Raw genomic sequence first — 115,343 nt, 5'->3', positions numbered from 1 at the left:
ACGATACGCAGTAATGCCCACTCATGCAGCGCCACACGGCCATCTGTACGGATCAACGCCACGAGCGCACGCTTAAAGTTGGCGTATTGATGCTCCCCCATTTGCTTCAATGCAGGGATTGCCAAATCCAGAACCGGCAACCGCAGCTGAACGGGTAACCGCGTTAAGGCATCCTGCAGTTGCAACAGCACGCCGTGTGCCTCAACGGAAATGAGCGACTTAAGCGCCTGCAGCTGCTTATCCAGCTGCTCTGGGCGCTTATCCAGCAGCAGTCCGTAGACCACGACCTGAGCCCCAACAGCGCTGTGGACAGCTTCATTCAGCGCAGGATGAAGCTGCTCTAAAGCACCGCGGGCCTGGGCCAAATGCCTGTCGCCTGGCTCACCAATCGCAGCAATGGAGGCCAGTGCTGACTGCCCACTGAATGCAGTAGCGCCAAAGGCTGAGTTCGGATCAACGGGGGCACCCCCTGAAGCTGAAGCCTGAGCACTTGCGCTCAAGTACGAGCCATCCCAATCCGGAGTGATACGGCGAATGCGGACATCCAGCGGCGGGTGAGTGGCCATTAACCCGCTCACGGCTCGGGCAATGCCTGCGGCAAAGTACATATGGCTGAACTCAGCCGCATAAGCACTGACAAGCTGGGAGCCCTGCTGATTTGCGCCAATTTTCTTGAGAGCACCGGCAATGCTGTCCGGGTTACGGGTGAACTGCACCGCCGACGCATCCGCCAAAAACTCCCGCTGACGGCTGACTGCAGCCTTGATCAAGCTACCGAAAAACGTCCCGGCATAGCCCAAAATCCACAATACGAGGCCCGTAGTCAGAATAATCTCGACCGTGCTGTCCTTTTTGGAGCGGCTACGGATTCTGCCAGCACTGCTCAGCAGAAAATCGCCAATCAGCCCCAACAACAGAATACCGTTCAGCACTGCTACCAACCGCGTATTCAAGCGCATGTCACCGTGAAAGATATGGCTGAACTCATGGGCGATCACCCCTTGCAGTTCCTCCCGGCTCAGCTGACTGATAGCACCTTGAGTCACACCGATCACAGCATCCTGTGGCGTAAGGCCCGCAGCAAAGGCATTGATACTGCCATCATTAAGCACGTACACGGGGGGAACAGGTGTGCCAGAGGCCAGCGCCATCTCCTCCACTACATTGAGTAAGCGGCGTTCTTCAAGGCTTTGCGGAGCCAAGTTGATAAGACGCCCGCCCAAGCGCTCGGCGATTACAGCACCGCCTTTACGCAATTCAACCCATTTGTACAGGCTTCCCACCAGCACCACCGCGATGATCACCACCGACACCAGTGCCACTAACTCCAACGGCGGCAGCCAGGCAGCGGCGCCACTGGCCATTGGGTTTGGCCTATCCCCGCTAAACTGCCAGAGTGCTCCCAGCGCCAAGCTGGTGATACTGATCAGGCTGACCACAGCCAGAACCATCAACAACAGCAGACGACCACTGTTGCGCTGAGCCTTTTCCTGCTGCTCAAAAAAATTCATTCAATGCCCCAAATCAAAAAGAAACCTTGGGGGCATCCTGAATCGCAGCACTGTCGGCAAACTCCAGCAAACTGGCATCCTGACCGTGACCAAAGGTTGCGGCCACCAACACTGGCGGGAAGGTCTGCTTGTAGGTGTTATAGGCCATGACCGAATCGTTGTAAGCCTGACGGGCAAACGCCACCTTGTTCTCGGTGCTGGTGAGTTCCTCGCTGAGCTGCTGCATGTTGGCGGAGGCCTTCAGGTCCGGGTAAGCCTCAACAGTGACCGCCATGCGCCCCATGGCCGATGTCAGCATAGACTCAGCCTGATTCAACTGAGCAATAGCCTGCGCGCTGCCAGGCTGTGCCGCCGCGGCTTTAAGGCCACTTACAGCCGCATTACGGGCGGCGATCACAGCTGCGAGCGTCTCGCGCTCGTGGGCCATGTAAGCCTTAGCCGTTTCCACCAGATTCGGGATCAGATCGTAACGGCGCTTGAGCTGCACCTCGATCTGGGCAAAGGCGTTCTTGTAGCGGTTACGCAACGACACCAGATTGTTGAAGATGCCGATAACGTAAAACACCAGCACAGCGACTACAGCCAGGAAAATCATCGTGGAAACGGACATGGAGAATCCTTATTGCCTGTCGGAAAGAGTCAGATAGTAGCGGAAAAAGCGTGCCACAAGCCCCCTTTGCATTAACAGGCTCGTAATAGCCGTGGCTCGCTAAAAGGTCTGGACGGCACGCACCGGTTATCGGCGTGACTGAATACAAGGCGGGGATGACAAGAATGTCACTTGGAGCGCTAGACCGACCGGTCTATACCTCTAGGCATGGAAAACTTACCGACCCGCAGCAAACTGATCCATGCCATGGCAGATGCGCTACAACGCAAAGGCCTGCATGGTGTTGGCCTCAGTGAAATACTGGAAATCAGCGGTGTGCCTAAGGGCAGCCTTTATCATCATTTCCCTGGTGGTAAGACCCAACTCGCCGTGGCCGCCATCGACGCCATTGGCGAACAGAGCGACCAGCACTTCAGCCATCTCTTCAGTCAGCAACCAGCCCCGCTCAAGGCCTTGAAAAAATGGCTCGCCGGTGCCTTGGTACAGCTGGAAAACAGCCGCTTCGAACGAGGCTGCCCCCTGGCCACCATCGCCCTTGAAAGCAGCCCGGATGACGTCGAAATACGCGCAGCCTTGCAACGCTGCTTCGTCACCATCCGCCGGGGGCTGAGTGATCACCTGCACGCGTTTGGCTACAGCCGCGAACAGGCCGACAAGCTGTCCGCACTATTTGTTTCACTCTACGAAGGCGTGCTGCTGCAAGCCCGTGTTGCCGGTTCCAGCGAACCGCTGCTCAATGCCATCGACGCCCTGTTTGAACTCACCGAGCAACAACACTTAAACGGAACCCATCCATGAGCACCGAACGCCCCGCTATCCAGAGTGAAAACCTGTCGCTGCGCGCACTAGACGGCTATCCGCTGGCCGCTACTCGCTATCACGCAGCGAATCCGCAGGCCCATCTGCTGATTGCCGGTGCCACAGGCGTTCCCCAAGGCTTTTACCGACGCTTTGCTGAGTACGCCGCCCAACAGGGCTTCAGCACCCTGACGCTGGATTATCGCGGCATAGGCAAATCCAAACCCGCCACACTTCGCGGTTTCGAGATGCACTATCTGGACTGGGCCAACCTCGACCTGGCCGCCGCCGTTGATCAACACAGCCATGCAGAGCATCCGCTTTATATGATTGGCCACTCATTTGGCGGGCATGCCTTCGGACTATTACCCAATCACCAACAGGTCAAAGGCTTCTACACATTTGGTACTGGGGCCGGTTGGCATGGCTGGATGCCGAAAAGTGAACAGATCCGTGTTCTGACGATGTGGCATCTGATTGGCCCAATACTCACCCGGGTTAAAGGCTATCTGGCTTGGAGCAAACTGGGGATGGGCGAGGATCTGCCCATGGGCGTGTATACCAACTGGAAAAAATGGTGCAGTCACCCGCGCTACTTCTTCGACGACCCGGACATGCCAGACATAGCCGAGCGCTTTGCCAGCGTCACCACACCTATTGTGGCTTGTAACGCAACTGACGACCTGTGGGCACCCGCTGCCTCACGTGATGCCTTTATGGCTGGTTACCGCAACGCGCCCTACCAAACCCGCACGGTTCATGCTCCAGAGGAGTTCGGCAATATCGGTCACATGGGGTATTTCAGGCCCTCTTCACAAGCGCTATGGGATGAGGCACTCAACTGGTTTGCACAGCTATATAAATAGTGGATTGCCTGAGCAACTGGCCGCATCGGAGCATGACATGAGCGGAGCGCCAGAGCGTAAATAGGAAATAGAAATTAGGCGAGCGCCCAAAAAAGAAAACCCCGCATTGCGGGGCCTTTGCAGACTGTTTGAACATCCTTGGTCTGTCACCATCCTGGCGACTATCCACGTTTCCCTATTGCTAAGTGCGCTTCCTGCGCGACGTCCATGGAACAAAGATTAACCACTCAGGCTAGGGTAGAACAGTGGAGAACTACCTAACTATTTGTAGGCAATTGCTTACAAAAACCCAAAACCTGAACGTTGCTTTATTTTGTGACTTTGCTCTTGTTAGACTGCTTGCCGACTACAAAAACAACAGACCCCGACGACGGGGTCATGGGGTTAGCAATGCGCTCACTCGTAATCGCCCTCAGCTGCTTGGCAACCAGCATCAGCCTGACCGCCTTTGCAAACGGTCAGAGCCAACTCTCCGACCCAAAAGCAACGCCGCAACTGCTCTGGAGCAAAATCTACGAGCAAGGCGGTAAGACCCTCTACTGTTCCAGCACCTTCACCAGCGACGTCAGCCAACTCAAGGCAAGCCCGGTATACAGCGCCAAACAGCTGAAAAGCGCGCTGCGCTGTGTCACTGATCGTCAGTGCAACATCATGAACCCGCGCTACGTCTTTATCGCTTCTGATCTGCATAACTACTACCCAGCCTTGAGCCAGGTCGATCAGGCGCGCAGCAATGCACAGTTCGGCACACTCGATGACAGCGCACAGGTCAGTTTTGCCGAACTGGGTTGTGAGATGAAGACCAGCTTTAAAATGGTCGAGCCCCGGGATGATGCCAAGGGTAACGTTGCGCGCGCCCTGTTCTACATGCACGTGGAATATGACCTGCCGATTCCCGGCGATGTTGCCACATTCAAACAATGGCATGAGATGGACCCGCCAGATGCAGATGAACGCCTGCGCAACGACAAAATTGAAGCGCTCCAAGGCTCACGCAATCGTTTTATCGACACCCCGGCACTGGTCAATGAGCTGATCAAAGAGTAAAGCTCACTCCACTCTCAGCGTTAAGCGGCTCAGAAACAGAAAACCCGGCGTAAGCCGGGTTTTCTGTTTCTACTGTATCCCTCAGAACTGTGAAGCATCCAACAAATACAGGCTCTCACTTCCTGCTTTGACCGCAGCAGTCAGTGAGTGAATACGCGGCAGCAGACGAGCAAAGAAGAACCGCGCAGTGCCCAGCTTGCTGACATAGAAATCACCTTCACTCTGCTTGGCCAGTGCCGTGCGCGCCATCAATGCCCACATGTAGGCATAGGCGGTATAGCCAAACACTTGCAGGTACTCGACCGACGCTGCACCTGCTTCATTCGGGTTAGCTTTCGCACGCTCCAGCAGATCCGCTGTCATTTGCTCAAGGTTAGCGATTGCCGCTTTCAAAGGCTCAACAAACTCAGCCAATGAGGCGTCAGCACTGTCGGTGAAAGCTTTGATTTCATCAGCAAAGTGCTTGTAATACGCACCGCCGCTGCCAATCACCTTACGGCCAACCAGATCCAGCGCCTGAATGCCGTTGGTGCCTTCATAGATTTGCGTGATGCGGCAATCGCGCACCAGCTGCTCTTGTCCCCACTCGCGGATATAACCATGGCCACCAAACACCTGCTGACCATGCACAGTGGTTTCCAGCGCCATATCGGTCAGGAATGCTTTGGCCACCGGCGTTAGCAGCGCGACAAGCTCTTCAGCGCGTTTACGGGTGGCTGGGTCTTCGCTGTACTTGGCAGTATCGAGTTGCATCGCCACGTAGCTGGAGAAGGCACGGCCGCCTTCGTTCAGCGCCTTCATGGTCAGCAGCATGCGACGTACATCCGGATGCACAATGATCGGGTCAGCTGCTTTGTCTTTTGCCACCGGGCCGGTCGGCGCACGGCTCTGGATACGCTCACGGGCGTATTCAACAGCGCTCTGATAGGAGCGTTCGCCCAGAGACAGCCCCTGAATACCTACGCCCAAACGCTCGTAGTTCATCATGGTGAACATCGCTGCCAGGCCTTTGTTCGGCGCATCCACGATCCAGCCAGTGGCGCCGTCAAAGTTCATCACACAGGTCGCGGATGCCTTAATGCCCATCTTGTGCTCGATAGAACCGCAGGACAGGGCGTTTTTCTCACCCAGTGAGCCGTCATCATTGACCAGCACCTTCGGCACTAGGAACAGCGAAATACCTTTCGGGCCCGCCGGTGCATCCGGCAGTTTGGCTAACACCAAGTGGATGATGTTCTCGGTCAGATCGTGCTCGCCGCCGGTGATAAAGATCTTGGTGCCGCTGATTTTGTAGCTGCCATCCGCCTGCGGCTCAGCCTTGGTACGGATGATGCCCAAATCGGTGCCAGCATGGGGCTCAGTCAGGCACATGGAACCTGCCCACACACCGGAATACATATTCGGCAGGTACTTCTCTTTCAGCTCTTCGCTGGCATGAGCGTTGATCGACAGGCAGGCACCGGCAGTCAGCATCGGGTACAAGCCGAACGACAGGTTGGCGGAGTTCACCATTTCTTCAACCTGTGCAGAGATCACCTTCGGCATGCCCATGCCGCCAAATACCGGATCACCGCCTACACCAACCCAGCCACCTTCTGCATAAGCCTTGTATGCATCCTGGAAGCCAGCCGGGGTTTTCACCACGCCGTTGTTCCAGCTGCAGCCTTCCTCATCACCGCTGCGATTGAGTGGGGCAATTACGCCACCCGTGACCTTGCCAGCTTCTTCGAGGATCGCATTAGCGGTGTCTTCATCGACAACGTCAGCCAAGCCCGGCAGCTGCGCCCACAGCTTGGAAACTTCAAATACTTCATTAAGTACGAAGCGCATATCGCGCAGTGGAGCATTGTAGTCAGCCATCGGAAATCCTCACGCAAACCAGCGAAAATAACGGGACGCAGCGAGTCTAACTGAACAACATTGCAGACACGTAGCGTCAGGTTGTGACCATATATCCATTATTGGTTTTAGCCAAAACTCAGGCATAAACCACCATTGAGTGCCGTGCCAAAAACCCGCACAAGCACCAGAAACTAGCGAATGTCTGGCCAGAACCGGCCAGTCAAAAAACACCGCTCATAAAAAAACCGCTGCCCAAAAGCAGCGGTTTTTGATCCTCAAACCCGAACTTAGTAGCCCAGGTCGAAGTTCTCTTCTGCCATGTCCATCAGGTTGTTAGCACCGGACAGCATTGCAGCGACGTGCGCACGGGTACGTGGCAGGATGCGGGCGAAATAGAACTTGGCAGTTTGGATCTTAGCTTCGTAGAAAGCCTTTTCCGACGTACCTGCCGCCAGCTTTTCAGCCGCAACGCGTGCGATGTCAGCCCAGAAGTAAGCCAAGCAGGCATAACCGGAGTACATGAGGTAGTCGACAGAAGCAGCACCGACTTCTTCACGATCCTTCATGGCAGCCATCCCCACTTTCATGGTGATCTCGCCCCACTCCTTGTTGATGTCAGCCAGTTGGCCAACCAGCCCTTTGAGGCTCTCGTTGCCCTCGTTAGCTTGGCAGAACTTGTGCACGATCTTGGTGAAGCCTTTCAGCGCTTCGCCCTGAGTCATCAGCACTTTACGGCCCAGCAGGTCCAGTGCCTGGATACCAGTGGTGCCCTCGTACAGCATAGAGATACGGGCATCACGCACGTTCTGCTCCATGCCCCACTCAGCGATAAAGCCATGGCCACCGTAGATTTGCAGACCGTGGTTAGCAGCTTCAAAGCCCACTTCGGTGATGAACGCTTTAGCAATCGGCGTGAGGAAAGCCAGCATGGCATCAGCCGCTTTCTTCTCTTCTTCGTTTTCGCTGTAGCGGACGATGTCGACTTGCTTAGCTGCGAAATAAATCAGCGCACGGCTACCTTCGGAGAAGGCTTTCATGGTCAGCAGCATGCGGCGGACGTCCGGGTGCACGATCAGCGGATCGGCAGGCTTGTCCGGCGCTTTCGGGCCAGTCAGGGAACGCATCTGCAGACGCTCACGAGCGTACTTCAAACCACCTTGGAAACCGATCTCAGCGTGCGCCAGGCCTTGCAGCGAGGTACCAACACGAGCGGTGTTCATGAAGGTGAACATGCAGTTCAGGCCTTTGTTCGGCGGGCCAATCAGGAAGCCTGTGGCGCCGTCAAAGTTCATCACACAGGTCGCGTTACCGTGGATGCCCATTTTGTGTTCGATAGAACCGCAGGACACGGCGTTACGCTCACCGGCAGAACCGTCAGCTGCTGGCAGGAACTTCGGCACGATGAACAGGGAGATACCTTTGGTGCCTTGCGGCGCATCCGGCAGACGGGCCAGAACGATGTGGACAATGTTGCCCGACATGTCGTGCTCACCCGCAGAGATGAAGATTTTGGTGCCCGATACTTTGTAGCTGCCATCAGCTTGCGGCTCAGCCTTAGTACGCAGCATGCCCAGGTCGGTACCGCAATGGGGCTCGGTCAGGCACATGGTACCGGTCCACTCACCGGTCACCAGCTTGCTCAGGTAGGCGTGTTTCTGCTCCTCAGTACCGTGAGCGGCGATGGTGTTCATCGCGCCATGGGACAGGCCTGGGTACATACCCCAGGACCAGTTAGCCTGGCCGATCATTTCGCTCATGCTGATGCCAAGGGATTCCGGCAAACCTTGACCGCCATGGTCAACGTCGTGCGCCAGGCTCGGCCAGCCACCTTCAACGAACTGGTCGTAGGCTTCTTTGAAGCCTGTCGGAGTTTTCACGCCTTCAGGTGACCACTTACAACCTTCCAGGTCACCTACACGGTTAAGAGGAGCAATGACTTGCTCACAGAACTTGGCGCCTTCTTCGAGGATGGCGTCAACCACGTCCGGAGTCGCGTCCTGGCAAGCCGAAAGGCTTTGATAGTGCTCGGGATAGCCCAGCAGTTCGTCACGAACGAAACGGATATCACGCAAGGGAGCCTTGTACTCAGGCATGACGGTAAACCTCTGCGGTAGATTCTTGGATGTATAGGTAACAGGGGAAATCGACTGTTCTTAGTGTTCGACTGGGAGCGGATAACGCCAACAAACAGTCAAACAGGTGTTTGAAACATACGTTTATGACCTACCAATGTCAAGCACCCCCAGACAGGCTCAGATAGCCAGGTCGATCAATGGATCAGAGCCCTTCACGCCACTCATCTGGCGGTAAAGCTCAAGCGCAGTGGATGTGGCGGACGCCGGTGTAACGTCTTTCTTATTGTCATTTTCTGTAGCTTTTTGTTCGTTCTCTTCTCGCTGCTCAGCTCGGGTTTCACGCGCAGCTTCAGTCTCTTCGCGGCGCGTCCTGGCGACCTCCGCGAAGGCTTCTGCCATACGAATCTGAGCTTGTGCTGCAATCTGTCGGTCTTGGGCTGAAGGCTCTGCCGGGGACAGCGCCGCCCTGATCACCACCTCCATCTTGCGTACGGTGGCTTCGGGATCATTCGGCACCGCACTGACATCAATGCTGACCTCACCGGCGACGGCATAGCGTTTGCCATCTGTGCCACGCTCATAACTATAGGTCGGGGCCCCTGCATGGCGGCCTCCGATGGCTGCGTGGGCCTGCTCATGCAAGCGAACTTCCCGGTCACGCTGGACCATTCGGGTAAGTTCGAGCTGCTCAATCTGTTCGGCTGCAGTTGGCTTATTGCTGGCGTTACTAACGCCTGAGGACGGCCCTTCGGAAGAGCCAGAAGCGGATGAGGCCGATGGGGAAGCCTGAGTGTCAGGCTTTTTAGCAGCCAGATCAGGCTGCGGCCAGGATGAATAGGCTACAGAGTGATTGAAGTTGGCAACCTGCATGGATGCACCCTCACCCTGATGACAGGCTGACGCCGTAGGCTTCAGCCGCTGTCATTCAACTTATGCGCGGATGTCGATCAACGTGCCCAGCACCTCGTCCGCACTTTTAGCGACCTTGCTGCCGGCCTGCACTTGTTGCTGGCCTTCGTTCAGACTCACCAAGCTTTGCGCCAGATCAGGGCGAGTTTGTTCCGATGCGCGCGACGTGGCTTCGACCGCATTCGGTGCAGGCGTTGGATTGACGGGCTGAGCAGGCGGCAACGTCTGGCTGACTATATCAGCAGCGGCCTGATCTACACGACGCTGTCCGCTTTGTACCGTGCTGATGGCTGAGCTGAACGCACTGCGCGAAATTTCCATAATGAAGTCCTGCCACGAAACCAGTGAATAATCTTATTGAAGCAGATACTGTACGAAAAACGTACAACCAAATCGCTATCAACGTGTTTCAGCTTAGACCGTATTCAGCAGCAGGCGCAGATCCAGATAACCGGCCACCTCATCCGCCGTTGGCTTTGGCAAACGCGGCAGGAACCCCAGGCATGGTGCGGGCAGGCGTTCAGCCAGGGTCGCCAGGTTCTCTTTGATCCGCGAGGTGTTTGGGTCAACGACATTAGCCACCCAGCCCGCCAGTCTCAGGCCATCGCGTTCAATCGCCTCAGCCGTCAGCAGCGCATGGTTGATACAACCCAAGCGCACGCCGACCACCAGAATCACCGGTAGCTGCAAAGCGATGGCCAGATCCGCCAGCGTCTCCTGCCCGGCCAGCGGCACACGCCAACCACCCGCACCCTCAACCACGGTGAAGTCAGCCTGCTTTTCAAGCACGGCTTGTACGGGTGCCAGCAAGGCAGCGCTGTCTAACTGTATTCCAGCTTCTTGAGCGGCAAGATGCGGGGCAATGGCCGGGGCAAAGGCCATCGGGTTGATCTCGTCGTAACTTAACTCCAGGCTGCACTGCCCCATCAGCGCCAGCGCGTCCTCGTTGCGCAAACCCTTATCGGTCAGTTCACAGCCGGAAGCCACCGGTTTGGCTGCTGCGGTAGACAGCCCAAGCTTCTGGGCAGCCCGAAGCAGTCCTGCCGCCACCGTGGTTTTGCCGATTTCCGTGTCCGTGCCGGTTACAAAAAACGCAGCGCTCATATCACTCCTTACGTAATACGCCGTAGAGCACTTGGTAGGTGAGCGGCAACCCTTGGGGTTGGCGGAACTGTTCGTACGCGTTAATTAGCGCCAGCATTCGCGCTCGCCCGGTGAGACCGCCCGGCCTTCCGGGGTTAAGGTTGTGTGCGCCCAGCGCCTTGAGTTCGTGGGTCAGTGTGCGCAGGTCTGGATAAAAAAGGCGTTGCGCCTCTACCTGCAAACAGACTTCACGCAAACCACTCCCTGAGCACAGGCGCTGATAATCACTGTAATGACGAAAGCGATTAACGTGGACAAAACCATCCACTGCCTGCCAACTGTCACGCAGTTCCTGCAAGGTGCCGACACACAAACTGCTAAAAGCAAACACACCACCGGGTTTGAGCACCCGGCCTGCTTCCCGTAGGACAGACTGAAAATCCGCGCACCACTGCAACGCTAGGCTGGAGAAAATCAGATCGCAGGATGCATCTTGTAAAGGCAGGTTTTCCGCATCCCCGGCAATAAACTGCTGGGCACCACCCAACGGACGGGCGTGTTGCAGCATGCCTTCAGCAATATCCAACGCCACACCTTCAGTGGCCGGAAAGCGCTGGGCCAATGCCCGGCTGAAATGCCCGGTACCGCAGCCCAGATCAAGCCAACGCTCAACGCTCACAGAAGGCAGCAAGCTCAACAAGCGCTCGCCCACATTGCGCTGCAAGGCAGCAACGCTGTCATAGGTCGTGGCCGCGCGGGAGAACGAAGCTGCGACCTGGCGCTTGTCCGGCAGGCCGACATATTGCTGTTGAGCCAGATCAGTCATCGCGGGCCTCATGTAAAAAAGCCTGAATAGCGGCAGCGATTTCGTGGGGGCGCTCCAGAATAAAAGCGTGGCTGACCTCTTCGATCAGGCCGACTTCCACATCACCCACCAGCGCCAGCAGGGCCTGTGCGGCATCAGCAGGCACCAGCGCATCGCTGCCTGCAAACAGGTGCAGTTGCGGGCCGACAAACTGTTCAATCGCAGGGCGGGTATCCAATGCCGCCAGCACTTCAAGCCCGGCCAGCAGAATGTCTGCCTGCACGGTCGGCGCACTGGCCAGCAGTTGCCGGGACAGACTGCGCCCATCCGCAGCGCCCTGCGCGCAGAGCAAGGCAAAACGCTTCAGGGTTGCCTGCGCATCTGCCGCGCAGTTCTGCATAAAGGCATCAAAGGTTTCAACGGGCATTGCCGTCGGCCAGTCCGGTTCGGCAACAAAACTCAGGTTACTGGCCAGGGTCACTAGGCCAGGGCAGCGTTCACCACGGCGTTCAGCCAATGCGGCGGCGAGCATGCCGCCAAGGGACCAGCCACCGAGCCAGGCATCTTCCGGCAGGTTGGCATCCAGCTCATCCAGCCAATCAGCCGGATCGGCTGAAGTCTGCGTTGGCAGCGGCTCGACTTGCACCAGCAGGTGCGGGTCAATCCCGCTCAAGGCATCCGCTAGCGGTTGCAACGGCGCAGTTCCCAAGCCCCAGCCGGGCAGCAGAATCAGGCGATTACGCATGGGCAGCATCCTCATTAGCCAGCAGCGGCCAACACTCGCCGAGCGTCTCCAGCAAGCGCTCGAGCTGCTCGAAACTGTGCGCTGCCGAAAGTGTCACCCGCAGGCGGGCGGTGCCAGCCGGAACAGTAGGCGGACGAATCGCCGTCACCAACAGGCCACGCTCGCGCAGCATTTGCGATAACCGCAGAGCACGGCCACTGTCGCCGACCAGAATCGGCTGGATTGGTGTCGGGCTGTCCATCAGCTCCAGCCCCAGGGCCGCTGCCCCCTCGCGGAAGCGGCGGATCAGCTCGCTCAGATGCTCGCGCCGCCAATGTTCGGTTCGCAGCAGCTCCAGACTTTTCAGGGTAGCGCAGGCCAACGCAGGCGGCTGGCTGGTGGTGTAAATGTAGGGCCGGGCGAACTGCACCATGGCTTCGATCAGCTCTTCGCTGCCCGCGACAAACGCGCCAGCGGTGCCGAATGACTTGCCCAGGGTGCCGACCAGCACCTGCACATCATCCTGTGCCAGACCATAGTGCTCGACGATCCCGCCACCGTTCGCACCCAGCGTGCCAAAGCCATGGGCATCGTCCACCATCACCCAAGCATCGGCGCGCTTGGTTTCAGCGCACAGGGCAGGCAACTCAGCCAGATCACCGTCCATACTGAACACGCCATCGGTGACAACTAATGTATTTCCAACGGCCTTTTGCAGGCGCAGGTTGAGGCTATCAGCATCGTTGTGCTGGTAACGGGAAAAGCGCGCACCACTGAGCAAACCGGCATCCAGCAGCGAGGCGTGATTAAGGCGATCTTCCAGCACGGTATCGCCCTGCCCGACCAGCGCTGTGACCACGCCCATATTGGCCATATAGCCGGTGGTAAACAGCAGCGCCTTGGGCCGGCCAGTGAACTCGGCCAGCGCCTCCTCAAGCTCGTGGTGCGGTGTGCTGTGGCCAATCACCAGATGCGAAGCACCACCGCCGACACCCCAGCGCGCGGCGCCAGCCTGCCAGGCTTCGATCACCTGTGGATGGTTGGCCAGACCAAGGTAGTCATTGGAACAGAACGCCAGCAGCTCGCGGCCATCCACCTGCACGCTAGGCCCTTGCGGGCTTTGCAGCAGCGGGCGCTGGCGATACAGCTGGGCGGCGCGTCGTTCGGCCAGACGGCTGGCGAGATCAAAACTCATAGAAAAACCTGCCGGGCAGTCGCGGGTGGCTAAGCACCCGCCGGGTGATTAAACGGCAGCGTTGTAGAACAGCTTGGAGTCGCGCTGCTCAATCAGAGCTTGCTCGATGGCCGCCTTATGGACCTCATCGCCGTGCTCTTCGCGCTCTTCCGGCTTGATGCCCAGGCGTGCGAACAGCTCCATGTCCTTGGTCGCTTGTGGGTTGGCGGTGGTGAGCAGCTTCTCGCCGTAGAAGATCGAGTTAGCTCCGGCAAAGAACGCCAGCGCCTGCATCTGCTCGTTCATCGCCTCGCGGCCTGCGGACAAGCGCACGTGGGATTTCGGCATCATGATGCGGGCCACGGCGAGCATGCGGATAAAGTCGAACGGATCAACATCCTGCTCATCGGCCAATGGCGTGCCCTGCACTTTCACCAGCATGTTGATCGGCACCGACTCCGGATGCTCCGGCAGGTTAGCCAGCTGGATCAGCAGACCGGCGCGGTCGTCCAGGGATTCACCCATACCGAGGATACCGCCTGAGCAGATCTTCATCCCGGACTCACGTACATAGGCCAGTGTTTCCAGACGCTCGGCGTATGTGCGGGTGGTAATGATGTTGCCGTAGAACTCCGGTGAGGTGTCCAGGTTGTGGTTGTAGTAATCCAGCCCGGCTGCTGCCAGCGCCTGAGTCTGCTCGCGGTCGAGCTTGCCCAGAGTCATGCAGGTTTCCAGACCGAGTGCCTTCACGCCTTCAACCATTTTCAGCACGTAGGGCATGTCTTTGGCCGACGGGTGCTTCCACGCTGCGCCCATGCAGAAACGGGTGGAGCCAATCGCCTTAGCTTCCGCCGCAGCCTCCAGCACCTTCTGCACTTCCATCAACTTCTGCTTATCCAGGCCAGTGTTGTAGTGACCGGACTGAGGACAGTATTTGCAGTCTTCCGGGCAGGCGCCAGTCTTGATCGAAAGCAAGGTCGAGACCTGTACCCGGTTAGGGTCAAAGTGGGCACGGTGCACCATTTGCGCCTGAAACAGCAGATCGTTGAACGGTTGCTCAAACAGCGCCTTGACCTCGGCGAGGGTCCAGTCGTGGCGAGTTGGAGAGGCGGCGGTGGCACTCATGGTTGTGTCCTTGCTCAATAGCGCATGTTGTTCTTTGGTTCCGCCGGTAAAGGCGGTCATCAGGCCAGGCAAATCATAGATACAGATCACACACTGTCAACCATGTTTTTACTTAAGGTTTACTACTGGTTATTTTGTGATCAATTATGATTTATTCACGGAAGAGCCTATATGCCTGCCTTGGACGGTTTTATGGACCATCTACCTACCTGGATTAAACCGACCAACCGCTGCCTGCTCTGTGATGAACGCAGCGAGCACAGCATCATCGGCATCTGCATGGCCTGTGAAATAGACCTGCCCTGGCTGGGTCCGCATTGCAGCGTCTGCGCCCTGCCGCTGCCTGCGTCGGGAATGATTTGCGGCAGTTGCCAGAAACGCCCGCCCGCATTTGAGCGGGTGATTGCGCCCTGGCGCTACAGCTTCCCGGTGGACACCTTGATCACCCGCTTTAAGCATCAGAACAAGCTGCCGTATGGGCATCTGCTGACCGAACTGCTGGCCCGGCATATTCGCCACAGCCTAGATGATGGGCTGAGCACACCAGATCTGCTCTTGCCTGTGCCTTTGGCCGCAGGACGTCTGCGCCAACGCGGTTTCAATCAGGCTGAGTTGATGTGCCAGTGGCTCAGCCCACTGCTGGATGTACCAGTGCAGAAACGCTGGTTGATCCGCCAGTTTGATACACCCGCGCAACAACAGCTCGATGCCAAAACCCGACGGCGCAACCTACGCAACGCCTTTGCGCTAAACGCGCATGCCGAGGTGAAAAATCGCCATATCGCCCTGATCGATGACGTGCTGACCACGGGCGCTACGGCAGAAATGCTCGCCTGCCTGCTCACGCGGGCCGGTGCGACTCATGTGGATGTGTATTGCCTGGCGCGTACGCCGCGACCGGGCGATTAAGCGGGAAAGCGGAGTTAGCGCTAAACTGGCCGACCCTTTGTGTTGGAGCCGATCATGTCCCATCCCTTTGCTGCACTCACACCCGACCTGGTGCTGGATGCCGTGGAGAGCCTCGGCTTCCTCAGCGATGCCCGCGTACTGGCGCTGAACAGTTACGAGAACCGTGTCTATCAGGTCGGCATCGAAGGCGAACAGCCGCTAATTGCCAAGTTCTACCGCCCGGGACGCTGGAGCGATGCTGCCATCCGCGAAGAACACGCCTTCAGCATGGAACTGGCCGAATGCGAAGTACCAGTGGTGGCGCCTGTCAGCCTTGAAGATGAAACCCTGTTCAGCTACTCAGGCTTCCGCTTTGCTCTGTTCCCCCGTCGCGGCGGTCGTGCACCGGAGCCGGGCAATATGGATCAGCTGTACCGCCTCGGTCAGTTGCTCGGCCGCCTGCATGGCGTCGGCTCGTTCAAGCCGTTCGAACACCGCGAGCATCTAAAGGTAAGCAACTTCGGCCACGAATCACTGGCGACCTTGCTGGACGGAAACTTTATTCCGCAGAGCCTTTTGCCCGCTTACGAGTCCGTCGCCCGTGACCTGCTCAAGCGACTGGATGAGTTGTTTGCCTCCCACCCTTGTCAGTCGATCCGTCTGCACGGTGACTGCCACCCCGGCAACCTGCTGTGCCGGGGCGACAGTTTCCATATCGTCGATCTAGATGACTGCCGCATGGGCCCGGCGATTCAGGACTTGTGGATGATGCTGGCCGGCGAGCGCCACGAGCGTCTCAGCCAGTTGGCCGAGCTAGTCGAGGGTTATCAGGAGTTTCACGATTTCAACCCGCGCGAGCTGGTGTTGATCGAAGGCTTCCGCGCCCTGCGCCTGATGCACTACAGCGCCTGGCTGGCGCGGCGCTGGGACGACCCGGCGTTCCCCATGAGCTTCCCTTGGTTCGGCACGGAGCGTTACTGGGGTGAGCAGATTCTCACCCTGCGCGAACAGATCGCCGCGCTGGATGAGGAGCCGCTGCGGTTGTTCAGCTAACGCTGCAGCGCCGCAATGGTCTTGTGGATAACCTCGTCCACCGAGGCTGGGGGCTGCCAGTTCAATCGGTTTTGCGCCTTGCGGCTGTCGACCCGTAATTCACCACACAGGCGCTGGGCAGCCCCGGACGCGCCCAACAGGCGCAAACCGGCACTCAACAGACACGCGGGCACGGGCACCAGCCATGAGCGCGAGGCGAGTGCCGCACGCATTTTCCGGGTGAGTTCGGCGACTGTGAGGTCGTGCCCGTCGCTGATAAGAAACAGCTCGTTGGCTGCTGCCGGATGGCTTGTGCACAGGCTGAGAAAGTTCACCAGATTATCCAGCGCCACCAGGCTACGGTGGTTATGTAGCGCCCCCAGCGGCAGTGGACGGTTGCGGGCCAGTGCTTGCAACAAGCGCAAAAAGTTGGCCTGCACGCCCGCGCCGTACACCAGCGGCGGACGCACGATGACCCATTCCATGCTGTGCTCTTCACAGAACGATTGAACCAGCTGTTCGGCTTCCCATTTAGATTGGCCGTAAGGGTCTTGCGGGTTAGCGGGATCGCTTTCGCTGAAGGGCTGAGCGTCGGTGCTTTCGCCATTGACCTTGATCGAACTGACAAACACAAAGCGACGTACACCCGCCTTGGCAGCGGCCTGCAAGAGTGCGTGTGTGCCCTGCACATTGACCGCGCGGAAGGCTTGCAACGGGTCGCTGGCGGTTTCATTCATGACATGCACACGGGCCGCCAGATGCACGACCACGCCGATCCCCTCCAGCAGACCGGCAGGGACTTCTCCACCGGCCAAATCACCCATTTGCCGCTGCGGCACAGACCAATCACTGACTGGCGTACGCAACGCCGCAACGACGTTACTGCCCGGAGCAGTAAGCAGATGATCAACAAGGGCGCGCCCGACGAGGCCTGATGCGCCGGTCACCAATACACTCATGCAGAATGACTCGATCAGATTCAGATTATCCCGGTATCCGTAAGCGGGATTCTTGATCGCGCATAACGCCTGATTGCTGCAGTCCGGTCAACAGCAGACTCAATTTTCCACCACCAGACGCAAGCCCAGATGCGCAGGCGGTGTGCCAACCGAGCAGGCTCCGGCAATCGGATCGCGGACAAAGTCGGACAAGGCACTGGCATGCCTGCCCGCCGCTATGCGAACCCCGCAAAAGCCTTCGCCAGCGGAAAGCCCCGGCGACTGGCCGAAGCAGGTCTGTGTCCACTCCCACACATTGCCGCTGATATTCAGCAGCCCCGCGTTGTTGCGCTCTTGTTCGGCAAATGTCAGCAGTGTTTTTGAGAGCGGCCCACGCCGGGCTTCCTGCTCGTATTCCTGCAGCCAGCGCTGCGCGGGATTGGCCAGGTTATCCACAATGGCCTGATCCTGCACAAAGGCTTCACCGGCAGCAGCCACCCACTCAGGGTAGTCGGGCAGGCGGAAAAACTGCCCGGTCTGATGCGACAACCAAGCCGCATAGGCTTGGGCGTCCAACCAGCTCAAACCGGTGGCAGGCAAGTCTTCCGCCTGGCTGACCTGGCGCTGCATGATGGAGAACGCCGCAACATGCTCATCATAAGTCGCCGGACTACCCGGCAACTGGTAACTCACCGTGCTCGCAGGAATCGCCAACAGAGCCACCTCCAGAGGCGGCTCGGAGGGCGAACAGGCTGTCAGCATCCCCACAGCCAGCAGGCCTGTGCATAACGCCTTCACCGCAGCATTACTCGCTGGTGATCGGGCCGGGCTCTTTGATCTGCTTCATCAGATCATCATTCCACTCACCCTCAACCTTCACGTGCCCAGCTGCGCCCAGCTCCATGGCTTCGATCAGGTTGTGGTTGACGTAGGCGTACACGCCGGGCTGCTTGAAGGTGTACAGCGCGGCACCGGCAGAGCCGCCCCGAATAAACCAGGTTTCCAGATCCTTCTCAGGCGGATTGGCAAATTTGCCGGTTTCCCAGACCCAATCGCCGTGGCCGCCGATCAGGTGCGGGCGGGTGTCGCGGTTGGCTTGGGAGTGGATAAACAGCACCGTCTCACCGACTTTGGCGGTCATGGCGTTCTCACCGGTCAGAGCACCGACTTTGCCGTTGAACACTACATGGCTGGGGATAAGTCCGCGCATGGCTTCGCGGGTTTCCGGGTAACTGGCCATCAGGCTCGGATAGTCTTTGTACTTGCCGTCTTTATCCTTGGGGATATACAGGTCGAACTCGCCAATGGTGTAGGCGCGGTCGTAATGCAGCTTGTTACCGGCTGGATCTTTCAATCCGTCACGGGGCAGCACCATCAAGGTGCCACTCATCCCGGCAACCACATGCCAAGCCACCATGCCTTCCGGGGCGCAGTGATACACAAACGTGCCGCTGCGATCGGCCTTAAAACGCAGCACAGCCTCCTGCCCGGGCTGTACCAGTGTGAGCTTGGCGCCGCCCAGAGCTCCGGTCGCGGCATGGAAGTCGATGTTATGCGGCATGCTGTTAGTAGCAGGATTAACCAAAGTCAGTTCAACGTAGTCACCTTCGTGAACCACCATGGTCGGCCCCGGCATGGAGCCATCAAAGGTCATGGCTTGTAGCGTGGTGCCTTTGCCGTCGATGACGACTTTCTTCTCCTCGATGGTCATGCGGAACTGAACCACTTTGGGCTTTCCACTTACAGCCTGTTCATGCACATGCACGTTAGGTGGCGGAACCAGGCTGACTTTGACCCGCTCAAGCCCTGCGGTGTTGTCGGCCTGTGCATAACTGCTGCATACCAAAGTGGCGGCCAATGCGAGGGGATTAAGGCGTTTCATGTAGCTCTCCTTAGCTGAGGGATGTCTACATTGCACGTCAGCTCCACTGCGATTTTGTTGTCCTGGAACAACAAACGCCTTGAAATCCTGTCTGCTGTGTCAACTTGACTCAGCCACTACAATGTACAGTCAGTAGCACCGGCATGGTCTGGACCAAGCTTCAGCTCCACTTCTCCAAGGATATTCATGAGCACTGTCAATCCGCGCCGCGGATACATACTGGGCCTTGCGGCCTACACCATCTGGGGCCTGTTCCCGCTTTATTTCAAAGTTATCCAGAGCGTTCCGGCGCTTGAGATCATTGTTCATCGGGCACTGTGGTCTGCCCTGTTCGGCGCGCTGATGCTGCTGGTGTGGAAACACCCCGGCTGGTTGCGTGAACTATGTGCAAATCCCAAGCGCTTTGCGATTCTGGCCTTGAGCGGTGTGCTGATCGCTAGCAACTGGCTGGTATATGTGTGGGCTGTGAATAACGATCGCATGCTGGAGGCCAGCCTGGGCTACTACATCAATCCGCTGGTCAATGTGCTGTTGGGCATGCTGATACTCGGCGAGCGTCTTCGCCGCTTGCAGTGGTTGGCGGTCGGGCTGGCGACAATCGGTGTGCTGGAGCAAGTCTGGCAGTTCGGCAGCCTGCCTTGGGTGTCGCTGGCACTGGCTCTTACATTTGGCTTTTACGGCCTGATCCGAAAGCAGGCACCGGTTGCTGCCCTGCCGGGCTTGGTGGTCGAAACTTGGTTACTGCTGCCCCTGGCCATTGGCTGGCTGCTGCTACACCCCGCTGCGCAGAGTACTCAGCCGGAGTTCTGGAGCAGCTCCGAAGCCTTTTGGCTGATGGCTGCCGGACCTATCACCCTGATCCCGCTGGTGTGCTTTAACGCGGCAGCGCGGCATCTGCCCTACACCACACTGGGCTTCCTGCAGTACCTGGCGCCGACGCTGGTGTTACTACAGGCCGTATTCCTGTTCGGCGAACCCCTCTCCGGCAGCAAGCTTGTAGCCTTCCTGTTTATTTGGGCCGGGCTGGTGGTTTACAGCGTGGATGCATGGCTGAATCTACGCAAAAACGCACTGAGCAAAAATTAACCAATTCTCGCAAAATCACGGGGCATCAGGGTTGCAGACTGTTGCCCCCGGTTTATCCACAACTCCGTCCCCGGCGTTTGTGTGTAAGCTCAAATGGCTGGTTATTTTTTGACCGCTCGCATCAAACCTAGACAGCACTAAGGCTTGATTGAATGCTCCGCAAATCGCTCACAGACTTATCCACGTAGCACGGGGATAACAGCACCCTGCGGCCCTTATGCTGAGGCAGCACGTCGTAGCCACCACCTTCCCGGCGGCAGCCCCCAGCACACACGCCTACATCTGATCAAAAAACAATCAAACCTTTACACACCCCGTCATTCCTGGGCTACAGCGGAATACCCCAACCTTATCCACAAAGCAGTCCCCTCCGTTTGTGCGTAACGCTTTGGGGCTGTTTATTTTTTGACCAGCCTACTCAAAGCCCCGTGGCACTAGCGTGTGGGATCTGACTCCCCAAATGGCTCACAGAGTTATCCACGCGACTCGTGGATAAACGGTCCCAGCGGGCCCGAGTTATCCCTCCTGCGCAGTTGCGCGCCACTAATCGAGAGCAATCGTTATGGCCACTCTGGTCACTCAAAGATTCAGCGAAAAAATGATCAAATTTTAATCAAAACTCTGGAGAGCCTGCCCTTTCTGGTTTGTAGAGAACTGCCCCCGCTTTATCCACAGTTGCATCCACGCGCTTTGTGAACAAGCCAACACGGGCGGCTATTTTTCAATCACTTCTCTCTGAGCCACGGCTGCCGTGGCCTGGCACTCGGACTCCCCAACACACCCACAGACTTATCCACGCACTAGCTGAACAACTGCCGTGCTGCTCCTTGGAAATAAGGCGTAGGCAAGGGATGGGCTCAGCTCACGCCCCGATCACAAGACATAGCAGGTCGAGTGTTAAAGAAACTGATCATAAAACAACCAACCAGCTACAGACCGCAGAAATCATGGGTCTTAGCCCTATACCCCCGGTTTATCCACAAAGCCATCCCCGCCATTTGTGCGTAAGCAAACTCTATTGCTCATTTTTCATTCATTCCGCGCAATCGCAGAGGGCACTAGGGATTCAGACCAGACTCCCCAAAGCACCCACACACTTATCCACGCTCAGGGTGGATAACGCAGCCACGACCATCCCGACTGCGATGGACACATCAGCATCGCTGCACAACCAACAGCGAATGATCACTTTGTGATCAATCCTCTAAAAGCCTTAGCAATCGTGGCTTACAGGGGATTGCTCAGGGCTTATCCACACGACAATCCCCCGCGTTTGTGTGTAAGCAAAACCAACTGAATAAATTTTAATCAATTCCCGCAAAGCCTCGTGCTGTGGGGGTTTGCGGGGCTACTCCCCATGGCACGCACACACTTACCCACAGCCGCCGTGGATAAAGCCGGCCTCAACTTTCCGCGTGCAGTTTCAGCTCCACCATCAACTCATCCGCCAGCCCTTCGAGATGGGTCTGCAATTGCTCAAGGCTCAAGCTCTGCGGAACCGCCAGTAGGGCCTGCGCTTGAAACAACAGCTCGCCACTCATGGGAGCTGGAATAACTTCGGTATTTAAGCGTTCCAGATTGACACCGTGACTGCTGAGCAAACGGGTGATGTCACGGACGATGCCGGGACGGTCGTTACCGACCAGTTCCAAGCGGATCACCTGCCGAGCACCTACCGGCTCGCCGCCAGCCTCGGCCACATGCACACGAATGCCTTGCCCCTCAAGCTCCCTCAGGGCCGCCACAAGGTCTGCGTGTGAACTCAACGGCGCGGCTATGCGCACAATCCCGGCAAACTGCCCGGCCATACGTGCCATGCGGCTCTCCAACCAGTTACCACCATGGTTGCTGATGCATAAGGCTATTCGCTCAACCAGACCCGGCTCATCCCGGGCGATCAGCGTCAGTACTAAATGCTCCATACTTGATCACCTCCTTAAGCGTTCACTGAAAGGCTAGTCGCCTGCGCTACAAATGCCTAATCAAGGCGCTTGGAGGTCGTTTTTTCAGGTTATGTAGTGACCGTCCGACCGACTAAAGTCGCAGGCCAGTGCACATCCGCTGCTTTTCAAATGATCTTCATGTAGTATTCCGCGCCTCGGACTACAAAATTATTTTCCCCTGTCCGAAGCGGCTAAAAAGTAGAGCTGAGCAGAGTGAGGCTAGTGATGACTGAGCGCGTTCAAGTAGGCAGCTTGCAGGTTGCCAAAGAGCTGTACGACTTCGTAAACAACGAAGCCATTCCGGGTACCGGCCTGAGCGCCGACAAGTTCTGGGCAGGTGCGGAAGCGGTCATCAATGACCTGGCTCCGAAAAACCGCGCCCTGTTGGCCAAACGCGATCAGATCCAGGCGCAAATCGACAGCTGGCACCAGGCCCGTGCCGGTCAGGCCCACGATGCCGTGGCCTACAAAGCCTTCCTTGAAGAGATCGGCTACCTGCTGCCAGAACCGGCTGACTTCAAGGCCACGACTCAGAACGTCGACGAAGAAATCGCCCTCATGGCTGGCCCACAGCTGGTTGTGCCGGTGATGAACGCTCGCTTCGCACTGAACGCCTCCAACGCCCGCTGGGGTTCGCTGTACGACGCCCTGTATGGCACCGACGTAATCAGCGAAGAAAATGGCGCAGAGAAAGGCAAGGGCTACAACAAAGTCCGCGGCGATAAAGTAATCGCCTTCGCCCGCGCCTTCCTCGACGAGGCCGCGCCGCTGGAGTCCGGCTCCCACGTCGATTCCACCGCCTATGTGGTAGCCAACGGTCAGCTGCAAGTCAGCCTGAAAAACGGCAACAGCACCGGTCTGAAAAACCCGGCTCAGTTCATTGCCTTCCAGGGCGATGCTGCTGCACCGAAAGCGGTTCTGCTCAAGCACAACGGCCTGCACTTTGAAATCCAGATCGACGCCAGTACTCCGGTTGGCAGCACTGACGCCGCCGGCGTTAAAGACGTGCTGATGGAAGCCGCGCTGACCACCATCATGGACTGCGAAGACTCCGTTGCCGCTGTTGATGCAGAAGACAAAGTCATCGTCTACAAAAACTGGCTCGGCCTGATGAAGGGCGACCTGGCGGAGGAAGTGTCCAAAGGCGGCACCACCTTCACCCGCACCATGAACCCGGACCGCGTGTACACCAAGGCAGATGGCAGCGAGCTGACCCTGCACGGCCGCAGCCTGCTGTTCGTGCGTAACGTCGGCCACCTGATGACCAACCCGGCGATCCTCGACGCTCAAGGCAACGAAATCCCGGAAGGTATTCAAGACGCGCTGTTCACCAGCCTGATCGCCATCCACAACCTCAATGGCAACACCACCCGTAAAAACACCCGCACCGGTTCGGTTTACATCGTGAAGCCGAAAATGCACGGTCCGGAAGAAGTGGCGTTCACCAATGAAATCTTCGGCCGCGTTGAAGACGTCCTAGGCCTGACCCGCAACACCCTGAAAGTCGGGATCATGGACGAAGAGCGTCGCACCACTGTTAACCTGAAAGCCTGCATCAAGGCTGCCAGCGAGCGTGTGGTGTTCATCAACACCGGCTTCCTCGACCGTACCGGCGACGAAATCCACACCTCCATGGAAGCAGGCCCGGTTGTTCGTAAGGCCGCCATGAAAACTGAAAAGTGGATCGGCGCCTACGAGAACTGGAACGTGGATATCGGCCTGGCCACCGGCCTGCAAGGCCGTGCCCAAATCGGTAAAGGCATGTGGGCCATGCCGGACCTGATGGCAGCGATGGTTGAGCAGAAAATCGCCCACCCGCTGGCCGGTGCCAACACCGCCTGGGTTCCGTCCCCGACTGCCGCCACCCTGCATGCCTTGCACTACCACAAGGTAGACGTGGCAGCCCGTCAGGCTGAGCTGGCCAAGCGTGAGCGCGCTTCGTTGGATGACATCCTGACCATCCCGCTGGCCAAGGACACCAACTGGAGCGACGAGGAAATCCAGAACGAACTGGACAACAACGCTCAGGGCATCCTCGGTTATGTAGTGCGCTGGATCGACCAGGGCGTCGGCTGCTCCAAAGTGCCGGACATCAACGACATCGGCCTGATGGAAGACCGCGCGACCCTGCGTATCTCCAGCCAACTGCTGGCCAACTGGCTGCGTCATGGCATCGCCACTGAAGAGCAGATCGTGGCTAGCCTCAAGCGCATGGCGCCGGTGGTTGACCGCCAGAACGCCAATGACCCGCTGTACCGCCCACTGGCTCCGGACTTCGATAACAACATCGCGTTCCAGGCTGCTCTGGAACTGGTGATCGAAGGTGCCAAACAGCCGAACGGTTACACCGAGCCGGTACTGCATCGCCGTCGCCGTGAGTTCAAAGCGAAAAACGCTCGCTAAGACTGACGCATAAAAAAACCGCCCTACGGGGCGGTTTTTTTATTTCACAAACAGCGGCTTTATACGACCAACGTTAGCTTATTGCTTTGCCCGTCCGAGAAGACAGACTGTAGCCGTGAGTGATCCGCATTGGCCGGTAACTTAAGCCCTAGGCCAGGAATCTCGATGGCAGACAGGTCGCCATATTCATAATTATGGACAATCCACACCTGCTCGCTTTGCATGAACTCAATGACGGCCGGAGAGACCCTAAAGCTGGCAGACAGTCTTTCTATATCCAAAGACTCGACGCCTTGCCGACGCTCATATCGACGGGCCCGCACTTCATTGTATTTAGCCCACATAAGCAGAATTGCGCCGATCACAGCCCCGGTAATCAGGTAGACCAATAAAGTTTCCAATGTTGGTTTGATACCCATAAGCAGGTTGAGACTGATCGCGCCCATACTGCCTCCGATCAAGTCCCGTACTCCTATAACAATCAGACTGATGAAGCCAACCCAAGCAATGATGGTAAGTAATGCATCAACTGAGCGCGGCAACCAATGCTGCTGCGTCCTGATCAATAGCGACATGATTAATTCCTTTTAATCCCACGATCCGGGCTGACCCAACGAGCCCGTTGTTGTTTAGCTTTAAGCATGACCTTAGGAAAGCTGACCAGTGTGGTGAACAACGTCAGCAGCCAGAACGCCATCGGGTACCAGATGATCCAAAACAATGAGTGCGTCAGGTTCTTCTCATAACGCCGCTCGATCATCAGGCTGACAGCAAATTGCATTAAGCAAACACACGCTAAAACCAACCCTGTGAAGGCCGGTGGCGCCAGACGTGAAACCTGTAGGTTTTCAGGTAACTCGACAACATGGCCCAATCCCCATAGCACGATGGATATGGCAAAGGTGAATGCCCAAATGGCGGACAGGGTGAACTCAGCGAGAAGCGGCCACATGTAGCGGAAGCGCCACTCCCAGATGGTCCGAATGTTTTTCAGCAGCACCTCCGCGCCCCCCTGTGCCCAACGCAGACGCTGCTTCCACAAGCCGCGCAGGGTTTCCGGCATCAGAATCCAGCACAGTGCCCGTGGTTCGTAAAAGATGCTCCAGTGATCCAGCTGCAGCTTCCAGCTGACGTCGATGTCCTCGGTAATCATGTCCGGGCTCCAATACCCGATACGATCCAGCGCACTGCGGCGGAAGGCTGCGATCACCCCTGAGACGGTAAACACCCGGCCATAAACCCGCTGGGTGCGTTTGATCAGGCCGATAATGGATGAGAACTCGCCCACTTGAATCCGCCCGATCAGCGTTGAACGTGTGCGGATACGTGGGTTGCCGGTTACCGCACCGACGCGCGGGTTGTTGATCAACGGGGCTACCAGATAACTCGCTGCATCCTTGTCCAGCAGGGCATCGCCGTCGATGCACACCAGGTATTCGCTGCGCGCCGCCAGCGCCCCCATGCGCAGAGCAACTGCCTTGCCCTGGTTTTGCGCCAGATGCAGCACACGCAAGCGGGGTTCGTTAGCGGCCAGGCGGTCCAAGACTTCCCCGGTGTTGTCGCGGGAGCCGTCGTTGATGGCAATAACCTCAATCTCGGAATAGCGCTGAGCCAGCGCGGCACCGATGGTTTCAACCGCGTGCTCCCCCTCGTTGAAGCAAGGGATCAGGATGGTGACAAGCGGCTGCCCTACTAATTCCGGCGGCTCTACATCAGCGTCACGAGACCACGGCCAATGCCGCTCCCAGTGCAACCAGTAGTAAAGGCCTCCGGATATCCACAGGGCCGACATAAACAACGGGTAAAGAAAAATGAAGTCCAACATGACCTGCCCGGTCAGTGTCAGCGCAACCCCAAAAGGTGCGCCCAGGACAACGGCCAGAATCAGCAGTGCGTAAAAACGATCAATCATGGCAATGGATGCCAAGCATTGGAAAATGCCGGGCGAATCTCCTGCAAGCGGGGTTGGTCATTGATGAAGTCGTCGGGGTAGTAGCCATAGCTGCGCACACCATTCCATTGCAGGCGGCGCATCCACTGCACCAGCAGCTCGCTGTCTACCGGCTTACCCTCCGGGTTGCTCCAATCGCGGGCCTGCAACTCGAACACAGTTCGAGACAAGGCATTGGGGCGCTCAGCGACACGCTTGACCAAGGTGTCCAGCCAGGCGTTGGAATCTTCTTCAGAAACGCCTTCCATCAGCGGCATCGCCATCGGCGCGGTCCAGTCATACGCCTCCAGGAAGTCATCCAGGTTCTGTGCGAACCATGTTTCGCTGTAGGGATTGAGGATCGGCTGGGCGTACATATTGCGCGCCGTTTTGATCTGCGGCCCGCGGATTGCTTTGACCTTGGCGGTCAGCTCATGGGTGAAATCAATCAGGTAGCGACTCTTAAACCGGCTCCAGCGCTGCAACGTGTCTTCATCGCCGCGCAGGCTGGCGATGTCACCTGGCAGTCCGGCTTTGCGATAAACCGCAAGCGCCGCAGGGCTTGCGTCTTCGAAATCGGAGAGCAACGCGTCGTCGTGGTACAGCACACCGGTAAAATTGCCGTGGCGGGCCAGGTCTTCATAGATTTCACCGATCTGCCGACGCACTTCCGGGTCAAACGGAGACAGACGCCGGTATTGCTCGTGGCTCACCGCAGTGCGCCCATCCTCAGACCAACTTTCAACACGGGGTAATGCGGGATCAAGGTCGTAACTCAGTACCGGCATCCACGCATACACCTCCACTTTGGCCCGGGTACGCAGTTGCCAGGCAACCCGGTTAAACAGGTCGGCACGCATCGGCAAATGTCGGTTGGGGAAATACAGCGACTTCACCAAACCATCGCCCTTGGGATCGGCATAGGCCTGCAAGAACACGGTATTGATGCGCATATCGGCAATACGCTGGACCAGCTCGCCAAGGTTGGCATCCATTTGCTGCGGATCAGGGTCGTAAACGTAGTCGAGGTCAACGTGAGCGATACGCATCATCTGTGATGCATCCACGCTGGTGATCTGTTGTGCAAAACGGCTGATATCCGGATCACCGCTGATCAATTGACGCGGCCCATCCTGGAGCGTGCTCAAACGGCTCATGCCGTCTTCGAGAGTCAATGCCAGCTCATAGCCCTGCTCACCAACAATCCTCAACGCCGTGCCACTGGCTGCGCCGTAAGGCCAAACCCAGACCCGGGGTGTGCGCCCAGTCGCGGACTTGATCTTATCCGTGATGCGCTGCACGTCTTGTGTGATACGTGCGGTGTACTGCGCTTCAGTTTCATATTGGCCAGTACGGCTGTCATACAAACGGGTGACGGCAGCTGGTTGCAGGTTACCCTGCGGGTTAGCCAAGGCCCCAAAATGCAGGGCGTTGGTGTGTGACGCGATCTCTACCAGACCGCTGTCGGCAACTTCCTTAATCTGCTTCCAGGTCAAAAAGCGTGAGCGCTCAACCGGGAGACCACCAAAATCTACCTTCTGCCCGACCGGTGTATCCGTCCAGACGCCGACCGGAGCCATTACGGCATGCCATTGATAGGCTTTGAGCAGCGGCAGAACGCGCTCGTAAAAACTGCTATAGCCATCATCGAATGTCAGCAACACAGCTTTATCCGGCAATGTGCTCTGGCTTTTACGAGCCGCCAATATCTGGTCTACCGACACCGGGTGAAAGCCATTGACCTTCAGCCAGGCAAACTGCTCAGCCAGGTTGGCTGTACGCACAGACATAAAGGACTGATCAGCGTTGGCATCTTCCACATCGTGGTAAGCCAACACCAACACTTGGCCTTTCGGCCAGTGGCTTTCAGTCGGTTCGATAACCCGCTCAGACGGTGGCGTAAACGGAGGCGCCTCAACAGCGCACGCGTTGAGCACCAGCAGTGCCAGCACAAGCAGCACACTGCGATAGACAGTAACCATCAGTGAGTCCTCAGAAACGGTAGTTGACGTCGAACAGCAGGGAGATTTCCTGCTCGCGATCGCCGTCGTAGGCGCGGCTCAGGGCTGAAATCCCAAGGCCTCCCTCAAAGCGATCATCCAAGCGCAAGCGCTGCCAGTAGCTGATCAGTCCCACGGCATCAGTGCCGTAATAACGCTGATTGATGGTCCCGGCACCGAGCTCAAGCTGCTGGGTCCAGGCGGTCTCGTAACGCTGATGCAGGGTCTGTTGCAGACGCAGACGTGGCAGTACCACCACCTCGGACTTGGGATTGAAATAGGGCACATCGTTGTCGCGGCTATTGCTGTTGTAGGCCAGCTCCAGCCCCCAGTCGGCCTGCCAGGTCGGGCGGCTGTAGAAGCGCTGATAACCATCCAGAACCAGACCGAAGCGGTTATTGCCATCGCTGAAGTCGGCCACAGCAGAAGACAGACGCCACTCGCGGCGCTCATCACCACGCCAGCGCACAAAACCACTCACGCTGTTGGAGGAGACGCCTGAGTTGAGTGCCCTGAGCGGTGTGTCTGCCGACAGGTAATCCGCACTCCAGCCGTACTGCCAGTAATCATCGATGTCATGGGTGCCGCTGAGGCGTGCGCCGATCTTGTCGCCCTCGCCATAGTCATGACGCGAGACTTCGGCCTCCAGGGTGTGATTACGTACACGCCACTCAGCCCCGGCTCGCTGCCAGCGATCACGCCCGCGGCCCTCATCGAAGTCACCCGTGGCATAGCCGAAACCTGCGAACACGCGCCAGTCACTGTTAATCGGCGGGCTGTACAACACGGTATCAATACCCATGCTATCGCCACCTGAAACGGCGCTGCCTGAGCCCTGGCCGCGATAGCCGTTAACACGCAGTTCGGCCATCTCGTGAATACTGTGCAACCGTTCAAGGCGCTGCACTGGCAGGGTTTCCGGGTAACGGTCGACCACGTCTTCGGTCAACACATCGGCCTGCCGCCACTCCTGCAACTCCAGTGCGGCCATGCCCTGCTCAACTTCCAGCGCAGGGCTACGCGGGTTGACGCTTTCGGCCACTTTTAACTCATCTTCAGCACGGCGCGGCCAGCCCCTGGCCAGATAAAGACTGGCCAAGTTAGTGCGCAAGCTGGTGTTGTTGGGAGCCCGATTTAGCAAGTCGGCCAGAATTTGCTCGGCGCCCGGCAAGTCGTTGTTTTCCATTAAGGCAACCGCCCTGAGCACTTGCGCATCCAACCAGTTGGCATTGGACTCTGGCTCAGGGTTGCCAAGTTGGTACAGACGTGGAGGCTGGGTAGCCGCCAGGCTATCAGCCTGACGCTTGGCTTCTTCCAGTTGCCAACTTTCCACACGGGCGTAAAACAAACTGCGGTTATCTTCGAGCCACTCCGGGTGCTTGTCGTTTTCAGCAGCTACAACTTGCTCATACAACTCGGCAGCCAATTCCGGGTGACGCATATACAGGGCTGCTGAAGCGACCCAGCGTTTGGCATAGATAGGAAGATCGACCTGTTCAGCCTGTAACTGGCGGTACTCGTCCAGCACCTCAGGCATACGCCCCTGGGTATGCAATGCGCCCATTCGGTCAATGCGAATACGCTGCACATCTGCTCGCGCGTCGGACAGTGCCTGCCATTCTTTAAGCAGTGTGTCAGCACGCGTCAGGGCTTGGTCAGCCACTTGATAGCGCTCGCTCTCGGCACGGGTGCTGAGGTCTGAAAAGCGCACCTGCTCAGCCAACAAATCGCCCTGCAACTGGCGAATCTGTGCCGGACTCAGTACACCTGGATGACGTTCAGCCAAACTCAGTGCCGGTTGCGGCATACCGGCACGCTGCAAGCTGAACAAATACTCGCGCAGCACATCCTCACGTTGCGGCGCCACCTCCAGCGCACGGTCCACCTCGGCGTGCGCAGCGAAGGTCTGACCTGAAGCCTGGTAGGCATAGGCCAGCGCTAACCGGCGGTCAGGGTTTTGTGGGGCTTCATTGACCAGCGTGCGGCCACGGGCAATGGCAGCAGTAAATTTACCGGCATCTGCCAGGGTCATAACCCGACCGAGTTGCAGGCCCTCGTGGTCGGGGAAGCGCGATACGCCTTCGCGGTATACCTGTAACGCTTGCGGCCATTGCTTCTGATTACGGTATGCGCGCGCAACCGTCGCCAGTGCATCAGCGGTAAGACCTGAGTGATCACGTTGGCGCTCATACAGCGCCGTGGCCTCAGCATCCTCACCCGCCCAACCGGCAATCAGCAGGTGATCGATCAGGTAACGCGGGGACGCCTCAGACCGTTGTTCGCGTAGGAAATTTAATGCAGGGGCATAGTCCCCTGCTCGTGCTTTTTCCAGCAACGCGTCATACAGCGGCTGGCTCTGCACCCAGGTGGAGAAAAGCAGAGAGGAACAAAGCAGGTGAATTTTAAAAACGCTAACGCCACGGGCGCAGTGGTTATCCACGCGCCTGGCTGTATCTTGAGTAAGCACTGTTTACGTCCTTGTGCGGGCAGATCGGTGATTCCCTTCACACCCGCATAGATCGACACATTTTTGACTTAATGCACGATCATACCTAATAAAAGGCATTTTATTGGCACAAATCCGACGAGATACACGGCTTCACCCGAGTAACGCATTAGATGCCTTGAGTTTCCTTCAACTTAATGACGATGACGCGCCCGAAAAAATCTAGACTTACGTCCAATTGCCAAAAAAATGCCTAAATATGAGGCTAGGCGCATAAAAAACAGCGTGAGAAAGCCCATGACGCTTACGGACGCGATAACCCAGGCGGGCGTGACGGCCGTGAAACAGAACATTCACGGCACCATGGAATTCCTCCAGAAGTACCCGCCCTTCAATCAGATGGATGTGGCTCAGCTCGCCTACTTGGTGGAAAACTGCCAGCTGCGCTTCTATGCCGAGGGCGACACCATCATCAAACCGGCCGATGGCCCGGTTGAGCACTTCTACATCGTCAAGCAGGGACGTGTGCACGGTGAGCGCCCGCACTCGGCTCGACGCGGCACAGAAACCACCTTTGAAATCACCACTGGCGAGTGCTTCCCGTTGGCCGCCCTACTGGGCGAGCGGGCCACGCGCACTGAACACTTGGCTGCGGAAGACAGCTTCTGCCTATTGCTGAACAAACCGGCGTTTGTCCGCCTGTTCAGCCTGTCGGCACCATTTCGTGACTTTGCCTTGCGCGGCGTCAGCAGCCTGCTTGATCAGGTCAATCAGCAAGTGCAGATGCGCGCGGTGGAAACCCTCGGCTCGCAATACTCACTGGACACCCGCCTCGGCCAGCTTGCGGTGCGCCAGCCGATCAGCTGCAGCCCAGACTTGAGCACCCGCGAAGCGGTGCGACTGATGCACGAACAGCATGTGGGCAGCATTGTCATTGTGGATAAGCAAACCCGTGCCCAAGGCATCTTCACCCTGCGCGACCTGCGCAAGGTAGTGGCCGATGGCAGCGATCTGGACCAGCCGATCAGCCAACTGATGACACAGTCCCCCTTCCATCTGCCGCCAGAAGCCAGCGCCTTTGATGCGGCTATGGCCATGACTGAACGGCATATCGCCCACGTCTGTGTGGTGCAAGACGATACGTTAGTGGGGGTGATTTCCGAACGTGACCTGTTCAGCCTGCAACGGGTCGATCTGGTGCACCTGGCCCGCAGCATCCGCCATGCCGGACGCATTGAGACCTTGATCGCGATCCGCAGTGACGTGCAGCGTTTAGTCGACAGCATGCTCGCCCACGGCGCCAGCTCCACCCAAATCACCCAACTGATCACCCTGCTCAACGATCACACAGTCTGCCGCATTATCGAATTGACCCTAGAGGACTTGGGCGACCCCGGCATTGCCTTTACCTGGCTGTGCTTCGGTAGTGAAGGCCGCAGCGAGCAAACCCTGCACACCGATCAAGACAACGGCATTCTGTTTGAAGCCGCGGATGCCGTGGAAGCCGCAGCCATTCGCGGCAAACTGCTGCCCCTGGCGCAGGAGATCAACCAGCGTTTGGCGCAATGCGGCTTTAGCCTGTGCAAAGGTGGAATCATGGCGGGCAATCCTGAACTGTGCCTGTCGCGCCACGAATGGTCACGGCGCTTCAGCCAGTTTATTCACGAGTCCTCTCCAGACAGCCTGCTGGCCTCTACCATCTACTTCGATCTGCGTGCTGTCTGGGGGGACTCACAGGGTTGCGAGCAACTGCGCAGCGAGCTGCTGCAACAGATTGCGGATAACAGCCTGTTCCAGCGGCGCATGGCAGAGAACGCCCTGCGCCAGAAACCACCCGTCGGCATGCTGCGCAACTTTGTGGTGGCCCGTAAAGGCGCAGATAAAGACACCCTCGACCTCAAAGTGCAGGGACTGACGCCGTTTGTGGATGCAGCCCGACTGCTGTCCCTGGCCCACGGCGTGAGCGCCTGTAACACCCTAGAGCGTCTGCGCGAGCTGATCCGTTTAGAGGTGATTGAGCAGCAGGACGGGGCAGCCTACGAAGAGGCCTATCACTTCATTCAGCAAACCCGTATGCAACAGCATCAACAGCAGGCCCGCACGCAGCAGCCCTACTCCAACCGCATCGACCCGGCACACCTTAACGTGCTGGATCAGCGCATTTTGCGCGAATCCTTTCGCCAGGCTCAGCGCCTGCAAAGCAGCCTCGCCCTGCGGTACCAACTATGAACAGGTTCAACTGGTTTGGCCGCCGCGGCGCAAACTTGAGCGCGGAACACCTGCATCGTCGCGCGCAACTACCCGCACCGGCCCCGCTGGCTGAGCAACCGCTAAACCAGCAGCGATTGGTGGTGATTGATTTAGAAACCAGCGGGCTGGACATGAAGCGCGACGAGGTGCTGTCGATTGGTGCAGTGGTGATCGATCAGGGCGCAATCCAGCTGGGCCAAACCTTCGAATGCACCCTGCAACGTCCGCATCACCAACCCAGCGCCAGCACCCTGATTCACGGCATCGCCCCCAGCGCCATCGCCAGTGGCGTAGAGCCTGTAGAAGGGTTGTTGGACTTTATGGAGTTCCTCGGCGACAGTCCGCTGCTGGCCTTTCATGCCGGGTTCGACCAGCGCATGTTGGCCCGCGCGCTTAAGCAGAGCCTGGACTATCGGCTGCAGCATACGTTCTTTGATGTGGCGGAACTGGCACCGATGCTCTGTCCGCAGGCGGAAATCCGTAACGGCGGGCTGGATGACTGGACCCGCTACTTTGGCCTGCAGGTCCAACAGCGCCACCATGCCAGCGCTGACGCACTGGCTACCGCCGAGCTGGGGCTGATTCTATTCAGCAAGGCCCGACGCCAGCAGATGGACAGCCTGCAAACGCTGGAACAGCGCCTCTGCCAATGGCGCAGGCGGCAGCAGGCGCTGTCGATGTAGGACTTATAAATCCCGCATCAAGAGCCCGAACGGCAACTCCACATCCTGTGGCACCGGCAGGTACAGCGTGTGGCCGTCGCCCGGCGCCACTGGCATCGATTCGCCCTTGCGGTTCTCTAAGTGTTCCAGCTTAAAGCGCAGGTTGCCCTTAGGCGTCATAAGCTCAATACCATCGCCCACGGCAAAACGGTTCTTCACCCGCACTTCGGCCAGATCGCCGCGACGCTCACCGGTCAACTCACCGACAAACTGCTGACGATCCGAGACTGAGCTGCCGTGCTGGTAGTTCTGGTATTCGTCGTGCACATGGCGGCGCAGGAAGCCTTCGGTGTAGCCACGATGGGCCAGTGATTCCAAAGTATCCATCAGGCTCTTGTCAAACGGACGACCGGCCAGAGCATCATCAATCGCCTTGCGGTACACCTGCGCAGTGCGGGCCACGTAGTAGTGGGATTTGGTGCGGCCTTCGATTTTCAGCGAATGCACGCCCATATTCACCAGACGCTCCACATGCTGCACGGCGCGTAGGTCTTTAGAGTTCATGATGTAGGTGCCATGCTCGTCCTCGTAGGCAGCCATCTGCTCACCGGGGCGGCTGGCGTCTTCAAGCAGGAACACCTGATCAGTCGGCGCGCCAACGCCTAGGGTCGGCTCAACGATTTTGACGATATCGCCCAGCTCGTTTTCCTGCGCGGTTTCAGTCTTGTACTGCCAGCGGCAGGCATTGGTGCAGGTGCCTTGGTTCGGGTCACGCTTATTCATGTACCCAGAGAGCAGGCAGCGGCCGGAATAGGCCATGCACAGGGCGCCGTGGACGAAAACTTCCAGCTCCATTTCCGGCACTTCATGGCGAATTTCTTCGATCTCTTCCAGCGATAACTCGCGGGACAAAATCACCCGGGTCAGCCCCTGCTGATACCAGAATTTGACGCTGGCCCAGTTCACCGCGTTAGCCTGCACCGACAAGTGAATCGGCATGTGCGGGTAATGCTCGCGAACCATCATGATCAAGCCTGGATCGGACATGATCAGCGCATCCGGCTGCATCGCAATCACCGGTTCAAGGTCGCGCAAAAAGGTCTTCAGTTTGGCGTTATGGGGGGCAATGTTGACCACCACATAAAACTGTTTGCCCTGAGCGTGTGCCTCATTAATGCCCAGTTGCAGGTTGTCGTGATCAAACTCGTTATTGCGCACCCGCAGGCTGTATCGCGGCTGCCCGGCATACACCGCATCCGCGCCATAGGCGAAGGCATAGCGCATGTTTTTCAGGGTGCCAGCCGGGGATAACAGTTCGGTATAACGGGGAGGAGTTGCCATGGGTCAAGCGCTCAGCCAAAAAGCTGAGGATTTTAGCCAGCTGCAACGGCGCATCTATTGATCTGCGTCTATAACCAACAGCATCAGTGACCGGCCATCATTTAGTACGTAAGTGACATTGCAGGGCTAGTTGCGTCCTGACATCATATGCGAATGATTCTCGAATAAAACTTATATTGAGGTAAGTGTGCGGGCTGACAACTCTACGGATCAGCAATTGCTCAGTCTGTACTATCGCGACCATCGCGATTGGTTGTTGGGCTGGCTGCGCAAAAGCTTGTACTGCCCGGACCGTGCCGAAGACCTCAGCCAGGACACTTTCGTGCGCCTGCTGGGGCGCAATGACCTCCACCAGACCCGCGAACCACGCGCCCTGCTCAGCACCATCGCCCGGGGTCTGCTAATCGACTATTTCCGCCGCAGTGCACTGGAGCGCGCCTATCTGGACGAGTTGGGCCAACTGCCCGCCTGTGAGCAACCCAGCCCGGAAGAACAGGCACTGGCACTGGAAGCCCTCAAAGAAATCGACCGCCTGCTCGGCAACCTGTCTGCCAACGCCCGCGCCGCCTTTTTGCACAATCGCCTGGACGGCATGGGCCATGCCGAAATTGCCGAACAGCTGGGCGTGTCCGTCTCCCGCGTGCGCCAGTACCTGGCCCAGGGCCTGCGCCAGTGCTACATCGCCCTGTACGGACAGCCGGAATGACTGCGGTACCGGCAAAGGTGCTGGACGCTGCCATTGAGTGGCAGCTGTGCCTGGACTCAGGCCTGGCAACGGATGAGCAACGTCATCAGTTTTCCCTGTGGCTGGCCGCGCATCCGGACCACAGCAAAGTCTGGCAGCAACTCAACGGACTCGACGTGCGCCTCGCCTCGGCAGCCAGTACGCCTGCACGACACGCCTTGTTATACCGCGCAAACAAACCCCAACGGCGCTTGCCCGGAGCCGCGCTAGGCTTGTTTATTGCGGCTGGACTTGGCCTCGGGCTGCTCCAAGAATACCGGCCACTCAGCGATTACCTGGCCGATGAACGCACCGACTATGGCGAGCAACGCGAAATCCAACTCAGCGACCACACCCGAGTGCGCCTGAACAGCGGCAGCGCCATGGACATCCATTACGATGCCCATCAACGCCGCCTCTACCTGCGCAACGGTGAGATCTTCATCCAGACGGGTCACGACGACACCCGTCCATTTATTGTCGAGACGGCCCACGGCAGCTTGCGCGCCCTCGGGACACGCTTTCTGGTACGGCGCGAAGGTGACGCGACGCGACTCACGGTCATCCAGTCAGCTGTCGCAGCCACGCCCGCAGAAGTCAGCCGCGAGCGCGTGATCAAGCAAGGTGAGCAAGTCTTGATGCAGCGCCAGCAGCTAGGTGACATCCAGCCTGCGCCCGCAGGTGCTGCCGCATGGAGACACGGCATGCTGGTGGCCGACAACATGCGCCTGGCGGACTTACTCGACGCCCTTGCTGAGTACCGCACCGGCTATTTAGGGGTCGACTCGCGCCTGGCGGATTTGCGCATCAGTGGCAGCTTCCCCCTGCAAGACAGCGACATGGCGCTGGCTGCACTCCCCCCCAGCCTTCCGGTGAAGATCGAGAAAATCGGCAGCTGGTGGACGAAGGTGGTCCCTGCTGAAAAGGGCAAATGAAAATAAATTTCGTTTAGCCCTGACACTTTTGAATTCTGCTTCGGCAAAAGGTCAATGAGATGCATTCCCGTACAGGAGAATTTCCTAATGACCCGTTCCCTGCCCCTGTTCCGCCCTGCACTGCTTGCAGCCGCCATCAGCCTTGCCAGCCTAACTGGCACAGTCCTGGCTGAGCCGTACACACTGCCCTCAGCCCCACTGAGCAGCACGCTGACGCAAATCGCCAGTGAGGCGGGGATTGTCCTGAGCATTGATCCGAGTCTCACCGCCGGCAAGCTATCGGCTCCTGTACAGGGTGACTACGATGCCCTAAGCGCCCTGCAACAGGCGTTGAGCGGCAGCGGTCTGCAACTGAAAGCCAATGGCAGTGGCGGCTACAGCCTTGAGCCCCAGCCTGACAGCGCAGCCCTGGCCGTGCCGGAAGTGTTTATCTCCGGCAGCCAGAACGTGGAGGACGCCTGGGGAGAAACAAGGGGCTATTTAGCTCAGCGCACCGCAGCAGGGAGCAAAACCGACACAGCGCTGGCCGAGGCGCCGCGCTCAATCAGCGTGGTCACTCGCCAGCAAATGGAAGACCGCAACGTCCTCAGCCTGAACGATGCATTGCGCTACACCGCTGGCGTTCAAAGCAGCGGCTATGGCGCCGACTCCCGCAATGACTGGTTGCTGGTACGCGGCTTTGTTCCCACCCAGTTTCTCGACGGTCTGGCCCTGCCACGCGGAACCTACGCCACGCCGAAAATCGAGCCGTGGAACTTGGAGCGCATCAACGTGCTGCGTGGCCCAGCCTCTTCAGTCTATGGCCAAACCCCTCCGGGCGGCTTGCTGGACATGGTCAGCCGCCGTCCGCAGGAAGCCAGCAGCCATGAGGTCGAGGTGCAGGCCGGTACCAATAATCACCGCCAAATCAATTTCGACAGCACCGGCAAAGTCGATGACGACGCACGCCTGCTTTACCGTGTCAGCGGCACCGTTCGCGACAGTGATACCCCGGTCGATCACATCGAAGATAAGCGCTACAACATCGCACCGAGCCTGACCTGGAATATCAACGACGACACCCACCTGACCTTCCTCTCGCAGTACACCCGTGATGACACCGGCATCACCGGGCAATTCCTGCCGCTGCAAGGCACCAAGCTGCGCAGTGAAGCGGGCAAAATTTCGCACCACAAAAACCTGGGTGATCCGGACTGGGAGTTCTACGACCGCAGGTACTACTCACTGGGCTATGCGTTCGACACCCGGATCAACGACATCTGGCAGTTCCGCCAGAATTTCCGCTACGTGAAAAATGACCTGGGCTTCAATGGCATTACCGCTGGTGGGCAGTTCTGGCCAAACGGCCCGGACGAATCCGTCAGCCCCGATGGTACCGTCCAACGCAGTGCAAGCGTCGTCAACGAAGACATCAGCCAATTCGCGCTGGATAACAACTTCCAAGCGGACTTCGACACCGGCGCGATCAGCCATACCCTGCTGCTGGGGCTTGATCACCAACGCAGTACTGACAACTCCAGCTGGTTGTGGGGCTCTACGGGCGTGCCGCCCAGCAATATCCATAATCCCAGCTACGGTCAGGACTTCTCCAATGTTCAGTACTTCACCATGTACGACTACCAACAGAAGATCCAGCAGACCGGCCTGTATATCCAGGACCAACTGGCTCTGAATAACTGGCGCCTAACCCTGGGCGGTCGTCAGGATTGGGTACACACCGCCACCACGTTCCACAACGCTGGCGACGCCACTAATACTGACCGCAACCGAAAACTCACCGGTAACGCAGCGCTGAGCTACGTGTTTGACAACGGCATCACGCCCTACCTTTCCTACGCTGAATCCTTCCAGCCGGTCATGGGCAACCTGGTCAGCAGCACCGAAGCGATGAAACCGACCGAAGGCCAGCAGGTGGAGCTGGGGATCAAATACCAACCGCCGGGCAGCAACATGCTGTTCAGTGCAGCAGTGTTTGATCTGACTCAGGAAAACATGTCAGTCACTGAAAACAACATCACCCGTCAGGTCGGTGAAGTCCGCGTCAAAGGGCTTGAGTTAGAGGCTAATGCTGAGGTTACACAGAACCTCAAACTGATCGGCTCTTACAGCTACACCGACAGCGAAATCGTTAAGGGCAACCCCGGCGAGAAAGGCAACCGTATGGTGCAAATGCCGCGCAATCAGGCCACGCTCTGGGCCGACTACACCTGGCATGACGGCGCCCTTGATGGCTTCGGCATCGCTGCCGGCGTGCGCTATGTCGGCGACTCGTATGGCGATGCGGTTAACTCCGACTGGGGCTATACCGGCTCCTACACCGTCTATGACGCCTCAGTGCATTACGATCTGGGCCGCCTCAACAGCTCGCTCAAAGGTGCCAGCGTTGCCGTGGATGCGAAGAACATCTTCAACAAGGACTACCTGTCCACCTGTGACGGTTTCTACTGCTACTACGGTGATGAGCGCAACGTAGTCGCCAGCGTCAACTACAAGTGGTAACCCAGTTAGGCCGTGCCTTGCGTACGGCCTGACGCCATTGAGCCATCTATGAAAAGCACAACCATCCGCCGCTGGTCCTTCATCCACACATGGAGCAGCCTGATCTGCACCCTGTTCCTGCTGATGCTGGCCCTGACCGGTTTGCCGCTGATCTTCCACCACGAGCTGGAACATCTGCTGGGCGAAGCGCCCGAGCTGCGCGACATGCCTGCCGATACGCCGCACTTAAGCCTGCAACAGTTGGTTGAAGCCGCCGAGCGTCATCGCCCCGGCGAGGTGGTGCAGTACTTCGGTTACGACGAAGACGAACGCAACGGCGTCATCGCCATTACCGCGGCCACTGCTGGCAACGAGCCCAACTCATCGCACACCTTCATGCTCGACGCCCGCAGCGGTGAAGCCGTGGCCATGCCTGCGGCTAACGGTGGCGTGCTGATGTTCATCCTGCGCCTGCATGTGGATATGTTCGCGGAGCTGCCGGGCAAACTGCTTCTAGCCTTTATGGGCGTGCTGTTTGTCGTGGCCATCATCTCCGGCGTAGTGCTCTACGCGCCCTTTATGCGCCGCCTGAAATTCGCCGAAGTTCGCCACGACAAATCGCCCCGCACCCGCTGGTTGGACCTGCACAACCTGATCGGCATCGTCACCCTGACGTGGGCGCTGGTGGTCGGCGTTACCGGCGTAATCAGCGCCTGCGCCGACTTAGTCATCAGCGCCTGGCGCAATGAATCCCTGGCCGCCATGGTCGAGCCGTACCGCAACGCACCGCCACTCACCGAACGGGCACCGGTCAATGACGTACTGCTGATTGCCGCCAAGGCGGCACCGGGTATGCAGCCAGACTTTATCGCCTTCCCCGGCACACGCTTCTCCAGTGAGCATCACTACAGCGTCTTTATGAAAGGCAGCACACACCTGACGGCTCACCTGTGGACCCCGGTGTTGATCGACGCCAAAACCCTGGAGGTCACCGCCATTGGCCAACGCCCTTGGTACATGGACGCGTTGTCGATGTCGCAGCCACTGCACTTTGGCGATTACGGTGGCAGGCCAATGCAGATTCTCTGGGCCGTATTGGATGTACTGACCATCATCGTACTCGGCAGTGGCCTGTACCTGTGGTGGGTACGCCAACGCGCCAGCAACCGACGCCAACCCCGCATGGAGGCAGCACAATGACGTGGCGCCAGTCGACCTTTGCTCTGCCGCTCATGATCAGCATCCTCAGTGCTGCCGGATTGCTCAGCGCCCTACTCGGGGAGGGTTGGTGGGATGCCGTCGCCTGGCTGGGCCTGGGTATCCCAGCCGCACTCGGCGTGTTCCCATTACTGCGACGCTGAGCGTCTCTAAACACGCCTGAAAAAACCGCAAAGCCAATGAATTCGGCGTCTACGACCTTCGTCTAGAACGCCCCTGATCTACGACTAATGTCGCCTGTCACTTCGACGGAGCAAGCCTAGAGTTAGCTCACCAACCACCGTCGAGGACAACAATAATGCACGACGACAGCTACGCACGGATTCAAGCCAATCCGCGCTTTAAAGAACTGGTCGCTACCCGCGACCGGTTCGCCTGGACCCTCTCCGCCATCATGCTCGGCCTCTATGTGGCCTTCATTCTGCTGATCGCTTTCGAGCCACAACTGCTCGGCACACCGCTGAGCGAAGGCTCGTCCGTCACGTGGGGTATCCCAATCGGCGTAGGCCTGATTCTGGCCGCATTTGTGCTGACCGGCATCTATGTGCACCGCGCCAACGGCGAGTTCGACACCCTCAACCAGGCAATCCTCGACGAGGTGCAGAAATGATCACCCGCATCCTCACCGCCGTAGGCCTGATGGCCCTGGCACCTGCACTCTGGGCCGCAGGCGCACTGGAAGGCGATGTTCAGCGCCAGCCGCTGAATACCTCCGCCATCATCATGTTTATCGCCTTCGTCGGCGCGACCCTGTACATCACCTACTGGGCGTCTAAGCGCAACACATCCACCTCGGATTTTTATACCGCAGGTGGCAGCATCACCGGTTTCCAGAATGGTCTGGCAATTGCCGGTGACTACATGTCGGCAGCCTCCTTCCTGGGGATTTCCGCACTGGTGTTCACCTCCGGCTACGACGGCCTGATCTACTCGATCGGCTTCCTCGTTGGCTGGCCGGTGATCCTGTTCCTGATCGCTGAGCGTCTGCGTAACCTGGGCAAATACACCTTTGCCGACGTGGCCTCCTACCGCCTTGGCCAGAAGCAAATTCGCACCCTGTCCGCCAGCGGCTCGCTGGTGGTTGTGGCCTTCTACCTGATCGCACAAATGGTCGGCGCCGGTAAGCTCATCGAGCTGCTATTCGGCCTGCAATACCACGTCGCCGTGGTGCTGGTCGGCATCCTGATGGTGCTCTACGTGCTGTTCGGCGGCATGCTGGCCACCACCTGGGTACAGATCATCAAGGCTGTATTGCTGCTCTCCGGAGCCTCGTTCATGGCCCTGATGGTGATGAAACACGTCGACTTCAACTTCGCCAAACTGTTCAGCGAAGCCATTGCTGTGCATCCGAAAGGCGAAGCCATCATGAGCCCTGGCGGTCTGGTTAAAGACCCGCTGTCTGCCATCTCTCTGGGCTTGGCGCTGATGTTCGGTACAGCTGGCCTGCCACACATCCTGATGCGCTTCTTCACCGTATCCGACGCTAAAGAAGCACGTAAATCGGTGTTCTACGCAACCGGCTTTATTGGCTACTTCTACATCCTCACCTTCATCATCGGCTTCGGCGCGATTCTGCTGGTGGGCACCAACCCAGACTTCCGTGATGCAGCGGGCGGCCTGATCGGTGGTAACAACATGGCTGCGGTTCACCTGGCCAATGCCGTTGGCGGCAGCTGGTTCCTCGGCTTTATCTCGGCCGTAGCCTTTGCCACCATTCTCGCGGTAGTCGCTGGCCTGACCCTGGCCGGTGCTTCAGCGGTATCCCACGACCTGTACGCCAGCGTGTTCAAGAAGGGCAAAGCTAACGAGAAAGACGAGCTGCGCGTTTCCAAGATCACCACTGTGGCGCTGGGCATTCTGGCCATCGTGCTGGGTATTGCCTTCGAGAAGCAGAACATCGCCTTCATGGTTGGCCTGGCCTTCTCCATCGCAGCGAGCTGCAACTTCCCAGTGCTGATTCTGAGCATGTACTGGAAAAACCTCAGCACCCGCGGCGCCATGATCGGCGGCTGGATGGGCCTGATCACTGCGGTCACCCTGATGATCCTCGGCCCAACCGTATGGGTTCAGGTACTGGGCAACGCCGAAGCGATCTTCCCGTACGAATACCCAGCACTGTTCTCAATGATCGTGGCCTTTATCGGTATCTGGTTCTTCTCGATCACCGACAAGTCCCACGCTGCCAACGAAGAACGTGCACGCTTCCTACCGCAGTTCGTCCGTTCGCAAACAGGTCTGGGGGCCAGCGCTGCCAGCGCTCACTAAGACACTGTGTAAGCAGATTGAAGGCAGCCTCCGGGCTGCCTTTTTTATTTCCAACGCGAGCAATGCTGCCTACTATGCTCAGCACTCACGCCACCTTAAGGCCTTGTGTCATGACCAAACCTACTTTGCTGTTTGCACCTGCATCACCGTTTGTACGTAAGGTCTTGGTGCTGCTGCGCCATACCGGACAACTGGACTCGGTCAACGTTGAGGAAGTGCAACTGACGCCCAACACACCCAGCCAGCGGGTCAACAGCAGAAACCCTGCTGGTAAGATTCCAGCCCTGTGCCTGCCCGATGGCAGCACGTTGCACGACAGCCGGGTGATCCTTGATTACTTTGACCATCAGCACAGCGGCCAACCCCTGATCCCACGCAGTGGTCCACAACGCTGGCAGCAACTGACACTGGCCTCACTGGCGGACGCCATCGCCGATGCGGCGATTCTGATCCGCTACGAGACGTTCCTGCGCCCCGAAGAGTTGCGTTCTCCTGAATGGCTAAACAGTCAACAAAACAAGATCGAACGTGCGCTGCAACAATTTGAACAAGAAGCTGCGAGTGGCCTCAGCCAGTCCGTGAATATCGCCACCCTCAGCTTGGGCTGCGCCCTCGGCTATCTCGACCTGCGCCTGCCCACCCTAAATTGGCGTGAACGCTTCCCGCAACTGGCCGACTGGTACAGCCAATTCAGCCAACACCCTGAGATGCTGGCGACCCAGCCGCCGATTTGAGCCGTTGGGCGGCTGGAATCGTCCCAAACAAGCGCGCTATACGCCGGGCCAACAAACGCCCGGCGCGGCGCTCTTCGCGCAATCCCACATGAACATTCATGAGCGATACCACAGGCGGTAGAAACCTGCGCCCAACAGCAGAGCAACCTGACCCAACGCCGTACACAAGCTCAGAAATGACTGCACGTTAGGATTACCTGCAGCGCCCGTGGTCCCGCTAAGGCTGTCCCACAGTACGTCTGGGAGAAACATCAGCCCCATCTGAGCCAGCGGCTTGCCGCTGAGTTGCAGCAGCTTGATCAGGTCAAACTGGCCAAAGAACATCAGCGCCACTAAAAGGATCACGGACAGCACCAAACCAAGGGCAAAGCAGCCGGTAAAACTCATCAATTTGCCAAACATGATCGTTCTCCGTGGGCGCAGGTTAGCCTGCGCCCGTGCCTGCTTCAGTTATCGAGTTGGTAAGTAGGTTGCGCAGTTTTGCCCACGCTGTACCAGTCGAGTTTGCGCGTCAGCACCATGATCCCGGCGAGCACACCGAAGACCAGTACCGAGCCCATCAGCAAGGCGTAATCCTCCGCGCCAAGCAGGGCGAAGAGCAGGCCATAGAGCAGCGCCAGCAGCCCGGCAAAGGCGCCACCACGAGCCGCGCTGCGCAACACGAAGCTGACGTAGAAGCCAATCAACAGCACACAAGACGAGGCGGCAACGGCATAGGCCAGGGCGAAACTCAGGTGCTCGGAAAGGGACAGCAACAGCAGGTAGAACATGGCCAGTGACATCCCTACCAATGCGTATTGCACCGGGTGTACGGCCATGCGTTTGAGCACTTCAAAGAGAAAGAATATGGCGAAGGTCAGGCCGATAAACAGCAGCGCGTATTTGATCGCCCGGTCGGTCTTCAAGTACTGGTCGACCGGATCAACAAAGCTCACGCCAAAGCTACGGCTGCTGAGGGTTTCGCAGTCGCCACGACGAATGCACTGATTAAGCACCTCTTCCATGTTGGTGGCAAAGAAACTGGTCTGCCAATTCGCCTTGAAGCCCTCAGCACTGATCTCTCGTGTATGCGGCAGGTAATCGCCGGTAAAACTCGGGTGCGGCCATGTCGAGGTCAGCTCAACCTGAGTATCGCGTCCCACAGGGGTAAGGGTGAGTTTCTCGGTGCCTTGCAACTTAAGGTTGAAAGCGAACTCAAGAGTCTGCCCGCCCTGGCTATCCAGCTGCGGCAGCTCTGCATGCACGCCCTCCCCCAACAGATTTTCACCACTGCCAGGAGCAAAGCTCAGCTTATTACCATTAATGTTCAGCTGCAGGTCATTGCTGATGCCGCGCACATCACTGATGCCAACCGCGAGGATAGGCTTACCAAACTCATACATCCCCAGTTCATCCCCCAGCCCCATTCTGTCTGGAAGTTTGAACGAACCGCTGATCTGACTATTGCTGCGATAAAGCAGGGCTTTATAGATACCCCGCGCCCGCTCTTCAGTGCCAATATCACCCTTCACGGCAAGACGCTCTGGCAGGAAGTACAAGCGCCCCTGAGAGGTTTGCTCTTCCATGTAGCGCTCTCCAGTGGCTGTGACGGTTTTCCACTTGTGATTCTTCTTCACAAACGGCACCACCAGAATCGGCCCGGTGATGTTCTGGCTGAAGCTGGAACTGCGGGCGATATCGCGCAGTACTTCTTCGCGCTGGTACTGACGATCACTCACCAGCCCGTCAATCATCATCAAGGGAACCAGCAACAACAGAATCAACAGGGCAATGGCCCCCAATTTAAAGCCCAGCACTCGGTTCATCTCGGAACGCTCCAATGGTTCAGGTGAGTTCAGTCTGGGCAGCCCGTATGCTGGTTTTATGGAGACAACGTGGAGAGTGTGTGGAGAGTCAATGGCGGCACTCGTCTTCATGGACAGCGACCGAGTAAATGCGTAGCGTGGCCTAACTCAGCCAAGGATGAAGACTGATGACACAGCACTCCCCTTACGCCACACCCCAAGCCAGCCTTGCAGACCCACAAGCACAGGTGACGGACGAGCAGATTGCTGCGCTTGAGACTTCCGACACCTGGAAAAAACGCTTTAGCGCATTGAGTCTCGCCGGCGGTCCGAAAATGCCCCACTTCAAGCATCTCAGCAAAGCAGAGCGCAGGCAGATCGGCATGTTCAACCTACTGGCCTTTTTCTTTGGGCCGCTCTACTACATCGCTAAAGGTATGTGGAGAAAGGCTCTGAGCCTGTTTGCGGTATGTGCTGCGGTGGCAATCACTGTCGGTCTAGTGATGGAGCAGTTTGGCTACGGCGAATTCACCCGCGCACTCAGCTACGGTCTGGCTGGCGTATTCGCTGCCCGCGCCAACATCGACTACTACAAAAAAATGCTGCTGAACGACAACGGCTGGTGGTGAGGCGAGATAAACCGGTCGTTCTATAACCGTCTTTTCAAGGAGGTACCTGAACATGGATGAGTATGTTGCGGAACTGGGCTGGCAACGCGGTGAGCAGGACTTTCTCGATAACCAGTACAGCCGCCGCCATTGGCTGCGCTTTGACAGTGGTCAGGAAATCGCGGCGTCATCCTCACCGCATGTGGTGCCGCTGCCCTTCTCTGATCCCAATGCCCTGGACCCGGAAGAAGCCTTTATCGCATCGCTGTCCAGCTGCCACATGCTGTGGTTTCTCTCCATCGCAGCCAAACGCCGCTTCCGTGTAGACACTTACAACGACCGCGTTAGCGGACAAATGGGTAAGAACGAGGCAGGCAAGCTGTATATCGCCACCGTCGTGCTGAGACCGGAAGTCACTTTCTCAGGCGAGCGCCTGCCAACGCGGCAGCAGATTGAGCAGATGCACCATCTGGCGCATGAGGAATGCTTTATCGCCAACTCGGTGAAATCTGACGTGCGATGCGAACCACGTTTCAAGAACTGAAACAAACGTGACAAAGCTCGCCAACCTTCTTACGCGTCAAAATTATCACCCACAAAAGTCGTTACTTTAGTACCAATAAGTCAAAGCGCCATTACACTTGGCCGCTGCCATAAATGGCGCACATACCATTCCTGACGACTTCGAGGTTGATTTTGAAAAGTAAGCTGATTGTCGGCTATCTACTGATCTCTGTGCTGTTTGCTAGCTGGGGTTACTTCTTTGGGGCCACCCAGCACATGAGCTACGCCTACAACCTCGGGCGAGGGTTAACTTGGCCTGTAATCATCATTAAAGGCGAACCTGAAGTTAACGGCGAAAGCGATCAGGCCTTCTACAGCAGCCTGCAGGAGATGAAGAGCAGTTATCCGCAGAAAGCCTCGCACGTGGATGCCGCAATCGGTGCTGTGCTGGTCCTGATTCACGCCGAACAAACCCCTGATTTCAACGGTGATCAGATCAAGGCGCTGTTTAAAGACGGCAGTAATATTCCGCCTCATATGTTCAGTGACCTGATGCAGGTGCGCGGCCTGATCAATCAGCTCAAAGAGCGCCTGGATGGCATGGACATCGATGATGTGCTGAATGAAGCTGAAGACGCCAAGGAAGCGTTGCTTGAACTGGCTGAGGAGCGTCCGGCGCCAGTGGAGCCGGAGCCAGTCGTTGCGGAGGGTGAAGCCTGCTATGACGAAAAACTGGCTGCGTTTCGTGAGGCCGCTGGTGAGGACGCGCCCGCGCATTGGGCCATGCAACAAGAGTGGCGCTCTGAGTGCGGATTACCGCTGGAAGAATAGTGCAGCAGGTGGCCGTTAACCTGTGGGTTAACGGCCTCTGTGCATGTGCTTAACCGCGAATGTACTGCTCCAGCTGGTGAATCAGGCTGGCTTGTTCGGCGATGGTGTGTTTGACCAAGTCACCGATCGACAGCAGACCAATCAGCTCGCCTTCAGCCACCACAGGCAAGTGGCGCAGGTGACGATCAGTCATCAGTTGCATGCACTCCTGCGATGTATCGCGGGGGCCAACGGTGATGACATTGGCAGTCATGATCTGGCTGATGGGCGTATCCAGAGACGAGTTGTGCAGCACTTCGAACTTGCGGGCGAAGTCACGTTCACTGACGATGCCGACCAGCTTGCCTTTATCCAGCACGACCAATGCACCGATGCCTTTCTCAGCCAACACGTTGACTGCATCCAGTGCTGAGGTGTCCGGACCAACGCTGAATACAGCGGCATTGGGTTTAGCTCTGAGTATTTCGGCGACTGTGATCATGCTGTTATCCCCTTCGATCTTATATATGTACCCGGCTTACAAGCGTCTATACGGTCGCGAGGCAGGCAACGAATGCGCATAAATTGCCCGCAACCAAACCGAAGTACTAATAGAAATAGACTATAGCAACGCTTAATGCCAATCCATGGACAAGCCGCTCTAGAGTGCGCTATCCAGCCAATTACCGAACACAAATTGCACTCAGCGCGCTATTTCCCAGCCCGTGGGAGCATAAGGCAAACCATTACGCCATCGTCGGCATTTCTGACCAGCAGCTGTCCGCCGTGCAGTTGCATCACTTCAGCGACAAAATTCAGCCCTAGCCCTGTACTTTTGCGCCCTGTCGAAGGCCGTGGCAGCGAATAAAAACGTTCACTGACACGCTCCAGTGCGTAGTCCGGGATAGCCGGCCCCTGATTGAATACACTCAGGCTCAGGTATTTATCCTGCACTTGTGCATCAAAGCGCACCCAACCTCCGGAGGGGGTGAAGTCCAAGGCGTTCTCCAGTAGGTTGGTCAGGGCCTGCTGCAACAGAAAGCGTTCGCCACGAATCGTCAGTACCGGGTCAATACTGTTCTCAACCCGAATACCACCACTTTCCATGCGCGCCATCTGTGCATCCAGCAACGACCCGACCAACTCCCGCAGAGCAATATCGGCCAGCTCTTCAAGGCCCTGACGCTGTTCGACCAGGGCCAGATGCAGCAGCCGCTCAATCAGTTGCTGCATGCGCAGGCTTTCCTGATCAATGTTGCTGACAAAGCGCTGTCGCAGTTCGGCAGGCATATCGGCATCCAACAACTCAGCCGCACCGCGAATGGCCGCTAGCGGGCTTTTCAGCTCATGGGTCAGCGTATGCACATAACGCTCAACGTAGGCTTTGCCCTCTAACTCGGTACGCATGCGCTCAAGCGCCTGAGCCAACTGAGCCAGCTCGCCACCACGCACCTGTGGCAGCTCGGCGCGCTCACCAGCACTGACTTGTTGGGCATAGCGGGTTAGCTTACGTACAGAACCGCTCAGCCACCACGACAGCAGCCCTCCCACCAGCAGCCCCAGTGCGATCAATGCACCACCAAACCAGGTTAACCGTCGCTCTGAGCGTTCGATGTAAGGCTGTAGGGTTCGATTGGGTTTAGAGACGGACACCACGCCGATGATCTGGCTGCCGTCTTTTATAGGGGCGGCGACGTACATGACGGAGGAGTCCGGATCAGTCGGGTCTTCCAGACTGGAGCGAGCGCCATACTGCCCGCGCAGGGTTCGCAACACATCATTCCAACGCGAGTAGTCTTGCCCGACCGCTTGGCCGCTTGAGTCCAGTACAACAATGCCCTTGGCATCGGTCACATAAATTCGGTGATTGACCGCCTCTTTTTTCACATCCCATATCTGTGCCTGGGGTTGGCGACGGCCGTAGGCTTCGAGCAAAAGCGGAAGATTGCTGTTTTGCAAACGACCGGCTTTGAAGTCATCACGCAACAGCTCAGCCAACAGGTTGGCCGTGTCGACCAGTGTTTCTTCAGTGGACTGGCGAACGCCAGGACGGATTTCATCCATCACGGTATTCAACACAAACCAGCCAGACAGGCCGACAAACAGGAAATACACGAGGAAGATGCGTATTCCCAATGGCATCAGGCGTGCCTCGGTGAGTAGCTGTAACCGAGCCCACGGTGGGTCTGGATCGGCTCTGCCTGCTCATTTATCTGTCGCAGTTTGGCGCGCAGACTTTTGATATGGCTGTCGATGGTGCGTTCATAACCAGCATCACTCGCCACGCCCAGCGCATCTAGCAATTGCTCGCGGGTAAAGACACGCTCCGGCTGCGCCAGCAGCTGTTGCAGAAGACGGAATTCGTGGCGGGTCAGCCCCAGCAGTTGCTGTCGGTAATGAATCTGCACCCGTAGCTCATCCACCTGAAACAGGCTGTCTTCGGGCGGCATCGTCTGTTCGGCTCTGGGAGCGACACGCTTGAGAATCGCTTTGACTCGCGCTGCCACTTCACGAGGACTGAATGGCTTGACCACGTAATCGTCCGCACCGATTTCCAGCCCTACGACCCGGTCAATCTCCTCGCTACGGGCCGTTAGAAAAATTACCGGCACATCAGAAAAGCGCCGCAACCGTTTGCAAGCCTCGAAGCCGCTAATATCTGGCAGCCCCACGTCCAAGATCAGCAAATCAGCAGGATTACTCTGCTGCTCGCTCAGCGCTTGCTCAGCCAAGCTGACCCAATGCGTGGTAAAGCCTTCACTATGCAGGGCAAAAATCAGGGTGTCTGCAATAGCGGCTTCGTCTTCTACGATCAAAATATGGGGCATGGAAATCCGACTCCAGGGCACTGCAGGCGAGCCTGCGTTAGCCCTGCCCTTGCGTCAAGTTATCCAGCCACAGCCGGTCTAGATTGGTGAAGCCCCACTTCTGCGCACACTCAAGGCCAACAATGGTTTCGTCAATTTGCCGCTCGCTCAGATCAATGATTCGATGTGCGACCACAGAGCGCGTCGTGGTGCAAAAGAAGACCTTTACCAACGGCTGCAACAATGACGCCGCTGATTGCGCGACAACCACCCCAATCAGGCCACTTTTCAGCCGTACCAGCGACCCCACCGGATAGATACCAATGGCTTTAACAAAGGCATGAAGCAGACGAATATCAAATTGTCCTTTCCAAGCCACCATCTTGCGCAAAACCAGCGCAGGGTCCCATCCGGGTTTGTAGGCGCGATCTGAGGTCAGGGCATCATAGACGTCACAAATAGCTGCCATACGCGCAAAAAGGCTGATTTGTGAGCCAACTAAACCATCTGGGTAACCACTGCCATCGAGCCGCTCATGGTGATGCAGAGTGACGTCCAGCACCTGAGGGCTGACCTGGCGCAAACGCCCAAGCAGCTGTGCACCAGAGACGGGATGCCCCCGTACACGGTTGAACTCCTCAGTGGTCAATTTACCGGGCTTGCTGAGTAGCTTACGCGGCAGCGTTACCTTGCCAACATCATGAAACAGCCCCCCCAACCCGGCCTCACGCACTGAGTCCTCATCCAAGCCCAACTGCCGCGCCAGCGCGATCATCAACGCGCACACGGCAACCGAATGCATGTAGGTGTAATTGTCGATACGCTTCAGGCGAGCCAGAGCAATAAAGGCATCAGGGTTCATCATTACCGAGTCGGTAATTTGATTAACCTGCTGATTAAGCCGCTGCATGTCCAGTGCTTTGCCCATACGAATATCAGCGAACATGCTGACAACAGCATCTTTAGAGCGGGCACATAATGTTGCTGCATTCTGCACCTCATCACTCAACTGCCCCCACTGATGCTGATGCGGGGGCACAGTGGAAACACTGGCCAACAACTCGGCGTCAACTTCTGCGTTGACCTGTTCAGGGCTTACACTGGGCCTGCCCTGGGCGATATCCAGCCCTTTGCTGACATCAACCCAGATGGTTTGCATGCCGCAGGCACGGATGCGCTGCAGGTCTTTTTCGTTGTTGAGTAGAAAACGGGTTTTCCAGAAAGGGTGATCCATCCATGAACAGCAGAACTCATGAATGAACATCCCAATACGCAAATCAGATACGGCAATACACTTCAACATGGTGGCTCACAGAGCCAGGCACATCCAGCACCCCAAACTCAAAAGCTGATCCTCAGCTCGAAGTAAACTACATCAGGTAAAACAACTGCGTTGCCCGACTAAACGACCTTATAGGCCTGTTAATGGTGGGGATATTATGCACAGCAAGGAGCTTTCATGCGCCCAATACTGACGGCTACGAGTGTCATTTTTTTAGCATTACTCAACACCATCACGCTGATTGGCCCCATGCTTATCGTGGCTTTAGGCAAGTTCGTCTTGCCTGGAAAACCGCTCAAGAACGCCTGTTCCAGACTCGTCATGTGGATCGCCGAAACCTGGGCAGAAATCAACAAATTGATCTTTGCCACCCTGCTTCCCGTGCAGTGGGATATCCGCGGTAATGCTGACCTACGTCAAAGTACGTCTTACTTGGTCATCAGCAATCATCAGTCTTGGGTCGATATTCCGGCACTGGTTCAGGCGTTCAACCGCAAGACGCCCTACTTCAAATTCTTCCTTAAGCAAGAGCTGATCTGGGTGCCGTTTCTGGGGCTGGCTTTTTGGGCGCTCGATTACCCGTTTATGAAGCGTTATTCCAAGGCCTATCTGGCCAAGCATCCTGAAATGAAGGGTAAAGACTTAGAGATCACTAAACGAGCCTGTGAAAAGTTCAAGGATCTGCCTGTCACTGTTGTTAACTACCTTGAGGGCACACGCTTCACCCCTGCTAAGAAAGCACAGCAACAATCCCCCTACCAACACCTGCTCAAACCCAAAGCGGGGGGCGTTGCGTTTGTGCTGGCCGCATTAGGGGAGCAGTTGGATGCGGTGTTGGACGTGACGTTGGTCTACCCCGGTGATCACATACCAGGGTTCTGGGAGCTGATCAGCGGTCAGGTTGATCGGGTGATCGTTGATATTCAAACCCGTGAACTCAACCCGCAGCTTTATCAGGGCGACTACGAGAACGACCCGAGTTTTCGAAGCCTTGTTCAAGGCTGGGTGACACAACTTTGGGAAGAAAAAGACGCCCGCATCACGGCCATTAAAGCTGAACAAAACAAAGCAGCGTGATACCGCTGCTTTGTTGCTCATCAAGCACCACCGCTAGGCTGAAGCCCCCGGTGCCGCTTGGTTATTCCACAACTGGTCGATATTGCGGAAGCCCCATTGTTTGGCACATTCACGGCTGACAATTTTCTCCCGGCCTACGTACTTGCTCAGGTCGATAACCTCCTGAGCGATCGGCAAGCGGGACTTCGACGAGAAGAAAATTTTGACCTTAGGCGTTAGCAGTGAGCCCGGCTTTTGCTCAATCACAACGCCTATCGCGCCACTCTGCAAACGAACCAGAGACCCCACCGGGTAAATACCCACGGCTTTCACAAACGCTTGGAAGATATGCCGGTCAAAATGGCCGGTCCATTCCGCCATTTTGCGAATGGACTCTGCTGGGTCCCAGCCTTTTTTGTACGGGCGATTGGATGTGATTGCATCGTACACATCACATACCGCCCCCATCCGCGCAAACAGGCTGATTTGGTCACCCACAAGCCGATGTGGGTAGCCACTGCCGTCCACCTTCTCGTGATGATGCAGGCACACATCTACCACGCGCTCGCTCACCTTTTGGCCCTCTGCAAGTAGACGAGCACCAGCCTCCGGATGTAGCCGCACCTGACCAAACTCAGTGTCAGTGAGCTTGCCCGGTTTGTTCAGAACAGCGTCGGCGACCGACATTTTGCCAATATCGTGCAAAAGCCCAGCGAGGCCCGCCTCACGAATAGACTGCTCGTCCAGCTCTAGTTGCCGTGCCAGCGCAATCATCAGTGCGCACACAGCAACCGAATGCATGAAGGTATATTCATCCGCGGTTTTAAGACGGGCCAGACTGATTAGTGCGTCAGGGTGGCGACGAACTGAGCTGGCAATCTCACTCACCAGATCATCTGCCTGCTCAAAATGTAGGGCCCGGCCCATGCGCGCATCGGTAAACATGTCGATGACCGCTTCACGAGAACGCTCGCACAGCTGATAAGCACGCCGAACTTCCTCTTCCATGCTGCTGGTTACAGGCAGGGGTTTATCCTCTGCCACAACAAGCAGGCTGGCCTCGGCCTCAGCGGCGACTTGTTCAGGGGTAGCACTACGCGCACCGAGTTGAACATCGAGTCCTTTGCTGACATCGATCCACAGTTCCGCAATGGTCGTGGACTTAATGCGCTCTAAATCTTTTGGGGAGTTGAGTAGGAATTTTGAGCGCCAGAACGGGTGGGCAGTCCATGCACCACAAAACTCGTGAATGTACATTCCTACTCGCAGATCAGCGACTGCAATACGTTTCAACATAATCGAATTCGAAATGCCTCAGACATGTAGCACCATGATCCACCCATCGGCATGTCACTAAGGGATTTCTGCAAAAAACACTAAGTCTCTTCGAAATTCGCTTCACGGCAACACAAATAGATCGATATTGCTACTACCGTGCCATTATCGCTCAAGAGCCGTATTTTTGCCTGAGATATTGCCGAGAATCCGACAGATAGAAGCCTCGATGAGGGCCTGCGAATCGTGCCTTAAGCTGTGCGCTGCCGGGGACAGAGCACGATTAGTCATTGCGACAAATCAACGCAGGTCAATCGTAGAGGGCATACCCAAAAGAGGGCTGGAGCCCATGTAAAGGATGGGCTCCAGACCACGACGCTTACTTAGCAGCGCCCCAGATGTTGCCCAGGCTGCTCAGCAATGAATTGCTCGCGCCTTGCTGCCCTAGGTATTGAAGCAGGATCGGAGCAAATTGGCTGACCATGCCACCATCCATGCCCAGCGCGCTGAAAGCGCTGTTCAGATCAGCGGCGTTCTGCACATTGCCAACGGCATCTTGCAGGGCCGAACTCGGCGTTGCGGTGTTCTTCTTACCCAGCAGGCCGCTCAGGGCGCTGAGGTTGCTCAGGCCTTCACTGCCCACCAGTTTTTCGACCCCAGGGACGCTCTGGGTCAGTTGTGAATAATCGGTACCGCTGAGCTGGTTCTTGGCCAAGCTGAGCATTGCGCCCGTACCGCCTACCGCCTGCTGCGGAGTGACATTCAGGTCGGAAAGTGCACTGATCAGGTTAGCAGTTTGCGCCGTGCTGCCTGTTGCAGCCTTTCCGCCGCTCAGCGTCGAGAGCGCACCGGCTGCATCATTCAGGTTAAAGCCAGCCGCAAATACCGGGCTCACACCCAAGCTCAGAACACTGGCCAGTACAACGCTGCGGGAAATTTTCATCAGCAAACCTCTTAAACAGAAATGACGCCGCGTTTGCGGCGAGTAACGCTGGTTCGACCCAATAACTGATTCGATCGTTCCATCATATGCAATGTGCCCCCATTGGTGACTCAAAGCAGCCATGTCAGAGCAACCGCTCTAAATGCTCGTGTAGCCCACAAGGGCATAAACGCATAAAAGCCAGTTTTGGCCAAAGTTTCAGAATATTCCATCCCGCTCACCGTACCCGCCTGGCAGATCATCCGGCCACCCCGAACAAATGAAACATTTTGTAACGGATAGTCAGAATAAGAAATCAGGAGATCTCATGAGCGAAAAAATTCCCCCTAAAGATCAGCCGTCTAGCGTTGAGCCCCTAACTGGAACCACTCGACGCCGATTCCTCGGCGGCGTTGCTGCCCTAGGTGTCGGTGCGACCTTAAGCGCATACGGCAAAAGCAGCGATATCCGTGTTGAGGAGGGTGAGCGAAGATTTTCCTCTGGCGAGCTGGATAAAGCCCTGCGCGACAATGTGAAAAACATTGTGGTGATCTATGCCGAGAACCGCAGCTTCAACAACCTGTTCGCCAACTTCCCCGGCGTAGAGAAACCGCTCTCGGCACTCAAACCTGAGGACTACCAGCAACGAGACCGGGATGGTCGTTTACTGGTGATACTGCCTCAGGTATGGGGCGGAGTTCTACAACTGGGGCCGCAAACTGTAGATGGCGTCACCTATCCAAACCAGACCCAGTTCCAAAACAACCTTCCCAACGCGCCCTTTGCGCTCAAAGGACCGAGTGGCGAGGACTTGCCGCTGTCTGTGGCGACCCGCGATCTGTGGCACGTGTTCTACCAGAACCAGATGCAGATCAACGGCGGTAAGAATGACGGTTTTGTCGCCTGGGCTGACTCCGGTGCATTGCCCATGGGTTACTACGCACAGAGCAAATACTCCCTGCGCCTGTGGGACGTGGCCCGTGAATTTGTACTGTGCGACAACTTCTTTCAGGGAGCATTTGGTGGCTCATTCCTCAACCACCAGTACCTGATCAGCGCACAGGTACCGTTCTATCCGGATGCTGCAAACTCAGTCGCTAAGTCCCAGATCGCCACCCTTGAGGGTAACGACCCCAAAGGCACCCGCCTTAAGCGCTTGGACAGTTCACCTGCCAGTGCCATGGAAGGCCCGCCACAGTTTGGCCCCAGTGCATTGACGCCAGACGGTTATGCCGTCAACACCATGGCCCCACCGTACTGGCCAAGTTCATCGCGTGACCCTGCCCACCCGGATTACGCCAGAGCCGACCAGCCGAATGTACTCGTGCCTCAAACCCACGAGCATATCGGTGACAAGCTGTCGGCCAAAGGGATCGATTGGGCGTGGTACGGTGGTGCATGGCAGGCAACCATTGATGAATTCAAAGCGTCTGACGGCATACCGAAAATCCCCAACTTCCAGTACCACCACCAACCTTTCAACTACTTCGAAGAACTGGGTCCGCAATACCCTGCTAAACGCGCTCAACACCTGCGCGACGGAGGCTTGGGTGACGAGTCTTCTACCAATAAATTCTTTGCCGATGCCGAAGCCGGCAAGCTACCGCCGGTGTGCTTCTACAAGCCCCAGGGCAACCTCAATATGCACGCCGGTTACACCGATGTGGCCAGCGGCGACCGCCATATCGACCGGGCAATCAAGGTGCTGCGGGAAAGCCCGCAGTGGCCGAACATGGTGGTGATTGTCACGGTGGACGAGAATGGCGGCTGGTGGGATCACGTTGCACCGCCGCAGGGCGACCGCTGGGGACCGGGTTCGCGGATTCCGGCACTGGTCGTCTCGCCGTTCGCGCGTAAAGGCACGGTGGATCACACGGTGTACGACACCGCTTCAATCCTGCGCCTGATCACCCGCGTGTTTCAGTTGGAGACACTGGACGGCATCAAAGCTCGGGATGACGCCATGATTGCCCGCGGACAGCAGCCCATGGGCGACTTAACCAATGCGCTGATTTTTCCGGGATAAAACGGCTGATGTGATCGGGCAACCGCGAAGGTTTGTCCGATCAACACTGACTCAGGCGGCGCTGAACAGCTTGTGCGGATCGATCACAAACTTCTTCGGCACACCGGCATCGAACTCGCCATAACCGCGCGGCGCATCATCCAGGCTGATCACCTGCACACCCACCACTTCGGCAATATTGATGCGATCCCACATGATCGCCTGCATCAACTGGCGGTTGTACTTCATCACCGGTGTCTGCCCGGTGTGGAAGCTGTGGGATTTAGCCCAGCCCAGACCGAAGCGAATACTCAAGCTGCCAGTCTTCGCAGCGGCATCCACAGCGCCCGGATCTTCGGTAACGTACAGGCCCGGAATGCCGATCTTGCCTGCAACGCGCACCACGCCCATCAGGGAGTTGAGTACGGTAGCCGGAGCTTCCTGCTGCGCACCGGCATGCCCATGACCGCGGGCCTCAAAGCCCACGGCATCCACCGCGCAGTCTACTTCCGGTTCACCCAATAAGTCCGCGATCTGCTCATGCAGCGGCGTGTCTTTGGACAAATCAACCACCTCAAAACCCTGCGCTTTGGCATGCACCAAACGGGCGGGATTCACATCGCCAACAATCACCACCGCAGCGCCCAACAAGCGTGCCGAAGCGGCGGCTGCGAGCCCAACAGGCCCAGCACCCGCGACATACACTGTACTACCTGGGCCAACACCTGCCGTGACTGCACCGTGGTAACCGGTCGGCAGAATATCGGACAAGCAGGTCAGATCGCGGATTTTAGCCATGGCTTTGTCGCGATCCGGCAATTTCAGCAGGTTGAAGTCGGCATACGGCACCAGCACATATTCAGCCTGCCCACCAGTCCAATCGCCCATATCCACGTAGCCGTAGGCACCGCCTGCACGCGCCGGGTTTACGCTCAGGCAAACGCCTGTGTGCTGTTCCTTGCACGAGCGGCAACGGCCACAGGCGACGTTGAACGGCACAGAAACCAAATCACCGATCTTGAGGTTTTCGACATCACTGCCCTTTTCGATCACTTCACCGGTGATTTCATGGCCCAGCACCAGCCCAACCTGAGCGGTGGTGCGGCCACGCACCATGTGCTGGTCGGAGCCACAGATATTGGTGGAAACCACCCGCAGAATCACACCATGCTCGATCTTGCGGCCACGCGGGTCCTGCATTTTCGGATAGTCGATCTTTTGCACTTCGACTTTGCCTGCACCCAGATACACCACACCACGATTACCAGACATCGCTATTCTCCTTTTTTGTAATGAATACAAAGGCGCAGCCAACGGCCACGCGGCCTTGCACTGGAGCGTTTGGGTCATAACTGTCTGAGAGGCCGCGGAGGCAGTGCGGTCTGCCCTCTCAGTTACCGGAGTTGCTACTGCGCAGGTAAACCTGCGTCAGCCATGCAACACCACCGTTCGGTTGGCGTTCAGGAACACCCGCCGTTCGATGTGGTAGGCGACGGCCTTGGCCAGGGTCAGACATTCGATGTCACGACCCTTAGCGACCAGGTCTTCGGGATAATGGGCGTGGTCAACGGGCTCCACGCCTTGGGTGATGATCGGGCCTTCGTCCAGATCGTTGTTGATGTAATGCGCCGTGGCGCCTACTAATTTGACGCCCTTTTGATAGGCCTGATGGTAGGGCTTAGCGCCTTTAAAACCGGGCAACAGCGAGTGGTGGATATTGATCGCCCAGCCATCCAGCCTGCGACATAACTCCGGCGACAGCACCTGCATGTAGCGGGCAAGAATCACCAGTTCAGCGCCGGTTTCTTCGATCACCTGCAACACCTTGCGCTCCTGCGCAGGTTTGTCATGGGGATCAAGGGGGAAGTGGTAGTAAGGGATATCGTGCCAGCGCGCCAGCGGCTCCAGATCCGGGTGGTTGGAGATCACCGCTGCCACGTCCATGCCAAGTTGGCCGATGCGTTGGCGATAGAGCAGATCATTCAGGCAATGATCGGCTTTACTGACCATGATCACCACCTTGGCCCGATAGCCAGGCGGGGTCAGCTCGAACTGCATGTTAAAAGCTGCCAGACGCTCAGCCAGCAGACCACGAAATGCCTGCTCGTCAAAGGCATCGGGTTGACGAAACTCTACGCGGATAAAAAAACGCGAAGACAGACGATCATCGAAACTGTGGTGCTCAGTAACGTAGCACTGCTGCTCATACAGAATGCGCGTCACCGCATCCACAGTGCCAAGCACGCTGGGGCAATGGGCGGTGAGTATCCAAGTGTCCGGCGTGCGACTCATGTGTCTGTCTCCTGTTTCCTTGTGCGAGCGCCCAGCCGGTGCCGGGCGCTCCATTCCATCTTCAGGCTTTAATGGCTAAGCCGTATTCGGCGCTGGCATCTTGCAACCACAGCCAGATGTAGTCAGCAAAACTACGGCGTACCACCAACTCCCATACGTCTTCACCGGTACGGCGGATCACCAGCTGGGATTTAGCAAAGTTGCTACCCACGGCTTTGCCCACCGGGAAGTTGAGCGGATGCACGTCGTAGCTGGTGGACTTCATCAGCACGTCGCGCACCTTTGGCCCGCTCAGCTCAACCAGGGTTTGCCCGCCACTGACGTTGACCACGGAGATGTGCTGACCGTTCAGCGCCTCACGCAGTTTCAGCTCAGTCTCATACTCACTGCCGCCCGGCACGATCAGCAGCCACTCATCCGGTGCCAGCCACTGCAGCGAGGTGTCGCCGTTGCTGACCAGCATCAACGCGCTGGGCAACTCCAAGCCCAGGACTTGATGCACAGAGCCGGCAAATTCAGCGCTTTTGCCATCACCACGCAGCACCAGATGGCCCAGCAGCTTTTTCTCGCGCAGGGTGACACCGGTGTGGGCCGGCCCTTTGCCGACCAGCTCAGCCAGCCCGGCATGGTGCAGAGGCGATTCAGCCCGGCCTGCATCCGGACGCTGTTGAAACACATTGCTCAAATTAGACATTCTGGCGCTCCCCTTTCGGGTCATAGAACACGGAGCTGACGATCTCAGCCTCAATCACACTGCCATCGGCCAGCGGCGCAAAAACCCGCTCACCCATGCGTTTCAGGCCACCTTTAACCAGGCCCATAGCAAAGCTGTAGCCCATGGCCGCGCTGTAGTAGCTGGAGCTGACATGCCCCACCATATCCATCGGGATGGCTTGATTCGGGTCGTTGACCAGTTGAGCGCCTTCCGGCAGCACTTTGTTCGGGTCGATGGGTTTGAGCCCGACCAGTTGTTTACGGTCGCTGCGCAGGCTGTCGTCACGGGTCATGCCACGGAGGCCGATCCAGGAGAACGGTTTGTTGCGGCCCACGCACCAGCTCATGTTGAGGTCGTCCGGAGTGACCGAGCCGTCGGTGTCCTGACCGACAATGATGAAGCCCTTCTCAGCCCGCAGTACGTGCATGGTCTCGGTGCCATACGGAGTCAGGCCGTATTTCTTACCCGCCTCAATCAGTTGCTCCCAAACGCCGAGGGCGTAGTTGGCCTGCACGTTGACTTCGTAGCTCAGCTCACCGGTAAAGGAGATACGGAACACCCGCGCCGGTACACCACCGACCAGACCTTCCTTCCAGCTCATAAACGGGAAGGCGTCTTTATCCAGATCAATGTCGGTCACTTCAGCCAGCAGCTTGCGGCTGTTGGGGCCGGACAGGGTCATGGTCGCCCAGTGATCGGTAACCGAGGTGAAGTACACCTTCAGCTCCGGCCACTCGGTCTGGTGATAAATCTCCAGCCACTCCAGTACACGCGCCGCGCCGCCGGTGGTGGTGGTCATCAGGAAGTGGTTGTCGGCCAGACAGGCTGTAACGCCGTCGTCGAAGACCATACCGTCTTCCTTACACATCAGGCCGTAACGGGCCTTGCCCACATCCAGCTTGGTTCAGGCGTTGGTGTACACGCGGTTGAGGAACTCACGGGCATCCGGGCCCTGGATATCAATTTTGCCCAGAGTCGAGGCATCGAGAATGCCCACAGCATTGCGCACTGCTTTGCATTCACGGGCCACAGCAGCGTGCATGTCTTCACCGGCCTGGGGGAAATACCACGGACGCTTCCACTGGCCGACGTCTTCAAATTCAGCACCGTTTTGCAGATGCCAGCTGTGCATGGCGGTGTAGCGCTTGGGCTCGAATAGCGCACCACAGTGACGGCCCGCCACCGCGCCGAAGGTCACCGGCGTGTAGTTCGGGCGGAACATGGTGGTGCCCATTTGCGACACGCTGATGCCCAGCGAACGGGCGGCAATGGCCAGGCCGTTAATGTTGCCCAGCTTGCCCTGATCGGTACCAAACCCCAGAGCGGTGTAGCGCTTCACGTGCTCGACCGACTCAAACCCCTCGCGGGTAGCCAGTTCGATACCGGCTGCGGTGACATCGTTCTGCAGGTCAACAAACTGCTTGGGCGCACGGGAAGTCGGCTTGTCGTGAGGCACTTGGAACAGCGCCAAGGCAGGCTCTTCGGTGCGCTTTTGGGTCTGCGGCAAGGTGCCTGTCACGGCAGCAAAACCGGCTTCGGTCGCGGCACGTACTCCGGCCTCAAAACCGTCACTCAAGGCATCGCCCAGGGTGAAGACGCCATTAACAGCACCGGCACACACGCGTTGCTGGAAGCCACCCTCAGCCGGTACAAAGGCCAGAATATCCTCACGCCAAACCGGCTTACCGCCCAAGTGAGATGCCAGATGCACCACCGGGCTGTAACCACCTGAGCTGGCAATGAGATCGCAGGCCACCGCCTCACCAGAGCCTTTAACCTTATGGCTGGTGATATCAATCGGGCAGATACGCGCAGCGCTGACACGCTTGCTGCCAATGGCCTCGACCACTGCGCTGCCAGTAATAATCCGCACGCCACGGCTGCGGACTTCAGCCACCCAGCTGCCCTGCGGATTGACCCGCGCATCAGCCACAGCCGCAACTTCCAGCCCTGCGTCCAACCAGTCCAATACAACGCGGTAGGCGTAATCGTTATTGGTCGACAGCACCAGTTTGCGTCCCGGCGCAACACCATAGCGGCGCACATACGTGCTGACCGCATCCGCCAGCATGTTGCCCGGCACATCGTTGTTGGCGTACACCAGCGGGCGTTCGTGAGCTCCGGTGGCGAGCACCACGCGCTTGGCGCGGACACGGTGCATGCGCTGACGCACGCTGCCCATAGGCGCGACTTCGCCCAAGTGATCAGTGAGACGCTGGTGAATGGTCAGGAAGTTGTGATCGTGATAGCCGTTAACCGTGGCGCGCAGCAGCAGGGTGACGTTAGCCATCCCCGACAATTCGCTGATTGCTTGCGCAGCCCACTGAGCAGCAGGCTGGTTGTCCAGAGTCTCACGAGTGCTCAACAAGCTGCCGCCAAACTCTTCCTGCTCGTCGGCCAGAATCACCCGGGCACCGCTGCGACCGGCCGCCAGCGCAGCCGCCAGACCGGCCGGGCCAGCGCCAACCACCAGCACATCACAGTGCTGGTTCATGTGGTCGTAGCTGTCTGGGTCCACTTCAGTCGGTGAACGACCCAGACCGGCAGCCTTACGGATGTACTTCTCGTAGGTCAGCCACAGGTTCTGCGGGTACATAAAGGTTTTGTAGTAGAACCCCGGCGGCATCATGCCTCCGCCGACCTTACCGAGAATGCCCATCAAGTCCGTATTTACGCTCGGCCAGCCATTTGTGCTCTTAGCCACCAGGCCGTTGTACAGCGCCTGCTGGGTGGCACGCACGTTAGGCACTTGCGCGGCCTCGGTGCTGCCCAGTTGCAGGATGGCGTTGGGCTCTTCAGCACCGGCAGCGACGATGCCGCGCGGGCGGGAATACTTGAAGCTGCGGCCGACTACATCAACACCATTGGCCAGCAGCGCGGCGGCCAGCGAGTCACCGGCATAGCCCTGATAGCTCTGGCCGTTGAAACTGAAAGTAAGAGGCTTGCTGCGGTCGATACGGCCGCCCTGGGCAAGACGATTGACCTGGCTCATGCGGGTACTCCTTGGGCACTGGTCGTTTTGGTATCGCTTGGAGCCTCAGTCACGCTGGGCTTTTCGCCGATCTTGTAAGTTTCCAGAATCTCGTAGCTGACGGTGTGGCGGGTCGCGTTAAAGTATTTGCGGCAACCGGCCGAGTGCACCCACAGCTCATGGTGGATACCACGGGGGTTATCACGGAAGAACAGGTACTCGCCCCACTCGGCATCACTGCAGGCCGCCGGGTCCAGCGGACGTGGAATGTGGGCCTGGCCCTTGGCATGAAACTCTTCTTCGCTGCGCGACTCGCCGCAGTGCGGGCAATGGATAAGCAACATAAATCAGCCCCCTTAGTGAGCCACGGCAGCAGCGCCGTGCTCGTCAATCAGTGCGCCGGTATGGAAGCGGTCAATGGAGAACGGCGCAGCCAGCGGATGCATTTCGCCCTTGGCCAGACTCGCAGCAAACACATGGCCCGAACCCGGCGTAGCCTTAAAGCCACCGGTGCCCCAACCGCAGTTGAAGAACAGGTTCTGTACAGGTGTTTTCGAGATGATCGGGCAGGCGTCCGGCGTGGTATCCACAATGCCGCCCCACTGGCGGTTCATGCGTACACGCGACAGCACCGGGAACAGCTCGACGATGGCCTGCAAGGTGTGTTCGATGGTGCCGTAGGAGCCGCGCTGACCGTAGCCGTTGTAGCCGTCGATACCAGCACCAATCACCAGGTCCCCCTTGTCCGACTGGCTGATATAACCGTGTACGGCGTTAGACATGATCACGCTGTCGATAATCGGCTTGATCGGCTCCGACACCAGCGCCTGCAGCGGGTGAGATTCCAGCGGCAAACGGAAGCCAGCCAGTTTGGCCATATGCCCGGAATTACCGGCGGTGACCACGCCCACGCGCTTAGCACCGATAAAGCCACGGGAAGTTTCGACACCAATTACCGCGCCGTTTTGTTTGCGGAAACCGATCACTTCGGTCTGCTGAATCAGGTCCACCCCCAGCGCATCGGCGGCACGGGCATAGCCCCAGGCCACCGCATCGTGACGGGCCACGCCACCGCGACGCTGCACGGTAGAACCCATCACTGGATAGCGGGTGTTTTTGCTGCAATCGAGGTACGGGATTTCTTCCGCCACCTGCCGCGCGTCCAGCAACTCACCATCAATGCCGTTTAAGCGGTTGGCGTTGACCCGACGCTCGGAGTCACGCATGTCCTGCAAGGTGTGGCAGAGGTTATAAACGCCGCGCTGAGAGAACATGACGTTGTAGTTGAGGTCTTGCGACAGGCCTTCCCACAACTTCATCGCGTGCTCGTACAGGTGCGCTGACTCATCCCACAGGTAGTTGGAACGCACGATAGTGGTGTTGCGCGCGGTGTTGCCGCCGCCCAGCCAACCCTTCTCGATCACCGCGACATTCTTCACGCCGAATTCCTTGGCCAGGTAATACGCAGTCGCCAGACCATGGCCACCACCGCCGACGATGATCACGTCATACAGCGGTTTGGGCGTTGGGTTACGCCACATACGCTGCCAGTTTTCATGGTGGCTGAACGAATGCTTGAACAGGCCGAAGCCGGAATAACGTTGCATGGAATGCTCCCTCAGAAACTCTGGGACAAATCGTCAGGGCCGCGCAGGCCCGTCACTTATCCGCGATAAACCGGGTAATCAGCGCACAGGCCCGCCACCATCACCGCCACTTGCGCCTCGACATCGGCATCACCGAGGTGATCCAGCACGTTGCAGATCCAGCCGGCCAGCTCAATGCACTGCGCCTCTTTAAAGCCACGGGTGGTCACCGCCGGAGTGCCGATACGCAGGCCTGAAGTCACAAACGGCGATTGCGGATCATTCGGCACGGCGTTTTTGTTCACCGTGATGCCGGTGCGGCCCAGCGCGGCATCGGCGTCTTTACCGGTGATGCCCTGCTTGATCAGGCTGACCAGGAACAGGTGGTTGTCGGTACCGCCGGACACCACGTCATAGCCGCGCTCGATAAATACCTTGGCCATGGCCTGGGCGTTGTTAATGACCTGCTGCTGATAAGTCTTGAATGCTGGCTCCATGGCTTCTTTAAAGCACACCGCCTTGGCTGCAATCACATGCATCAGCGGGCCGCCCTGAGCACCGGGGAAGACAGCTGCGTTGAGCTTCTTCTCGATCTCTTCATTGGCCTTGGCGAGGATCAAACCGCCACGGGGGCCGCGCAGGGTTTTGTGGGTGGTGGTGGTGACCACATCAGCAAACGGAATCGGGTTCGGGTACAGCCCTGCTGCGACCAGACCGGCAACGTGGGCCATATCAACAAACAGCAGCGCACCGACTTTGTCGGCAATCGCGCGGAAGCGAGGGAAATCGAGGGTTTTCGAGTAAGCCGAGAAACCGGCGACGATCATCTTCGGCTTGTGCTCAACAGCCAGACGCTCGACTTCGTCGTAATCAATCAGGCCGGTTTCATTATCAATGCCGTACTGCACCGCGTTGTACAGCTTGCCCGAAGACGACACCTTAGCGCCGTGAGTCAGGTGGCCGCCGTGGGCCAGACTCATACCAAGAATGGTGTCACCGGCACTGAGCAGCGCCAGATACACCGCCGCGTTAGCCGATGAGCCGGAGTGCGGCTGCACGTTGGCGTAATCAGCACCGAACAGCGCCTTGGCGCGATCGATGGCCAGTTGTTCTACCTTATCCACATGCTCGCAACCGCCGTAATAGCGCTTACCGGGATAGCCTTCGGCGTATTTGTTGGTCAGCCCACTGCCCTGAGCCAGCATCACCCGCTTGCTGCAATAGTTCTCTGAGGCGATCAGCTCAATATGGTGTTCCTGACGGCGCTCTTCGGCCTCGATGGCACTGAGCAGCTCATCGTCATAGCCCTTAATCTGGTCCTGCTTGCTAAACATCGCTGATCTCCTGCGGCAACTGCATGCGACACACGGGTGTCGTTCGGGAAGGCCCCACTTGTCAGCGATGGTATGACTGGCCCCGATTGGTCAGATGCCTAGGGACGCCGCAGGTAATATCGTTTGCGACATTGCATAGGTCGCAAAAATAAGTAGAGTTGTCTGAAACCCTCGTTTCAGACGCATTTCGTCTCTTTCGCGAAAACGTCTGAAAATGGCCTTGGACAGGCCAATACGACACGCAAGGAGTAGCGCATGGCCAAACCAGCAGCCCGGCTCAGCGACAAAAACGACTGCCCTAAAAGCGGTCACGGCGTTAACCCGACCGTCACCGGCTCACCTGATGTATTGATCAACGGCCTTGCCGCCCTACGCGTAGGCGACAGCACCGCCTGCGGTGATACCGTCACGCAGGGCATCGGCAATATTCTGGTCAACGGCAAACCCATCGCCTTCTTAGGCAGCGCCACCGCCCACGGCGGCGTCATCATCACCGGCTCAGGTGATGTGCTGGTGGGCACTCAGCACGCGCCTGCTGAGTTTGTGCCGCCCATAGCGATGCCCGGTGTCTGCAACTGCAAACTGCAGCTGTCTGCGGCTAACGGGCAGCCTTACTCAAATCTGCCTTATCGGGTGACACTGGCCGACGGCTCGGTGCAAAAAGGTACAACCGATGCAACCGGCACCACGCAAGCCATTACCACCGCAGTTGAAACTGCATTAGCCAGCGTACAGCTACTGCCGCCGTCATCCTCCGCGCCCTGCTGTGCCCGCAGCGCCCCTGCCCAAAGCAGTGGCGTCACCATTGCGCTGAGTGGCGTCCAAACCGCCTCTGCCAATGGGCAAACCAACAACCTCACAGCCGTTAAAAAAGACGACAAATCGCGCCCGCTGACCAGCGGTGAAATCGCGATGGCAAAAAGCATATTTAAAGACTCAATCGACTACAGCAAAGTGAAGGTTCACAACGAGGAATATCTGCCTTTTGGTTTGCAGCCGGATAACACAGCGATGACGCCGAATGGGGAGATTTATTTCAACCCCCAGTATTACAAAGACGACTTCTCGCTCTCAGCAACGCAGGATGACCTAGTCAATAACCATTGGTTTATGCACGAGATGGTTCACGTCTGGCAGTACCAGCTCGGTTACGGGGTGAAACTTCACGGCGTGCTGTTACATCCGGGGAAACTGTGGGGGCTCTTGGGCAACCCTTACGAGTACACCCTAGAGCCGAACAGCAAACTTCAAGACTTCAATATGGAACAACAGGGCGACATCATTGCTGACTACTACGCCTGGGTATCGGGTAACCCGATCAGAAGTAACAGTGGCCGTTCTATCAAGAGCGTCACGCCCTATTTATCAGTGCTTGCTGACTTCCTGAGAAATCCCAATGACAAGAACCTTCTTCCTTAGCCACCTCATCGCCCTGAGTTTTCTGGTCGCAACATCAGCGCAGGCCATGTCCCGCCATCACGATGGCGACGCCCGTATCTGGAGCCAGGACGACAAGCTCTGCCTGGGTGTTGCCCCCACCTACAAGACCGACGGATTCCTGTTCTCGCGCACAATTCAAGTAGATGACAACGATGTGCGCCTACACGCGATATCGGTAAGCGCAGTTGATAAAGATGTGTGGTACGCCTACATCCCGCCTGAATCTTCAGCGGAAGGGGTCAGAATAACGTCAGACACCTGCATAAGTTATGGGCAAAACCTGGCTGGTTTTACTACCAAAACACCTGCACAGCCCATTAATCCCGGACTCTACTCCGTGATATTAGACGCAGGTGACCAGAAAAACCGTCGCGCCCGTTTTTACCTCAAGGCTTGTATCAGCCTTACGCAAAATACTTGGGCTGTAACACCTGCAAAGTTCAATGAGAATGAAACTGGCTCCAGTCGGTTTTATTGCGACTAACCCGCCATTCACCACTTCGCCAAATCAGCACATCTTGTCGCCCTGCTATCTGCAAGTTTGAGCCGCTCAGGCTAAAGTATTTGGTGCTGTTCTACCTCCTGTCTGTTACCCGCAAGGAATGCCTGCCATGCCCGATCTATCCCAGCAATTTGCCAGCGACAACTACTCCGGTATCTGCCCGGAAGCCTGGGAGGCGATGGCCGAGGCGAATAAGGGGCACCAGCGTGCTTATGGTGATGACGAATGGACGGCCCGTGCTGCCGACCATTTCCGCCAGTTGTTTGAAAGTGACTGTGAGGTGTTCTTTGCCTTTAACGGCACTGCGGCCAACTCGCTGGCACTGGCGTCACTCGGCCAGAGCTACCACAGCGTGATCTGCTCTGAGACGGCTCACGTCGAGACTGATGAATGCGGCGCGCCGGAGTTCTTTTCCAACGGCTCCAAGCTGCTGCTGGCCAAGACCGAGAACGGCAAGCTGACACCGGAAGCGATCCGTGAAATCGCACTCAAACGTCAGGACATCCACTACCCCAAACCCCGCGTGGTCACCATTACCCAGGCGACCGAAGTCGGCACGGTGTACACGCCTGAAGAAGTGCGGGCGATCAGCGATGTGTGCAAAGAACTGGGCCTGCGCCTGCATATGGACGGTGCACGCTTCTCCAATGCCTGCGCGTTTCTCGGCTGCACCCCAGCTGAACTGACCTGGAAGGCTGGCGTGGATGTGCTGTGTTTTGGCGGCACCAAAAACGGCATGGCGGTGGGTGAGGCGATTCTGTTCTTTAACAAGGATCTGGCCGAAGACTTCGACTACCGCTGCAAGCAGGCCGGCCAACTGGCGTCGAAGATGCGTTATCTGTCTGCGCCATGGGTGGGCATTCTGCAGAACGGTGCTTGGCTGCGTTATGCCAACCACGCCAACCGCTGTGCGCAACTGCTGGCTGAATTGGTTAGCGATGTGGAGGGCGTCAGCCTGATGTTCCCGGTGCAGGCCAACGGTGTGTTCCTGCAATTGTCTGAACCGGCACTGGAGATTCTGCGCAGCAAAGACTGGCGCTTTTACACCTTTATCGGGGCCGGTGGTGCACGCTTTATGTGCTCGTGGGATACCGAAGAAGAGCGCGTCCGTCAGTTGGCAGCGGATATCCGCCTGGCCATGAACGCTGGCCGTCCGTAGCCTGGATTAAATCCGGGGAGCGTTATCCGACACACTAACGCTCCCCAGCTAATCTATTAAGGGTCAGCGCGGCACCAACGCTGGCAACAATGTGCGTGATATCGCTTCACGCACATTCGGCAGCAGTGTTGCACTGCCGCCCAACAGCGATTCGACCATCTTACGCAACGCCACCGCCCGCTCCGGGCTCAGGCCATTTACGGCGAGTTCACAGGCCTGCTCGGCGCTGACGCCAGAGGGAATGGCAAAGCCAAGTGCCACCAGACGTTCGCGAAGATCTTCGTGATCAATCAGATCAGCATGCATCATGTTCAAGTCCTCCAGTTGGGTGCGCACAAGACGTATGGGCCAGCCAGGTTAGCCAACCCGGGCGACTACCGTAGCACGCCTTCTTCCAGTAATAGTTTGAAGATCGCCTCTGCGCCTTCTGCCGCTGAAACCCCTTTAAGCACCTGACCACCGCCACCGCTGGCTTTGGCGGTTGCCGCACGCATACGCTCTGCACCGGTTTTCGCTTTGATCACCTTGAGCCGTTTGGGCCGGGGTTTGGCCGGTTGCAGTTCACCGTGCTCAAACAATGAGTCAGGCACAACCTCCACACTGGTCGCTCCCAGACGACCACGGCGGGCCGGGCCATAAGCGCTCTGTCGCGCGATGGGGGCGGCGTTGTCCACACTGGCCACAAACGGCAAACGCACTTGCAAGCGACGGCGCTGACCACGGGGCAATGCTTGTAAGACCTGCGCCATGCCGTTATCAACCTTCTCAACGGCGGCCAGCCCCACCACCAGCGGCCAGCCCAGTTGTTCGGCCAGCAGATACGGCAACATGCCGGAGCCTTCGCCTGTCTCGGCCTGCGTGCCGGTCAGCACCAGTTGCGCTGGGCTGCGTGACAGATACTCGCTGAGCACCGGCACGGCGTCGCTGTGAGCGGGTTGTTCGAGCACGTTGATTTCGTTCAGGCCCATACCGAGATAGCCACGCAGTGCTTCTGCATGGGGATCACCGGCGTGCAACACTTGCAAGCGGTTACCAGCAAGGTGCAGACCTAGCTCGACTGCACGGGCGTCCTGCTCGGCACGGCGTGCACGGCCCGAAGTGGGGTGAGCCCCGACCGAAACCAGACTCACCACATTCAATGCATCAGGCTGCATCACGGGCACCTCCCTGACGATGGGCCGCCACTCGCTCAATTAGCGCCTGCAAGATTTCTGCGCTGTCGCCAATCACCGAAAGGTCTGCCCGTTTGATCATGTCGCAACCGGGGTCTTGGTTAATCGCCACTACTTTGTCGCAAGCGCCAATGCCTTGCAGGTGCTGGATCGCACCGGAAATCCCCACCGCCACGTACACCCGTGCGGTGACCCAGGTCCCAGTCGCACCAACCTGACGGTTACGCGGCATAAAGCCGTCGTCCACCGCCACCCGCGAGGCGCCTTCGGTGGCGCCAAGGGCTTGGGCAGCCTGATGGAACAACGCCCAATCCTTCACGCCGTTGCCACCGGAGAGAATAAACTCCGCTTCGGCCATTGGGATCTGCGCCGGGTCTACCGCTACCGCACCCATGTCCTGAATCCGTGGCAATTGCGCGGTGACAGACAACTCCAGCTCCAATGCACGAACTTCGTGACGTGTCTCGCTAACCGGCTCAGCACACTCAGCCGAGGCCAGCAGCATGCGTGGAACGGGTTGATGGACATCTTCACGCCCTGCTCCGGCGCGGCCACTGCTAATACCTTCTGCGACTTGCCACACCCGTGTGGCCGGACGCTCACCCAACTTAGCGGCCAGGCGACGGCCCAACTCAGCACCGCCGCTGCGGCTGTCGGGGAACAGCCAGTGCCGCGGCGCGAGCTGTCCTTCCAGCTCACACAGCACCAGCACACGCGCCTCGGGGCTGTATCCAGCAAAGGCGGCGTCTTGCAGATGCAGCAGGCGGTCGACGCCGTTCAGATCCAGCGCGGTCTCTTTATGCTCACCGAAGATCACCGCCAGCACGGCACCTTCTGTGCCTGCGAGCTTGCGAGCCAGACCGAGCAAATCTTTGTCGTGACTGCTGAGGTGCCCACCCTGCATATCCGGCACCACAGCCACATAAAACGCCGGTTGCTCGACGATATGCAGCGGTAACTGGACCACGGCCTCAACGCTGTCACGTACACGTTGGCTGCCTTGCTGGCTGCCACTGCGGTCAATTCTTTTGATCCCATTGGGGCCGATAAAGCCCACTGCATGTGGATTTTTACGGATTAAGCCATTGGGCCCCATCCAACTGATCACGCTGCTTTGCACGCTGGCGTGCAGCGGATGCAGGCGGTTACGGGCAATCCACTCAGCCCGCGGGTCACGTCGAATAATCCGGCTCATGCCATCACCTCGGCGACTGCTGTTTTCTTCGCGGGAGCGGCTTCTTGTTCGATCAACGAATCAGCCACCAGCTCGGCGATGTCCTTCACTTCCGGACGCGGCCCGACCACACCTTCAAGCATCGCTGTGCACTGCGGGCACCCCACTGCAACCAGTTCTGCAGCGGTTTCTTTGATGTCCACCATGCGCATATCAGGGATACGCTGCTTGCCCGGAATATCGGTAATCGGCGCACCGCCACCACCACCGCAGCAACGGGAGCGGAAGCCCGAACGCTCCATCTCTTTCACTTCAATGCCCAGGGCCTTGAGCACCTGACGCGGCGCTTCATATTCGCCGTTGTAACGGCCCAGGTAGCACGGGTCGTGATAGGTCACGCTGCCGCCCTTATGCTGACCGAGGCTGACTTTTTTGCTGGCGATCAGCTCTTGCAGATAGGTGCTGTGATGCAGAACCTGATAGCGGCCGCCCAGCTCGCCGTACTCATTTTTCAGCACATGGAAGCTGTGCGGGTCGCAGGTCACAATGCGTTTGAAGCGGTATTTGTTCAGCGTGGCGATGTTGCGTTTAGCCAGACTCTGGAAGGTGGCTTCATCACCCAGACGACGGGCGACGTCGCCGCTGTCGCGTTCTTCCAGACCGAGCACAGCAAAGTCGACGTTGGCGGCTTTGAGTACTTTGACGAAGGCGCGTAGGGTGCGCTGGTTGCGCATATCAAAGGCACCATCACCGACCCAAAACAGCACATCGACCTGAGGTTTTTCACTCATCAGCGACAGATTCAAATCCGCCGCCCAGTTCAGACGACCACCGGGAGCAAAGCCGCCGGGGTTATCCGTGGCGATCAGGTTATCCAGCACCTCTGCGCCTTTGTTCGGTGTCGCGCCTTTCTCCAAGGTCAGGTGGCGGCGCATATCAACGATAGCGTCGACGTGCTCGATCATCATCGGGCACTCCTCCACGCAGGCGCGGCAGGTGGTGCAGGACCACAGCGTCTCAGCATCCACCAGCGCCTTGCCATTGAGGTCGACAATGGGCTGGTGCGGACCGCCACTGTGCTCACCAATCGGCTTACTGGGGTATGGTGAACCTGCGAAGTTGGCATCGCTGCCACCCGCCAGGCCAATCACCATGTCCTGAATCAGCTTTTTCGGGTTCAGCGGCTGGCCTGCGGCAAAGGCCGGGCACATGGCTTCGCACTTACCGCACTGCACGCAGGCGTCGAAACCAAGCAATTGGTTCCAGGTGAAATCAGTGGGTTTTTCCACACCCAGCGGCGCACTGGTGTCATCCAGATTCAGGGCTTTGAGGCCGGTGGAGCGACCACCACCGAAGCGTTCACTGCGACGGTGCCAGGCCAGATGCAGCGCACCGGCAAAGGCGTGTTTCATCGGCCCACCCCAAGTCATGCCGAAGAACAACTCCGACACGCCCCAGGCCACACCCACAGTCAGCAGCAGCGCCAGCAGCCAACCGCCAAAACCTTCCGGCAGAATCCCGGCTACCGGCAACGTGGCGATAAAGAAGCTCCCCGCGAACATCAGCAAGCTCTTCGGCAAGCGCATCCACGGGCCTTTGGACAGGCGTGACGGCGGGTTCTTGCGGCGTTTAGCCACAAACAACGCACCGACAAACATCAGCACGGTGGCGGCCAATAACGCGAAAGCGAGAATCTTGCTGTGCAGGCCAAGGCCGTGCACCACAATCGCCAGCACAGCCGCGAGGACAAAACCGCCCGCCGTGGCCACGTGGGTCTTGGACATGTATGTGTCGCGCTCGACCACATGGTGCAAATCCACCAGATAGCGGCGCGGCATGGCCAGCAGTCCGCCGAGCCAATTAACCTTGGCCGGGCGGCCTCTGCGCCACATTAAAAAGCGTTTAACAGCGCCCAACACCGCCAACGCCAGGGCGGCGAACAGCAGAATAGGCAGGATGGTGTTTAACATGAGCGCACCCTTTCGATAACCGTGGAGTGGATGAGTAAAACCATCCACCACTCAACACCCATGGAGCTTTGTAGGAGCGGCTTCAGCCTCGAAATTCCATAACAGCCGCAGCACCGACTCCAAGCGTTTACGACTATTCCTTCGCGGCTAAAGCCGCTCCCACATCAAAACGCCAGCAAAACATCGGTCCTGTAGGGTGGATGGTCGAAGCCATCTACCAGCAAGTGACACACTTCCCATTGGTGGATGACAAAATCGTCATCCACCCTACAAGCGCCGATGCATTAGCGTGGCGATCAGAAGTCCTTGCACAGGCGCAGGGCGTCGTAGATCGCAGCGTGAACGTTGCGCTGAGCCACGCAGTCGCCAATGCGGAACAACAGGTAGCCATCGCCACCTTCGCTCAGGCATGGCTGCGGCTGGATCGCGAACAGGGCCTCGACATCAATCTGGCCTTTGTTACGCGAGCCCTGCTTAAGGGCGTAGTACAGGCTTTCATCAGGGCGCACGCCGTTTTCCACGACGATCTGGTCCACCACCCGCTCTTCGCGAGCGCCGGTGTATTCGTTCTCCAGAACGGCCACCACCTTGTCACCTTCGCGGTAAACCTTCTCCAGCATGAGGTCACCGGTCATGATCACCTCTTTCGGGTACAGGCTGCGGTAGTAAGTCGGGAAGCTGGTACCGCCAATCGCCACACCCGGCTTGATATCGTCGGTGACGATTTCCACCTTGGCGCCCTTCTCAGCCATAAAGTCGGCCACCGACATACCGGTGAACTCGCAGATGGTGTCGTACACCAGCACGTTGTTGCCCGGTGCAACTTTGCCGTCGAGAATGTCCCAACTGCTGACGATCAAGCCTTCGGCTGCGCCCCAATGCTCGTTCTGTTCAACAAAGGCATGGCCACCGTTAGCCAGCACCACGATGTCTGGATTGAGTGCCAGAATGCTCTGTGCATCGGCGGTGGTAAGCAGACGCAGGTCGATGTTCAGGCGTGCCAGTTCCAGTTGATACCAGCGGGTGATACCCGCCATCTGATCGCGCTGAGGAGCTTTTGCCGCCAGTGAAATCTGCCCGCCGAGGCTGTCGTTTTTCTCCAGCAGAATGACTTCGTGACCACGCTCAGCGGCGACACGTGCGGCTTCCATACCACCTGGGCCACCCCCAACGACCACCACACGGCGTTTCGGCCCGGTGGATTTTTCGATGATGTGCGGCAAGCCCATGTATTCACGGCTGGTGGCGGCGTTCTGGATGCACAGCACGTCCAGGCCCTGGTACTGACGGTCGATGCAGTAGTTGGCGCCTACGCACTGTTTGATCTGATCAACCTGACCCATTTTGATCTTGGCGATCAGGTGCGGATCGGCGATATGGGCGCGGGTCATCCCCACCATATCCACGTAACCGCCTTCGAGAATGCGCGTCGCCTGGTTCGGGTCTTTGATGTTTTGTGCGTGCAACACCGGCACTTTGACCACTTCTTTGATGCCCGCCGCCAAGTGCAGGAACGGCTCTGGCGGGAAGCTCATGTTAGGGATCACGTTAGCCAGGGTGTTATGGGTGTCGCAGCCGGACCCCACCACGCCGATAAAGTCGATCATGCCGGTGGCATCGTAATAGGCCGCGATCTGTTTCATGTCGTCATGGGACAGACCGTCCGGGTGGAACTCATCGCCGGTGATACGCATGCCAACGCAGAAGTCATCACCAACTTCTTTACGTACGGCTTTGAGCACTTCAAGGCCAAACTTCATGCGGCCTTCAAAGCTACCGCCCCACTCGTCGGTGCGTTTGTTAACCCGTGGCGACCAGAACTGGTCGATCAGGTGTTGGTGCACAGCGGACAATTCGACGCCGTCCAAACCACCTTCTTTGGCGCGACGGGCCGCTTGTGCGTAGTTGCCGATAATGCGCCAGATTTCCTCTTCTTCGATGGTCTTGCAGGTGGCACGGTGTACGGGTTCACGGATACCAGATGGCGACATCAACGTCGGCCAGTGGTAACCATCCCAACGGGAGCGGCGGCCCATGTGGGTAATCTGAATCATGATCTTGGCGCCGTGCTTGTGCATGGCATCAGCAAGATTCTGGAAGTGCGGGATGATGCGATCGGTGGACAGGTTGACTGAACTCCACCACTGTTGCGGGCTGTCGATGGCCACCACGGATGAGCCACCACAAATAGCCAGGCCGATGCCGCCCTTAGCCTTCTCTTCGTAATACTTCACATAACGATCCGTGGTCATACCACCATCAGTGGCATAAACCTCGGCATGAGCGGTACTGAGCACGCGGTTGCGGATGGTCAGTTTGCCGATCTGAATCGGCTGAAACATTGCTTCAAAAGCCATTATGGCAACCTCACGAAAGGGCGACCTTATTGGTATTCACAGGAGCGGCACGCCGTGTTCACGGGTCGTTGCTTCGCGGCTTTTAGCCGCTCCTATCTATAAAGTTGTGTTGAGTTACAGAGGCTTGACGATGAACAGACCGTCGTCGTGGCCCTCTTCGGAGCCGCCATAAACCTGTTCGGCCACCGTGCGAATGGAGCTGCCCTGCGCTTGGAGAATCTGATCCATGGCGCCAGCGAACCATCCGGTAAACATGTAATCCACCTTGCGGCCACACTTGCCGTACACGTACACAAATGCGGAGTGCTTGAGGCGTACGCTGGCAGTGCCTTTTTCCAAGTCGATGGCTTCGATCTCGAACAGCCCCCAGCCACGTTGCGACAGGCGCTTCATGTAGTGTTCAAAAACCGCCACACCTTCTAAGCCATGGCACTCGGCTTCTTTTTCACACCAGTGCCAGGCTGATTTGTAGCCAGCCTTGTAGAGAATTTCGGCATAGGCCTCAGCGCCCAATACCTCTTCGATGCCCATGTGGTTGTTCACAAAGAAGTGCCGTGGCACGTACAGCATCGGCAGCGCATCGGTGGTCCAGACGCCGGTTTCGCTGTCGACTTCAATAGGCAGTTCGGGGGCGTGTTTGGCCATGTGTGCAGACTCCAAAATTCAAATCAGTCGTTGAGTGCCGGGCGCATTACCCGCCACCGAAATTCGTTGATGTGTTACGCAGTACGTGGGAGCGGCTTCAGCCGCGAATTCCACGCCACTACTGTGTGGTTAATCCCATAGGCACCACGTTATTTACCGGGTGAATGAAACGATCCACCCTCTACAAAACTATTCGCGGCTAAAGCCGCTCCCACCCCACGAGTAGGCCCAAAGGTATTCACCTACTCGTGCCAGACGTCGGCAAGAACACGCACCCAGTTCTCACCCATGATCTTGCGCACCACGCGCTCGCTGTGGCCGCGCTTAAGCAGGGTTTCGGTGAGGTTGGGGAATTCGCCTACTGTGCGAATTCCCAGCGGGTTGATGATCTTTCCAAAGTTGGTCAGGCGGCGGGCATAGCCCTTGTCATGGGTCAGGTATTCAAAGAAGTCATGACCATGGCCTTGGGTGAAATCGGTGCCGATGCCGATGGCGTCTTCACCCACAATATTCATGGTGTACTCAATGGCTTCGGCGTAGTCGTCGATGGTGGAGTCAATGCCTTTGGCCAGGAATGGCGCAAACATGGTCACGCCAACAAAGCCACCGTGATCGGCAATGAACTTCAGCTCTTCATCAGACTTATTGCGCGGGTGTTCTTTCAGGCCCGACGGCAGGCAGTGTGAGTAGCACACTGGTTTTTTCGATTCGAGGATGACTTCCTCAGACGTTTTAGAGCCCACATGGGACAGGTCGCACATGATGCCCACGCGGTTCATTTCCGCGACCACTTCACGACCAAAACCAGACAAGCCACCATCACGCTCATAGCAGCCGGTACCCACGAGGTTCTGGGTGTTGTAGCACATCTGTACGATGCCCACGCCAAGCTGCTTGAACACTTCGATGTAGCCCAATTGATCTTCAAACGCATGGGCGTTCTGGAAGCCAAACAGGATGCCGGTTTTGCCCAACTCTTTAGCCTTGCGAATGTCCGCAGTGGTGCGCACGGGCATCACCAGGTCGCTGTTTTCGCGGATGAGTTTTTGGCTGGCGGCGATGTTGTTGACCGTGGCCTGAAACCCCTCCCACACCGACACCGTGCAGTTGGCCGCAGTCAGGCCACCTTTACGCATGTCTTCAAACAATTCGCGGTTCCACTTGGCAATGATCAGCCCGTCAATAACGATGCTGTCGGCGTGTAATTCGGCTGGGCTCATCTGGCTTTCCCCTCAAACTGTGTCGCCAAACCCGTTGCTGGCGCTATGCAGTGAGAATATCCCCGAGGGCTAAAGCAGCCCGGCACAAAAGCGACCGGGGTATTGCCGAAAGCGTCAAGCCACAGTCGCATTTAGGCAGGTCGCCCGGTCCCGCCAAGCAGACAAAAAAAAGCCTCTGCCGAACCAACGTTGACAGAGGCGAGCGTGATCCCTGTGGAAGGATCTCAGTGTGAGAGCACGGACCGGTTCACGGCTGTATGCGTGCGGCCAGCACGCCATACAGGGTTACACCGAAGAGCAGCAGTAGGCACAGGGTCATGCTGAGTCATTCCCAACTGTGCGCAGGTAGGCAGCAGGCGCTGCACCTAGGTTGTTAAGCATGCGCTCGCTGTACCAGTCGATAAAGTTGACCACACCAAACTCGTAGGTTTTGGAATACGGGCCAGGCTGGTAGGCAGTGGAGTTGATGCCACGCTGGTTTTCTTCAGCCAGTTGACGGTCTTGTGCGTTAGTCGCATCCCACACTTCGCGCAGACGGGCGACGTCGTAATCGACACCCTCAACAGCATCTTTGTGCACCAGCCATTTGGTGATGACCATGGTTTCCTGCGCACTGATCGGCCACACGGTGAAGACGATCATGTGGTCGCCCATGCAGTGGTTCCACGAATGCGGCAGGTGCAAGATGCGCATGGAGCCCAGATCCGGATCGGTGATGCGACCCATTAGCTTATTGCAGCCTGGCTTGCCGTCCATGGTCATGGACACAGTGCCCTTGAGCAGTGGCATACGCACGATGCGGTTACGCAGACCGAAACTGGCGTGGGCATAGGGAATCTTGTCGCGATCCCAGCGGCTGGTGCACTCCGCGACCTGATCTTTAAAGGCCTGGGTGGCACGCGGGTCGGTAACGTCATCCCACTCCAGCAGGGTATTGAGCAGTTCCGGGTGCGATCCATTGCAGTGGTAGCACTCGCGGTTGTTCTCCATCACCAACTTCCAGTTGGCTTTTTCCATCAAGGTGGTCTGCACCGCCACCTTGGTGCTCTCCATGTCGTACGGTTCCATGTAGTGCGACAGCGTGGAGAGGAAATCGTCAATGGCAGGTGGGTTTTCCGCCAGAGAGATAAAGATGTAGCCGCCTGCGACTTTGCAGTTCACCGGCTTAAGGTTGTAGTCGCTGAGCTTAAAGTCCTCGCCCATTTCAGTGCCGGCAAAGAGCAAACGGCCGTCCAGCTCGTACGTCCACTGGTGATACGGACAAACCAGTTTGGCCACTTTGCCTTTGTCGCTTGTGCACAAACGCGAACCACGGTGACGGCACACGTTGTGGAAGGCGTGAACACTGCCTTCTGCACCCCGAATAACAATGATGGGGTTGTTGCCGATTTGCAGCGTAAGGAAGTTGCCTTTAGCCGGAATCTCGCAGGTCATGCCCGCAATCAGCCACTCCTTATGAAAGATCTCCTGCATGTCGATCTTAAACAGGCGCTCGTCGTTATAGAACGGCTGCGGCAGGGAAAAGGTGCGCTCGCGGCTTTGCAGCATTTCTGCGGTGGCCTTGCGTGCAGGTTCAAGTACATCACCCAGGCCCAACGTAACGGTCGTATCCATCGGTCTGTCCTCGGGGCCACTCGCGCTGCAAATGGCCGTAATCAAATGGCTAATCAAATGCGCTGCCAGCCTCGGCAACGACTCACGCATGGCGGCAGTGTCAGCCCTCTCATGCCCGCCGAAGGCGTCTGTCAGAAAGGCGAACCTGCTAATGACCTTGTTATTCGGCTGGCTGGAGTTTGGCCCTGAAGACCCAGCAATCCTTACCTATGCACGACACACCCACATCCGTTTCCGACGCGGCAAGGCCCGTCCCACGGGGCAGGTCGTGATAAGCATGCAAATGTCGCAGACAGGTAAATGAGCACCAGGAGCGATGCGCACAATCAGTGCCATCCGGCCGACAACAGGCCGCCGTGCGCGAGATCACGACCATGTCGAACAGTTTCCTGAACCCTGTCACCACCCAGACCTGGAGCAACGGCCGTCACCCGGTACGCTGCGTGAAAATCATTCAGGAGACCTGGGATGTACGCACCTTCTGCTTTATGGCTGATCAGCCGCTGATGTACTTCTTCAAGCCAGGGCAATTTGTCACTCTGGAACTGAAGATCGACGGTGAGCCGGTGATGCGCTCGTACACCATCTCCAGCTCGCCTTCAGTGCCGTACAGCTTCTCGATCACCATTAAGCGCGTACCTGGCGGCAAGGTTTCAAACTGGCTGCACGACAACCTGGAGGCGGGTCAGGAAATCGCCGTACACGGCCCTGTGGGGATGTTTAACGCCATCGACTTTCCTGCAGATAAGGTGCTGTACCTCAGCGGCGGCGTCGGCATCACCCCGGTGATGTCCATGGCCCGCTGGTTCTACGACACCAACGCCAACGTGGACATGGTCTTTGTACACAGCGCCCGCTCGCCGAAAGACATCATTTACCACCGTGAGCTGGAACACATGGCGGCCAGGGTGAGTAACTTCAACCTGCATTTGATCTGCGAAAAACACGGTTTTGGTGAGCCCTGGTCAGGCTACCGCGGCTACCTGAACAAACCGATGCTGGAACTGATAGCCCCGGACTTTATGCAACGGGAGATTTTCTGCTGCGGCCCTACGCCTTACATGAATGCAGTGAAGCGCATGCTCGAAGCCAGCGGCTTCGACATGAGCCACTACCACGAAGAAGCCTTTGGCCCGACACCTGAAGAGGTCCGCGAAGAGGTTTGCGAATTGGCTGCCGAAGCCGCCGAAGAGCCCGCCCCTGCAGAAGCCGATATGTTTGAGGTGAGCTTTAGCAGCACCGGTAAAAGCATCCGCATTGCCCCTGGTGAAACCGTCCATGCAGCGGCGGCCAAGATCGGCCTGCACATCCCCAAAGCCTGTGGCATGGGCATTTGTGGCACCTGCAAGGTGATGAAAAACAGCGGCGAGGTGAACATGGAGCACAACGGCGCCATCACCGATGAAGACGTAGCTGAAGGCTACATCCTCGCCTGCTGCAGCGTGCCGACCAGCGACGTGTCGATTGATTTCTGAACACCCAGAATCGTAGGGCGGAACCGCACAGCGTTTCCGCCGTAGCGGTCTCACTCAACACTAGAGCCCGCCCCACGCAGTCAGCACTAGCATCCTCCGGATTACCCCTGCGGCCAATCCAGGCTACGCGGTTAGCCCTGCACTGCCCGTAAGCCAGGATGGCGCCGGGTAAATAGCGCATGCACCACCGCAATCAGAATGATTGACGAGCAGAACACCGTCACCGATGTGCTGATGCCCCAGTGGTCAGCGATCCAGCCCATGCCCATCATCGGCCCTATCGCGCCGATATAACCGGCCACCCAAAAGGTCGCAAACATCCCGGCGCGGTTATGGGGCAACGCCAGACGGTTGACCATGCTCGCCCCCGCCAACATCACCATGCCATGACCAATGGCGGCCAGCAGCACCCCAGATACAAACACCAGTGATGATCCCAGGTGCAGGTTAATGATCATCAGCGCATTACTCATCGCCATAGCCAGCATCCCCCACATGCCATTGATGTGGATGTGCAATTGCCGACAGGCCACCTGCATGCTGGCCGAAATAAACAGGATCAAGGCGATGGCAGCGCCGCCCACAAACGGGCCATGCCAACTCACCATTTTTTCCAGAAAAAGAGGGGCAATGGAGGCATAAAGACCGAACACACTGAAGGCCACAAACGGAAACCAGCAGATCAGTAGAAACACACCCGAACTGCTATGGGCAGGCCATGTCAGCCTCGGCAAGCAACTTTTCAACCAGTGAGCAACCGGGCCTGCTTGGGTAATCTTGAGTGATGGCACTTGGGTGAGCAGCGCGTAAAGCGCCAAGGTGCCCAGCACCAGCACAGGGATATAGGCGGTGATCAACGGGTACGCCAGCCACTGGCCGATGATCCCCCCCAGCAATGGCCCAAGGCCGAAGCCGATGGTCACCAGCACACTGGTAATCGTCGATACCCGCGGCAAAGAATCAGGTTCTGACGAACCCAACAAGTAGCCCGTGCCCGATGTTGTCAGCAAGCTGGCGGCCACCCCGACGATAAAGCGGCTGCACAACAGACTGTATATATCCCACGCCGCTACGGTAAGGCCGGTGCCGAGCAGCATCAGCACCAAACCTGCGACCAAGACCTTACGAAAACCGATCCGATCCGCCAACCGCCCCAGAAACAGCAAGCAGCCCAATGCCCCAAACATGTACACCACATAAATCAGCGACACTTGGCTGACAAGCAGGTCCCATTCGATCTGGTACAAGGGATAAAGCGGGCTGATCAGCGCCGTGCTCATCCCTCCGACAATCATGGCAAAACTCACCCAGAAGAAAGGCGATCCTGGCAATTTCATTGTTGAACCCGTTGATGAGAACAGCAGAACTGAAAGCGGGAAACAGAACGATAGCGCGAGAATTCTACGCGGCTTGCAGACGCAAGGACACACAACTATGGCAGTAGCCTATGCCTGCCAGGGGTGGAAAACATCAGGACAGGCCCCCGCTTGAGGGGCCTGTGGATCAACGTTTAGAGGCGCACACTGGCAAAAGTAGACTCACCCTGTGCTCGATTAAGCGCAGCAACGGCTGCCGAAGGCGTGCGGGCCAGCTCTTCAGGCATTGGCATCAGCACCACATTGCTGTTTTGCTGACCTGCGCGCTCATCACGCGGAGGGATGCCAAAATACTCGCGGTAGCACTTGGAGAAGTGCGGCGTGGATACAAAACCGCATACCGACGCCACCTCGATGATCGACATGCTGGTTTGCTTAAGCAACTGACGGGCACGGATCAGACGCAGCTTCAGGTAATAGCGCGACGGCGAGCAGTGTAGGTATTTCTGGAACAACCTCTCCAGCTGACGGCGCGACACATCCACGTACATAGCCAACTGATCAAGGTCGATTGGCTCCTCCAGATTAGCCTCCATCAGCGCGACAATTTCCTGCAGCTTCGGCTGATTGGTGCCCAGCATGTGCTTGAGCGGCACACGCTGGTGATCTTGCTCGTTGCGGATACGTTCGTAGATGAACATCTCAGAAATCGCGGCGGCCAACTCACGACCATGCTCGCGACCGATCAGGTGCAGCATCATGTCCATTGGCGCAGTACCGCCTGAGCTGGTGTGACGGTTGCGGTCGATGGAGAACAAGCGCGTGCTCACGCCTGCACGGGGGAAGGCCTCCTGCATCGCCGCCAAACACTCCCAATGCACACTGCATTCAAAGCCATCCAACAAGCCAGCTTTAGCCAAAGCCCAACTGCCCGTGCACACAGCACCCAGCTGAGCCCCCTGACGCGACACACTCTGCAGCCACTGCACATGCTCACGGGTAACACTGTGCTGAATATCCACACCACCACAGACAATGACCGCATCCAGCCGTGGAGCGCTGGCGAAACTGGTGTCCGGGGTGATTTGCAAACCGTCACTGGCGCTGACCGGCTGCCCGGTGAGAGAAAGCGTGTGCCAGCGATACAACTCCTTACCAGACAGCTGATTGGCCATGCGCAGAGGCTCTACTGCCGAGGCCAGCGAGATCAGGGTGAAGTTGTCCAGAAGGAGAAAACCAATGGTTTGTGGAGCGGTATTACCTTTGGGCGGCTGGGCGCCAGAGTTGAGGTATGACATCAGGGGAATCCTCACGCAAAGCAACACACTGTTTAGAGCCCTACGAGGAGGCTCTTCTATTGTTTTTATTAACTGCCCGATTAGGGTGACTAGCATTAGGCAAAGGGCGTGCCTAAATTGATTACCTGTTCAATAAAAATTTGTACCCTCGACCAACCAGTCGGATTCTCTGATCGCGACCGCAGGTCATGTCTGTGCGCGACACGACAATGCCGCGTAGCCCTAGCACCGACTGGGCATTTCGGTAGCACACGCAGTGGGGAACGTTGTCACTCTTTAGCGCACCTACATCCACCCTCGTAACCGCAATCCACACTTGGCTGACCCCGCCATCGCCTGGCAATCGCGCACCATAAATGCACATTAATGCGGGCAATCCCAGGTAGCGCGACCAACCAGGGCATCAGCACTCTACTGCGCTGACGGCCAACCCACCGCGCGAGGTTTCCTTGTACTTATCATGCATATCCGCGCCGGTATCACGCATGGTGCGGATCACCCGGTCGAGGGAAATAAAGTGCTGGCCATCACCGCGCAACGCCATTTGCGCAGCGTTGATTGCCTTCACTGCCGCGATAGCATTACGCTCAATACAAGGCACCTGCACCAAACCACCGACTGGGTCACACGTCAGCCCTAAGTTGTGCTCAAGACCAATTTCAGCAGCGTTTTCGACCTGCCCAGGCGTGCCACCCAATATCTCGGCCAGACCTGCAGCCGCCATGGCGCAAGCAGACCCCACCTCACCCTGGCAGCCCACTTCCGCACCGGATATGGATGCATTCTTTTTGCACAAAATACCGATTGCAGCAGCCGCTAATAGATAATCCACCACATTGTCCTCAGTCACTGCAGGACTGAAGCGCACGTAATAATGGAGTACTGCCGGAATAATGCCTGCCGCGCCATTGGTCGGCGCCGTCACCATGCGCCCGCCCCCAGCGTTTTCTTCGTTCACGGCCAAAGCAAAGAGGTTGACCCACTCCATACCGCTGAGTGTGGAGCCAATTACATTGGGTCGACTCATCTGCTGCAAACTACGGTGCAAACGCGCAGCCCGACGCTGTACAAACAAACCGCCCGGTAACGTTCCTTCTTGGCGCAAGCCGCTATCCACGCAATCACGCATGGCTTGCCACAGCTTCATCAGGCCACTGCGTATTTCCTCTTCACTGCGCCAAGCCTTTTCGTTGGCCATCATCAGTTCGGAGACCCGCAGACCGTGCTCCTGGCACAGCTGCAACAGCTCTTCGGCGCTATTGAAGTCGTAGGGCAGCTGCGTCTGGTCCTGATCCAACTGACCACTGCTGGCTTGTGCTTCATCGACTACAAAGCCGCCACCGATCGAATAATAAGTGTTGCTGTAAAGCAGGCTACCATCTGCTGCGAAGGCGCTCAGGCGCATGGCATTTGGGTGGTACGGCAGGCTCTCCTCAAGCAGGAGCATGTCCCGCTCCCACTCAAAAGGAACAGCCGTCTTTGCCGCCAGCAGTAGCTGCTTGTCTGCCAGCAATGCATCAATCCGGGGGGCGATGCTGGCCGGATCAATTTGATCAGGCCACTCCCCCATCAAACCCATAATCACTGCACGGTCGGTCGCGTGGCCGATACCAGTGGCAGAGAGCGAGCCATACAAACGCACCTCAACTCGCTGGCACTCGTCCAGCAAGCCATACTCGACCAGTACTGCACTGAATTGGGCCGCTGCCCGCATGGGGCCCACGGTATGGGAACTGGACGGACCAATGCCGATTTTGAACAAGTCGAAAACGCTGATAGCCACAACACTCTCCCGCACAATTAGCTCGCGGCCATGATCAGGATTTCGTCCTTACAGCGTCGTCCAACACCGACTCAGGCTTATCTAAATACGTCAGCACAGGTCGCTTTCATCATCACGAAAAATGTCGTTACTTTGCGCAAGCCGTATTGAAACAACTGGCTACACGGGCTGATAAACAACCCGCAGCACATCCCCCCACTGACTTGCCGGGCTAATTAGCCCAAATGAAACGCTCCGTTTCAGTGCACTAATGTAAACACCTCGCCCACTGCAACCTCTGATTGAACCCTGCTTCACTTGAGTTTTTACGACATGCTCTGGGCAGCGCCCCGGCTGGCCAGGCAGATGAAGACCATGTCGTGAGACAACACGTCAGAGTCGCAAACCGACAATTGCCAAGGACTGAAGGCTATATCGTTGAGTCACTCGATTTCGTCACTGCCGCGCAGGAGTGTGCTCGGCAGACCGGGAAACCAGAGCCCGGACCGAAACACCAATAAGTACCTGACTGCTTCAGAGCAGGGAGGTCAAACAAGAAAATTTCGGAAGTACGTGCAGCGCAGGATTCGCTGTGAAACGCCAAGGAAGGTCTTCGTAACACTGCCAGTAGGTTTGGAACACGGTTTGCTTGATGGCTTTAGAACACCCGCACACCACCAGACAGCCTCGGCTGCCTGAAATAAATGTGGTCGCACCCCGTTCTCAGGCCACCGCGCAAACCGCGCGCCGGCCCAGCAACCCAGTAAACCACACAGGCAAGAGCAGTCGGCATCACCGCCCAAACGCCACCCGGCTATGGTCCGGTCCGCAGTACTGATCTGGATGTCTACTGAAGGGGACTCATCCCATGCAGTCTGGAAAAATCGTCGTCGAGAACCTCTACAAGGTCTTCGGCGCAGATCCACAGGAAGCCATCGACCTGCTACAGCAAGGTTGGAGCAAAGAACGGATTCTTGCAGAAAAAGGCGCGATTATCGGCGTCAGCGATGTTTCATTTAGCGTTGAAGAAGGCGAAATTTTTGTTCTCATGGGCCTTTCCGGCTCAGGTAAATCAACGCTCATTCGCCTGATTAACCGCCTGGTTGAACCCAGCTCAGGCAACGTCTATATCGACGGACAGAACGTCGCAAAACTCCCGAAAAAACACCTGATTGACCTGCGCCGCCGCGACATGAGCATGGTCTTTCAATCCTTTGCCCTGATGCCCTCGCGCACCGTACTGGAAAACGCAGCATTCGGTCTGGAAGTCGCAGGCAAGAGCAAGAAAGAACGCGAAGAGCGCGCCATGCACGTTCTTAAGCAAGTGGGCCTGGATACGTTCGCCCATAAACTGCCTGGTGAACTGTCCGGCGGTATGCAACAACGGGTCGGTTTGGCCCGCGCCCTGGCGGTAAACCCATCCATGATCATCATGGACGAAGCCTTCTCCGCCCTTGACCCACTCAAGCGCCGGGAAATGCAGGACATCCTTCTGGAGCTGCAAAAAACCGACCGCCGCACCATCATCTTCGTATCCCACGACATTGAAGAAGCCATCCGCATTGGCACCCGCATCGGCATCATGGAAGGCGGCCGCCTGATTCAAGTCGGCACCCCGCAGGAGCTGATCGACAAGCCCGCCAACGATTACGTGCGCAATTTCTTCAATACCGTCGACACTAACCGTTACCTCACCGCAGGCCAGCTCAAAGCCGATAGCGTCCCGGTCTACGTGCACAACGGCAAAGCGCCGGATGCACAGACGGTGTGCAAAGAGCTGCTGGCCAAAGACAAGCATTACGCCTTTGTGGTGGATGAACAAAACGCCTTTAAAGGCTCCATCAGCCTGGAAAAAATCGCGCTGCTCGTCGAAGGCGGCAACAGCGTTGCCCTGGACAGCTCAGTGCTGAAGCAAGTGGCACCGATCCCTGAAAACCTCACGCTGAATGAAGTCATCGAACGCTTGGTCGACAACGAAGGTCCGGTGCCGGTGATTGATCAAAACGGCTGCTACTGCGGCGCCATCAGCAAAGGCCGCTTGTTAAGCCGCCTGCAGGGAGAAAGCTATGAGTGACAAAAAACTCGACCTGGGCAGTTGGGTCAACGATATCGTCCAACACCTGCTGGACAACTACAGCGAAGCCTTCAATAGCATCGGCAGCGTGGTTGATGGTTTTTCTGAAGGCGTCGAAAAACTGCTGATGGCGCCACCGTCATGGTTGCTGATCAGCATCTTCGTAGCCTTGGGGCTGTGGCGTATCGGGGCAAGCTTTACGATTTTCACCGCCGCCGCGTTCAGCCTGATCGTCATGACCGGCTTCTGGGAACAGACCGTCGTCACCCTCGGCCTGACCTTCTCAGCCACCTTCATCAGCCTGCTGCTAGGTGTTCCGCTGGGTATCTGGGCCGCACGTAGCGAGCGGGTTGCCACCATCCTGCGGCCTGTTCTCGACTTCATGCAGACCATGCCCGCGTTCGTCTACCTGATCCCGGCCGCCATGCTGTTCGGTCTGGGGCGCGTGCCCGGCATCATTGCCACGGTGATTTTCGCCATGCCGCCAGCGGTACGCCTCACCGCACTGGGCATTCGTCAGGTCAACAAAGAGTTGATCGAAGCGGGCCAATCCTTCGGCTGCCCCCCTACTCAGTTGCTGTTCAAAGTGCAGCTGCCCAACGCCATGCCGTCGATCATGGCTGGGGTCAACCAGACCATCATGATGGCACTGTCGATGGTGATTATTGCCTCCATGGTCGGCGCAGGCGGCCTGGGTAACGATGTACTGGCCAGTATCCAACGTTTGGATATCGGTCTGGGCTTTGAAAGTGGCATGGCTGTAGTACTGCTGGCGATCATTCTTGACCGCATCACAGAAAGCTTCGGCACCGCCAAAGCCGCAAAACGCAGCACGTTCTTTAGTTGGGTAAGCGCAAAACTACAACGCCAATGAACTAAAAATTCCCCGCAAAAGAGGTCGCATATGAAGAAGCTCAAACAGCTCGCCAGTGTAAGCCTGCTTTCAGTAACACTGCTGCAAAACGCATGGGCGCAAGAGCCAGAAAGTTGCAAGGTAGTGCGTTTTGCTGAGATTGGTTGGGCGGATATTGCGGCCACCACCGGGGTCGCCATGACATTGGCGGAGGGGCTGGGTTACCAGCCCCGCAAGACCATGGCCTCGGTACCTATTGCATTCACCGGTGTACAAACGGGCCAGATTGACGCCTTCCTCGGCTACTGGGCACCGTCGATGGACTCCATCATCGAACCCTTCCTGAAAAAAGGCGGCCTCAAGGTACTGCCTAAAGCCAACCTCGAAGGTGCCAAGTACACACTTGCTGTACCCACCTATGCCGCTGAGGCAGGCCTTAAGACCTTTGCCGATATCGCTAAATTCAAAGATCAGTTGGGGGGAAAAATCTTTGCCATCGAACCCGGCAATGACGGCAACCTGCTGATCGACGGCATGATCAAAGAGAACAAATTCAACCTGGGCGACTTCAAAATGGTCGAATCCAGCGAAGCCGGGATGCTGGTTCAGCTGCAACGAGCCATCAAGAAGAAAGAACCTGCCGTCTTCCTCGGCTGGGCGCCACACCCTATGAACACTCAATTCGACATCACCTACCTGGATGGTGGCGATGACGTGTTCGGCCCGAACTTCGGCGCCGCCAAGGTGTTCACTGTGATTCCTACCGATTACGAAGCCCGTTGCGCCAACGTCGGCAAACTACTCAACAACCTGCAATTCACCGTGGCGATTGAAAGCCAACTGATGGAAAAGGTACTGGAAAAGCAAACCCCAACCACCGTAGCTGCCGAATGGCTCAAAGCCAACCCGGCCATGCTTGAACAATGGCTGGCAGGCGTCACCACCTACGACGGGAAAGACGGCCTCAGCGCCGTGAAGAAACACCTGGGCTTGTAACTAAGCCCGCGTACACGGGACGGCCTCCCTCTTTAACCCAAGGCATTTAATGGCCTTGCAGGGAGGCATTTTCCGCCTCAACGGACCGACAAGAAGTCCGCATGGATGCACAACTACAACTAACAACAACTGCCATCCACCTGACGGAGAAGTAACATGCAATCCCTGAGTAAACTCTGCCTTGGCCTTGCGGCCTTGGTATTCAGTGCCAGCAGCACCTTTGCTGCTGAAAAAGCACCGCTGAAAATCGGCTACGTCAACGGCTGGGACGACAGCGTCGCCGCCACATTTGTCGCCGCTGAAATCCTGCAAAGCAAACTCGGCCACACTGTCGAGCTTAAGCCGGTTGAGCCTGCCATCATGTGGCAAGGCGTAGCCCGTGGTGACCTCGACGCCACCCTTTCTGCGTGGATGCCCGCCACCCATGGTGAGTACTACGAGCGCCTGAAAGACAAAGTCGAAGTGCTCGGCACCAACTACGCTGGCGCCAAGATTGGTCTGATCGTGCCGGAATATGTGCAAGCCAAATCCATCGCTGACCTGGACACCTACGCTGCCGATTTCGACGGCAAAATCATCGGTATCGACGCCGGTGCCGGTGTTATGCGCCGCGCTGAAGATGCTGTTAAAGAATACGGCCTGACCAAAATCAAACTGATGCCAAGCTCCGGCCCTGCCATGTCCACCGCCCTGGCCCGTGCAGAAAAGGCTCAGAAACCAATCGTGGTAACCGGCTGGATCCCGCACTGGATGTTCGCCAAATGGAAACTGCGCTTCCTCGAAGACCCGAAAAACGTCTTCGGTGACGCCGAGCGCATCGACACCGTGGCCAACCCTGGCATCAACAGCAAAGCCCCTGAAGCCACTGCCTTCCTGAAGAAGTTCTCCTGGGGTGCTGACGAAGTCGGCAGCGTGATGCTGGAAATCCGCGACGGCAAAAAACCAGAAGAAGCCGCCAAAGCCTGGGTTGAGAAAAACCCAGAGCGCGTAGCCGCTTGGTTGAAATAAGCACTACCAAAAAGACAAAAAACGGGCTTCGGCCCGTTTTTTTATCCCTGCTATTAACCACCGCGCTGCCCAACCCGCTCGTCAATACAAGTGCAAATCCTTAAAAAATCCTGTCAGGGCATTAGTCCATACCTGACTGCACGCGTGTCCATGCTCAGCAGGCCGAGTAAAACCCATACAGGTTCAAGGTTGATTGATTGATCAATAACAACCGGCCTAGACTTCCTTCTTTGCGCCTATGGCCCGTGATGGAGATTCCCATGCCCAAGGTTGGAATGCAGCCGATCCGCCGCTCGCAATTGATTGCCGCGACCCTGGAAGCCGTCGACCAAGTCGGCATGAGCGACGCCAGCATCGCCTATATCGCCCGCATCGCCGGGGTGTCGAACGGCATCATCAGCCACTACTTCCGCGACAAGAACGGCCTGCTTGAAGCCACCATGCGTCATCTGATGCAGGCCTTGAGGGACGCTGTACGCATGCGCCGACATACCCTCGGCACGAGCACGCCAAGGGAGCATTTGCGGGCGATTATTGAAGGTAACTTCGATGCCAGCCAAGTCAGCGGTCCGGCAATGAAAACCTGGTTGGCCTTTTGGGCCACCAGCATGCACCAACCCGCCTTGCGCCGGTTGCAGCGGGTCAACGATCACCGCTTGTACTCCAACCTGTGCGGTCAATTCCGCTTAGTGCTGCCACTGGAGCAAGCACGCAGCGCCGCCCGTGGCCTAGCCGCACTGATCGACGGTCTGTGGCTGCGGGGCGCGCTGTCGGGGGAAACCTTTAATACCGAGCAAGCCATGCAAATCGCCTATGACTATTTGGATATGCAGTTGGCCAAGCAACCGGGCAAAGTCTAAACCGCCCAGTTGCCTCCAGGTTTACTCCTGAGCCGGTACTTGGCTGTGCAGCGCGACGTGCGCGCTGTCCGCTGCTGCTAAATCGGCCTTCATGGTCTTTTGTAACGCCACCATATACATCAGCAGCACCACCGAGAACGGCAAACCAGCTAGCACCACCACAGTCTGCATGGCGGTGAAGTTGCCAGCGAACAGCAAGCCGATGGTCACCATGGTGATCAGCACACTCCAGAAGATCCGTAGCCAATGCGGAGCGTCTTGGTCCAGCTCTGTGCCTTGGCGCGACAGGTTAGCCAGCATGATCGAGCCTGAATCGGCCGGGGTCAGGAACAGCACAAAACCGACGCAGATCGACAAGCCAATCACCACCTTGGCCCAGGGGTAATAGGCCAGCAGCAGGTAGATCGACATGGCCGGCTGCTCCACGGCGGACTTGGCTAAATCCTCAGCGCCATGGTTAAGCACCAGATCCAGAGCGCTATTACCAAAGACCGATAGCCAGGCCAGGGTGAACGCCAGTGGGATCAGTAGCACGCCGAACACTAACTCACGCACCGTGCGGCCACGGGAAATCCGCGCGATAAACATGCCCACAAAAGGCGCCCAAGAAATCCACCAGGCCCAGTAGAACAGAGTCCACAAGCCCAGCCACTCTTCACTTTTGCCGGCCTGACCGGTGTACACATAGAGGTCGAAGGTCTTCAGCACTAAACCGTTGAGGTAATCACCAAGGTTCTGCACCAAACCGTTCATCAGATGCAGAGTGTCGCCAGCCAGCAAGACAAACACCAGCAAGCCGCTAAACAGAATGATGTTCAGGTTGGACAAGCGGCGAATACCCTTCTCAACCCCCGACACGGCCGCCAAGGTGGCCACCAAGCTCATCAGCAAAATTACCGCGAGCAACGCGCTGGAGCTGTGCGGCAGGCCGAACAGGTATTCCAGGCCCGATGAAACCTGCAGCGAGCCGATTCCAAGGTTGGTAACCAGCCCCAGCAGGGTGACGAAGATGCCGAAGCAGTCCACCGCATTGCCCGCCCAACCACGGGTCAAGCGTTCTCCGAAGAGCGGATACAAGGCCGAACGCAGCGCCAGCGGCTGCTTGTGGCGATAAGCGAAGTAGCCCACTGCCAAGCCGACCAAGGCGTAAATCGCCCAGCCATGCACGCCCCAATGCAGAAAGGTCAACTGCAATGCTTGGCTTGCCGCCTCTGGGCTCCCGGCCACGCCTTGAGGCGGTCTGAACAAGTGATCAAGCGGCTCAGAGGCGGCGAAATACAGCAGTGAAATGCCGATACCTGACGAGAACAGCATCCCCGCCCAGGCGCCGTAGCTGAACTCGGGCCGCTCATGTTCGGCCCCTAAGCGCAAGGTGCCATAGCGCGACAGCGCCACAAACAAAACAAACACCAAGTACGCGCCAATCACCAGCATGTAATACCAGCCGAAGCTACGCGACAGCCACAGCTGAGCCTTGCCCAGCCAAACACCGGCAGCTTCGGGAAAGATGATCAGAATCAGGCTAAGCAGCACTATCAGGCTGGTCGACCCATAGAACACCAACGGGTTAAGACGGACTTTTCCAGGTGTGGAAAGCGCAGTAGGCGTAGCTATCGCAGAGGCAGGACTACTCATAGACCGCTGAGCTCCAAGTCAGTGGAAACGCACGCAAGCTCTGAGCGCCTGCATTTTGATGACCGCAGGCGTGCGGCGCGTTTCTCTGGCGCGTCCTGCACCTCCAACAGGTGTGGCGTTGTGCCGCACCTGGGTCGATCAACCGAGCTTATTCTTAATTGTTTGAACGTTCAATAAAAATAAAGTAGGCTGATTTTCACCTTGCCATTACCGGCGCCCGCCTTACTCGCCCGGTGATTTGCCCACAAACGGAGAATTCCTTTAAGGATTCCCACAGCCTTAAGAGAGGCCACCATGACTCGATTCGCCGAACAGCAGCTCTATATTGGCGGCCGTTACGTTGCCGCCAGCAGTGGGCAAACTTTCGACAGCATCAACCCAGCCAACGGTGAAGTGCTGGCCAAGGTGCAACGCGCCAGCCAAGCCGATGTGGAAAAGGCCGTTGCCAGTGCAACAGCGGGTCAAAAAGTCTGGGCGGCGATGACTGCCATGCAGCGCTCGCGCATCCTGCGTAAAGCCGTGGACATCCTGCGTGAACGTAACGATGAGCTGGCTGAACTGGAAACCCTCGACACAGGTAAGCCGCTGTCGGAAACCCGCTATGTCGATATCGTCACCGGCGCCGATGTGCTGGAGTACTACGCAGGCCTGATCCCTGCCATCGAAGGTGAGCAAATCCCGCTACGCGACACCAGCTTCGTCTATACCCGCCGCGAACCACTGGGAGTGGTGGCCGGCATCGGTGCTTGGAATTACCCGATCCAGATTGCTCTGTGGAAGTCCGCGCCAGCCCTGGCAGCCGGTAACGCGATGATCTTCAAACCCAGCGAAGTCACCTCACTGACTGCCCTCAAACTGGCAGAAATTTACACCGAAGCAGGTGTACCAGACGGCGTGTTTAACGTGCTCACCGGTAGCGGCCGTGAAGTCGGCCAGTGGCTCACCGAGCACCCAAGCATCGAAAAGATCTCCTTCACCGGCGGCACCGTGACCGGCAAAAAAGTCATGGCCAGCGCCAGCAGCTCAAGCCTGAAAGAGGTGACCATGGAGCTGGGCGGTAAGTCGCCGCTGATCATCTTTGAAGATGCCGACCTGGACCGCGCCGCCGATATCGCCGTCATGGCCAACTTCTACAGCTCCGGTCAGGTCTGCACCAACGGCACCCGCGTATTTGTACCGCGCATGTTGCAAGCGCGCTTTGAAGCCAAGGTGCTGGAGCGGGTTAAACGTATACGCCTGGGCAATCCGCAGGACGACGCCACCAACTTCGGCCCGCTGGTGAGTTTTGCCCACATGGAGAGCGTGCTCGGATACATCGAAAAAGGCCGCGCTGAAGGCGCCCGCCTGCTGGTTGGTGGCCAGCGCGTGACCGATGGCGAGTACGGCAAAGGCGCCTATGTGGCACCGACTGTATTCACCGATTGCCGTGACGACATGACCATCGTCCGTGAAGAAATCTTCGGCCCTGTGATGAGCATCTTGGTCTACGACAGCGAAGAAGAAGTCATCCGCCGCGCCAATGACACCGAGTATGGCCTCGCGGCGGGCGTCGTCACCCGCGACCTCACACGCGCACACCGAGTCATTCATCAGCTTGAGGCCGGTATCTGCTGGATCAACACCTGGGGCGAGTCGCCTGCCGAAATGCCCGTGGGTGGCTACAAGCAATCCGGCGTAGGCCGTGAAAACGGTCTGACTACTCTGGCCCACTACACCCGTATCAAGTCTGTACAGGTCGAGCTGGGTGATTACAACTCGGTGTTCTAAAACCACCTGGTTTTCTCGGGCGCATTTATGCGCCCCACCTATTCAGCATTGACTGGCCAGTGCCAGCTTGCGTGCAGAGGTTTGCTTATGAGCAATGAATACGACTACATCATCATCGGCGCGGGCTCGGCCGGGAACGTGCTAGCCACACGTCTGACTGAAGACGCCGATGTCAGCGTACTGCTGCTGGAGGCTGGTGGCCCAGACTACCGATTCGACTTCCGCACCCAAATGCCCGCAGCCCTTGCTTATCCGCTGCAAGGCCGCCGTTACAACTGGGCCTACCTGACCGACCCGGAACCCTACATGAACAACCGCCGCATGGAATGCGGGCGCGGCAAGGGTCTGGGCGGCTCATCGCTGATCAACGGCATGTGTTACATCCGTGGTAATGCCATGGATTACGACGGATGGGCGCAGATCAAAGGCTTAGAAGACTGGAGTTATCTGGACTGCCTGCCGTACTTCCGCAAGGCAGAAACCCGTGATATCGGCCCCAACGACTACCACGGCGGCGATGGCCCAGTGAGCGTGACCACGCCGAAAAACGGCAACAACCCGCTGTTTCACGCCATGGTTGAAGCCGGTGTGCAGGCAGGTTTCCCACGCACTGAAGACCTCAACGGGTACCAGCAGGAAGGCTTCGGGCCGATGGACCGCACCGTCACCCCGCAAGGCCGCCGCGCAGCCACCGGCCGTGGATATCTGGATCAGGCCCGCCAGCGTCCCAATCTGACCATCGTCACCCACGCCCTGACCGATCGCATTCTGTTCAGCGGTAAACGCGCAACTGGTGTGGCCTATCTGCTGGGTGATAGCAACGCAACGCACAGCGCCAATGCCCGCCGTGAAGTGATTGTTTGTGGTGGCGCCATTGCCTCACCACAGATTCTGCAACGCTCCGGCGTCGGCCCAGCCGACCTGCTGCGCTCGCTGGATATTCCCGTGGTACATGACCTGCCCGGCGTCGGCCAGAACCTGCAAGACCACCTGGAGCTGTACCAGCAATACGCGTGCAAGGAGCCCGTCTCTATTTATCCGGCGACCAAGTGGTGGAATCAGCCCGCCATTGGTGCGCAATGGCTATTCCTCGGCACAGGCCTGGGCGCCAGCAATCAGTTTGAGGCTGGTGGTTTTATCCGCACTCGCCCGGAGTTTGAGTGGCCCAACATTCAGTACCACTTCCTGCCGGTAGCCATTAACTACAACGGCAGCAAAGGGGTGCAAGAACACGGTTTTCAGGCGCACATGGGTTCCATGCGCTCACCGAGCCGGGGGCGGATTCAGGTCAAATCCAAAGACCCGCGTCAGCATCCGAGCATCCTCTTTAACTACATGTCCACCGAGCAGGACTGGCAAGAGTTCCGCGACGGCATCCGCATTACCCGCGAGATCATGGCTCAGCCCGCCTTGGACCGTTACCGCGGCCGCGAGCTCAGCCCTGGCCTGCATATGCAGAGCGATGCCGAACTGGATACCTTTATTCGCGAGCACGCCGAAACGGCCTATCACCCGTCCTGCTCCTGCAAGATGGGTGAAGACGAAATGGCGGTGGTCGATGGCCAGGGGCGCGTGCACGGTATGCAGGGTTTGCGCGTAGTGGATGCGTCTATCATGCCGATCATCGTCACGGGCAACCTGAACGCGCCCACCATCATGATGGCCGAAAAGATCGCCGATAAAATTCGGGGCCGCGCCCCCCTACCGCGCAGCAACGCCCCCTATTACAAGGCCAATGGCGCACCGGTACGCGGCACACCGCAGCGCCAACTCTGAAGATGGCCCTCACGCATCGCGGCTGAAGCAGCTCCCACGGTGGCGCACACGCCCTGTAGGCGCGACTTCAGTCGCGAATGTCATGCCCCAGATCACCGCCGCCAGACGTCCGCTGGCCGGAACCCATGACATGCAGCTTGAAGCCACTGCCCAAGGCCGTCGATAATGCGCAGTTTTCAACCAGCGCCATTGCGGCGCCGCCGCCTAACGGCCGACTGAGCAGACCATGAAAGACACTATTCGCCACCTGATCCAGCAAGCCCTGACTCGCCTAACTGCCGAAGGCGTACTGCCTGAAGGCCTGAGCCCGGCCATTCAGGTGGAGAACACCAAGGACAAAACCCACGGCGACTTCGCCAGCAATATCGCCATGATGCTGTCCAAGCAGGCCAGCATGAAGCCTCGCGATCTGGCCGAAAAACTGATTGCGGCTCTGCCCGCCGACGAGCAAATCAGCAAAGTCGAAATCGCTGGACCTGGCTTCCTCAACTTCTATCAGAACACCCAAGCCTTGGCCGCACGCCTGGATAGTTATCTGGCTGACGCCAACCTTGGCGTGCGCAAAGCCGGCGCTAAACAAAAAGTGGTCATCGACCTGTCCTCGCCAAACCTGGCCAAGGAAATGCACGTCGGCCACCTGCGCTCCACCATCATTGGTGACGGCGTTGCCCGCGTACTGGAATTCCTCGGTGACGACGTCATCCGCCAAAACCACGTAGGCGACTGGGGTACTCAGTTCGGCATGCTGCTGGCCTTTATGGAATCCAACCCGGAGGCCGCAGAAAGCGAGCTGTCTGACTTGGAAGGGTTCTACCGTGCCGCCAAGAAGCGCTTTGACGAATCCCCTGAGTTTGCTGACCGCGCCCGCGAGCTGGTGGTTGAGCTGCAAGCCGGTGACGAGAAGTGCCTGGCCCTGTGGAACCGCTTCAACGACATCTCCCTGTCCCACTGCCAGCAGGTCTACGACATGCTTGGGGTGAAGCTGTCCATGGCCGACGTTAAAGGCGAAAGCGCCTACAACGCTGATCTGCCGGGCATTGTGGACGCCCTGCGCGAAAAAGGCCTGCTGACCGAAGACAACGGCGCCCAATGCGTCTTTATGGACGAGTTCAAGAACGCCGAAGGCAATCCGCTGCCGGTGATCGTGCAAAAAGCAGGCGGCGGCTATCTGTATGCCACCACCGACCTCGCTGCCATGCGCTACCGCAGCCAGCAACTGCATGCAGACCGCGCCCTGTACTTCGTTGACCAGCGCCAGGCACTGCACTTCCAAATGGCCTTTGAAGTGGCGCGCCGCGCTGGCTTCGTCCATCCGGAAATGCAACTGGAGCACATGGGCTTCGGCACCATGAACGGCCCGGACGGTCGCCCGTTCAAAACCCGCGACGGCGGCACCGTTAAACTGATCGACCTGCTGATCGAAGCAGAAGAGCGCGCTTACAACCTGGTTAAGGGTAAAAACCCTGATCTGAGCGAAGAAGAGCTGCGCCAGATTGGCCATGCGGTGGGTATTTCCGCAGTCAAATACGCTGACCTGTCCAAACACCGCACCAGTGACTACAGCTTCAACTTCGAAATGATGCTCAGCTTCGAAGGCAACACCGCGCCGTACCTGCTTTACGCTTACACCCGCGTGGCCAGCGTGTTCCGCAAGCTGGGTAAGAGCTTCGATGAGATCGAAGGCCAATTGAACCTACAGGCGCCACAAGAGATCGAACTGGGGGCCAAACTGGCGCAGTTCTCTGAAGTGCTCAACGGTGTCGCTGAGAAAGGCGTCCCACACTTGCTCTGTGCCTACCTGTACGATCTGGCCGGGCTGTTCTCCAGCTTCTACGAGCACTGCCCGATCCTCACCGCTGAAGATCCAGCCACTCAGCAAAGCCGCCTGCGTTTGGCCGCACTGACTGGCCGCACCCTCAAACAGGGCCTGCAACTGCTGGGCCTGGAAACACTGGAGCGTATGTAAGTGGCAGCCAAGAAGAAACCTGCACCCAAGCGTGGTGCCAGTCGTTACCAACCGCCGGCCAAAAAACCGGTTCCGGGTTGGTTCTGGCTGGTCTGCGGCCTGGTTATTGGTGGCTTCATGGTCTTTCTGTTCAGCCTGGAACCGGGCAAGGACGACATCAAGCGCGAGCGGCCAGATCAGGCCCGCAACACGCAAGCGTCCAAGCCTGCCAAACCCGAGCCGAAGGAACCGGCCAAGCCTAAGTACGACTTCTACACCCTGCTACCTGAGTCAGAAGTGATTCTGCCACCGCAAGCAGTCGAGCCCCCGGCTCCGCCACCCGCGAAGCCAGAGCAGAAGCCGGTAACTCCGGAAGAAGCCAAGAAGATCGACGAAGCCCGCGCGCTGGCAGCACTCAGCGGTCAGACACCGCCACCACCGCCGGTTGTGGCCAAGGGGCCGGTGACTTCGCAGTTCTTCCTCCAAGCGGGCTCGTTCCGCCGTAAAGAAGATGCCAACAACCTGCGCGCTCACCTGATCCTGCTGGGCCAGAACGTGCAAGTGGAGTCCGGCACGGTACGTGAAGAGACGTGGTACCGCGTACTGGTCGGCCCCTTCGCTACCCGCGAGCAACTGGGTCAAGCGCAGAAGTCACTGGCCGCCAGCGGTTACAGCAACTTGCTGTTACAGCAACGCCAAGTCCAGTAAACACAGGCCCTTGAGCGCATTTGCACGACATTTTGTCGGAGTATCTGCGCTCAGGGCTTGAACCCGCCCCATCCCGCCCCAATCTCTAAGCCATCAGGCACTTTTGCCCCGCTGCGTGGAGATTTCCCCCTTGACCACCATCGTTTCAGTCCGCCGTAACGGCAAAGTCGTCATGGGCGGCGACGGCCAGGTTTCCCTCGGCAACACCGTGATGAAAGGTAATGCGAAAAAGGTTCGCCGCCTGTACCACGGCAAGGTTCTGGCAGGTTTTGCCGGTGCCACCGCCGACGCCTTCACCCTCTTTGAACGCTTTGAGGCGCAACTGGAAAAGCACCAGGGCCATCTGGTTCGTGCAGCGGTAGAGCTGGCCAAAGACTGGCGCACCGACCGCTCCCTAAGCCGCCTTGAGGCCATGCTGGCAGTCGCCAACAAGGACGCCTCGCTGATCATTACCGGCAACGGTGATGTGGTCGAGCCTGAGCATGGCCTGATCGCGATGGGTTCCGGTGGCGGCTTCGCCCAAGCTGCGGCCATGGCACTGCTGCAAAAATCCGATTTGAGCGCCCGCGAGATTACTGAAACGGCATTGAACATTGCCGGTTCCATCTGTGTCTTTACCAATCAGAACCTGACTATTGAGGAAGAAGACTGCGCTGAATAAGCGCAGTCGCTTCGGAGTACCCCGCATGTCCATGACGCCCCGCGAGATCGTCCACGAACTCAACCGCCATATCATCGGCCAGGACGACGCCAAGCGCGCCGTTGCCATCGCGCTGCGCAACCGCTGGCGGCGTATGCAGCTGCCCGCTGAGCTGCGCGCTGAAGTCACCCCGAAAAACATCCTGATGATCGGCCCGACTGGTGTCGGCAAGACTGAAATTGCCCGCCGTCTGGCCAAACTGGCCAATGCGCCGTTTATCAAAGTAGAAGCCACCAAGTTCACCGAAGTCGGCTACGTCGGCCGTGATGTTGAGTCCATCATCCGCGACCTGGCAGATGCCGCCGTCAAAATGCTGCGCGAGCAAGAAATCGTCAAAGTCGGCCACCGCGCTGAAGATGCCGCCGAAGAGCGCATTCTCGACGCGCTGCTGCCACCGGCACGCACCTTCGGCGAAGAGTCCAGCACCCCGACCGATTCCAATACCCGTCAGCTGTTCCGTAAGCGCCTGCGTGAAGGCCAGCTGGACGACAAGGAAATCGACATCGAAGTAGCTGATGCACCGATTGGCGTTGAAATCATGACCCCACCGGGCATGGAAGAGATGACCAGCCAGCTGCAGAACCTGTTTGCCAACATGGGCAAAGGCAAGACCAAAACCCGCAAGCTGAAAGTCAAAGACGCCTTCAAGATGATCCGCGACGAAGAAGCTGCGCGCCTGGTCAACGAGGAAGAGCTGAAGGCCCGTGCCCTGGAAGCGGTCGAGCAGAACGGTATCGTCTTCATCGACGAAATCGACAAAGTCGCCAAGCGCGCCAACGCCGGTGGTGCTGACGTGTCCCGCGAAGGTGTACAGCGCGACCTGCTGCCGCTGATTGAAGGCTGCACCGTCAACACCAAGCTCGGCATGGTCAAAACTGACCACATCCTGTTTATCGCTTCCGGTGCGTTCCACCTGAGCAAGCCGAGCGATCTGGTGCCGGAACTGCAAGGCCGTCTGCCGATCCGTGTTGAACTCAAAGCCCTGTCGCCGGAAGATTTCGAGCGCATTCTCAGCGAGCCGCATGCCTCGCTCACCGAGCAATATGCTGCCTTGCTGAAGACTGAAGGTCTGGGCATTGAGTTTGCAGCTGATGGCATCAAGCGCATTGCCGAGATCGCCTGGCAGGTCAACGAGAAGACCGAAAACATCGGTGCCCGCCGCCTGCACACCCTGCTGGAACGCCTGCTGGAAGAAGTCTCCTTCAGCGCCGGCGATCTGGCTGGGCAGCAGAATGGCGAAGCCATCAAGATCGACGCGGCCTACGTCAACAGCCACCTCGGCGAACTGGCGCAGGACGAAGACCTGTCCCGCTACATCCTGTAACTCTCCCGCCTGCCTGGTGCACCCGCGCCAGGCACGGGCTCAGCGGAAAACGCCATGCGTACGCCTACCGCCATCAAACTGCGTAAAGCCTCGAAAACGCTGGAGCTGCAATACGGCCCCAACGAGCACTACAGCCTGCCTGCGGAGTTCCTGCGGGTGCATTCGCCATCTGCGGAAGTGCAAGGCCACGGCAACCCCATTCTGCAAACCGGCAAGCTCAATGTCGGCCTGGAGAATATCGAGCCTGCAGGCAATTATGCGGTCAAGCTGACCTTTGATGATGGCCACGACAGCGGACTGTTTACGTGGGACTACCTTGAACAGCTATGCCTACGCCAAGAAGAACTCTGGCAAGAGTACCTCGATGCCCTGGCCACCGCCGGTAAATCCCGCGACCCCAATGAGAGCGTCATCAAACTCATGCTTTAACGATTCACCGCCCCTCCAAGCCCCTTATCTCAGGCTTCGCGCTGTTAGAGCGCATTTTCTAATTCTTGACGGCATACTGGCCGCACGTTTATTCATGGCGGTGCCGTCCTCCGCAACCCTAGATTGGCCCTGTCTCACGTGAGTAAAACTCGCTCCGGCGACAGGGTGGATTACGACTAGTAATGGTTCGCCGGGCCGGACTGGAGGATTCCCCACTCCGACCTGCCTATCATCGACGACGGCAACCTGTTTCTGGTGACCTGCGCTGACGCTTTGGTGCCAATCATGATGACTTTTCTAAACGAAGAACGTCAGCGCGCCGTCATGCATCCGCAGGCGAACAGCGCCAGGACTGAGTCAAAGCCTCAAATAAGACAGGTACGTCAGCCGTGACAGGGACACCCATGAAAACCCGCGATCGCATTCTTGAGTGCTCACTCCTGCTGTTCAACCACAAGGGAGAACCCAACGTTTCCACTCTTGAGATTGCCAACGAACTGGAGATTAGCCCCGGCAATCTCTACTACCACTTTCACGGCAAGGAACCGCTCGTTCTCGGGTTATTCGAACGCTTCCAGCATGAACTCGCACCACTGCTCTCACCGCCGGACAACGTCGAACTGGATATCGAAGACTGCTGGCTGTTCCTGCACCTGATTGCCGAACGTATGGCGCATTACCGCTTTCTCTTTCAAGACCTGTCCAACCTCACCGGACGCCTGCCAAAACTTGAGCGGGGCATCCGTCTGTGGCTGAACACTTTGAAACAAACACTGGCTCAGTTGCTGGCGCAACTGCACTTCCAGCAACAGCTGCGAAGCGATACCCAGCCCCTGGGCCAACTGGTGGAACAGATCACCCTAACCTTACTGTTCTCCCTCGACTATCAGCGCGTACTGGGTCAGCAGGGCGAACCACGCTTGGTGGTCTATCAAGTCATGATGCTGCTCGCCCCACATCTTCAGGACAATGCTCACAGCGCAGCCATCCTGCTCGCACAACGGTATCTGCGCGACTGAACATCGCCACCCGCCATACCACTCTAGCCATGGGCACAAACAAAAACGCCCGGCATTAAGCCGGGCGTTGCTTTGCACTCCTGCCGAGTTACGACTGAGCAGGTGCCGGTGTGGCTGGTGCAGGGGTTGCCGGTGCAGCTACCGGAGCGGGTGTTGCTGCCGCCGGTGCAGATGCCGCAGTGGGAGTCGCTGTAGGCGCTGCCACTGGTTTGGCAGCAGGCTTAACGGCAGGCTTGGCCGCGGCTTTCGCAGCGGGCTTAGCGGCTGGTTTAGCCGCAGTTTTTGCAGCCGGTTTGGCGGCCGGCTTAGCGGCAGCTTTCGCAGCGGGCTTAGCGGCTGGTTTGGCCTCAGCTTTTACTGCCGGTTTGGCAGCAGGCTTGGCCGCGGCTTTCGCAGCGGGCTTAGCGGCTGGTTTAGCCGCAGTTTTTGCAGCCGGTTTGGCAGCCGGTTTAGCAGCAGCTTTCGCAGCGGGCTTAGCGGCTGGTTTGGCCGCAGCTTTCACTGCCGGTTTGGCGGCAGGCTTAGCAGCGGCTTTCGCAGCGGGCTTAGCGGCTGGTTTAGCCGCAGCTTTTGCTACAGGCTTAGCGGCTGGTTTGGCTGCAGCTTTTGCTGCAGGCTTGGCAGCCGGTTTAGCGGCAGGTTTAGCAGCCGCTTTCGCTGCGGGTTTAGCCGCGACTTTCTTGGCAGCTGGTTTAACTGAACTGGCAGATACACCGGTCAGCTTTTCCAGTTGCTTGGTCAGGCTTTCAACTTTAGCGTTGAGGTCTTTCACTTCGTTACGGCTCGGTACACCGAGACGCGAAATGGCTTTAGTCAGACGCTTGTCGAAGGCTTCCTCCAGCTCACCCCACTTGCCGATTGCCTTATCTTTAACTTCATCAACCTTGGATTTCGCCGAGCCTACCTTCGCGCCGACGGCGGACTTCACGCCATCAACTTCGACCTTGGCTTGCTTCTCAGCTTTTTCGCCATCCTTAACCAGTGCATCGAACAGCTTGTTGCCGTCCTTACTGATCTTGGAATAGGCACCCAAACCAGCCAGCCAGATTTGACGCGAGTATTTTTCTACTTCGCCGATCCAGGAAGGGGTTTGCTTATCGGTTTTCTTTTTGACGGCCATCCTGCTCTCCTTAATTGGTACGCGCGACGTGCTCAAGCAATGCACCCAGCTCATCCAGCTTAGCAGAGAGACCTTCTACATCCTGCTGAGAGGCGATGCCGAGGCGATTCAAAGCGCTAGCGACACGGCTGTCGAATGCTCTTTCAATCTTGTCGAGCCGTACTTCAACCTTGTCCTTAACGCTGCTTACAGTGTGCTTGAAGCTGCCGATTTGTCCATTGGCAGCTTCAACTTGTTTGTTGACCAGTTTTTTGCCGCGCTGTTCAACACCTTCACCGCTTTTTACAAGCGCATTGAAGTAGCTAACACCTTCATGACCGGCCTTTGCGTAAACCCCTAAACCAGCCAGCCAGATCTTGCGGGCACAGACCTTGGCTTCAGACATATCCGCCAGGTTGTTTTCACGGGCAGCGACGTTCGTTACGGCAACTTTCGACATGTGCACCTCCATTGTATGGATGCCTTCTTTTGCAGGCTTGGGTGCACGATAGCGAGGAAAATTAGAATTCACATACTAAGCGTCGCTCACTGCAGGACATCCCCGTGAGCAGCTACAGCACAGCCATGCAGCTTAGGCCTGCAAATACTTATCCAGGGCCTTTTCAATTTCGTGCTTGATGGTGCTGCTCATGGGTGACAGCAACAACCCCAGGCTCAGTTGAACGCGTACGGAGTCCTCATGCACGTCGATCCGGCCATCCGCACCGCTGCGATTAAATTCCAAGGTATCGCCACTCCAGCGGAACCGCACATCAAACCGGCTGGCCAGGCGCTCGGCCAGTTGCTCGGCCTTCTCCCGGGCGGCTTCACGGCCAAGGTTATGCGGGCGTTCAATCGTGATCTTGGCCATGTCATTTCTCCTACTGGCTACTACAACCATAAGTCGCCGCGACTATACCAAGGCCGCTGAGTGCCCGCTGCATACTTGCTGCCTAATCAAGACACGTGGCACACATCGGGATAGGGATAACCGGACGCTGCAACCAACACTTTTTTCACCCGCTTTTGACTCTTTATTGAAACCCGCGTGAGTAGCCTTCACCCCTCCTTACCCTGAAGGTGAACCATCGATGGACACTACAAAAATACTCAGCAAAGTTCCGGAGCTGACCATGATTTTCTGGGTGGTGAAGATCTTAGCCACCACACTTGGCGAAACCGCCGGAGACGCCCTGTCGATGTCCATGGGGCTGGGCTACCTTGCCAGCACTGGGGTATTCCTCGGCCTGTTCGGCATAACCTTATGGCTGCAACTGCGTGCGCGACGCTTCAGCGCCACGCTGTACTGGTCGTGCATGATTGCTACCACCACGCTGGGCACCACCCTGGCCGACTTCGCCGACCGCTCGCTAGGCATCGGTTATGCCGAAGGGGTGAGCCTGCTACTCAGCTTGGTGCTCCTGAGCTTGTTCATTTGGCATCGCACGCTGGGCTCGGTGTCGGTTAACAGCCTCGATTCACTCAAGGCCCAAGGCTTTTACTGGGTGACCATCATGTTCTCGCAAACCCTGGGTACTGCGCTCGGCGACTGGACGGCAGACAGTGCTGGGTTGGGCTACAGCGGCAGTGCAGTAATCTTTGCCAGTTTGCTGGGTGTGATTGCGCTGGCTTATTTCTTCACCCGACTGTCGCGCACGCTGCTGTTTTGGGCCGCCTTTGTACTGACCCGGCCCCTTGGCGCTGTAGTTGGCGACTTCCTCGACAAGCCCGTCAGCAGTGGCGGATTGGAGCTGAGTCATTTCAGCGCATCAGCTACCCTGATTGCGATTATCGTAATTTGCCTGCTGTTTTTCAGGCAGCGTGCCGCTGCACAGGCACACTGAGTCATGATGCGACCGTGTCCGGCAACGGTCGCATCAACCTAGAACGCAGTCGACCAACGGGCAGCATATTCTGGCTTTACCTGACACAGCCAAACCCACTTGGCCGTTTTGGGTTTAGAATGAGTATTACTTTTGAGTCAGCATCTGTGTTTAGGAAAGGGCAAGATGAACGACCCGCGCAAGAGCAGCGACACCGAAGCCACAACGCATTTTGGTTTCCAGAATGTCCCGGAAAGCCAGAAGGCAGAGAAAGTCGCCGAAGTCTTTCACTCTGTGGCCGCCAAATATGACCTGATGAACGACGTGCTTTCCGGTGGGCTACACCGCCTGTGGAAGCGCTTCACCATCGAGCTGTCCGGCGTACGCAGTGGCAACCGCGTACTGGATATTGCCGGTGGCACCGGCGACCTGACCCGCAAATTCTCCAGTCTGGTCGGTCCGAGCGGCGAAGTAGTACTGGCTGATATTAACGACTCCATGCTTAAAGTCGGTCGCGACCGCCTGCTGGATAAAGGCGTGGCAGGCAACATCCGCTTCGTTCAGGCCGATGCTGAAAAGCTGCCGTTCCCGGACAACTACTTCGACGTCGTGACCATCGCCTTCGGCCTGCGTAACGTCACCCATAAAGAAGACGCACTGCGTTCCATGCTGCGTGTGCTGAAGCCGGGCGGGCGGCTGTTGGTACTTGAGTTCTCTAAACCATCGAACAATCTGCTGTCGAAGTTCTACGACACTTACTCGTTCCACTTCATGCCGCTGGCCGGCAAGCTGATCACCAATGATGCCGACAGCTATCGCTACTTGGCTGAGTCGATCCGCATGCACCCGGATCAGGAAACCCTGAAAGGCATGATGGCAGACGCCGGTTTTGAGCGCGTCACCTTCCACAACATGACAGGCGGCATTGTCGCCTTGCACCGAGGTGTAAAACCCTGATGCTGTTGACCGGGCTACTGGCCGGCGTTGAGCTTGGCCTCAATCGCGTACTGAGCATGGATAGCACTGCGCTGCCACGTCTGGCCAAGCTATCCGGTCATGTTATTGCTGTGCAATGCACGGCGCCGAGCCTGCAGGTGTATATCCTGCCCAATGCCGAGGGCCTGCAGCTGGCCGGACAATGGCACGGGGATGTGGATTGCCACCTGCGTGCCTCTGCCACCGACCTGATGCGCCTGGCCATCAGCCAGGACAAAACCAGCATCTTGCACAGTCCTGAGGTCGACTTGGATGGCGACAGTGCCGCCCTGCTCGAACTCGCCAACATCCTGCAGGACCTTGAGCTGGACTGGGAATACGAGCTATCCCGCTGGCTGGGGCCGGTGGCCAGCCCACTGATCGGTGCCCACCTGCGCAGCCGCGCTAATTGGCTCGGAGACTCGCTGGAGAGCCTGCGTCAGAACCTGGCCGACTACGTCAGTGAAGAGTCACGCACCCTCGTGGGCCAGCGTGAGGCCGACGCCCGATTTGCCGAACTGGACGACCTGAAATTGTCCCTCGACCGACTCGAAGCGCGCATTGAGCGCCTCGCCCAACGCCATAAGCCTACTGCATGAAGCTGCTCGCCCTGCGTCGCCTGCTGCGCATTTTGCGCGTGATGATCCGCTACCAGCTGGATGATCTGTTGTTCAGCCTGCCACTGCCCTTCTGGGCCAACCTGAGCCGCTACCTGCTGCCATGGCGCTGGCTACCGCGTCGCCAGTCGTCTCTGTCACGGGGTGCCCGGCTGCGCTTAGGGCTGGAGGAACTGGGGCCGATCTTCATCAAGTTCGGTCAACTGCTTTCTACCCGCCGCGATCTGCTGCCACCGGACATCGCTGATGAACTGGCCAAACTGCAAGACCGCGTGCCGCCTTTTGCTCAGGACAAAGCCCTGGCGTTGATCGAATCCCAGCTCGGCGCCAAGGTTGAGCAGCTTTTTGCCCGCTTCGATCCACAGCCGTTGGCTTCCGCATCCGTGGCCCAAGTGCATGCGGCCAAGCTGAAAACCGGCGAAGAAGTGGTGGTAAAAGTCATTCGCCCCGGATTACGGCCGATAATCGAACAGGATATTGCATGGCTGTTCCTGATCGCCACGATTGCTGAAAAAGCCTCCGCCGACGCCCGCCGTCTGCGCCCGGTCGAAGTGGTTTGCGACTACGAAAAAACCATCTACGACGAACTCGACCTCCTCCGAGAGGCCGCCAACGCCAGCCAGCTGCGCCGCAACTTCGAAGGTTCCCCCTTACTCTACGTACCGCAGGTTTACTGGGATTATTGCCGCCCGAAAGTGCTAGTAACTGAACGCATCTACGGCATCGGCGTCACCGATCTGGCCACCCTGGCGGATCAGGGTACCAACATGAAACTGCTGGCTGAACGCGGTGTGGAAATCTTCTTCACCCAGGTATTCCGCGACAGTTTCTTCCATGCTGATATGCACCCCGGCAACATCTTTGTCAGCACCCGCACGCCATGGGACCCGCAATACATCGCCATCGACTGCGGCATCGTCGGCAGCCTCACACCGGAAGATCAGGACTACCTGGCGCGCAACGTCATGGCCTTCTTCAAGCGTGACTATCGCAAGGTTGCGCAGCTGCACATCGACTCTGGCTGGGTGCCGAAAGAGACCAAGGTCAACGAATTTGAGGCCGCTATCCGCACCGTTTGCGAGCCTATTTTCGACAAGCCGCTCAAGGATATTTCCTTCGGCCAGGTGCTGATGCGCCTGTTCCAGACCGCGCAACGCTTCAATATGGAAGTGCAGCCGCAGCTGGTTTTGCTGCAAAAAACCCTGCTTAACATCGAAGGTTTGGGCCGTCAGCTTTACCCGGATCTGGACCTGTGGACCACCGCTCTGCCATTCCTGGAGCGTTGGATGCGCGAGCGGCACAGCCCTAAAACTCTGTTGCAGAATGTGCAGTCGCAGGCAGAGCAGATCCCCCATTTGGCCAACATGACCCGCGATTTGCTGGAGCGCTTGTCCCAGCCACATGCCCACAACGAACCTGCGCCTGACTTCGCAGGCCGCGACAGCCGGGCGCTGCGCATCTTGGGCGGGGCCTTGCTCGCCGGGGCAGCGGTGATGCTCAGCGGCGCAACTGCAGTCACTGATCCGTCGACTTGGCCTGCTTGGTTGATGGGTGCAGCAGGCTTGTACTTGGTCGTGCGCAGATAGCCAGCAGCCGCACAGGCTGTCAAACTTAGCGCTTTGACACCCACGTGCAGTACGACCCGCCAGGGCGGAACGAGATATGACTGATTGGCTTGATGAAATTCGCTGGGACAAAGACGGGCTGGTGCCTGCCATTGCCCAGGATTACCAGACCGGGCGCATCCTCATGATGGCCTGGATGAACCGAGAGTCACTGGCGCTCAGTGTCGCCGAAGGGCGTGCCATCTACTGGTCACGTTCACGGGGCAAGCTATGGCGCAAAGGCGAAGAGTCTGGCCACGTGCAGAAACTGCATGAGCTGCGTCTGGACTGTGATGCCGACGTGATCACGCTGCACGTTGAGCAAATTGGCGGAATTGCCTGTCATACCGGACGGCAGAGCTGCTTTTACCGGGTCTACGAAGATGGCGCCTGGAAAACCGTAGATGCGGTGATCAAATCCGCTGACAGCATCTATCACAAAGGACACAACCATGAGTGACACCCTTACGCGCCTGGCTCAGGTGCTGGAAGAACGTAAGGGCGCAGCGCCGGACAGCTCCTACGTTGCCAGCCTGTACCACAAGGGCCTGAACAAAATTCTCGAAAAAGTCGGCGAAGAATCGGTAGAAACCATTCTGGCCGCCAAGGATGCGCAGCAGTCGGGCGATTGCAGCGATCTCATCTACGAAACCGCCGACCTGTGGTTCCACAGCCTGGTCATGCTCGCCTCTTTAGGCCAGCACCCCCAGGCAGTTCTGGACGAACTCGACCGCCGCTTCGGCCTCTCCGGGCACGATGAAAAAGCCGCCCGGGCACTGACTAAATAACTAACGAGGACATTGAATATGGGCATTTTTGATTGGAAACACTGGGTCGTCATCCTGATCGTTGTGATTCTGGTATTCGGCACCAAGCGCCTGAAAAACCTCGGCTCTGATCTCGGCGAAACCATCAAAGGTTTCCGCAAGGCGATGAACACTGACGAAGGCGAAAAAACCGAACAAGCGCAGACTGCTGCTCCACAACAGCCTGCCGCACCGCTGAACCAGCCGCACACCATTGACGGCCAGGCTCAGAAAGTTGAAGAACCTGCACGTAAAGACTGAGTCAGTCCATGTTTGATATCGGCTTTTCCGAACTCCTGCTGGTAGGTCTGGTGGCCCTGATCGTCCTCGGCCCCGAGCGCCTACCGGGTGCCGTGCGTACGGCTGGCCTGTGGATTGGCCGAATCAAACGCAGCTTCAATGCCATCAAACAGCAGGTTGAGCAGGAAATCGGCGCGGACGAAATCCGCCGTCAGCTGCACAACGAACAGATTCTGCAACTTGAGCGTGAAATGAACGCCATGAAGCAGGAGCTGATTTCCGCTGGCAAACTGGCTGATCCCAACGCACCAGCCCCGGAACAGCCCGCCCCAGTGGCACAGCCAAACAGCGAAGCGCCGGCCCCTGCTGCGCCAGTCACCAGCGCTCAGACCGTTCTGCCACTGGAGCCGCCTGCTCCTGCTACACCCGCGACACCGGCAACAGCGAACCAAGCGACCAATCAGGATAAGCCGCAGCCATGAGCTCTACCCCAGAAAACGATCAGGAAATGCCCCTGATTTCACACCTGGCTGAACTGCGCTCGCGCCTGCTGCGCTGCGTCATTGCGGTATTTGTGTTGTTTATGGCGCTGTTCTATTTCTCGCAGGACATCTACACCTTGGTCTCGGCCCCCTTGCGTGCCTACCTGCCTGAAGGCGCGACCATGATCGCTACCGGCGTCGCCTCGCCCTTCCTTACGCCGTTCAAACTGACCGCGTGGGTGGCACTGTTCCTCAGCGTACCGATTCTGCTGCACCAAGCCTGGGGGTTCATTGCGCCGGGCCTGTACAAGCATGAGAAGCGCATCGCCATGCCACTGCTGGCCTCCAGCATCCTGCTGTTCTATGCAGGTATGGCCTTCGCCTACTTCCTAGTATTCCCGATCATCTTCCACTTCTTCGCCAGCGTGACACCGGAAGGCGTGGCGATGATGACGGACATCAACGAATACCTGAACTTCGTCCTCACCCTGTTCTTCGCCTTTGGTGTGGCCTTTGAGATTCCCGTCGCCACCTTCCTGCTGCTGTGGGTAGGCGTGGTCAACGTGGAAACCCTGCGCAAGAGCCGCCCGTACGTGATTATCGGCTGCTTCGTGGTCGGCATGATCCTGACCCCGCCGGACATTTTCTCGCAGACGCTATTGGCTGTGCCGATGTGGCTGCTGTTTGAGGTTGGCCTGCTGTTTGGCAGCATCATCAAACGCGAAGAAGAAAAAGAAGCCGAAGCCAGCGAAGAAGCGTCTGGCGACCAACCGCCTGCAACCCGCCCGTGAACCTGCTGTTACTGGAAGAGGCCGACTTTGTCGCGCCTGACCGGGCCCGCCTGAGCGGCCGTCGCCTCAAGCACATGCTTGAGGTGCACCGAGCCGAAAGTGGCGACAGCTTACGCGTCGGCAAACTCGGCGGCCTAATGGGCCAAGGCCAGTTACTGCACCTGGGCAGCGAGTACGCCGAGCTGTCGGTCACCTTGGATCAGCCGCCACCGGCCAAACTGCCGATCACACTGCTGCTGGCCCTGCCGCGCCCGAAGATGCTGCGCCGCGTGCTGCAAACCGTCAGCAGCATGGGCGTGCCCCGCTTGGTTCTGCTGAACAGCTACCGGGTCGAAAAGAGTTTTTGGCAAACACCGTTTCTAGAGCCGGATGCCATCCGCGAACAACTGGTTCTCGGGCTGGAACAATCCCGCGATACCGTTCTGCCGGAAGTCATCATCGAGAAGCGCTTCAAGCCTTTCGTAGAGGACCGCCTGCCCGAACTGGCCAGCGGCACCCTCGGCCTGATCGGCCACCCCGGCGATTACCCCGCCTGCCCTCGCGCGGTAAACGAACCCGTGACCTTGGCCATCGGCCCGGAAGGCGGCTGGATTCCCTATGAAGTGGATTTGCTGAGCAACGCAGGCTTAAAGCCCGTTCAGCTTGGCGAGCGAATTTTGCGGGTTGAGACAGCAGTTACAGCGCTGCTGGCACGACTTTATTAACCCCCTATTCGCGGCTAAAGCCGCTCCCACGAGATAGAGGGCTGCTTGTGGGAGCGGCTTTAGCCGCGAATAAGACTCTGCTCCCCTTTCAGGCAAACCGACTCGCCCAATTCTCTGGCAACAATTGGCCTTTAAACGCCTCCGCCTCTTCCAGCGTCACCTCCCCTGCGCGTAACGGTTCGGCACACTCCGAGCACACCAACACGCCGCGCATGCGATGCCCGCAGGTGCGGTGCGTGCGCTGGATCGGCGCACCTTCCGGACCGCTCATATAGCGATCCCCCCAGTCCACCAAAGTGACAATCACCGGATACAGATCCCGGCCCTTATCCGTCAGGCGATATTCCTCACGCAGCGGCCGCTCCTGATAAGCCACCTTGTCCAGCACGCCGGCCTCAGTGAGCTTCTTCAAACGATCAGCCAGCACATGGCGGGTCACGCCCAAGCGCTTTTCAAAACCGTCAAAACGGCGCACGCCCATAAAGCATTCACGCAGCACCAGCAGCGTCCAGCGGTCACCCACCACTGAGAGCGTCCTGGCCAGTGAACAGGGCTGCTGATCCAGTTCTTCCCAACGCATAAGCCAATCTCCACAAACGTCCGCGAACAATAGCTTGACAGGTTCTGAAATGGAACCGACTATCAAGTAGGTTCTAAAAAGGAACTAACGGAGAATCCAATGACAGATCGCAAGGCAGTTCTGGTAGTCGGTGCCGGTGATGCAACAGGCGGTGCCATTGCAAAGCGCTTCGCCAAAGAAGGTTACGTTGCCTGTGTTGCTCGGCGTAATGCTGAGAAATTGCAGCCGCTGGTCGATGAGATCGAAGCCGCAGGCGGCAGTGTGCGAGCGTTCGGCTGTGATGCGCGGGTGGAGGAACAGGTGGTCGAGCTGTTCGCCACCATCGAACGGGAAGTCGGCCCGCTGCATGCGGTGGTCTTCAACATCGGCGCTAACGTGCAGTTCTCCATTACCGAAACCACCGAACGGGTCTATCGCAAGGTCTGGGAAATGGCCGCTCTGGCGGGCTTCCTCACCGGTCGCGAAGCCGCCAAGGTGATGCTGCCACGCGCCAAAGGCACCATCATTTTCACCGGAGCCACCGCTTCGCTGCGCGGCCGCGCCAATTTCAGCGCCTTTGCCAGCGCCAAGTTCGCCCTGCGTGCACTGGCCCAGAGCATGGCGCGGGAACTGGGGCCAAAGGGTATCCATGTCGCCCACCCGATCATCGACGGCGCCATCGACACCGCCTTTATCCGCGATACCTTCCCGCAGCTGTACAAGCTCAAGGAACAGGACGGCATCCTCAATCCCGATCACATTGCCGAAACCTATTGGCAGATCCATTGCCAGCCCCGTGATTGCTGGGTCCACGAGATGGATCTGCGGCCCTGGTCCGAAACCTTTTAATCACTCAACCCACAAGGAGCACGTGCATGAGCAAGGCAGTGGAGTTCTTTTTCGATTTCGGCAGCCCGACCAGCTATCTGGCCTGGACCCAACTCCCCCGTATCGCCCAGGAGCACTGCGCCGAGATCATCTGGCGACCGGTGTTGCTTGGTGCAATCTTCAAGGCCACCGGCAACAGTTCACCGGTAGCGATTCCGGCTAAAGGCCGCTACATGCTGAACGATATGGCCCGATTTGCGCGACGCTACGGCGTGCCACTGGTGCCCAATCCGCACTTCCCGATCAACACATTGCAACTGATGCGCGGCGCAACCGGATACCTCGGCACAGACGACTTCCCGCGCTACGTCAAAGCCATCTATGAAGGCATCTGGACCCAGCGCCTGAATCTCGGCGATGTGCAGCAAGTGGCAGTCGTACTGACTCAGGCCGGGCTCGATCCAGCCACGTTCGAACAATTGATCAACGATGAAGGCATCAAGGAGACGCTGAAGAACAACACCGATGAGGCAGTCAAACGCGGCCTGTTCGGCGTACCGGCCTATTTTGTCGGTAATGAGCTGTTCTTCGGACAGGACCGCCTCGACTTTGTCGCCGAGGCGCTACAAGGCTGATGAACTGCCCGGTCAAGTTTCCAGCAGGAAGGTGACCGGGCCGTCGTTGATCAGGTGCACCTGCATATCGGCGCCGAACTGGCCGGTGGCCACATCGGCGTGCAGGTTGCGCGCTTGCGCCACCAGCAGGTCAAACAGTTCAGCGCCCAAAGCCGGTGAGGCGGCGCTGGAAAAACCAGGGCGCAGGCCGCTTTTGGTATCGGCTGCCAGGGTGAACTGGGAAACCAGCAACAGACCGCCGTTCACGTCCTTAAGGGACAGGTTCATCTTGCCCGCTGCATCGCTGAATACACGGTAGTTGAGCAACTTGTGCAATAGTTTTTCGACACTGGCTGGGGTGTCTTGCGGTTCGACGCCGACCAACACCAGCAGGCCCTGATCAATCGCCCCCACCACCTCACCCGCGACTTCGACACGCGCACTGCGGGCGCGCTGAATCAATGCTTTCATGCTTCTTCCGGAGCCAAGTTCAACAAACGGCGAGCCATGTCATCAGCCGCCCTCACTAAGGCGTCAGTTATACCGCTTTCGGCTGCGGCATGACCGGCATCGCGGATAATTTGCAGCTCACTGTTCGGCCAGGCTTTGTGCAGCGCCCAAGCGTTGTCCAGCGGGCAGATCACGTCATAACGGCCGTGCACAATAACGCCGGGCAGGTGGGCGATCTTGCCGATATCACGCAGCAGCTGGTTGGGCTCAAGGAAGGCGTTATTGACGAAGTAATGGCACTCAATACGGGCAATCGACAGCGCCCGCGCCGCTTCGCAGAAGCGATCCACCACCACTGCGTTTGGCCGCAACGTGGCGGTGCGCCCTTCCCAAGTCGACCAGGCCTTTGCCGCATGCATCTGGGCGATCTGATCCGGGCCTGTCAGGCGCTTGTAGAAGGCGGTCATTAAATCGCCACGCTCTTCAGGCGGGATCGGCGCCACGTAGTCCTCCCAGTAATCCGGGAACAGGCGGCTTGCCCCTTCCTGATAGAACCAGCGGAACTCCTCAGGCCGCGCCAGGAAGATGCCACGCAAAATCAGCCCCAACACCCGCTGCGGATGGGCCTGAGCGTAGGCCAAAGCCAAGGTCGAACCCCAGGAACCGCCGAACAGCACCCATTTTTCAATACCCAGGTGTTCGCGGATGCGCTCCATATCTGCAATCAGCGCCTGCGTGGTGTTGTTTTCCAGGCTGGCATGAGGCGTGGAGCGGCCACAACCACGCTGATCGAAGGTGATGATGCGGTACAGCGTCGGATCGAAATAACGACGACTGCTGGCGTCACACCCCGCACCGGGACCACCGTGAATAAAGACCACAGGCAAGCCGCTAGACGTGCCGCTCTCGTCCACGTACAACTGATGCGGAGCCTCCACCGCCAGCTCATGACGGGCGTAAGGTTTGATGTCCGGGTACAGGGTCTGCATGTTTTGCTCCTAAAGGGTGCATTCGAGACTGCCTGCGTCAGTATCAGCCTCGTCACATTAGCGGCATCATAACCATGAAAAGAACATTCAGCATGACACGTAAAATCTTTGCCAGCGCAATCTTGATGTTCATCACTCTGCTCGTCGGATGCGGCCCGAAAGACGATCCGCTTACCGCGCTTGAAGCGGCGGTGCAGCAGCTGCAGGACAATCTGGAGGCCAAGAAAACCGGTGACGTACTGGACCAATTGCACCCGCAGTTTTCCGCCCAGCAGAACTACGACCGTGACTGGGCCAAGCGCACCATGCTGATGCTGTTTATGCGCCACAAGAACGTCAAGGTACTTGCCTTGAGCAAGCAAAGCGCGTTGGACAGCACCTACCGCGACCGAGGCCACACCGAAGCGCAAGTGGCCCTGACCGGCGCCGAAGGGTTGATTCCCAACAGCGCAGGGCACTACACAGTGAAACTGGAGTGGTGGTTAGAAGACGGCGAGTGGAAACTGGCTCGCCTGAACTGGGATTAAAAGATAAACGGAATAAACATCCGGCTGCGTTGCATGTAGTCCGCATAGGCTTGACCGAATTGCGCCCGGCATTCGGCTTCATCGCAGCGCGCCGTCAAATACAACGCCACGCTCGCCAACGCCGCCAACAGCCAACTGACGAAGCCCGGCTGCTTACAGGCAACGCCCCAGGCCAACAGCAACAGCGAGGCGTACAGCGGATGACGGATTACCCGGTAAACACCGGATGTCACCAACTGCGACGTGCGCTCAAAAGCAAACAGCTCGGCATCCTGACGCTGAGTATCCGGCTTACCCATCTTGCGCAGTTGATAAAGACCGACAAACAGCAGTAGCAGCGAGCTGAATAGCAGCGCCCAGGA

105 protein-coding genes and 1 pseudogene (2 of these 106 running past the window's edge) are annotated in these 115,343 nt (G+C 57.7%); 52 read left to right on the top strand and 54 right to left on the bottom strand.

Features of this window, described 5'->3' with window-relative positions:
* Positions 1-1,511, bottom strand: partial view of a M48 family metallopeptidase gene (locus tag WG219_02455; GenBank protein ID WXL26371.1) — the 5' portion only. It extends 397 nt beyond the left edge of the window; 1,511 of the gene's 1,908 nt are visible here — the first part of the coding sequence; it begins with the start codon at positions 1,509-1,511; the stop codon falls past the left edge of the window.
* A 13-nt stretch (positions 1,512-1,524) separates the two neighbouring features.
* Positions 1,525-2,121, bottom strand: coding sequence for a LemA family protein (locus tag WG219_02450; GenBank protein ID WXL26370.1), 597 nt, complete (start codon positions 2,119-2,121; stop codon positions 1,525-1,527).
* A 207-nt stretch (positions 2,122-2,328) separates the two neighbouring features.
* Between WG219_02450 and WG219_02445 the strand changes: the two genes are divergently transcribed.
* The 3 genes from WG219_02445 to WG219_02435 all read left to right on the top strand — a co-directional run bounded on the left by WG219_02445 (position 2,329) and on the right by WG219_02435 (position 4,832).
* Entirely contained in the window at positions 2,329-2,919 is a 591-nt protein-coding gene (locus tag WG219_02445; protein ID WXL26369.1) for a TetR/AcrR family transcriptional regulator, read from the top strand.
* Complete coding sequence (locus tag WG219_02440) at positions 2,916-3,785, top strand: alpha/beta fold hydrolase (protein WXL26368.1); 870 nt, start codon at positions 2,916-2,918, stop codon at positions 3,783-3,785. The genes WG219_02445 and WG219_02440 overlap by 4 nt, the downstream gene beginning before the upstream one ends.
* Positions 3,786-4,175: 390 nt before the next feature.
* Positions 4,176-4,832: an endonuclease gene (locus tag WG219_02435; protein WXL26367.1), complete on the top strand. Its 657-nt coding sequence runs from the start codon at positions 4,176-4,178 to the stop codon at positions 4,830-4,832.
* 81 nt (positions 4,833-4,913) lie between these two features.
* On the opposite strand, the gene WG219_02430 is transcribed toward WG219_02435, so the two are convergent.
* The 9 genes from WG219_02430 to bioB form a co-directional block, all read right to left on the bottom strand.
* Positions 4,914-6,692 carry an acyl-CoA dehydrogenase C-terminal domain-containing protein gene (locus WG219_02430; GenBank protein ID WXL26366.1) on the bottom strand — a complete coding sequence of 593 codons (1,779 nt, stop codon included), beginning with the start codon at positions 6,690-6,692 and terminating at the stop codon, positions 4,914-4,916.
* Positions 6,693-6,961: 269 nt separating this feature from the next.
* The gene (locus WG219_02425; GenBank protein WXL26365.1) at positions 6,962-8,767 is read right to left on the bottom strand and encodes a phenylacyl-CoA dehydrogenase; all 1,806 of its coding nucleotides are present in this window, start codon (positions 8,765-8,767) and stop codon (positions 6,962-6,964) included.
* A 159-nt stretch (positions 8,768-8,926) separates the two neighbouring features.
* Positions 8,927-9,619 (bottom strand): putative metalloprotease CJM1_0395 family protein, encoded by a 693-nt coding sequence (locus tag WG219_02420; GenBank protein WXL26364.1) that lies wholly within the window; start codon positions 9,617-9,619, stop codon positions 8,927-8,929.
* A 60-nt stretch (positions 9,620-9,679) separates the two neighbouring features.
* On the bottom strand, positions 9,680-9,979 hold the full coding sequence (locus tag WG219_02415; protein ID WXL26363.1) for a hypothetical protein: 300 nt from the start codon (positions 9,977-9,979) through the stop codon (positions 9,680-9,682).
* A 93-nt stretch (positions 9,980-10,072) separates the two neighbouring features.
* On the bottom strand, positions 10,073-10,762 hold the full coding sequence (gene bioD, locus WG219_02410) for a dethiobiotin synthase (protein WXL26362.1): 690 nt from the start codon (positions 10,760-10,762) through the stop codon (positions 10,073-10,075).
* A gap of 1 nt (position 10,763) precedes the next feature.
* Complete coding sequence (bioC, locus tag WG219_02405; GenBank protein WXL26361.1) at positions 10,764-11,567, bottom strand: malonyl-ACP O-methyltransferase BioC; 804 nt, start codon at positions 11,565-11,567, stop codon at positions 10,764-10,766.
* Positions 11,560-12,291 carry an alpha/beta fold hydrolase gene (locus tag WG219_02400; GenBank protein ID WXL26360.1) on the bottom strand — a complete coding sequence of 244 codons (732 nt, stop codon included), beginning with the start codon at positions 12,289-12,291 and terminating at the stop codon, positions 11,560-11,562. The genes bioC and WG219_02400 overlap by 8 nt, the downstream gene beginning before the upstream one ends.
* On the bottom strand, positions 12,284-13,465 hold the full coding sequence (gene bioF, locus WG219_02395; protein WXL26359.1) for an 8-amino-7-oxononanoate synthase: 1,182 nt from the start codon (positions 13,463-13,465) through the stop codon (positions 12,284-12,286). Before bioF ends, WG219_02400 begins: the two co-directional genes overlap by 8 nt.
* A gap of 48 nt (positions 13,466-13,513) precedes the next feature.
* Entirely contained in the window at positions 13,514-14,569 is a 1,056-nt protein-coding gene (bioB, locus tag WG219_02390; GenBank protein ID WXL26358.1) for a biotin synthase BioB, read from the bottom strand.
* A gap of 171 nt (positions 14,570-14,740) precedes the next feature.
* Here bioB and WG219_02385 point away from each other — a divergent pair, with 171 nt between their 5' ends.
* Together WG219_02385 and WG219_02380 are read left to right on the top strand one after the other, a co-directional pair.
* Positions 14,741-15,478: a ComF family protein gene (locus tag WG219_02385; GenBank protein ID WXL26357.1), complete on the top strand. Its 738-nt coding sequence runs from the start codon at positions 14,741-14,743 to the stop codon at positions 15,476-15,478.
* 54 nt (positions 15,479-15,532) lie between these two features.
* Positions 15,533-16,510: a serine/threonine protein kinase gene (locus WG219_02380; protein ID WXL26356.1), complete on the top strand. Its 978-nt coding sequence runs from the start codon at positions 15,533-15,535 to the stop codon at positions 16,508-16,510.
* On the opposite strand, the gene WG219_02375 is transcribed toward WG219_02380, so the two are convergent.
* The 3 genes from WG219_02375 to nirK form a co-directional block, all read right to left on the bottom strand.
* Positions 16,507-17,448: an SDR family oxidoreductase gene (locus WG219_02375; GenBank protein ID WXL26355.1), complete on the bottom strand. Its 942-nt coding sequence runs from the start codon at positions 17,446-17,448 to the stop codon at positions 16,507-16,509. The genes WG219_02380 and WG219_02375 overlap by 4 nt on opposite strands.
* Before the next feature lie 99 nt (positions 17,449-17,547).
* Positions 17,548-18,189 (bottom strand): SUMF1/EgtB/PvdO family nonheme iron enzyme, encoded by a 642-nt coding sequence (locus WG219_02370; protein ID WXL26354.1) that lies wholly within the window; start codon positions 18,187-18,189, stop codon positions 17,548-17,550.
* 43 nt (positions 18,190-18,232) lie between these two features.
* Complete coding sequence (gene nirK / locus WG219_02365; GenBank protein WXL26353.1) at positions 18,233-19,309, bottom strand: copper-containing nitrite reductase; 1,077 nt, start codon at positions 19,307-19,309, stop codon at positions 18,233-18,235.
* Between the two features lie 186 nt (positions 19,310-19,495).
* Between nirK and rarD the strand changes: the two genes are divergently transcribed.
* Positions 19,496-20,395 (top strand): EamA family transporter RarD, encoded by a 900-nt coding sequence (gene rarD, locus WG219_02360; GenBank protein WXL26352.1) that lies wholly within the window; start codon positions 19,496-19,498, stop codon positions 20,393-20,395.
* Between the two features lie 1,403 nt (positions 20,396-21,798).
* On the opposite strand, the gene WG219_02355 is transcribed toward rarD, so the two are convergent.
* Complete coding sequence (locus WG219_02355) at positions 21,799-22,317, bottom strand: ACT domain-containing protein (GenBank protein WXL26351.1); 519 nt, start codon at positions 22,315-22,317, stop codon at positions 21,799-21,801.
* 246 nt (positions 22,318-22,563) lie between these two features.
* On the opposite strand from WG219_02355, the gene WG219_02350 reads away from it, so the two are divergent.
* Positions 22,564-24,741, top strand: coding sequence for a malate synthase G (locus tag WG219_02350; GenBank protein ID WXL26350.1), 2,178 nt, complete (start codon positions 22,564-22,566; stop codon positions 24,739-24,741).
* Between the two features lie 59 nt (positions 24,742-24,800).
* Here WG219_02350 and pgaD read toward each other — a convergent pair whose 3' ends face one another.
* Genes pgaD through pgaA form a run of 4 tightly spaced genes read right to left on the bottom strand, consistent with a single transcriptional unit; the run spans position 24,801 to position 31,138 of the window.
* A complete protein-coding gene (pgaD, locus tag WG219_02345) occupies positions 24,801-25,316 on the bottom strand; it encodes a poly-beta-1,6-N-acetyl-D-glucosamine biosynthesis protein PgaD (protein ID WXL26349.1) in 516 nt (171 codons plus the stop codon).
* Positions 25,317-25,318: 2 nt separating this feature from the next.
* A complete protein-coding gene (gene pgaC, locus WG219_02340) occupies positions 25,319-26,653 on the bottom strand; it encodes a poly-beta-1,6-N-acetyl-D-glucosamine synthase (GenBank protein ID WXL26348.1) in 1,335 nt (444 codons plus the stop codon).
* Positions 26,650-28,653, bottom strand: a complete 2,004-nt coding sequence (gene pgaB, locus WG219_02335; GenBank protein WXL26347.1) for a poly-beta-1,6-N-acetyl-D-glucosamine N-deacetylase PgaB — start codon at positions 28,651-28,653, stop codon at positions 26,650-26,652. The genes pgaC and pgaB overlap by 4 nt, the downstream gene beginning before the upstream one ends.
* 10 nt (positions 28,654-28,663) lie before the next feature.
* Positions 28,664-31,138 carry a poly-beta-1,6 N-acetyl-D-glucosamine export porin PgaA gene (gene pgaA, locus WG219_02330; protein ID WXL26346.1) on the bottom strand — a complete coding sequence of 825 codons (2,475 nt, stop codon included), beginning with the start codon at positions 31,136-31,138 and terminating at the stop codon, positions 28,664-28,666.
* Positions 31,139-31,414: 276 nt separating this feature from the next.
* Here pgaA and WG219_02325 point away from each other — a divergent pair, with 276 nt between their 5' ends.
* Positions 31,415-33,346: a putative nucleotidyltransferase substrate binding domain-containing protein gene (locus WG219_02325; GenBank protein WXL26345.1), complete on the top strand. Its 1,932-nt coding sequence runs from the start codon at positions 31,415-31,417 to the stop codon at positions 33,344-33,346.
* Complete coding sequence (locus WG219_02320) at positions 33,343-34,050, top strand: 3'-5' exonuclease (protein WXL26344.1); 708 nt, start codon at positions 33,343-33,345, stop codon at positions 34,048-34,050. The genes WG219_02325 and WG219_02320 overlap by 4 nt, the downstream gene beginning before the upstream one ends.
* A gap of 3 nt (positions 34,051-34,053) precedes the next feature.
* Here the strand turns inward: WG219_02320 and yegQ are convergent, their stop codons facing one another.
* Positions 34,054-35,370, bottom strand: coding sequence for a tRNA 5-hydroxyuridine modification protein YegQ (gene yegQ / locus WG219_02315; GenBank protein ID WXL26343.1), 1,317 nt, complete (start codon positions 35,368-35,370; stop codon positions 34,054-34,056).
* Between the two features lie 187 nt (positions 35,371-35,557).
* Between yegQ and WG219_02310 the strand changes: the two genes are divergently transcribed.
* The 8 genes from WG219_02310 (at position 35,558) to WG219_02275 (ending at position 43,724) form a co-directional block, all read left to right on the top strand.
* Entirely contained in the window at positions 35,558-36,076 is a 519-nt protein-coding gene (locus tag WG219_02310; GenBank protein ID WXL26342.1) for an RNA polymerase sigma factor, read from the top strand.
* Positions 36,073-37,029: a FecR family protein gene (locus WG219_02305; protein ID WXL26341.1), complete on the top strand. Its 957-nt coding sequence runs from the start codon at positions 36,073-36,075 to the stop codon at positions 37,027-37,029. Before WG219_02310 ends, WG219_02305 begins: the two co-directional genes overlap by 4 nt.
* Before the next feature lie 87 nt (positions 37,030-37,116).
* Positions 37,117-39,528, top strand: a complete 2,412-nt coding sequence (locus WG219_02300; GenBank protein WXL26340.1) for a TonB-dependent siderophore receptor — start codon at positions 37,117-37,119, stop codon at positions 39,526-39,528.
* Positions 39,529-39,576: 48 nt separating this feature from the next.
* Positions 39,577-40,707, top strand: coding sequence for a PepSY-associated TM helix domain-containing protein (locus tag WG219_02295; GenBank protein WXL26339.1), 1,131 nt, complete (start codon positions 39,577-39,579; stop codon positions 40,705-40,707).
* Complete coding sequence (locus WG219_02290; GenBank protein ID WXL26338.1) at positions 40,704-40,868, top strand: hypothetical protein; 165 nt, start codon at positions 40,704-40,706, stop codon at positions 40,866-40,868. The genes WG219_02295 and WG219_02290 overlap by 4 nt, the downstream gene beginning before the upstream one ends.
* Before the next feature lie 155 nt (positions 40,869-41,023).
* Positions 41,024-41,335 carry a DUF485 domain-containing protein gene (locus WG219_02285; protein WXL26337.1) on the top strand — a complete coding sequence of 104 codons (312 nt, stop codon included), beginning with the start codon at positions 41,024-41,026 and terminating at the stop codon, positions 41,333-41,335.
* The gene (locus WG219_02280) at positions 41,332-42,990 is read left to right on the top strand and encodes a cation acetate symporter (GenBank protein WXL26336.1); all 1,659 of its coding nucleotides are present in this window, start codon (positions 41,332-41,334) and stop codon (positions 42,988-42,990) included. The genes WG219_02285 and WG219_02280 overlap by 4 nt, the downstream gene beginning before the upstream one ends.
* Before the next feature lie 110 nt (positions 42,991-43,100).
* Positions 43,101-43,724 carry a glutathione S-transferase N-terminal domain-containing protein gene (locus WG219_02275; GenBank protein ID WXL26335.1) on the top strand — a complete coding sequence of 208 codons (624 nt, stop codon included), beginning with the start codon at positions 43,101-43,103 and terminating at the stop codon, positions 43,722-43,724.
* 96 nt (positions 43,725-43,820) lie between these two features.
* Here the strand turns inward: WG219_02275 and WG219_02270 are convergent, their stop codons facing one another.
* Positions 43,821-44,126, bottom strand: a complete 306-nt coding sequence (locus WG219_02270; protein ID WXL26334.1) for a hypothetical protein — start codon at positions 44,124-44,126, stop codon at positions 43,821-43,823.
* Between the two features lie 44 nt (positions 44,127-44,170).
* Complete coding sequence (gene creD / locus WG219_02265) at positions 44,171-45,529, bottom strand: cell envelope integrity protein CreD (protein WXL26333.1); 1,359 nt, start codon at positions 45,527-45,529, stop codon at positions 44,171-44,173.
* A gap of 167 nt (positions 45,530-45,696) precedes the next feature.
* Between creD and WG219_02260 the strand changes: the two genes are divergently transcribed.
* The 3 genes from WG219_02260 (at position 45,697) to WG219_02250 (ending at position 47,451) form a co-directional block, all read left to right on the top strand.
* Positions 45,697-46,137: a DUF2628 domain-containing protein gene (locus tag WG219_02260; GenBank protein WXL26332.1), complete on the top strand. Its 441-nt coding sequence runs from the start codon at positions 45,697-45,699 to the stop codon at positions 46,135-46,137.
* A 52-nt stretch (positions 46,138-46,189) separates the two neighbouring features.
* Complete coding sequence (locus WG219_02255) at positions 46,190-46,660, top strand: OsmC family protein (protein WXL26331.1); 471 nt, start codon at positions 46,190-46,192, stop codon at positions 46,658-46,660.
* 152 nt (positions 46,661-46,812) lie between these two features.
* The gene (locus WG219_02250; protein WXL26330.1) at positions 46,813-47,451 is read left to right on the top strand and encodes a hypothetical protein; all 639 of its coding nucleotides are present in this window, start codon (positions 46,813-46,815) and stop codon (positions 47,449-47,451) included.
* A 49-nt stretch (positions 47,452-47,500) separates the two neighbouring features.
* On the opposite strand, the gene WG219_02245 is transcribed toward WG219_02250, so the two are convergent.
* From WG219_02245 to WG219_02230, 4 genes are all read right to left on the bottom strand, one after another.
* Positions 47,501-47,932 (bottom strand): CBS domain-containing protein, encoded by a 432-nt coding sequence (locus WG219_02245; GenBank protein ID WXL26329.1) that lies wholly within the window; start codon positions 47,930-47,932, stop codon positions 47,501-47,503.
* A gap of 209 nt (positions 47,933-48,141) precedes the next feature.
* A complete protein-coding gene (gene creC / locus WG219_02240) occupies positions 48,142-49,572 on the bottom strand; it encodes a two-component system sensor histidine kinase CreC (GenBank protein ID WXL26328.1) in 1,431 nt (476 codons plus the stop codon).
* Complete coding sequence (gene creB, locus WG219_02235; GenBank protein ID WXL26327.1) at positions 49,572-50,258, bottom strand: two-component system response regulator CreB; 687 nt, start codon at positions 50,256-50,258, stop codon at positions 49,572-49,574. The genes creC and creB overlap by 1 nt, the downstream gene beginning before the upstream one ends.
* Before the next feature lie 37 nt (positions 50,259-50,295).
* Positions 50,296-51,540 (bottom strand): HD-GYP domain-containing protein, encoded by a 1,245-nt coding sequence (locus WG219_02230; GenBank protein WXL26326.1) that lies wholly within the window; start codon positions 51,538-51,540, stop codon positions 50,296-50,298.
* A gap of 156 nt (positions 51,541-51,696) precedes the next feature.
* Here WG219_02230 and WG219_02225 point away from each other — a divergent pair, with 156 nt between their 5' ends.
* Positions 51,697-52,596, top strand: a complete 900-nt coding sequence (locus tag WG219_02225; protein WXL26325.1) for an acyltransferase — start codon at positions 51,697-51,699, stop codon at positions 52,594-52,596.
* A 33-nt stretch (positions 52,597-52,629) separates the two neighbouring features.
* On the opposite strand, the gene WG219_02220 is transcribed toward WG219_02225, so the two are convergent.
* The gene (locus WG219_02220; protein ID WXL26324.1) at positions 52,630-53,871 is read right to left on the bottom strand and encodes an HD-GYP domain-containing protein; all 1,242 of its coding nucleotides are present in this window, start codon (positions 53,869-53,871) and stop codon (positions 52,630-52,632) included.
* A 358-nt stretch (positions 53,872-54,229) separates the two neighbouring features.
* Positions 54,230-54,793 (bottom strand): DUF2780 domain-containing protein, encoded by a 564-nt coding sequence (locus WG219_02215; GenBank protein ID WXL26323.1) that lies wholly within the window; start codon positions 54,791-54,793, stop codon positions 54,230-54,232.
* Positions 54,794-55,100: 307 nt separating this feature from the next.
* Here WG219_02215 and WG219_02210 point away from each other — a divergent pair, with 307 nt between their 5' ends.
* Positions 55,101-56,798, top strand: a complete 1,698-nt coding sequence (locus tag WG219_02210) for an acid phosphatase (GenBank protein ID WXL26322.1) — start codon at positions 55,101-55,103, stop codon at positions 56,796-56,798.
* A 51-nt stretch (positions 56,799-56,849) separates the two neighbouring features.
* On the opposite strand, the gene fdhA is transcribed toward WG219_02210, so the two are convergent.
* From fdhA to glyA, 7 genes and pseudogenes are all read right to left on the bottom strand, one after another.
* The gene (gene fdhA, locus WG219_02205; protein ID WXL26321.1) at positions 56,850-58,049 is read right to left on the bottom strand and encodes a formaldehyde dehydrogenase, glutathione-independent; all 1,200 of its coding nucleotides are present in this window, start codon (positions 58,047-58,049) and stop codon (positions 56,850-56,852) included.
* Positions 58,050-58,205: 156 nt separating this feature from the next.
* Entirely contained in the window at positions 58,206-59,069 is an 864-nt protein-coding gene (gene purU / locus WG219_02200; protein WXL26320.1) for a formyltetrahydrofolate deformylase, read from the bottom strand.
* 61 nt (positions 59,070-59,130) lie between these two features.
* Positions 59,131-59,763 (bottom strand): sarcosine oxidase subunit gamma family protein, encoded by a 633-nt coding sequence (soxG, locus tag WG219_02195; protein WXL26319.1) that lies wholly within the window; start codon positions 59,761-59,763, stop codon positions 59,131-59,133.
* Positions 59,756-62,776, bottom strand: a pseudogene (locus WG219_02190) (sarcosine oxidase subunit alpha). Before WG219_02190 ends, soxG begins: the two are co-directional and overlap by 8 nt.
* Complete coding sequence (locus tag WG219_02185; protein ID WXL26318.1) at positions 62,773-63,099, bottom strand: sarcosine oxidase subunit delta; 327 nt, start codon at positions 63,097-63,099, stop codon at positions 62,773-62,775. Before WG219_02185 ends, WG219_02190 begins: the two are co-directional and overlap by 4 nt.
* A 12-nt stretch (positions 63,100-63,111) precedes the next feature.
* Positions 63,112-64,362 (bottom strand): sarcosine oxidase subunit beta, encoded by a 1,251-nt coding sequence (locus tag WG219_02180; GenBank protein ID WXL26317.1) that lies wholly within the window; start codon positions 64,360-64,362, stop codon positions 63,112-63,114.
* 56 nt (positions 64,363-64,418) lie between these two features.
* Positions 64,419-65,675 (bottom strand): serine hydroxymethyltransferase, encoded by a 1,257-nt coding sequence (gene glyA / locus WG219_02175; protein ID WXL26316.1) that lies wholly within the window; start codon positions 65,673-65,675, stop codon positions 64,419-64,421.
* Positions 65,676-65,930: 255 nt separating this feature from the next.
* Here glyA and WG219_02170 point away from each other — a divergent pair, with 255 nt between their 5' ends.
* The 3 genes from WG219_02170 to WG219_02160 all read left to right on the top strand — a co-directional run bounded on the left by WG219_02170 (position 65,931) and on the right by WG219_02160 (position 68,776).
* Positions 65,931-67,094, top strand: a complete 1,164-nt coding sequence (locus WG219_02170) for a PAAR domain-containing protein (protein WXL26315.1) — start codon at positions 65,931-65,933, stop codon at positions 67,092-67,094.
* Positions 67,072-67,599, top strand: coding sequence for a hypothetical protein (locus WG219_02165; GenBank protein WXL26314.1), 528 nt, complete (start codon positions 67,072-67,074; stop codon positions 67,597-67,599). Before WG219_02170 ends, WG219_02165 begins: the two co-directional genes overlap by 23 nt.
* A 127-nt stretch (positions 67,600-67,726) precedes the next feature.
* The gene (locus WG219_02160) at positions 67,727-68,776 is read left to right on the top strand and encodes a low specificity L-threonine aldolase (GenBank protein WXL26313.1); all 1,050 of its coding nucleotides are present in this window, start codon (positions 67,727-67,729) and stop codon (positions 68,774-68,776) included.
* 63 nt (positions 68,777-68,839) lie between these two features.
* Here WG219_02160 and WG219_02155 read toward each other — a convergent pair whose 3' ends face one another.
* From WG219_02155 to gbcA, 8 genes are all read right to left on the bottom strand, one after another.
* Complete coding sequence (locus WG219_02155) at positions 68,840-69,085, bottom strand: hypothetical protein (protein WXL26312.1); 246 nt, start codon at positions 69,083-69,085, stop codon at positions 68,840-68,842.
* A 65-nt stretch (positions 69,086-69,150) separates the two neighbouring features.
* Complete coding sequence (locus tag WG219_02150) at positions 69,151-69,930, bottom strand: electron transfer flavoprotein subunit beta (GenBank protein ID WXL27924.1); 780 nt, start codon at positions 69,928-69,930, stop codon at positions 69,151-69,153.
* Positions 69,920-71,143 (bottom strand): electron transfer flavoprotein subunit alpha/FixB family protein, encoded by a 1,224-nt coding sequence (locus WG219_02145; protein WXL26311.1) that lies wholly within the window; start codon positions 71,141-71,143, stop codon positions 69,920-69,922. Before WG219_02145 ends, WG219_02150 begins: the two co-directional genes overlap by 11 nt.
* Positions 71,140-73,092, bottom strand: a complete 1,953-nt coding sequence (dgcB, locus tag WG219_02140; protein ID WXL26310.1) for a dimethylglycine demethylation protein DgcB — start codon at positions 73,090-73,092, stop codon at positions 71,140-71,142. The genes WG219_02145 and dgcB overlap by 4 nt, the downstream gene beginning before the upstream one ends.
* Before the next feature lie 296 nt (positions 73,093-73,388).
* Positions 73,389-75,449, bottom strand: a complete 2,061-nt coding sequence (gene dgcA, locus WG219_02135; protein WXL26309.1) for a dimethylglycine demethylation protein DgcA — start codon at positions 75,447-75,449, stop codon at positions 73,389-73,391.
* A 114-nt stretch (positions 75,450-75,563) separates the two neighbouring features.
* Complete coding sequence (locus WG219_02130; GenBank protein WXL26308.1) at positions 75,564-76,094, bottom strand: DUF5943 domain-containing protein; 531 nt, start codon at positions 76,092-76,094, stop codon at positions 75,564-75,566.
* A 242-nt stretch (positions 76,095-76,336) separates the two neighbouring features.
* On the bottom strand, positions 76,337-77,314 hold the full coding sequence (locus WG219_02125; GenBank protein WXL26307.1) for a dipeptidase: 978 nt from the start codon (positions 77,312-77,314) through the stop codon (positions 76,337-76,339).
* Between the two features lie 315 nt (positions 77,315-77,629).
* Positions 77,630-78,928: a glycine-betaine demethylase subunit GbcA gene (gene gbcA / locus WG219_02120; protein ID WXL26306.1), complete on the bottom strand. Its 1,299-nt coding sequence runs from the start codon at positions 78,926-78,928 to the stop codon at positions 77,630-77,632.
* 374 nt (positions 78,929-79,302) lie between these two features.
* On the opposite strand from gbcA, the gene gbcB reads away from it, so the two are divergent.
* On the top strand, positions 79,303-80,403 hold the full coding sequence (gene gbcB, locus WG219_02115; GenBank protein ID WXL26305.1) for a glycine-betaine demethylase subunit GbcB: 1,101 nt from the start codon (positions 79,303-79,305) through the stop codon (positions 80,401-80,403).
* A 131-nt stretch (positions 80,404-80,534) separates the two neighbouring features.
* On the opposite strand, the gene WG219_02110 is transcribed toward gbcB, so the two are convergent.
* The 3 genes from WG219_02110 to WG219_02100 form a co-directional block, all read right to left on the bottom strand.
* Entirely contained in the window at positions 80,535-81,740 is a 1,206-nt protein-coding gene (locus tag WG219_02110) for an MFS transporter (GenBank protein ID WXL26304.1), read from the bottom strand.
* 173 nt (positions 81,741-81,913) lie between these two features.
* Positions 81,914-83,017 (bottom strand): GlxA family transcriptional regulator, encoded by a 1,104-nt coding sequence (locus tag WG219_02105; protein ID WXL26303.1) that lies wholly within the window; start codon positions 83,015-83,017, stop codon positions 81,914-81,916.
* A 403-nt stretch (positions 83,018-83,420) separates the two neighbouring features.
* Positions 83,421-84,800 (bottom strand): L-serine ammonia-lyase, encoded by a 1,380-nt coding sequence (locus tag WG219_02100; protein ID WXL26302.1) that lies wholly within the window; start codon positions 84,798-84,800, stop codon positions 83,421-83,423.
* Between the two features lie 847 nt (positions 84,801-85,647).
* Here WG219_02100 and WG219_02095 point away from each other — a divergent pair.
* The 5 genes from WG219_02095 (at position 85,648) to betI (ending at position 90,570) form a co-directional block, all read left to right on the top strand.
* On the top strand, positions 85,648-86,853 hold the full coding sequence (locus tag WG219_02095; protein WXL26301.1) for a glycine betaine/L-proline ABC transporter ATP-binding protein: 1,206 nt from the start codon (positions 85,648-85,650) through the stop codon (positions 86,851-86,853).
* On the top strand, positions 86,846-87,727 hold the full coding sequence (locus WG219_02090) for a proline/glycine betaine ABC transporter permease (protein ID WXL26300.1): 882 nt from the start codon (positions 86,846-86,848) through the stop codon (positions 87,725-87,727). The genes WG219_02095 and WG219_02090 overlap by 8 nt, the downstream gene beginning before the upstream one ends.
* Before the next feature lie 30 nt (positions 87,728-87,757).
* Entirely contained in the window at positions 87,758-88,702 is a 945-nt protein-coding gene (choX, locus tag WG219_02085) for a choline ABC transporter substrate-binding protein (protein WXL26299.1), read from the top strand.
* Positions 88,703-88,858: 156 nt separating this feature from the next.
* Positions 88,859-89,710 carry a glycine betaine ABC transporter substrate-binding protein gene (locus tag WG219_02080; protein ID WXL26298.1) on the top strand — a complete coding sequence of 284 codons (852 nt, stop codon included), beginning with the start codon at positions 88,859-88,861 and terminating at the stop codon, positions 89,708-89,710.
* A gap of 260 nt (positions 89,711-89,970) precedes the next feature.
* The gene (gene betI, locus WG219_02075) at positions 89,971-90,570 is read left to right on the top strand and encodes a transcriptional regulator BetI (GenBank protein WXL26297.1); all 600 of its coding nucleotides are present in this window, start codon (positions 89,971-89,973) and stop codon (positions 90,568-90,570) included.
* 21 nt (positions 90,571-90,591) lie between these two features.
* Here the strand turns inward: betI and WG219_02070 are convergent, their stop codons facing one another.
* Positions 90,592-92,130 carry a BCCT family transporter gene (locus WG219_02070; GenBank protein ID WXL27923.1) on the bottom strand — a complete coding sequence of 513 codons (1,539 nt, stop codon included), beginning with the start codon at positions 92,128-92,130 and terminating at the stop codon, positions 90,592-90,594.
* Between the two features lie 369 nt (positions 92,131-92,499).
* Between WG219_02070 and betB the strand changes: the two genes are divergently transcribed.
* The 8 genes from betB (at position 92,500) to WG219_02030 (ending at position 101,873) form a co-directional block, all read left to right on the top strand.
* The gene (gene betB / locus WG219_02065; protein ID WXL26296.1) at positions 92,500-93,972 is read left to right on the top strand and encodes a betaine-aldehyde dehydrogenase; all 1,473 of its coding nucleotides are present in this window, start codon (positions 92,500-92,502) and stop codon (positions 93,970-93,972) included.
* A gap of 87 nt (positions 93,973-94,059) precedes the next feature.
* The gene (gene betA / locus WG219_02060) at positions 94,060-95,748 is read left to right on the top strand and encodes a choline dehydrogenase (GenBank protein WXL26295.1); all 1,689 of its coding nucleotides are present in this window, start codon (positions 94,060-94,062) and stop codon (positions 95,746-95,748) included.
* 226 nt (positions 95,749-95,974) lie between these two features.
* The gene (gene argS, locus WG219_02055; GenBank protein WXL26294.1) at positions 95,975-97,714 is read left to right on the top strand and encodes an arginine--tRNA ligase; all 1,740 of its coding nucleotides are present in this window, start codon (positions 95,975-95,977) and stop codon (positions 97,712-97,714) included.
* Positions 97,715-98,401, top strand: coding sequence for an SPOR domain-containing protein (locus tag WG219_02050; GenBank protein WXL26293.1), 687 nt, complete (start codon positions 97,715-97,717; stop codon positions 98,399-98,401).
* A 130-nt stretch (positions 98,402-98,531) separates the two neighbouring features.
* Complete coding sequence (hslV, locus tag WG219_02045; protein ID WXL26292.1) at positions 98,532-99,062, top strand: ATP-dependent protease subunit HslV; 531 nt, start codon at positions 98,532-98,534, stop codon at positions 99,060-99,062.
* A 25-nt stretch (positions 99,063-99,087) separates the two neighbouring features.
* Entirely contained in the window at positions 99,088-100,425 is a 1,338-nt protein-coding gene (gene hslU, locus WG219_02040; protein WXL26291.1) for an ATP-dependent protease ATPase subunit HslU, read from the top strand.
* Between the two features lie 54 nt (positions 100,426-100,479).
* A complete protein-coding gene (locus WG219_02035) occupies positions 100,480-100,854 on the top strand; it encodes a DUF971 domain-containing protein (GenBank protein WXL26290.1) in 375 nt (124 codons plus the stop codon).
* Between the two features lie 404 nt (positions 100,855-101,258).
* A complete protein-coding gene (locus tag WG219_02030) occupies positions 101,259-101,873 on the top strand; it encodes a TetR/AcrR family transcriptional regulator (protein WXL26289.1) in 615 nt (204 codons plus the stop codon).
* Positions 101,874-101,961: 88 nt separating this feature from the next.
* On the opposite strand, the gene WG219_02025 is transcribed toward WG219_02030, so the two are convergent.
* From WG219_02025 to WG219_02015, 3 genes are all read right to left on the bottom strand, one after another.
* On the bottom strand, positions 101,962-102,993 hold the full coding sequence (locus WG219_02025; protein ID WXL26288.1) for a phasin family protein: 1,032 nt from the start codon (positions 102,991-102,993) through the stop codon (positions 101,962-101,964).
* 10 nt (positions 102,994-103,003) lie between these two features.
* On the bottom strand, positions 103,004-103,378 hold the full coding sequence (locus tag WG219_02020) for a phasin family protein (protein WXL27922.1): 375 nt from the start codon (positions 103,376-103,378) through the stop codon (positions 103,004-103,006).
* 186 nt (positions 103,379-103,564) lie between these two features.
* The gene (locus tag WG219_02015) at positions 103,565-103,843 is read right to left on the bottom strand and encodes a polyhydroxyalkanoic acid system family protein (protein ID WXL26287.1); all 279 of its coding nucleotides are present in this window, start codon (positions 103,841-103,843) and stop codon (positions 103,565-103,567) included.
* Between the two features lie 220 nt (positions 103,844-104,063).
* On the opposite strand from WG219_02015, the gene WG219_02010 reads away from it, so the two are divergent.
* The 10 genes from WG219_02010 (at position 104,064) to WG219_01965 (ending at position 111,014) form a co-directional block, all read left to right on the top strand.
* The gene (locus tag WG219_02010) at positions 104,064-104,816 is read left to right on the top strand and encodes a hypothetical protein (GenBank protein WXL26286.1); all 753 of its coding nucleotides are present in this window, start codon (positions 104,064-104,066) and stop codon (positions 104,814-104,816) included.
* A 165-nt stretch (positions 104,817-104,981) separates the two neighbouring features.
* On the top strand, positions 104,982-105,752 hold the full coding sequence (gene ubiE, locus WG219_02005; GenBank protein WXL26285.1) for a bifunctional demethylmenaquinone methyltransferase/2-methoxy-6-polyprenyl-1,4-benzoquinol methylase UbiE: 771 nt from the start codon (positions 104,982-104,984) through the stop codon (positions 105,750-105,752).
* Positions 105,752-106,369 (top strand): SCP2 sterol-binding domain-containing protein, encoded by a 618-nt coding sequence (locus WG219_02000; protein WXL26284.1) that lies wholly within the window; start codon positions 105,752-105,754, stop codon positions 106,367-106,369. Before ubiE ends, WG219_02000 begins: the two co-directional genes overlap by 1 nt.
* The gene (gene ubiB, locus WG219_01995; GenBank protein WXL26283.1) at positions 106,366-107,973 is read left to right on the top strand and encodes a ubiquinone biosynthesis regulatory protein kinase UbiB; all 1,608 of its coding nucleotides are present in this window, start codon (positions 106,366-106,368) and stop codon (positions 107,971-107,973) included. The genes WG219_02000 and ubiB overlap by 4 nt, the downstream gene beginning before the upstream one ends.
* Positions 107,974-108,049: 76 nt before the next feature.
* Positions 108,050-108,451 (top strand): phosphoribosyl-AMP cyclohydrolase, encoded by a 402-nt coding sequence (gene hisI, locus WG219_01990; GenBank protein ID WXL26282.1) that lies wholly within the window; start codon positions 108,050-108,052, stop codon positions 108,449-108,451.
* Positions 108,444-108,779, top strand: a complete 336-nt coding sequence (locus WG219_01985) for a phosphoribosyl-ATP diphosphatase (protein ID WXL26281.1) — start codon at positions 108,444-108,446, stop codon at positions 108,777-108,779. Before hisI ends, WG219_01985 begins: the two co-directional genes overlap by 8 nt.
* Before the next feature lie 18 nt (positions 108,780-108,797).
* Positions 108,798-109,058, top strand: coding sequence for a twin-arginine translocase TatA/TatE family subunit (locus tag WG219_01980; protein WXL26280.1), 261 nt, complete (start codon positions 108,798-108,800; stop codon positions 109,056-109,058).
* 8 nt (positions 109,059-109,066) lie between these two features.
* Positions 109,067-109,519: a Sec-independent protein translocase protein TatB gene (tatB, locus tag WG219_01975; protein WXL26279.1), complete on the top strand. Its 453-nt coding sequence runs from the start codon at positions 109,067-109,069 to the stop codon at positions 109,517-109,519.
* Positions 109,516-110,310 carry a twin-arginine translocase subunit TatC gene (gene tatC, locus WG219_01970; GenBank protein WXL26278.1) on the top strand — a complete coding sequence of 265 codons (795 nt, stop codon included), beginning with the start codon at positions 109,516-109,518 and terminating at the stop codon, positions 110,308-110,310. The genes tatB and tatC overlap by 4 nt, the downstream gene beginning before the upstream one ends.
* Complete coding sequence (locus WG219_01965) at positions 110,307-111,014, top strand: 16S rRNA (uracil(1498)-N(3))-methyltransferase (GenBank protein WXL26277.1); 708 nt, start codon at positions 110,307-110,309, stop codon at positions 111,012-111,014. The genes tatC and WG219_01965 overlap by 4 nt, the downstream gene beginning before the upstream one ends.
* Before the next feature lie 88 nt (positions 111,015-111,102).
* Here the strand turns inward: WG219_01965 and WG219_01960 are convergent, their stop codons facing one another.
* On the bottom strand, positions 111,103-111,594 hold the full coding sequence (locus tag WG219_01960) for a helix-turn-helix domain-containing protein (protein ID WXL26276.1): 492 nt from the start codon (positions 111,592-111,594) through the stop codon (positions 111,103-111,105).
* Between the two features lie 99 nt (positions 111,595-111,693).
* Between WG219_01960 and WG219_01955 the strand changes: the two genes are divergently transcribed.
* A complete protein-coding gene (locus tag WG219_01955) occupies positions 111,694-112,422 on the top strand; it encodes an SDR family oxidoreductase (protein ID WXL26275.1) in 729 nt (242 codons plus the stop codon).
* A gap of 26 nt (positions 112,423-112,448) precedes the next feature.
* Positions 112,449-113,036 carry a 2-hydroxychromene-2-carboxylate isomerase gene (locus WG219_01950; protein WXL26274.1) on the top strand — a complete coding sequence of 196 codons (588 nt, stop codon included), beginning with the start codon at positions 112,449-112,451 and terminating at the stop codon, positions 113,034-113,036.
* A gap of 12 nt (positions 113,037-113,048) precedes the next feature.
* On the opposite strand, the gene dtd is transcribed toward WG219_01950, so the two are convergent.
* Complete coding sequence (gene dtd / locus WG219_01945; GenBank protein WXL26273.1) at positions 113,049-113,486, bottom strand: D-aminoacyl-tRNA deacylase; 438 nt, start codon at positions 113,484-113,486, stop codon at positions 113,049-113,051.
* A complete protein-coding gene (gene pip, locus WG219_01940; protein ID WXL26272.1) occupies positions 113,483-114,454 on the bottom strand; it encodes a prolyl aminopeptidase in 972 nt (323 codons plus the stop codon). The genes dtd and pip overlap by 4 nt, the downstream gene beginning before the upstream one ends.
* A 92-nt stretch (positions 114,455-114,546) precedes the next feature.
* On the opposite strand from pip, the gene WG219_01935 reads away from it, so the two are divergent.
* Complete coding sequence (locus WG219_01935; GenBank protein WXL26271.1) at positions 114,547-114,981, top strand: hypothetical protein; 435 nt, start codon at positions 114,547-114,549, stop codon at positions 114,979-114,981.
* On the opposite strand, the gene WG219_01930 is transcribed toward WG219_01935, so the two are convergent.
* On the bottom strand, positions 114,978-115,343 hold the 3' portion of the coding sequence (locus WG219_01930; protein ID WXL26270.1) for an isoprenylcysteine carboxylmethyltransferase family protein. 189 nt of this gene lie beyond the right edge of the window; only the last 366 of its 555 coding nucleotides appear in the window; the start codon falls outside the window, past its right edge — the gene reads right to left on this strand; its stop codon occupies positions 114,978-114,980. The two genes, WG219_01935 and WG219_01930, sit on opposite strands and share 4 nt — an antisense overlap.

Source organism: Pseudomonas mendocina (assembly GCA_037482215.1).
Lineage (GTDB): Bacteria > Pseudomonadota > Gammaproteobacteria > Pseudomonadales > Pseudomonadaceae > Aquipseudomonas > Aquipseudomonas mendocina_E.
This window is presented reverse-complemented; position numbering and strand designations above follow the sequence as displayed.

What these genes read in the sequence shown, in the direction of transcription:
- WG219_02450 (WXL26370.1), bottom strand. Translation starts at nt 2,121, where the DNA reads ATGTCCGTTTCCACGATGATTTTCCTGGCTGTAGTCGCTGTGCTGGTG.
- WG219_02445 (WXL26369.1), top strand. Translation starts at nt 2,329, where the DNA reads ATGGAAAACTTACCGACCCGCAGCAAACTGATCCATGCCATGGCAGAT.
- WG219_02440 (WXL26368.1), top strand. Translation starts at nt 2,916, where the DNA reads ATGAGCACCGAACGCCCCGCTATCCAGAGTGAAAACCTGTCGCTGCGC.
- WG219_02435 (WXL26367.1), top strand. Translation starts at nt 4,176, where the DNA reads ATGCGCTCACTCGTAATCGCCCTCAGCTGCTTGGCAACCAGCATCAGC.
- WG219_02430 (WXL26366.1), bottom strand. Translation starts at nt 6,692, where the DNA reads ATGGCTGACTACAATGCTCCACTGCGCGATATGCGCTTCGTACTTAAT.
- WG219_02425 (WXL26365.1), bottom strand. Translation starts at nt 8,767, where the DNA reads ATGCCTGAGTACAAGGCTCCCTTGCGTGATATCCGTTTCGTTCGTGAC.
- WG219_02420 (WXL26364.1), bottom strand. Translation starts at nt 9,619, where the DNA reads ATGCAGGTTGCCAACTTCAATCACTCTGTAGCCTATTCATCCTGGCCG.
- WG219_02415 (WXL26363.1), bottom strand. Translation starts at nt 9,979, where the DNA reads ATGGAAATTTCGCGCAGTGCGTTCAGCTCAGCCATCAGCACGGTACAA.
- bioD (WXL26362.1), bottom strand. Translation starts at nt 10,762, where the DNA reads ATGAGCGCTGCGTTTTTTGTAACCGGCACGGACACGGAAATCGGCAAA.
- bioC (WXL26361.1), bottom strand. Translation starts at nt 11,567, where the DNA reads ATGACTGATCTGGCTCAACAGCAATATGTCGGCCTGCCGGACAAGCGC.
- WG219_02400 (WXL26360.1), bottom strand. Translation starts at nt 12,291, where the DNA reads ATGCGTAATCGCCTGATTCTGCTGCCCGGCTGGGGCTTGGGAACTGCG.
- bioF (WXL26359.1), bottom strand. Translation starts at nt 13,465, where the DNA reads ATGAGTTTTGATCTCGCCAGCCGTCTGGCCGAACGACGCGCCGCCCAG.
- bioB (WXL26358.1), bottom strand. Translation starts at nt 14,569, where the DNA reads ATGAGTGCCACCGCCGCCTCTCCAACTCGCCACGACTGGACCCTCGCC.
- WG219_02385 (WXL26357.1), top strand. Translation starts at nt 14,741, where the DNA reads ATGCCTGCCTTGGACGGTTTTATGGACCATCTACCTACCTGGATTAAA.
- WG219_02380 (WXL26356.1), top strand. Translation starts at nt 15,533, where the DNA reads ATGTCCCATCCCTTTGCTGCACTCACACCCGACCTGGTGCTGGATGCC.
- WG219_02375 (WXL26355.1), bottom strand. Translation starts at nt 17,448, where the DNA reads ATGAGTGTATTGGTGACCGGCGCATCAGGCCTCGTCGGGCGCGCCCTT.
- WG219_02370 (WXL26354.1), bottom strand. Translation starts at nt 18,189, where the DNA reads ATGCTGACAGCCTGTTCGCCCTCCGAGCCGCCTCTGGAGGTGGCTCTG.
- nirK (WXL26353.1), bottom strand. Translation starts at nt 19,309, where the DNA reads ATGAAACGCCTTAATCCCCTCGCATTGGCCGCCACTTTGGTATGCAGC.
- rarD (WXL26352.1), top strand. Translation starts at nt 19,496, where the DNA reads ATGAGCACTGTCAATCCGCGCCGCGGATACATACTGGGCCTTGCGGCC.
- WG219_02355 (WXL26351.1), bottom strand. Translation starts at nt 22,317, where the DNA reads ATGGAGCATTTAGTACTGACGCTGATCGCCCGGGATGAGCCGGGTCTG.
- WG219_02350 (WXL26350.1), top strand. Translation starts at nt 22,564, where the DNA reads ATGACTGAGCGCGTTCAAGTAGGCAGCTTGCAGGTTGCCAAAGAGCTG.
- pgaD (WXL26349.1), bottom strand. Translation starts at nt 25,316, where the DNA reads ATGTCGCTATTGATCAGGACGCAGCAGCATTGGTTGCCGCGCTCAGTT.
- pgaC (WXL26348.1), bottom strand. Translation starts at nt 26,653, where the DNA reads ATGATTGATCGTTTTTACGCACTGCTGATTCTGGCCGTTGTCCTGGGC.
- pgaB (WXL26347.1), bottom strand. Translation starts at nt 28,653, where the DNA reads ATGGTTACTGTCTATCGCAGTGTGCTGCTTGTGCTGGCACTGCTGGTG.
- WG219_02325 (WXL26345.1), top strand. Translation starts at nt 31,415, where the DNA reads ATGACGCTTACGGACGCGATAACCCAGGCGGGCGTGACGGCCGTGAAA.
- WG219_02320 (WXL26344.1), top strand. Translation starts at nt 33,343, where the DNA reads ATGAACAGGTTCAACTGGTTTGGCCGCCGCGGCGCAAACTTGAGCGCG.
- yegQ (WXL26343.1), bottom strand. Translation starts at nt 35,370, where the DNA reads ATGGCAACTCCTCCCCGTTATACCGAACTGTTATCCCCGGCTGGCACC.
- WG219_02305 (WXL26341.1), top strand. Translation starts at nt 36,073, where the DNA reads ATGACTGCGGTACCGGCAAAGGTGCTGGACGCTGCCATTGAGTGGCAG.
- WG219_02300 (WXL26340.1), top strand. Translation starts at nt 37,117, where the DNA reads ATGACCCGTTCCCTGCCCCTGTTCCGCCCTGCACTGCTTGCAGCCGCC.
- WG219_02295 (WXL26339.1), top strand. Translation starts at nt 39,577, where the DNA reads ATGAAAAGCACAACCATCCGCCGCTGGTCCTTCATCCACACATGGAGC.
- WG219_02290 (WXL26338.1), top strand. Translation starts at nt 40,704, where the DNA reads ATGACGTGGCGCCAGTCGACCTTTGCTCTGCCGCTCATGATCAGCATC.
- WG219_02285 (WXL26337.1), top strand. Translation starts at nt 41,024, where the DNA reads ATGCACGACGACAGCTACGCACGGATTCAAGCCAATCCGCGCTTTAAA.
- WG219_02280 (WXL26336.1), top strand. Translation starts at nt 41,332, where the DNA reads ATGATCACCCGCATCCTCACCGCCGTAGGCCTGATGGCCCTGGCACCT.
- WG219_02275 (WXL26335.1), top strand. Translation starts at nt 43,101, where the DNA reads ATGACCAAACCTACTTTGCTGTTTGCACCTGCATCACCGTTTGTACGT.
- WG219_02270 (WXL26334.1), bottom strand. Translation starts at nt 44,126, where the DNA reads ATGTTTGGCAAATTGATGAGTTTTACCGGCTGCTTTGCCCTTGGTTTG.
- creD (WXL26333.1), bottom strand. Translation starts at nt 45,529, where the DNA reads ATGAACCGAGTGCTGGGCTTTAAATTGGGGGCCATTGCCCTGTTGATT.
- WG219_02260 (WXL26332.1), top strand. Translation starts at nt 45,697, where the DNA reads ATGACACAGCACTCCCCTTACGCCACACCCCAAGCCAGCCTTGCAGAC.
- WG219_02255 (WXL26331.1), top strand. Translation starts at nt 46,190, where the DNA reads ATGGATGAGTATGTTGCGGAACTGGGCTGGCAACGCGGTGAGCAGGAC.
- WG219_02245 (WXL26329.1), bottom strand. Translation starts at nt 47,932, where the DNA reads ATGATCACAGTCGCCGAAATACTCAGAGCTAAACCCAATGCCGCTGTA.
- creC (WXL26328.1), bottom strand. Translation starts at nt 49,572, where the DNA reads ATGCCATTGGGAATACGCATCTTCCTCGTGTATTTCCTGTTTGTCGGC.
- creB (WXL26327.1), bottom strand. Translation starts at nt 50,258, where the DNA reads ATGCCCCATATTTTGATCGTAGAAGACGAAGCCGCTATTGCAGACACC.
- WG219_02230 (WXL26326.1), bottom strand. Translation starts at nt 51,540, where the DNA reads ATGTTGAAGTGTATTGCCGTATCTGATTTGCGTATTGGGATGTTCATT.
- WG219_02225 (WXL26325.1), top strand. Translation starts at nt 51,697, where the DNA reads ATGCGCCCAATACTGACGGCTACGAGTGTCATTTTTTTAGCATTACTC.
- WG219_02220 (WXL26324.1), bottom strand. Translation starts at nt 53,871, where the DNA reads ATGTTGAAACGTATTGCAGTCGCTGATCTGCGAGTAGGAATGTACATT.
- WG219_02215 (WXL26323.1), bottom strand. Translation starts at nt 54,793, where the DNA reads ATGAAAATTTCCCGCAGCGTTGTACTGGCCAGTGTTCTGAGCTTGGGT.
- WG219_02210 (WXL26322.1), top strand. Translation starts at nt 55,101, where the DNA reads ATGAGCGAAAAAATTCCCCCTAAAGATCAGCCGTCTAGCGTTGAGCCC.
- fdhA (WXL26321.1), bottom strand. Translation starts at nt 58,049, where the DNA reads ATGTCTGGTAATCGTGGTGTGGTGTATCTGGGTGCAGGCAAAGTCGAA.
- purU (WXL26320.1), bottom strand. Translation starts at nt 59,069, where the DNA reads ATGAGTCGCACGCCGGACACTTGGATACTCACCGCCCATTGCCCCAGC.
- soxG (WXL26319.1), bottom strand. Translation starts at nt 59,763, where the DNA reads ATGTCTAATTTGAGCAATGTGTTTCAACAGCGTCCGGATGCAGGCCGG.
- WG219_02185 (WXL26318.1), bottom strand. Translation starts at nt 63,099, where the DNA reads ATGTTGCTTATCCATTGCCCGCACTGCGGCGAGTCGCGCAGCGAAGAA.
- WG219_02180 (WXL26317.1), bottom strand. Translation starts at nt 64,362, where the DNA reads ATGCAACGTTATTCCGGCTTCGGCCTGTTCAAGCATTCGTTCAGCCAC.
- glyA (WXL26316.1), bottom strand. Translation starts at nt 65,675, where the DNA reads ATGTTTAGCAAGCAGGACCAGATTAAGGGCTATGACGATGAGCTGCTC.
- WG219_02170 (WXL26315.1), top strand. Translation starts at nt 65,931, where the DNA reads ATGGCCAAACCAGCAGCCCGGCTCAGCGACAAAAACGACTGCCCTAAA.
- WG219_02165 (WXL26314.1), top strand. Translation starts at nt 67,072, where the DNA reads ATGACAAGAACCTTCTTCCTTAGCCACCTCATCGCCCTGAGTTTTCTG.
- WG219_02160 (WXL26313.1), top strand. Translation starts at nt 67,727, where the DNA reads ATGCCCGATCTATCCCAGCAATTTGCCAGCGACAACTACTCCGGTATC.
- WG219_02155 (WXL26312.1), bottom strand. Translation starts at nt 69,085, where the DNA reads ATGATGCATGCTGATCTGATTGATCACGAAGATCTTCGCGAACGTCTG.
- WG219_02150 (WXL27924.1), bottom strand. Translation starts at nt 69,930, where the DNA reads ATGCAGCCTGATGCATTGAATGTGGTGAGTCTGGTTTCGGTCGGGGCT.
- WG219_02145 (WXL26311.1), bottom strand. Translation starts at nt 71,143, where the DNA reads ATGAGCCGGATTATTCGACGTGACCCGCGGGCTGAGTGGATTGCCCGT.
- dgcB (WXL26310.1), bottom strand. Translation starts at nt 73,092, where the DNA reads ATGTTAAACACCATCCTGCCTATTCTGCTGTTCGCCGCCCTGGCGTTG.
- dgcA (WXL26309.1), bottom strand. Translation starts at nt 75,449, where the DNA reads ATGGCTTTTGAAGCAATGTTTCAGCCGATTCAGATCGGCAAACTGACC.
- WG219_02130 (WXL26308.1), bottom strand. Translation starts at nt 76,094, where the DNA reads ATGGCCAAACACGCCCCCGAACTGCCTATTGAAGTCGACAGCGAAACC.
- WG219_02125 (WXL26307.1), bottom strand. Translation starts at nt 77,314, where the DNA reads ATGAGCCCAGCCGAATTACACGCCGACAGCATCGTTATTGACGGGCTG.
- gbcA (WXL26306.1), bottom strand. Translation starts at nt 78,928, where the DNA reads ATGGATACGACCGTTACGTTGGGCCTGGGTGATGTACTTGAACCTGCA.
- gbcB (WXL26305.1), top strand. Translation starts at nt 79,303, where the DNA reads ATGTCGAACAGTTTCCTGAACCCTGTCACCACCCAGACCTGGAGCAAC.
- WG219_02110 (WXL26304.1), bottom strand. Translation starts at nt 81,740, where the DNA reads ATGAAATTGCCAGGATCGCCTTTCTTCTGGGTGAGTTTTGCCATGATT.
- WG219_02105 (WXL26303.1), bottom strand. Translation starts at nt 83,017, where the DNA reads ATGTCATACCTCAACTCTGGCGCCCAGCCGCCCAAAGGTAATACCGCT.
- WG219_02095 (WXL26301.1), top strand. Translation starts at nt 85,648, where the DNA reads ATGCAGTCTGGAAAAATCGTCGTCGAGAACCTCTACAAGGTCTTCGGC.
- WG219_02090 (WXL26300.1), top strand. Translation starts at nt 86,846, where the DNA reads ATGAGTGACAAAAAACTCGACCTGGGCAGTTGGGTCAACGATATCGTC.
- choX (WXL26299.1), top strand. Translation starts at nt 87,758, where the DNA reads ATGAAGAAGCTCAAACAGCTCGCCAGTGTAAGCCTGCTTTCAGTAACA.
- WG219_02080 (WXL26298.1), top strand. Translation starts at nt 88,859, where the DNA reads ATGCAATCCCTGAGTAAACTCTGCCTTGGCCTTGCGGCCTTGGTATTC.
- betI (WXL26297.1), top strand. Translation starts at nt 89,971, where the DNA reads ATGCCCAAGGTTGGAATGCAGCCGATCCGCCGCTCGCAATTGATTGCC.
- betB (WXL26296.1), top strand. Translation starts at nt 92,500, where the DNA reads ATGACTCGATTCGCCGAACAGCAGCTCTATATTGGCGGCCGTTACGTT.
- betA (WXL26295.1), top strand. Translation starts at nt 94,060, where the DNA reads ATGAGCAATGAATACGACTACATCATCATCGGCGCGGGCTCGGCCGGG.
- argS (WXL26294.1), top strand. Translation starts at nt 95,975, where the DNA reads ATGAAAGACACTATTCGCCACCTGATCCAGCAAGCCCTGACTCGCCTA.
- hslU (WXL26291.1), top strand. Translation starts at nt 99,088, where the DNA reads ATGTCCATGACGCCCCGCGAGATCGTCCACGAACTCAACCGCCATATC.
- WG219_02035 (WXL26290.1), top strand. Translation starts at nt 100,480, where the DNA reads ATGCGTACGCCTACCGCCATCAAACTGCGTAAAGCCTCGAAAACGCTG.
- WG219_02030 (WXL26289.1), top strand. Translation starts at nt 101,259, where the DNA reads ATGAAAACCCGCGATCGCATTCTTGAGTGCTCACTCCTGCTGTTCAAC.
- WG219_02025 (WXL26288.1), bottom strand. Translation starts at nt 102,993, where the DNA reads ATGGCCGTCAAAAAGAAAACCGATAAGCAAACCCCTTCCTGGATCGGC.
- WG219_02020 (WXL27922.1), bottom strand. Translation starts at nt 103,378, where the DNA reads ATGTCTGAAGCCAAGGTCTGTGCCCGCAAGATCTGGCTGGCTGGTTTA.
- WG219_02015 (WXL26287.1), bottom strand. Translation starts at nt 103,843, where the DNA reads ATGGCCAAGATCACGATTGAACGCCCGCATAACCTTGGCCGTGAAGCC.
- WG219_02010 (WXL26286.1), top strand. Translation starts at nt 104,064, where the DNA reads ATGGACACTACAAAAATACTCAGCAAAGTTCCGGAGCTGACCATGATT.
- ubiE (WXL26285.1), top strand. Translation starts at nt 104,982, where the DNA reads ATGAACGACCCGCGCAAGAGCAGCGACACCGAAGCCACAACGCATTTT.
- WG219_02000 (WXL26284.1), top strand. Translation starts at nt 105,752, where the DNA reads ATGCTGTTGACCGGGCTACTGGCCGGCGTTGAGCTTGGCCTCAATCGC.
- ubiB (WXL26283.1), top strand. Translation starts at nt 106,366, where the DNA reads ATGAAGCTGCTCGCCCTGCGTCGCCTGCTGCGCATTTTGCGCGTGATG.
- hisI (WXL26282.1), top strand. Translation starts at nt 108,050, where the DNA reads ATGACTGATTGGCTTGATGAAATTCGCTGGGACAAAGACGGGCTGGTG.
- WG219_01985 (WXL26281.1), top strand. Translation starts at nt 108,444, where the DNA reads ATGAGTGACACCCTTACGCGCCTGGCTCAGGTGCTGGAAGAACGTAAG.
- WG219_01980 (WXL26280.1), top strand. Translation starts at nt 108,798, where the DNA reads ATGGGCATTTTTGATTGGAAACACTGGGTCGTCATCCTGATCGTTGTG.
- tatB (WXL26279.1), top strand. Translation starts at nt 109,067, where the DNA reads ATGTTTGATATCGGCTTTTCCGAACTCCTGCTGGTAGGTCTGGTGGCC.
- tatC (WXL26278.1), top strand. Translation starts at nt 109,516, where the DNA reads ATGAGCTCTACCCCAGAAAACGATCAGGAAATGCCCCTGATTTCACAC.
- WG219_01960 (WXL26276.1), bottom strand. Translation starts at nt 111,594, where the DNA reads ATGCGTTGGGAAGAACTGGATCAGCAGCCCTGTTCACTGGCCAGGACG.
- WG219_01955 (WXL26275.1), top strand. Translation starts at nt 111,694, where the DNA reads ATGACAGATCGCAAGGCAGTTCTGGTAGTCGGTGCCGGTGATGCAACA.
- WG219_01950 (WXL26274.1), top strand. Translation starts at nt 112,449, where the DNA reads ATGAGCAAGGCAGTGGAGTTCTTTTTCGATTTCGGCAGCCCGACCAGC.
- dtd (WXL26273.1), bottom strand. Translation starts at nt 113,486, where the DNA reads ATGAAAGCATTGATTCAGCGCGCCCGCAGTGCGCGTGTCGAAGTCGCG.
- pip (WXL26272.1), bottom strand. Translation starts at nt 114,454, where the DNA reads ATGCAGACCCTGTACCCGGACATCAAACCTTACGCCCGTCATGAGCTG.
- WG219_01935 (WXL26271.1), top strand. Translation starts at nt 114,547, where the DNA reads ATGACACGTAAAATCTTTGCCAGCGCAATCTTGATGTTCATCACTCTG.